At 69.9% G+C, this 95,121-nt stretch carries 80 protein-coding genes (1 of these 80 running past the window's edge); 34 read left to right on the top strand and 46 right to left on the bottom strand.

All coding sequences use genetic code 11. The annotated features are described in order from the left end of the window. Positions 1-48 precede the first annotated feature (48 nt). Positions 49-285, bottom strand: a complete 237-nt coding sequence (locus tag ABGB08_RS14355; RefSeq protein ID WP_347590284.1) for a hypothetical protein — start codon at positions 283-285, stop codon at positions 49-51. A gap of 24 nt (positions 286-309) precedes the next feature. Here ABGB08_RS14355 and ABGB08_RS14350 point away from each other — a divergent pair, with 24 nt between their 5' ends. From ABGB08_RS14350 to ABGB08_RS14340, 3 genes are all read left to right on the top strand, one after another. After that, positions 310-432, top strand: a complete 123-nt coding sequence (locus tag ABGB08_RS14350) for a hypothetical protein (protein WP_347590282.1) — start codon at positions 310-312, stop codon at positions 430-432. Between the two features lie 107 nt (positions 433-539). After that, the gene (locus ABGB08_RS14345) at positions 540-701 is read left to right on the top strand and encodes a hypothetical protein (RefSeq protein ID WP_347590280.1); all 162 of its coding nucleotides are present in this window, start codon (positions 540-542) and stop codon (positions 699-701) included. A gap of 188 nt (positions 702-889) precedes the next feature. Next, complete coding sequence (locus ABGB08_RS14340; protein ID WP_347590278.1) at positions 890-1,993, top strand: hypothetical protein; 1,104 nt, start codon at positions 890-892, stop codon at positions 1,991-1,993. 38 nt (positions 1,994-2,031) lie between these two features. Here ABGB08_RS14340 and ABGB08_RS14335 read toward each other — a convergent pair whose 3' ends face one another. The 4 genes from ABGB08_RS14335 to ABGB08_RS14320 all read right to left on the bottom strand — a co-directional run bounded on the left by ABGB08_RS14335 (position 2,032) and on the right by ABGB08_RS14320 (position 6,467). Next, a complete protein-coding gene (locus ABGB08_RS14335; RefSeq protein WP_347590276.1) occupies positions 2,032-3,453 on the bottom strand; it encodes an aspartate aminotransferase family protein in 1,422 nt (473 codons plus the stop codon). Between the two features lie 105 nt (positions 3,454-3,558). After that, on the bottom strand, positions 3,559-4,047 hold the full coding sequence (locus ABGB08_RS14330; RefSeq protein WP_347590274.1) for an ATP-binding protein: 489 nt from the start codon (positions 4,045-4,047) through the stop codon (positions 3,559-3,561). 364 nt (positions 4,048-4,411) lie between these two features. After that, positions 4,412-5,803 (bottom strand): ATP-binding protein, encoded by a 1,392-nt coding sequence (locus ABGB08_RS14325; protein ID WP_347590272.1) that lies wholly within the window; start codon positions 5,801-5,803, stop codon positions 4,412-4,414. Then, entirely contained in the window at positions 5,793-6,467 is a 675-nt protein-coding gene (locus ABGB08_RS14320; protein WP_155347786.1) for a response regulator transcription factor, read from the bottom strand. Before ABGB08_RS14320 ends, ABGB08_RS14325 begins: the two co-directional genes overlap by 11 nt. Before the next feature lie 162 nt (positions 6,468-6,629). Between ABGB08_RS14320 and ABGB08_RS14315 the strand changes: the two genes are divergently transcribed. From ABGB08_RS14315 to ABGB08_RS14300, 4 genes are read left to right on the top strand one after another with little or no spacing between them, the layout of a single operon-like run. Then, on the top strand, positions 6,630-7,547 hold the full coding sequence (locus tag ABGB08_RS14315; RefSeq protein ID WP_347590270.1) for a hypothetical protein: 918 nt from the start codon (positions 6,630-6,632) through the stop codon (positions 7,545-7,547). Next, positions 7,519-7,803, top strand: a complete 285-nt coding sequence (locus ABGB08_RS14310; RefSeq protein WP_347590268.1) for a hypothetical protein — start codon at positions 7,519-7,521, stop codon at positions 7,801-7,803. Before ABGB08_RS14315 ends, ABGB08_RS14310 begins: the two co-directional genes overlap by 29 nt. A 2-nt stretch (positions 7,804-7,805) precedes the next feature. After that, the gene (locus tag ABGB08_RS14305; RefSeq protein WP_347590266.1) at positions 7,806-8,774 is read left to right on the top strand and encodes an ATP-binding cassette domain-containing protein; all 969 of its coding nucleotides are present in this window, start codon (positions 7,806-7,808) and stop codon (positions 8,772-8,774) included. After that, positions 8,761-9,915 carry an ABC transporter permease gene (locus tag ABGB08_RS14300; protein WP_347590264.1) on the top strand — a complete coding sequence of 385 codons (1,155 nt, stop codon included), beginning with the start codon at positions 8,761-8,763 and terminating at the stop codon, positions 9,913-9,915. Before ABGB08_RS14305 ends, ABGB08_RS14300 begins: the two co-directional genes overlap by 14 nt. A gap of 52 nt (positions 9,916-9,967) precedes the next feature. Here the strand turns inward: ABGB08_RS14300 and ABGB08_RS14295 are convergent, their stop codons facing one another. Together ABGB08_RS14295 and ABGB08_RS14290 are read right to left on the bottom strand one after the other, a co-directional pair. Next, positions 9,968-10,711 carry a YcnI family protein gene (locus tag ABGB08_RS14295; protein ID WP_347590262.1) on the bottom strand — a complete coding sequence of 248 codons (744 nt, stop codon included), beginning with the start codon at positions 10,709-10,711 and terminating at the stop codon, positions 9,968-9,970. Positions 10,712-10,926: 215 nt separating this feature from the next. Further along, entirely contained in the window at positions 10,927-11,499 is a 573-nt protein-coding gene (locus ABGB08_RS14290; protein ID WP_347590260.1) for an MFS transporter, read from the bottom strand. A gap of 421 nt (positions 11,500-11,920) precedes the next feature. On the opposite strand from ABGB08_RS14290, the gene ABGB08_RS14285 reads away from it, so the two are divergent. Then, positions 11,921-12,397, top strand: a complete 477-nt coding sequence (locus tag ABGB08_RS14285; protein ID WP_347590258.1) for a hypothetical protein — start codon at positions 11,921-11,923, stop codon at positions 12,395-12,397. On the opposite strand, the gene ABGB08_RS14280 is transcribed toward ABGB08_RS14285, so the two are convergent. The 4 genes from ABGB08_RS14280 to ABGB08_RS14265 form a co-directional block, all read right to left on the bottom strand. Then, entirely contained in the window at positions 12,321-13,127 is an 807-nt protein-coding gene (locus ABGB08_RS14280) for an ATP-binding cassette domain-containing protein (protein ID WP_347590256.1), read from the bottom strand. The two genes, ABGB08_RS14285 and ABGB08_RS14280, sit on opposite strands and share 77 nt — an antisense overlap. Further along, positions 13,128-13,916: an ABC-2 family transporter protein gene (locus tag ABGB08_RS14275; RefSeq protein ID WP_347590254.1), complete on the bottom strand. Its 789-nt coding sequence runs from the start codon at positions 13,914-13,916 to the stop codon at positions 13,128-13,130. After that, positions 13,909-14,583 (bottom strand): ABC-2 family transporter protein, encoded by a 675-nt coding sequence (locus tag ABGB08_RS14270; protein WP_347590252.1) that lies wholly within the window; start codon positions 14,581-14,583, stop codon positions 13,909-13,911. Before ABGB08_RS14270 ends, ABGB08_RS14275 begins: the two co-directional genes overlap by 8 nt. Before the next feature lie 143 nt (positions 14,584-14,726). Next, a complete protein-coding gene (locus ABGB08_RS14265) occupies positions 14,727-15,122 on the bottom strand; it encodes a DUF3052 domain-containing protein (RefSeq protein WP_155359142.1) in 396 nt (131 codons plus the stop codon). 97 nt (positions 15,123-15,219) lie between these two features. On the opposite strand from ABGB08_RS14265, the gene ABGB08_RS14260 reads away from it, so the two are divergent. Both ABGB08_RS14260 and ABGB08_RS14255 read left to right on the top strand, forming a co-directional pair. Then, positions 15,220-16,206, top strand: coding sequence for an alpha/beta hydrolase (locus ABGB08_RS14260; protein ID WP_347590250.1), 987 nt, complete (start codon positions 15,220-15,222; stop codon positions 16,204-16,206). Between the two features lie 158 nt (positions 16,207-16,364). Further along, the gene (locus ABGB08_RS14255) at positions 16,365-17,867 is read left to right on the top strand and encodes a serine/threonine-protein kinase (protein WP_347590248.1); all 1,503 of its coding nucleotides are present in this window, start codon (positions 16,365-16,367) and stop codon (positions 17,865-17,867) included. 1 nt (position 17,868) lies between these two features. Here ABGB08_RS14255 and ABGB08_RS14250 read toward each other — a convergent pair whose 3' ends face one another. Then, positions 17,869-18,858, bottom strand: a complete 990-nt coding sequence (locus ABGB08_RS14250) for a hypothetical protein (protein WP_347590246.1) — start codon at positions 18,856-18,858, stop codon at positions 17,869-17,871. Positions 18,859-18,929: 71 nt separating this feature from the next. Then, positions 18,930-20,225 (bottom strand): isocitrate lyase, encoded by a 1,296-nt coding sequence (aceA, locus tag ABGB08_RS14245; RefSeq protein ID WP_347590244.1) that lies wholly within the window; start codon positions 20,223-20,225, stop codon positions 18,930-18,932. Positions 20,226-20,587: 362 nt separating this feature from the next. Between aceA and ABGB08_RS14240 the strand changes: the two genes are divergently transcribed. After that, positions 20,588-22,060, top strand: coding sequence for a helix-turn-helix domain-containing protein (locus ABGB08_RS14240; protein ID WP_347590242.1), 1,473 nt, complete (start codon positions 20,588-20,590; stop codon positions 22,058-22,060). 77 nt (positions 22,061-22,137) lie between these two features. After that, a complete protein-coding gene (gene folP, locus ABGB08_RS14235; protein ID WP_347590240.1) occupies positions 22,138-22,992 on the top strand; it encodes a dihydropteroate synthase in 855 nt (284 codons plus the stop codon). Here the strand turns inward: folP and ABGB08_RS14230 are convergent. Genes ABGB08_RS14230 through ABGB08_RS14215 form a run of 4 tightly spaced genes read right to left on the bottom strand, consistent with a single transcriptional unit; the run spans position 22,980 to position 28,457 of the window. Further along, the gene (locus ABGB08_RS14230; RefSeq protein WP_347590238.1) at positions 22,980-24,275 is read right to left on the bottom strand and encodes an AAA family ATPase; all 1,296 of its coding nucleotides are present in this window, start codon (positions 24,273-24,275) and stop codon (positions 22,980-22,982) included. The genes folP and ABGB08_RS14230 overlap by 13 nt on opposite strands. Next, positions 24,272-25,708 (bottom strand): hypothetical protein, encoded by a 1,437-nt coding sequence (locus tag ABGB08_RS14225; protein WP_347590236.1) that lies wholly within the window; start codon positions 25,706-25,708, stop codon positions 24,272-24,274. The genes ABGB08_RS14230 and ABGB08_RS14225 overlap by 4 nt, the downstream gene beginning before the upstream one ends. Next, complete coding sequence (locus ABGB08_RS14220; protein ID WP_347590234.1) at positions 25,705-26,793, bottom strand: hypothetical protein; 1,089 nt, start codon at positions 26,791-26,793, stop codon at positions 25,705-25,707. The genes ABGB08_RS14225 and ABGB08_RS14220 overlap by 4 nt, the downstream gene beginning before the upstream one ends. A gap of 56 nt (positions 26,794-26,849) precedes the next feature. Further along, positions 26,850-28,457: an FAD-dependent oxidoreductase gene (locus ABGB08_RS14215; RefSeq protein ID WP_347590232.1), complete on the bottom strand. Its 1,608-nt coding sequence runs from the start codon at positions 28,455-28,457 to the stop codon at positions 26,850-26,852. Positions 28,458-28,617: 160 nt separating this feature from the next. On the opposite strand from ABGB08_RS14215, the gene ABGB08_RS14210 reads away from it, so the two are divergent. The 4 genes from ABGB08_RS14210 to ABGB08_RS14195 all read left to right on the top strand — a co-directional run bounded on the left by ABGB08_RS14210 (position 28,618) and on the right by ABGB08_RS14195 (position 31,307). Beyond that, positions 28,618-28,797, top strand: coding sequence for a hypothetical protein (locus tag ABGB08_RS14210; RefSeq protein WP_347590230.1), 180 nt, complete (start codon positions 28,618-28,620; stop codon positions 28,795-28,797). 63 nt (positions 28,798-28,860) lie between these two features. Next, positions 28,861-29,604, top strand: coding sequence for a phytanoyl-CoA dioxygenase family protein (locus ABGB08_RS14205; RefSeq protein ID WP_347590228.1), 744 nt, complete (start codon positions 28,861-28,863; stop codon positions 29,602-29,604). Positions 29,605-29,673: 69 nt separating this feature from the next. Then, the gene (locus ABGB08_RS14200) at positions 29,674-30,081 is read left to right on the top strand and encodes a YciI family protein (RefSeq protein ID WP_347590226.1); all 408 of its coding nucleotides are present in this window, start codon (positions 29,674-29,676) and stop codon (positions 30,079-30,081) included. Next, complete coding sequence (locus tag ABGB08_RS14195) at positions 30,081-31,307, top strand: sigma-70 family RNA polymerase sigma factor (RefSeq protein WP_347590224.1); 1,227 nt, start codon at positions 30,081-30,083, stop codon at positions 31,305-31,307. Before ABGB08_RS14200 ends, ABGB08_RS14195 begins: the two co-directional genes overlap by 1 nt. 24 nt (positions 31,308-31,331) lie before the next feature. Here the strand turns inward: ABGB08_RS14195 and ABGB08_RS14190 are convergent, their stop codons facing one another. The 11 genes from ABGB08_RS14190 to ABGB08_RS14140 form a co-directional block, all read right to left on the bottom strand. Beyond that, positions 31,332-32,198, bottom strand: coding sequence for an AraC family transcriptional regulator (locus tag ABGB08_RS14190; RefSeq protein WP_347590222.1), 867 nt, complete (start codon positions 32,196-32,198; stop codon positions 31,332-31,334). A 108-nt stretch (positions 32,199-32,306) separates the two neighbouring features. Further along, positions 32,307-32,714, bottom strand: coding sequence for a cellulose binding domain-containing protein (locus ABGB08_RS14185; RefSeq protein ID WP_347590296.1), 408 nt, complete (start codon positions 32,712-32,714; stop codon positions 32,307-32,309). Between the two features lie 39 nt (positions 32,715-32,753). Continuing rightward, a complete protein-coding gene (gene mmsB, locus ABGB08_RS14180; RefSeq protein ID WP_347590220.1) occupies positions 32,754-33,938 on the bottom strand; it encodes a multiple monosaccharide ABC transporter permease in 1,185 nt (394 codons plus the stop codon). Next, positions 33,935-35,467 (bottom strand): multiple monosaccharide ABC transporter ATP-binding protein, encoded by a 1,533-nt coding sequence (mmsA, locus tag ABGB08_RS14175; RefSeq protein ID WP_347590218.1) that lies wholly within the window; start codon positions 35,465-35,467, stop codon positions 33,935-33,937. The genes mmsB and mmsA overlap by 4 nt, the downstream gene beginning before the upstream one ends. Further along, positions 35,464-36,603: a multiple monosaccharide ABC transporter substrate-binding protein gene (gene chvE / locus ABGB08_RS14170; RefSeq protein ID WP_155359158.1), complete on the bottom strand. Its 1,140-nt coding sequence runs from the start codon at positions 36,601-36,603 to the stop codon at positions 35,464-35,466. The genes mmsA and chvE overlap by 4 nt, the downstream gene beginning before the upstream one ends. Before the next feature lie 139 nt (positions 36,604-36,742). Beyond that, positions 36,743-38,875, bottom strand: a complete 2,133-nt coding sequence (locus ABGB08_RS14165) for an ATP-dependent RecD-like DNA helicase (RefSeq protein ID WP_347590216.1) — start codon at positions 38,873-38,875, stop codon at positions 36,743-36,745. An 84-nt stretch (positions 38,876-38,959) separates the two neighbouring features. Continuing rightward, on the bottom strand, positions 38,960-40,891 hold the full coding sequence (locus ABGB08_RS14160; RefSeq protein WP_347590214.1) for a fibronectin type III domain-containing protein: 1,932 nt from the start codon (positions 40,889-40,891) through the stop codon (positions 38,960-38,962). A gap of 311 nt (positions 40,892-41,202) precedes the next feature. Further along, positions 41,203-41,658 (bottom strand): MarR family transcriptional regulator, encoded by a 456-nt coding sequence (locus tag ABGB08_RS14155; protein ID WP_170322850.1) that lies wholly within the window; start codon positions 41,656-41,658, stop codon positions 41,203-41,205. A 261-nt stretch (positions 41,659-41,919) separates the two neighbouring features. After that, a complete protein-coding gene (locus ABGB08_RS14150) occupies positions 41,920-44,397 on the bottom strand; it encodes a choice-of-anchor L domain-containing protein (protein WP_347590211.1) in 2,478 nt (825 codons plus the stop codon). Between the two features lie 537 nt (positions 44,398-44,934). Next, on the bottom strand, positions 44,935-46,977 hold the full coding sequence (locus ABGB08_RS14145; RefSeq protein ID WP_347590209.1) for an RNA polymerase sigma factor: 2,043 nt from the start codon (positions 46,975-46,977) through the stop codon (positions 44,935-44,937). Positions 46,978-47,286: 309 nt separating this feature from the next. After that, complete coding sequence (locus tag ABGB08_RS14140) at positions 47,287-47,613, bottom strand: YciI family protein (RefSeq protein ID WP_347590207.1); 327 nt, start codon at positions 47,611-47,613, stop codon at positions 47,287-47,289. A gap of 317 nt (positions 47,614-47,930) precedes the next feature. Between ABGB08_RS14140 and ABGB08_RS14135 the strand changes: the two genes are divergently transcribed. The 3 genes from ABGB08_RS14135 to ABGB08_RS14125 all read left to right on the top strand — a co-directional run bounded on the left by ABGB08_RS14135 (position 47,931) and on the right by ABGB08_RS14125 (position 50,075). Next, the gene (locus ABGB08_RS14135; protein WP_347590205.1) at positions 47,931-48,599 is read left to right on the top strand and encodes a DUF998 domain-containing protein; all 669 of its coding nucleotides are present in this window, start codon (positions 47,931-47,933) and stop codon (positions 48,597-48,599) included. Between the two features lie 64 nt (positions 48,600-48,663). Next, a complete protein-coding gene (locus tag ABGB08_RS14130; protein ID WP_347590203.1) occupies positions 48,664-49,200 on the top strand; it encodes an NUDIX hydrolase family protein in 537 nt (178 codons plus the stop codon). 11 nt (positions 49,201-49,211) lie between these two features. Continuing rightward, positions 49,212-50,075 carry a hypothetical protein gene (locus tag ABGB08_RS14125; RefSeq protein WP_347590201.1) on the top strand — a complete coding sequence of 288 codons (864 nt, stop codon included), beginning with the start codon at positions 49,212-49,214 and terminating at the stop codon, positions 50,073-50,075. On the opposite strand, the gene ABGB08_RS14120 is transcribed toward ABGB08_RS14125, so the two are convergent. From ABGB08_RS14120 to ABGB08_RS14105, 4 genes are read right to left on the bottom strand one after another with little or no spacing between them, the layout of a single operon-like run. Further along, positions 50,060-50,821: a nucleotidyltransferase domain-containing protein gene (locus ABGB08_RS14120; RefSeq protein WP_347590199.1), complete on the bottom strand. Its 762-nt coding sequence runs from the start codon at positions 50,819-50,821 to the stop codon at positions 50,060-50,062. The genes ABGB08_RS14125 and ABGB08_RS14120 overlap by 16 nt on opposite strands. Continuing rightward, positions 50,818-51,465: a nucleotidyltransferase domain-containing protein gene (locus ABGB08_RS14115; RefSeq protein ID WP_347590197.1), complete on the bottom strand. Its 648-nt coding sequence runs from the start codon at positions 51,463-51,465 to the stop codon at positions 50,818-50,820. The genes ABGB08_RS14120 and ABGB08_RS14115 overlap by 4 nt, the downstream gene beginning before the upstream one ends. Positions 51,466-51,482: 17 nt before the next feature. Beyond that, a complete protein-coding gene (locus ABGB08_RS14110; protein WP_347590195.1) occupies positions 51,483-52,340 on the bottom strand; it encodes an alpha/beta hydrolase in 858 nt (285 codons plus the stop codon). Next, positions 52,337-52,777, bottom strand: a complete 441-nt coding sequence (locus ABGB08_RS14105) for a helix-turn-helix domain-containing protein (protein WP_347590193.1) — start codon at positions 52,775-52,777, stop codon at positions 52,337-52,339. The genes ABGB08_RS14110 and ABGB08_RS14105 overlap by 4 nt, the downstream gene beginning before the upstream one ends. Before the next feature lie 113 nt (positions 52,778-52,890). Here ABGB08_RS14105 and ABGB08_RS14100 point away from each other — a divergent pair, with 113 nt between their 5' ends. Next, positions 52,891-54,939 (top strand): spermidine synthase, encoded by a 2,049-nt coding sequence (locus ABGB08_RS14100; protein WP_347590294.1) that lies wholly within the window; start codon positions 52,891-52,893, stop codon positions 54,937-54,939. Position 54,940: 1 nt separating this feature from the next. On the opposite strand, the gene ABGB08_RS14095 is transcribed toward ABGB08_RS14100, so the two are convergent. Continuing rightward, the gene (locus ABGB08_RS14095) at positions 54,941-57,340 is read right to left on the bottom strand and encodes an FtsX-like permease family protein (RefSeq protein WP_347590191.1); all 2,400 of its coding nucleotides are present in this window, start codon (positions 57,338-57,340) and stop codon (positions 54,941-54,943) included. 184 nt (positions 57,341-57,524) lie between these two features. Between ABGB08_RS14095 and ABGB08_RS14090 the strand changes: the two genes are divergently transcribed. After that, on the top strand, positions 57,525-58,799 hold the full coding sequence (locus ABGB08_RS14090) for a condensation domain-containing protein (RefSeq protein WP_347590189.1): 1,275 nt from the start codon (positions 57,525-57,527) through the stop codon (positions 58,797-58,799). Here ABGB08_RS14090 and ABGB08_RS14085 read toward each other — a convergent pair whose 3' ends face one another. After that, a complete protein-coding gene (locus ABGB08_RS14085) occupies positions 58,800-61,856 on the bottom strand; it encodes an amino acid adenylation domain-containing protein (RefSeq protein WP_347590187.1) in 3,057 nt (1,018 codons plus the stop codon). 178 nt (positions 61,857-62,034) lie between these two features. Here ABGB08_RS14085 and ABGB08_RS14080 point away from each other — a divergent pair, with 178 nt between their 5' ends. After that, positions 62,035-65,049: a hypothetical protein gene (locus ABGB08_RS14080; protein WP_347590185.1), complete on the top strand. Its 3,015-nt coding sequence runs from the start codon at positions 62,035-62,037 to the stop codon at positions 65,047-65,049. A 116-nt stretch (positions 65,050-65,165) separates the two neighbouring features. Here ABGB08_RS14080 and ABGB08_RS14075 read toward each other — a convergent pair whose 3' ends face one another. Beyond that, positions 65,166-66,389, bottom strand: coding sequence for a hypothetical protein (locus ABGB08_RS14075; RefSeq protein ID WP_347590183.1), 1,224 nt, complete (start codon positions 66,387-66,389; stop codon positions 65,166-65,168). A gap of 230 nt (positions 66,390-66,619) precedes the next feature. On the opposite strand from ABGB08_RS14075, the gene ABGB08_RS14070 reads away from it, so the two are divergent. Both ABGB08_RS14070 and ABGB08_RS14065 read left to right on the top strand, forming a co-directional pair. Next, on the top strand, positions 66,620-67,798 hold the full coding sequence (locus ABGB08_RS14070) for a hypothetical protein (RefSeq protein ID WP_347590181.1): 1,179 nt from the start codon (positions 66,620-66,622) through the stop codon (positions 67,796-67,798). Positions 67,799-67,813: 15 nt separating this feature from the next. Next, positions 67,814-68,437, top strand: a complete 624-nt coding sequence (locus ABGB08_RS14065; RefSeq protein ID WP_347590179.1) for a 4'-phosphopantetheinyl transferase superfamily protein — start codon at positions 67,814-67,816, stop codon at positions 68,435-68,437. Here ABGB08_RS14065 and ABGB08_RS14060 read toward each other — a convergent pair. Beyond that, positions 68,424-69,254 (bottom strand): metallophosphoesterase, encoded by an 831-nt coding sequence (locus ABGB08_RS14060; protein WP_347590177.1) that lies wholly within the window; start codon positions 69,252-69,254, stop codon positions 68,424-68,426. The two genes, ABGB08_RS14065 and ABGB08_RS14060, sit on opposite strands and share 14 nt — an antisense overlap. A 567-nt stretch (positions 69,255-69,821) precedes the next feature. On the opposite strand from ABGB08_RS14060, the gene ABGB08_RS14055 reads away from it, so the two are divergent. The 5 genes from ABGB08_RS14055 (at position 69,822) to ABGB08_RS14035 (ending at position 79,864) form a co-directional block, all read left to right on the top strand. Further along, positions 69,822-70,439 carry an ATP-binding protein gene (locus ABGB08_RS14055; RefSeq protein ID WP_347590175.1) on the top strand — a complete coding sequence of 206 codons (618 nt, stop codon included), beginning with the start codon at positions 69,822-69,824 and terminating at the stop codon, positions 70,437-70,439. A gap of 170 nt (positions 70,440-70,609) precedes the next feature. After that, a complete protein-coding gene (locus tag ABGB08_RS14050; RefSeq protein ID WP_347590173.1) occupies positions 70,610-73,696 on the top strand; it encodes a glycosyl hydrolase 115 family protein in 3,087 nt (1,028 codons plus the stop codon). A 251-nt stretch (positions 73,697-73,947) separates the two neighbouring features. Then, complete coding sequence (locus tag ABGB08_RS14045) at positions 73,948-76,134, top strand: hypothetical protein (protein WP_347590171.1); 2,187 nt, start codon at positions 73,948-73,950, stop codon at positions 76,132-76,134. A gap of 79 nt (positions 76,135-76,213) precedes the next feature. Then, complete coding sequence (ligA, locus tag ABGB08_RS14040; RefSeq protein ID WP_347590169.1) at positions 76,214-78,328, top strand: NAD-dependent DNA ligase LigA; 2,115 nt, start codon at positions 76,214-76,216, stop codon at positions 78,326-78,328. Between the two features lie 408 nt (positions 78,329-78,736). After that, positions 78,737-79,864, top strand: coding sequence for a low temperature requirement protein A (locus ABGB08_RS14035; protein WP_347590167.1), 1,128 nt, complete (start codon positions 78,737-78,739; stop codon positions 79,862-79,864). A gap of 117 nt (positions 79,865-79,981) precedes the next feature. Here ABGB08_RS14035 and ABGB08_RS14030 read toward each other — a convergent pair whose 3' ends face one another. After that, complete coding sequence (locus tag ABGB08_RS14030; RefSeq protein WP_347590165.1) at positions 79,982-80,878, bottom strand: oxidoreductase; 897 nt, start codon at positions 80,876-80,878, stop codon at positions 79,982-79,984. A gap of 698 nt (positions 80,879-81,576) precedes the next feature. On the opposite strand from ABGB08_RS14030, the gene ABGB08_RS14025 reads away from it, so the two are divergent. Together ABGB08_RS14025 and ABGB08_RS14020 are read left to right on the top strand one after the other, a co-directional pair. Beyond that, positions 81,577-81,969, top strand: a complete 393-nt coding sequence (locus ABGB08_RS14025; protein WP_347590163.1) for a hypothetical protein — start codon at positions 81,577-81,579, stop codon at positions 81,967-81,969. Between the two features lie 51 nt (positions 81,970-82,020). After that, positions 82,021-82,602, top strand: coding sequence for an N-acetyltransferase (locus ABGB08_RS14020; RefSeq protein WP_347590161.1), 582 nt, complete (start codon positions 82,021-82,023; stop codon positions 82,600-82,602). Positions 82,603-82,613: 11 nt separating this feature from the next. On the opposite strand, the gene ABGB08_RS14015 is transcribed toward ABGB08_RS14020, so the two are convergent. Both ABGB08_RS14015 and ABGB08_RS14010 read right to left on the bottom strand, forming a co-directional pair. Next, positions 82,614-83,306 (bottom strand): FMN reductase, encoded by a 693-nt coding sequence (locus ABGB08_RS14015; protein WP_347590159.1) that lies wholly within the window; start codon positions 83,304-83,306, stop codon positions 82,614-82,616. A 260-nt stretch (positions 83,307-83,566) separates the two neighbouring features. Further along, complete coding sequence (locus ABGB08_RS14010) at positions 83,567-84,652, bottom strand: LLM class flavin-dependent oxidoreductase (RefSeq protein ID WP_347590157.1); 1,086 nt, start codon at positions 84,650-84,652, stop codon at positions 83,567-83,569. 121 nt (positions 84,653-84,773) lie between these two features. Here ABGB08_RS14010 and ABGB08_RS14005 point away from each other — a divergent pair, with 121 nt between their 5' ends. The 3 genes from ABGB08_RS14005 to ABGB08_RS13995 all read left to right on the top strand — a co-directional run bounded on the left by ABGB08_RS14005 (position 84,774) and on the right by ABGB08_RS13995 (position 87,166). Then, positions 84,774-85,316 carry an NUDIX hydrolase gene (locus ABGB08_RS14005; protein ID WP_246269202.1) on the top strand — a complete coding sequence of 181 codons (543 nt, stop codon included), beginning with the start codon at positions 84,774-84,776 and terminating at the stop codon, positions 85,314-85,316. 27 nt (positions 85,317-85,343) lie between these two features. Beyond that, positions 85,344-86,048, top strand: coding sequence for an HAD family hydrolase (locus ABGB08_RS14000; protein ID WP_347590155.1), 705 nt, complete (start codon positions 85,344-85,346; stop codon positions 86,046-86,048). Positions 86,049-86,146: 98 nt separating this feature from the next. After that, entirely contained in the window at positions 86,147-87,166 is a 1,020-nt protein-coding gene (locus ABGB08_RS13995; protein WP_347590153.1) for a hypothetical protein, read from the top strand. On the opposite strand, the gene ABGB08_RS13990 is transcribed toward ABGB08_RS13995, so the two are convergent. The 7 genes in view from ABGB08_RS13990 to ABGB08_RS13960 are tightly spaced (at most 1 nt apart) and all read right to left on the bottom strand, a layout consistent with a single transcriptional unit that may run on beyond the window. Continuing rightward, positions 87,155-87,802, bottom strand: a complete 648-nt coding sequence (locus ABGB08_RS13990; protein ID WP_347590151.1) for an RES family NAD+ phosphorylase — start codon at positions 87,800-87,802, stop codon at positions 87,155-87,157. The genes ABGB08_RS13995 and ABGB08_RS13990 overlap by 12 nt on opposite strands. A 1-nt stretch (position 87,803) precedes the next feature. After that, complete coding sequence (locus tag ABGB08_RS13985) at positions 87,804-88,478, bottom strand: hypothetical protein (protein WP_347590149.1); 675 nt, start codon at positions 88,476-88,478, stop codon at positions 87,804-87,806. Then, complete coding sequence (locus tag ABGB08_RS13980) at positions 88,478-91,705, bottom strand: CHAT domain-containing protein (RefSeq protein WP_347590147.1); 3,228 nt, start codon at positions 91,703-91,705, stop codon at positions 88,478-88,480. The genes ABGB08_RS13985 and ABGB08_RS13980 overlap by 1 nt, the downstream gene beginning before the upstream one ends. Further along, complete coding sequence (locus tag ABGB08_RS13975) at positions 91,702-92,454, bottom strand: protein phosphatase 2C domain-containing protein (protein ID WP_347590145.1); 753 nt, start codon at positions 92,452-92,454, stop codon at positions 91,702-91,704. The genes ABGB08_RS13980 and ABGB08_RS13975 overlap by 4 nt, the downstream gene beginning before the upstream one ends. Further along, positions 92,447-93,010, bottom strand: a complete 564-nt coding sequence (locus tag ABGB08_RS13970) for an FHA domain-containing protein (protein ID WP_347590143.1) — start codon at positions 93,008-93,010, stop codon at positions 92,447-92,449. Before ABGB08_RS13970 ends, ABGB08_RS13975 begins: the two co-directional genes overlap by 8 nt. Beyond that, entirely contained in the window at positions 92,998-93,639 is a 642-nt protein-coding gene (locus ABGB08_RS13965; protein WP_347590141.1) for a 4Fe-4S single cluster domain-containing protein, read from the bottom strand. Before ABGB08_RS13965 ends, ABGB08_RS13970 begins: the two co-directional genes overlap by 13 nt. Beyond that, a protein-coding gene (locus ABGB08_RS13960) for an AAA family ATPase (RefSeq protein ID WP_347590139.1) crosses the window boundary here: on the bottom strand, positions 93,636-95,121 show its 3' portion. 332 nt of this gene lie beyond the right edge of the window; 1,486 of the gene's 1,818 nt are visible here — the last part of the coding sequence; its start codon lies off the right edge, out of view; it ends in the stop codon at positions 93,636-93,638. Before ABGB08_RS13960 ends, ABGB08_RS13965 begins: the two co-directional genes overlap by 4 nt.

The following is a 95,121-nucleotide window of genomic DNA, read 5'->3' as shown; positions in this document are numbered from 1 at the left end:
ACCTTCCCTGTCTTCCCCGCCGGCGGGAATCAGCAGGGGTCTGTTCGATCAGCTCAACGCCCTGCCCTGGAGCGAGGTCCCCATCGAGCAGACGGCCACGGCCACGGCCACGGCCACGGCCACGGCCACGGCCACGGCCACGGCCACGGCCACGGCCACGGCCACGGCCACGGCCACGGCCACGGCCACGGCCACGGCCACAGCCACGGCCACGGCCACGGCCACAGCCACGGCCACAGCCACGGCCACAGCCACGGCCACAGCCACGGCCACGGCCACGGCCACACCGAGATCCGCATCATCCAGACCGTGCTCGCCCCACCCGGGACACGCCTCCCGCACGTCACACAGCTCTACCTGATCGAACCGAAGGTCGACGACCGGAACTGCAAGCCGCTGCCGACCGTCGCGGTCCTGGGGTCACCACCCTGACCGCTCACCGGGCCGGTCCCCGCCGACCGGCCGAGTTCATCCGCAGCGAGCGAGCGATCGATCGAGAACAAGGATCATCACCTCCGTTCTCCCGGGGGCCGCCAGGGGTGTTGCGTGACGTTGCGACAGTCCGAGACGCGACCTTCGGCGAAGACCGGTGCAAGATCCGGACCGCCACAGCTCCATCGATCCCCGCGATCATGCGCAGCTACGCGATCGGCCCGTCACGCCAGCTCACCTTCACCAACATCGCCGACGGAACCCGCTGAGCCCGCGACGACTTCCACAACCCGCTGATCGCTCTCGGCCTCATGATCTGAGAACTCCTTCAACCCTGATCACGGTGGGCCGAGTGTCATGAAGTTGTCCTTCCGGAAGATGGCCTTAGTGGACCTGGGCGGGTGTGGGGTGGGTGTTTAGAGTTGCTGGGCTTGACCGTCGAGTGCTGGAGGATGTCGTGACGCAGCCGTCCAAGCCGCCGCTTGCCGCCAAGTTGCGAGCCGCGTTCGCGGGTGAGCGGGACACGGGGACGCTGGAGGCGCTGCGGAGTGCGGGCCGGGCCGCCTATGACGAGTTGATGGCAGCCGAGCAGGTGCGCGAGGACCAGGTTGTCGACCAGGTCACCCCGTGGGCGGCGACGCAGGCGGTGAGCAGCCAGCTGCTCGCGGCCTGGAACGGATTCGTGTTGCAGACCCTCGGCGAAGCGCTCCTCGACGCCGACTACGCGGCCGACAAGGCGACCGTCGGCTTCGTCCCCGAGGTCACCCACGGCCAGGCGTACGTGTGGCTGTCGGAGGTGCCGGAGTGGATCGCCCGCGCGCGCCAAGCCCGCGCCGACCCCGGATACGACCTCACCGCCGATATCGACCTGCCTTTACGGCTCCCCGCCTGGGTCGTCGTCGAGTCCCTCCCCGCCGAACACGTCACCGCCATGATGTCGGCCGCCCCCGCCCTCCGCGCCCGGGTCGACGCCGCCCTGTACGCCCTGGAACGCACAAACGTCACCGAGGAGCAGACCCAGGCCGTCAACTGGCTGAAGAAGCTCGCCTCCCAGGCCGCCGCCGCTGCCGACTACGCCGGCGCCCTGCACAGCGCCGGTCGCGACGCCAACCTCTCCGGCACCACCGAGACCAACTTCAAACGCGCCCTCGAAACATGGTTCTACGTTGGCCAGCTGGCCGCCATGCCCCGCCTGCTCGCAAGCCGCCCTTGGGAGGCGTCAGCCCAAACCGGCACGGGCACCGACACCGCCGGGTCGATCACCGGCGCCCTCCAGACCGCGACAGCCATGGTCGAATCAGCCACCAAACTCGGCGCGAACCCCACCATGGACATCTCAATCAAGGTGGACAAGGAAACCATCGAACTCCACATCCACTCCTGCAAAGTCCCCGCCAACGACCGCCGCGCCCTCCTGGCCGTCTACGCCCGCGTCCTGAACACTCACCCCATCGAATCGCCCTTCGACGGAGGCCGCACCCAACTAGAAGCAACCGGCACCTTCGGCACCTACAGGGTAAAAATCTGGACCCTCCTAGAAGGCAAGGACCGCCCAAAGTAGTCCTCTCAGCACGCTGAGCATCATGGATGCGGGAGCTTCTAGGAGTAGATGACTGATAGGAAGCGGATCAGGATGGATTCGCGGGTGGGGGCGGGTAAGGCGTCGAGGACGGCGTTGACGGTGGCCATTTCGGGCTGGTCCGTGCTGCGGAGGTTGATGCCTACCGAGGCGGCTAGGTCGGTGAAGGTGGCGTCGTCTAGTGCGTCCAGGTCGAGGGCGGCGATGAGTTCGGGTAGGCCGGGCGGGACTTGGGCGGGGCCCTTGGCGCGGGCGGAGTCGGTGGATTCGGCGATGATGTCGAGCATGGCGTCCACGCCGGTGTGGGTGACGCCGGTGACGGTGATGTGGATGTTGGCGGGGATGCCGGCGTAGGAGAGCTGGGGCTGCAGGAACCAGCCGCGTTTGCGTGCCTCGTCGGCCAGGACGAAGACGTCCACCTCGGAGGATCCGGCGAAGGCCACCAGGGATGCCTCGGGTTCGCCGAGCACGCGCAGTCCGGGGATCTTCGCGATGCCGTCGGCCAGGCGCCGGGTGGCCTCCAGCGTGGTACGGCCCAGCTCGGCGTATCCGTCGCGGCCGAGGGCTTGCAGGGTTCCCCAGGCCCCGCCGAGAGGGCCGGCCGACCGTGAACTTTGCACGGTCGAGTTGATGATCGTGTAACCGGGCCAGGCGGCCGACGCGAAATACGCCTTCCGCCGCATCGCCGCGTCGGCGAACAACAGCACCGACGCGCCTTTCGGGGCGTAGCCGAACTTGTGGAGGTCGCAGGAGATCGAGGTCACGCCGGGCACGCTCAGGTCGAACGGCGGCACGTCGGCCCCCGCTTCGCGCAGCCAGGGCAGCAGCCAGCCGCCCACGCACGCGTCCACATGGCAGGGCACGCCACGCGCCGCCGCCCGCGCGGCGATCTCCCCGGTCGGATCGATGACACCCTGCGGGTAGGACGGCGCGGACGCCACCACCAGCACCGTCCGCTCGTCGATGGCCGCCTCGATCGCGTCCGGCGACACCTTGAACGTCTCCAGGTCCACTGGAACCGCGACGACCTCGACGCCCAGATAGTGCGCCGCCTTGTGGAACGCCGGATGCGCGGTCACCGGCACCACGATCCGCGGCCGCTCCACCGCCCGCGCGTCCCTGGCCGCCTTCACCGCCAGCATGATCGACTCGGTTCCGCCGCTGGTGAAGATCCCCGGCGCCGCCGGGTTCCCCAGCAGCTCCGCCACCGCCCCCACGACCTGCTTCTCCAGCGCCACCATGCTGGGAAAGGCCGTCGGATCGAGCATGTTCACCTCAAGCATCTCCGCATAGGCCGCGAACGCCGCGTCGTGCACCTCCGCCCGCCCGGTGTCGTATACATACGCCGTCACCTTGCCGCCACGCACGGGAAGGTCGGCGGCCTTGAGCCGGGTCAGTTCCGCGAGCAGATCGGCGACCGGGCGGCCGATTCTGGGAAACATGGCGTCCTCCTGACAGAGGTCGATCAGTGCTGCGCCCACCCTAAGGTCCGTTCACTGAGTTTCAGTGAGGCCACGGGCGCGGCAGCTCCGATCGGCGCAAACCAGCTATCCGTCACGCTGGACTTGAGGCTTATCGAAGAGCGCAAGCTCGTCCTGGTCAGGGGCCTGGAAGACCTTGGCCCATCGCTCGATCGCATCCTTCGAAATGAGAGCCACCTCCTGAGCCCCCGCACTGTTGCGAGACTCCAGCCGCCGCCACAGCGCGTCGAGGGGCACGTCCAGGTAGCGCAGCTCGACTGCCGCGCCAAGCGCACGAGCGGCGAGCCTCGGCTCATCACGTTCAGCCCGAGCCCAGAAGCCGAACTCCAAGATCACATCCTGCCCGAGTCTCAGCAGGTCATACGCGTGTTGCCGGAGGAGACCCTCCAGCCGGTCGCGCCCTTCCTCCGCATAGAGGTCGACGCCCAACCCGCTCAACCATTCATCGGGGCACAAACGAATGGCAGGCAGCTCCCGAGCCAGCCGCCGCGCCAGTGTGGTCTTTCCCGAACCCGGCAACCCACAACAAAGATCAAACGGGTGGCTCCCTTTCACCCCACAAGTTCTACCTCTTCTCCGTCCGAGCCCAAAGCCAAGCGCCGTGCGGGGGGGGGCTCACTGGTCGACACCTCGATGATGTAGGCCATAACCGTGTTCAGGACCTGATCGGCTGCTCCCGGAGTGAAGCCCCAATCGAGGCCGACCTGGTGGCGGTGTCTGGCACGGTGCTTGCGATGCCGGGCCTCGGCCCCGTCAGCGCGCCGTGGCTGTCGCTGGTGTTCGGGACGCCTTACGTCCATTTCGGCATGCGGGCGGCACCGAAGATCGCCAAGGAGGCGCAGCCCTTAACGGCCTCTGGCGGCCTTCACCAGACGGGACCACCGGATTTCTCGAAGCCTCGTGCGGTCGGGAGTTCGGCTCAGGTCAGGGGTAGGCGGACCACGGCGGTGAGGCCGGGGGAGGCGTCGGTGAGGTGGATGGTGCCGCCGTGGGCGTGCAGGGTGGTGCGGACGATGGCGAGGCCCAGGCCCGCGCCGCCGTCGTCGCGGCTGCGGGCGGTGTCCAGGCGGGTGAAGCGGTCGAAGACGCGTTCCCGGTCTTCGGCGGGGATGCCGGGGCCGTCGTCGGTGATGGTGATCTCGGCGGTGCGGGGGGTCGGCGAATCGGCTTGGGTGAGGGCGACGGCGACCTTCGCGGTGCGGTGCCGTACCGCGTTGTCGATCAGGTTGGTGAGGACGCGGCCGAGGTCCATGGCGTCGCCGGTGACGGTCAGCGTGGCGGCGGGGAGGTCGGCGGCGATGCCGTATCGGTCGGCGGTGCGGGAGACGAGTTCGTTGAGATCGACAGGTTCGCGGCGGGATGGGCGGCCCTCGTCCATGCGGGCCAGCGCGAGCAGGTCCTCGGCCAGCCGGGCCAGGCGCAGGGTGTCCTCGAGCGCCCCTTCGGCGGTTTCCCGCCAGTCCTGCCCCTCGGGGTGGTTGAGCGCCACTTCCAGCTGGAGCCGGATGCTGGCCAGGGGACTGCGGAGCTCGTGGGCGGCGTCCGAGACCAGGGCACGCTGCCGGGCCCCGGCGTCCTCCAGCCGGGCCAGCATGTCGTTCAGCGTCATCGCCAGCGAGTGGACCTCGTCGTGCGCCTCCGGCACCGGCAGCCGCCGCGAGCGCGCGGTGCCGGTGATCTCGGTGGCGCCCCGGCGCAGCTCGTCGATGGGCCGCAGCGTCCGCCCGATGACCACCCAGGACGCGGCCGCCAGCAGGACCATGAGCAGCGGAGTGCCGATCAGCAGGACGTGCCCGGCGGCCCGGATGCTGCCCTGCACCTCCGCGAACGAGCGGGCCGCGATCACCGTCGTGCCGTTGTCGGCGCTCAGCACGGTCACCCGGAGCACCCCGGGAATCCCGTACGGGCGGCCGTCCAGGAAACGTCCGCCGCCCTCGGCGAGGGCGGCGGCGCGGGACTCCGCCGACAGCAGCGGGACCAGCCGGTCGGTGTTGCCGGTGGCGCCGATGATCCGGCCGTCCCGCGAGATCACCTGCACGATCGTGTTGTCGGTGGTCACGATCGGCCCGTCCAGCCGGCGCGCGTCCGACAGCGCGACGGCTTCCCGGGCCCGCTGGTGTATCCCCTCGTCGATGGTCCCCACCAGCGCCCGGGTCAGCACGTCCACGAACACCCACGCCGAGAGTGCCAGCCCGAGCGCGAGCACGGCCGCCGCCACGACGGTCAGCCGGACCCGCAGGCTACGCCGCCGCCACCACCCGGCCGCCCCCCGCCACCGCTCCAGACCGCTGGCAGGGGGGTCAGCCGCCATCGCTGACCAGACGGTAACCGGCGCCTCGCACGGTCTGCACGGCGGTGCGGCCGAACGGCGCGTCGATCTTGCGGCGCAGGTAGCCGACGTAGACCTCGACCACGTTCGGGTCGGTGTCGTAGGTGTCCCAGACGTGTTCCAGGATCTCGACCTTGGACACGACCTCGTCGTGGTGGCGCATCAGGTATTCGAGCAGGGCGAACTCGCGGGGGGTCAGCTCGATCGAGGCCGACCCCCGGGACACCAGGCGGCGGGCCGGGTCCAGAGTGAGGTCCCCGGCGCGCAGGACCGACGGCCGGCGGCCGCCGCCGCGGCGCAGCAGGGCGCGGAGGCGGGCCACCAGCACGACGTAGGAGAAGGGCTTGGTGAGGTAGTCGTCGGCGCCCAGGTCGAGGCCGTCGGCCAGGTCGTACTCGCCGTCCTTGGCGGAGAGCATGAGGATCGGCACCCAGTTCTCCTCCGCTCGCAGCCGCTTGCAGACGTTGTAGCCGGACAGCCTCGGCAACATGATGTCGAGCACGACCACGTCGTAGTCGCCGACCTGGGCGAGGTGCAGCCCTTCCTCGCCGTCGTGGGCCAGATCCACGGCGAACCCCTCGGCCCGCAGGCCGCGCTGCAACGCCGCCGCCATCCGCCGCTCATCTTCCACCACCAGAACCCGCATGACCCCCATTTTGGCCCTTACCTGCTGAGACCCGGCTGAGAGGGACGTCAGAGCGGGACCTGGGGAGGGAGTTCCGGCTGAGAGGGATCTCAGCGCCTCTCAGCTTCGGCACAGGGGGAAGCGCGCAAGGTGGGGCCGTATCCATCAGATTGGAGAGGTGAAATGCCCAAGAGAGCACGCGCCGTGAGGTGGGGGGTGCCGGTCGCCGCCATCGCCGTGGTGGCCGGAGCCGTCGGAGCGGGCCCTGTGATCGCCTCGGTCCAGGGGGATCCGGCGCTGCCCGAGCTCACCGCCCAGCAGCTGCTGGCCGACGTCGGCACCCGCTGGCAGTCCGGAAAGCTGCCGCCCATGTCCGGGACGATCATCGAAACCGCGTCCCTCGGCGTGCCCGGCCTGTCCTCACTGGCCGGCGAGGCGAACACGCCGCTCGGCCTGCTGGCCGGATCCCACCAGGTCAAGATCTGGTACGGCTCGGAGTCGCAGGTCAGGATCGCGCTGCCCGGCCACATGAGCGAGCACGACCTGATCGTCAACGGGGCTCAGACCTGGTGGTGGGACAGCGCCGCCAATACGGCGACGAGGATCAAGACGCCCGTCGCTCCGGCCGCGCCGACCCTGCCGCCCAGCGTGATCACACCCCAGCAGGCGGCCGAGCAGGCGCTGGCGGCGGCCGACGGGGACACCGCGATCAGCGTCGGCAACGACGCCACCGTGGCCGGGCGGGCCGCGTACGAGCTGGTGATCACGCCCACCACGCCAGCCTCGCTGATCAAGGACATCCGCGTGGCCATCGACGGCGAGACCCTCATCCCGCTCCGGGTGCAGGTCTACGCGAAGGGCGCCGCCGAACCCGCCTTCGAGGTGGGTTTCGACTCGGTCACCTTCTCCCGCCCGGCCCCGGAGAACTTCGCGTTCGTTCACCCCGCCACCGGGAGCGAAGGTAGAGGAGGGGGAGCTGCCCGCCCTGAACGAGAAGACCGTCGCGCGTATCGACCACACCGCCGGCGAGCAGGCGAAGGTGATCGGGTCCGGCTGGTCCACCGTGGTCGTCATGCCGCTGCCCGAAGGCGCGCTCACTGAAGGCGGGCTCACTGAAGGCGGGCTCACCGAAGGCGGGCTCACCGGGGGCGAGGGCGAGTGGGGAATGGGCGCCGGGGCGCAGATGAGCGCGGTCGTCGACGGCGTGTTCAAGGCCGCGACGCCGGTCAGCGGCACCTGGGGGAGCGGCCGGTTGATCAAGACCAAGCTGGTGTCCGTGCTGCTCACCGATGACGGGCGCGTCGTCGCCGGGGCGGTCACGCCCGAGGTTCTGTACGAGGCGGCCGGCCGGAAATGACCATGACGATCGATGCGGCGGGGGACGCGCTCATGGCGTCCCCCGCCGAGGGGGCCGCGATCGTCACCCGCGGCCTGACCAAACGGTTCCGCGGCGGCCAGCTCGCCGTGGACCAGCTGGACCTCACGGTCCCCCGCGGCGCCGTGTTCGGCTTCCTCGGCCCCAACGGCTCCGGCAAGACGACCACGATCAGGATGCTGCTCGGCCTGGTCGCGCCGACCGCCGGGACCAGTTCCATCCTGGGATCCGGGTCGCCGCGCGAGGCGCTGACCAAGGTCGGGGCGCTGGTGGAGGGCCCGGCGTTCTACCCGTACCTGTCCGGGGCCGCCAACCTGCGGCGCTTCGACGCCGCCGACCCCAGCGCCGATCCGCGCACGGTGGATCGGCGGGTCGCGGAGGCGCTCGACCGGGTGGGGCTGGCGGCCGCCGCCAAGAAGCGTTACCGGGCCTACTCGCTGGGCATGCGCCAGCGCCTGGCCATCGCCGCCACCCTGCTCGGGCCCCGCGAGCTCCTCGTTCTGGACGAACCCACCAACGGCCTGGACCCGCAGGGCACCCGCGAGGTCCGCAATCTGATCAAGGACGTGGCCGCCGGCGGCACCACCGTCTTCGTCTCCTCCCATCTGCTCGCCGAGGTCGAGCAGATGTGCACGCATATCGGCGTCATGCGCACCGGCCGCCTGGTGGCCGAAGGACCGCTCACCGAACTCCGCTCGGCCAACGTCCCGCGCATCCGCGTCGAAACCCCCGACGTCTCCGAGGCCGCCGCCGCCCTGACCGCCTTCGGCCTCACCGACGTCCGCCCCGGCCCCGGCGAACTCTCCGCCGAACTCGCCGACATGCTTCCCGAACTCGTCACCGCCGCCCTCGTCCGCGAGTGCATCGCCGTCCGCGGCATCCAGGTGGTCCGCCCCACCCTGGAGGACCTTTTCGTCGATCTCACCGGGGAGGGATTCGATGTCGAAGCATGACCAGCTAACCCAGCCCGCGCAGGTCGCCGAGGCTTCGCGATCGGAGACGATGGCCGGTGAGGGCGCAGAACTCACTCGGTCGGAGGAATCCCGCATGGACGTCGTCGGCGAGGGGTCCAGGGTGGACTCCGCTGGTGGAGCGGGCTCTGCCAGCCATGAATCCAGGATGGACGCCGTCGGACGCACCCCGCTGGAGGATTCCAGGATGGACGGCGTCGGCGGGCGAACCAGGATGGACTCCGCTGGCGAGGAATCGACGGGGAACCGTGTCGCGGAGGAGCCGACGGGGGACCAAGTCGCCGCGAGGCACGGGGTGGAGTCGTTCTCGATGTCGGGGACTCGGGCGGTGGTCCGGTTGCTGGGGTCGGAGATCGGGCTGACCTTCCGGAGGCCCAGGAATCTGGCCCTGCTGGCGGTGCTCGCGGTCGTGCCGGTGCTGATCGGTGTGGCGATCCGGGTGGCCGGTGACGGGGTCGACTTTGTCGGGCAGGTCGCGGGTAACGGGCTGGTGCTGACCTTCGCCGCGTTCTTCGTGATGTTGCCGCTGGTGCTGCCGCTGGCGGTCGGGGTGGTCGCGGGGGATTCGATCGCGGGCGAGGCGAGCTTGGGGACGCTTCGGTATCTGCTGACCGCCCCGGCGGGACGCACTCGGCTGCTGGTGCTGAAATACCTCAACGTTGTCGTGTTCGCGGCGGCGGCGTGCGGGGTGGTGGCGGTTTCCGCGCTGATTACCGGGCTGGTGTTGTTTCCGGTTGGGCCGGTGACGTTGCTGTCGGGGAGCACCGTCCCGCTCGCCGAAGGGCTGCTGCGCATCGGCCTGGTCGCGCTGTACGCGGCTGCGGGAATGGCCGCGCTGGGGGCGCTCGCGCTGGCGATCTCGACGTTCACCGAGGCGCCCATCTGGGCGATCGCGGCCACGCTCGTGCTGGTCGTCGTGGCGCGGGTGCTGCAGGCGATCCCGCAGCTGGCGGTGATCGACCCATACCTGCTCACGTCCTGGTGGGACAAGTTCGACGGAGCGCTGCGCGCCCCGATCGCCGTCGATCAGATGGGACAGGGACTGCTGGCCTTCGGGGCGTACATCCTGGTCTTCGGGGCGATCGCCTGGGCACGGTTCACCAGCCGGGACATCACCGCCTGAGACTCACCGGCCGTGGCCGTGCGGTGCGCACGGCTACGGCCAGTGGGGGAGGTCAGGCCGTGGGGCGGCGGCGGAGGGCGACGATCGCGACGCCCACGCCGATGATGCCGATCGCGACGCCGATGCCGGCGATGAGGCGGGCGGTGCCGTCGGAGGTGGCGGCCGAGATGGGCTCGGTTTGGGCGTTGTTCTGCACCGCGACCACGGAGGGGGCGGCGGAGGCGGTGGGGGAGGCCATCGCGGCGGCGCCGTGGGTGTCGTCGCCGGTCGGGGCGATCAGCTTCAGGGTCGGGGCCGGGTGCTCGGCTTCGGCGCCGTCGGCCTTGGGCTCGTCGGCCCACTTGACGACCTCGCCGCTGGAGTACGTCTGGGTGGCCGGGAACACGAGCTGGTCGACGTTGTCGGGCATGGCGCCCATCGACACCTCGAACTCCTGGAACTGCCCGGGCTCGACCTTCCCGCCGGACCAGGTGATCTTCGTGACGGCCTCGGTGATCTCGCCGTACTTGGACTGCACGGGGGCGGGCAGCTTGCTCTCGGTGACCTTCACGTCCCAGCCTGGCACGGGTCGTACGGAGACGAACGGGAGCGGGTGGTCGACCGGCAGGGAGACCTCGATCTTGGTGGTCGAGGCGTCGTCGCGCTCGTTGGGCACCCGGAAGGCGACCTTGGCGAAGCCGCCCTTCTCGGCGGTTCCGGGGTTGATGGTGACGTGGGCGAGCGCGGGGAGGGCGAGGCCGAAGGCGAGAGCGGTGGCACCGGCGGTGACGGCGATGGCGCGACGGAGGATGGACATGTGTTCTCCACTGGGAAATATCGGAAGCATGAAACGCCGGGCGTACCACTGGAGCGCGCTCGACATGAACCGCGCTCACCGGAGATCGAAAGGGATCTCATCTAGCGATACGCAGCCCACAGGGGAAATGCCGGGAATGTGGATCGATGACGGAGTGACGTCCACGACGGTGTGACAAGGATTCCCGTGACATGGGCCAACTCCGCGACCAGGGCTCAGACGGGTAGTGGAGGGCCCCGTCTGACCACGATGTAGCGAAGTGGCTCGTTCGTTCTCGGCAGCCCCAGGTGGTGCCATCCATGCGCGACTCGGCGCAGCGCCACCAGTCCGGTCGCGTCAACGGGCGCGAACAGCCTGAGCAGCACCCGGACCGCGGCGATTCCCATCCGGCGGAGGACCGACCACAAGGCGGCCTCGCCTCGGCCCACCCACCACGCGGTGACCAGCGCCGCGGTGAGGTGCGCGATCAGCATCCCCAGCGAGATGCCCAGCCCGTGCGTCTGATGATCGGCCACCGGCGCGGCCGGAACGCTGGCCAGCCGCGACGTCAGGATCGCCTTGACCGTCGCGCCATGGTTGAACAGCTCATGCAGCCCGCCCTGCGCCACCAGCAGCACGCTCGTGATCAGCACCGGCGATCGCTCGCGCCCGGCCAGCATGGCGGACCCCGCGAAGACACCCGCCGCCGCGACGGCCAGCGCCGGCGCCGTGGGCCCGTCCCCACCGGCCAGCCGGTGCGCCACCGCCGCGAGCAACACACAAACCGCCGCGAACGCCGCAGACCTCATCAGCCGGAACGGAAGATCCGCCGTCCCACGGGAACGTTTCCCAGCTGAGTCACGGCTGGAAACCGAGGCACGGCCGGAAAGCAATGGAAGGCCCGCCGTGTCATGGGAACGCATACCCGCCGAGTCATGACCGGAAAACGATCGAGGAGTCGCCTGCCTCGCACGGCGAGGGAAGATGCTCGTCCGGGTGTCCGGCGTCCCCGAACGCCGCACCGGCACGGAGGCCGGGCGGTTGGGTCGGGGGAGGCGGGGGACCACGGTTGCACATCTTCTCATGCTCATGGGGTGGTCTAGAAGGTGTGGCGCCGTTGAAGATCTATCCCGTGCGGGCGCGTGCCTTTTTTAGAGGTTTGTCGCTAATGTGGCCGCGAACCGCACGAACGCCTCCTCCCTCTGGGCGTTCTCACACGAGGTGGTGATCATGCGGCACATATTCGGGCTGCTCGTCGGCGTCGTCGTCGCCGCTGCCCTGCTGTTCGGCGGAGGCTGGGCCTCCCGGGAATCGCTCCGGGGCATGGTTCAGAACATCGACCCACTCAGGGACACCCGGATGTTGATCGCCCTGGGCATCATGCTGGTGATCGGCCTGCTGGTGGGCCTCCTGCTGGCCGGCCGCATCTCGCCCGTCGCCACCTTCATCCCGTCCATGATCCTGCTGGCCTGGACGGTCGTCTACATCATCGACGTCACCCGCGCCGCCGCCCTGGCCCCGATCGGCGCCTCCGTGCAGAAGGAGATCTCCGAAGCGGGCGAGGGCATGCTCACCCTGCTCGGCAACGGCGTGTACGGCATGCTGGGCATCGCCCTCTTCGTCCCCGTCCTCATGCCATCCCGCTGGGCGGGCCGCCCGCAGGAGGAAGAGGACGAATACGAGGAAACCCAGCCGGAGTACTACTGACATAGAGCCGCGTCACCACATCCTCGATCGACGTCTCCTCGGGCGCCAGCGCGCGCAGGCCCGCCACGCTCCCGTCGAAGGCCAGCCGCCCGTGGTCGATCAGCAGCACCCGCCGGCAGAGCTTCTCGATGTCGCCCAGGTCATGCGTGGTCAGCAGCACGGTGGTCCCGCGTTCCGCGTTCATCCGCAGCAGGAACTCCCGGACCCCGGCCTTGCTGACCACGTCGAGCCCGATCGTCGGCTCGTCCAGCACCAGCAGGTCCGGATCGTGCAGCAACGCGGCGGCCATGTCGCCGCGCATGCGCTGCCCGAGGCTGAGCTGCCGCACCGGCGTCCTCAGGAAATCCCCCAGGTCGAGGATGGCGCACAGCTCGTCCAGCCGCTCCCGGAAACGAACCCGATCTACTTTGTAAAGGAGCCGGATCAGTTCAAAGCTATCCCGGAGCGGCAGATCCCACCACAACGTGGTCCGCTGGCCGAAGACGACGCCGATCCGCCGCGCCAGCGCCTTCCGCTTCCGGGCCGGATCGAGCCCGGCCACCACCACGCGCCCCGCGGACGGCGCCAGAATCCCGGTCAGCATCTTGATCGTCGTGGATTTGCCCGCGCCGTTGGGCCCCAGGCACCCCACGAACTCCCCGGGCCCGACCGTGAACGACAGGTCCCGCACCGCGTGCACGACCGCCCGCCGGACCTTGAACGTCCGCCCCAGCTCTTCGGCTTTGATCATTCAGGATCCCGTCGATCGATAACGTCGCAGTCCGGCGCGCCAGGCCAGCGCGGCGGCCCCGCCCAGGACGAGGGCCGCGACCGGCGAGGCGAAGCGCAGCCAGCCGGGCAGTCCGAGCGGATCGTCCCGGTCCAGCACGTAAAGCGAGGGCTGCCAGTTGACGAAGGCCAGCGGCAGCACGAAGGTCACCCCGCGGACGAGCTGCTCGCCGTACACGCTGAGCGGGTACTGGGTGAGTTGCGAGCCGCCGTAGGTGAAGGCGTTGGCCACCTCGGGGGCGTCGGTGAGCAGGAACTGCAGCGCGCCGCCGAGCGCGAAGACGGCGGCGAAGATGGCCGTGCCGCACAGGATCATCAGGGGGATCATCCAGGCCCGGGAGCCGGGCACGGCCAGCTGGGCGAGGGCGATCGCGAGCACCGCCACCGCCTGGGCGACGCGCCCGAGCCGGTGCAGGCCGAAGCGGTCGGCGGCCATCTGCACGAACGGGCTGACCGGCCGGATCAGCATGGTGTCGAAGGTGCCCGCCCTGATGTGCTGGCTGAGCCGTTCCACGTTGCCGAACAGCAGGTCGGCGAGGGCGAAGGAGACGCCCGCGGTGCCGTACAGGAACATGACCTCGGGGAGGGTGAAGCCGGCCAGGGTCCGGGTGTGGGCGAAGATGACCCAGATTGCGGCGATGTCCAGGCCGTTGATGACGAACGAGCCGAGGGTGAGCAGGACGAGTGAGGCCGGGTACTGCGCGGAGGCGCGCAGCCAGGTCCAGGCGAGCAGCACGTAGGCCCTAACCACCCTGGATCACCACCTTGCGGCGGGCCCGCCGGGTGAGCAGGGCGCCCGCGCCGAGCAGGACGGCCGCCCAGAACGCCTGGAACGCCAGGCCGCCGGCCGCGGACCGGGCGCCGAGGTAGATGTCCGCGGGGACCTGGACCATCGCGGCGAACGGGGAGGCGTTGGCCAGGGTGCCGAGCCAGCCGGGGAACAGGGTCAGCGGCAGGATCATGCCGCTGAAGAAGATGGTCAGCACCGACGACAGGGTCTGGGTGCCCTTGTCGTCGATGATCCAGCAGGCCGACAGCGCGACCAGGTAGCGCCAGGCGAAGCTGACGCTCACGCCGAGCGCGAAGGACAGCGCGAAGAAGCCCGGCTGGGCGGGGGCGACGACGCCGAACAGGAACGCTCCGACGAGCGTCGGGGGCACGCTGCGCAGCAGCGTCAGGTACGCGGCCCTGCCGAGATCGTCTGCCATCGCCCAGGCCAGCAGGGAAGCCGGTCTGACCAGGTCGAACGCGATGTCTCCTGTCCTGATCCGCTCGCTGAGCGCCAGGCCGCCGCCGAACATCTGCATCGGCCCGATGAAGGCCTGGCTGAGGAAGCAGAACGTGATCGCGTCGGCGACGGTGTAGCCGCCGAGCCCCGGTCGGGCGTCCCAGAGGGCGATCAGGACGTAGGCCCGCAAAATGCCGAAAACGGTGTTCGTGAACGCCCCGGCGATGGCGGCGGCCCGGTAGGCGCTGTGCCGGCGAAAGCCGTACCAGGCAATGCGGGCGTAAAGGGGGAAGGCGGCGCACCTCCGAAGCGTCGTCGGCCCTGATCGTACGCCTAGCGGTCGGCCAGGCGGTAGACGAAGCGTAACCCCGACCAGGTGGCGTCCACGGCGCAGACCTTGTTGTCGACGAGTTCGCGGGCGAGACCGTAGTCCCGGATGGGGTTTTCGGACAGGTCGGTGGGCACCCCGCTCGACTTCTTCGGCCAGCACACCCACAGCCCGCCGTTCTTCGCCAGCCGCGCCGCCGCCGGCGGGAATCCGGCGTGCAGCGCGGCCTGGTCCAGGCAGAACAGCAGGATCACGTCGTACGGCTCCGCCGCGCCGTCGTCGGCCGCATCCCCGAGGACCCCGTCGGCGGCCAGGGTATCCGGCGCGTCGAGCAGCAGAACCCGATGCGCGGGCTTGATCCCGAGCTTTTTCGGCAACGGTGTACCAGAGTATCCGGACATCCTTTATGCTCCTTTTGTAACGCCGCCGTAAGCGCACGGTTACCTACCCGGAGTAGGAATCGCTGTTTGGGGGAAATGTCCTTATAGGGAGGTCTGCATGCACGACGAGATCAACGTAGACGTTCACCCTACGTACCCCATCAGCTGGCAGGCCGCCGCGTGCAACGGACTGCTGCGCGGCACGATGAAACCCATCTCCACGGTTCTCCTGCGGAACACGGCGAGCCTGATGCTGACCCAGCGGCTGATCGCCCTGGGCGGGCGGGTGCCGGGGCTCCTCCCGGGCATGATGCCCCCCAAGGCCACCATCGTGGCAGAGGAGCTCGGCAGCTGCTCCGGCGAGTGGGTCCGCGGCGACGAGGGCCTGGACGAGGGTAAAGTCGTGCTCTACCTGCATGGGGGTGGCTATTTCGTCTGCTCCCCGGTAACCCATCGCCCGATCACCTGGCGGCTCTCGACGGTCACCGGCCGTCCGGTGCTGGCCCTGGACTACCGGCAGGGCCCGGTGAACACGCTGGCCGACTCGCTGGCGGACTCGGTGGCCGCCTACACGGGATTGCTCGATCGCGGTTTCAAACCGGAGAACATCGTCCTGGCCGGGGACTCCGCGGGCGGGCACCTGACCCTGGCCACCCTGCTCGCGATCCGCGACCGCGACCTCCCCGCCCCCTCGGCCGGGATCTGCCTGTCCCCGTGGACCGACCTCAGCGATGTGCAGCGCAGCGCCAACCGCTGGGCCGACCCGATGCTCTCCGCGGGCCGCATGGACTGGCTGGCCAGGCAGTGGACCGCCGGACTCGACTCCACCGACCCCCTCGTATCCCCCGTTTTCGGTGACTACACCGACATTCCTCCGCTGATGATCGTGACCGGTTCCACCGAGGTGCTCCGGGACGAGGCCCACCGGGTCGCGCTGCGCGCCCGCTCCGACGGGGTGGCCGTGCGGTACGAGGAATGGAACCGAATGCCACACGTCTTCGCCATATTGGCCGATATCGTGCCGGAAGCCCGGATGGTCTTCCGGCACATTCAGACCTTCGTCCATGCCGTCGAGGCCCGCGAGCCGGACGCGGCGGCGGCATAGCTCTGTGATTATTGGGGCCACTGCGACCTGCGGATTCTTACCTGCGGGTGCCAGTGGCCTTACCTGTTCATGCCGACTGTGACTAGTTAGCGGCATGGCGCGTTCCATCCGACCACAGTGGCCCTTGCGAGCACTTTGAGTCGGAGGGGTACTTCCGGATGGCACGAGACGGGACAGGGCTCCAGAGCGGCATGCCTCCGGGCGTCCGGCCGCTCACCGTGGGGGACCCGGTGATCATCGGGCGGTATCTGCTGCTCGGCCGTCTCGGCACCGGCGGGATGGGGGTGGTGTACCTCGCCGAGCGGCCCGAGGGCGGCCTGGTGGCCCTGAAGACGCCGCACGCGGTCCATCTCGCCGACCGCACGCTGCGGGCCAGGTTCGAGGAGGAGGTCGCCTTCTCCCGGCGGGTCGTCCCGTTCTGCACGGCCGCGGTGATCGAGGACGGGCTCGACCGGGACCGGCCCTTCCTGGTCACCGAGTACATTCCCGGCCCTGCCCTCTCCCAGGTGGTCGCCGCCCGCGGCGCCCTGACCCCCGATCTCGCGTACGGCGTCGCGCTCGGCACCGCCGCCGCCCTGCTGGCCACGCACGAGGCCGGGCTGGTGCACCGCGACCTCAAACCCGGAAATGTCCTGCTCTCTCCGCGCGGGCCCTTCGTGATCGACTTCGGCATCGCCAGGGACCTGGACACGGCCGCCGCCCACACCCAGGCCGGGCAGGTCATGGGCAGCCCCGGCTGGGTCGCCCCGGAACGCCTCACCGGCGGCCACGCCCTGCCCTCCTCGGACATCTTCTCCTGGGGCTGCCTGGTCGCGTTCGCGTCGACCGGGCACCATCCGTTCGGGTCCGGCGAGCCCGAGGTGATCATGCGGCGGATCCTGGTGGAGCAGCCGCGGGTCGCCGCCGTGCCGAAACTGCTGTGGGACACCGTGGCCGCCGCGCTGCGCAAGGAGCCCCTGGACCGCCCGGACGCCGCCGAACTGCTGTCGGCGCTGCTCGCCGCCGGGGGGATCGGGCTGCCGGGGGACAACCGGCAGGCGGTGGCGTCGGTCTTCGCGGAGATCTGGCAGCCGGTGCCGTACCCGCCGATCCCGCGCGAGCCGGACTCGATGGAGTTCCCGCCGGTCGAGGAGGGGCCGGCGCCCAAGCGCCGCCGCAAGGAGCGGCCCGGCGTACACGTCTCGCACGCGGGGTTCGCGGCGCTGGCCACGGCCGCCATCGCGGCCATCACCGTGGCGACCGCCGCGCAGACCCCGGCGCAGGTGGAGAAGGTGGCCGAGCCGCCGATCGCGTTCCCGATGCTGGTGCCGGGGGTGGACCGGACGGTCGGGCCCGGCCAGGTGCTCGGCACGGCCCGGCCGCCGACGGCTCCGGGGGCGACGGCGGTCGGGCCGGTGACGGTCACCACCACGCACACCGTCGACCCGACCGGGGAGACGCCGGAGGATCCGTGGACGTCGGCGCTGCCGTCCCCGCCGCCCGTGACGAGCCCGCCGCCGCCGACGGCCACGGGAGCGCCGTCGACCCCGCCGGGTGGCACGCCGACCCCGACCGGGGGGATCAGCACCGAGCCGCAATGGGGCGACGAGGAGTCCCCCCAGCCCAGCCCGTCGCCGTCGCCCTCACCGAGCCCGTCGCCGTCTCCCAGCCCCTCTCCGTGAGCTATTCGATGGCCTTCAGGTCGACGATGATCTGTTTGCCCTTGAGCGCATAGGCGTACAGGTCGGAGTCGGGACTCCTGAAGGCGTGGTAGGAGAAGCTGCTGTCGGCGTTCGGCCTGAGGCCCAGGTCCGCCACCTCGCCGCTGACCAGGTCGGTCAGCGCCATGCCCACCGTGCCCCCGCCCGGATTGTTGATCATGAGGAGCGTGAACCGGTCCATGGTGATCAAGCTATGTCCGCCCCCGCTGAGAGCCGGGAAGGTCCGCTGTGCTGAACCGTCCCTGAGGCGGGTGGTCGCCGCAGGGAGACTCGCCCCATCGGATTCGCGCGGCAGATCTCCCACGCACCGGGTCAGACCGCAGACCCAGCCCTCGTTCTCGTTCCCCACCGCGGTTCGGGTCTCCCCGGACTGGACGTTGAGCAAGTCGGCGTAGCTGCTTCTGCTGTATACAGCGGGTTTGCCCACCCACGGATAGTCGAACATGTGGTAACCCTCGGTGCCGGGCACCTGGGCCGGCACGCCGCCGGTGAGCGGCAACCGCCAGACGCCGCCGGTCCCGCCGGTGGACCAGTAGACCGCGTCGCCGTCCACGGTCAACCCGTGCACCGCGCCGCCCTCGGCCTCCTTCACGTCGTTGATCGAGCCGAGCACGCTCGCCTCGCCGCCCGTGACGGGCGCGGTCCAGATCTCGGCGATCAACTGGTCTCCGGCCCTGCGCGCGGTGGTCCAGGCGATCACCCCGGACCCGGCGGTGAACTCGCTGGCGAACAGCTCGGCGTTCGCGGGGGTGATGACGCGGACGAGATCCTTCGTCTCGCCGGTGGCCAGGTCGTAGGACGCGAGCATGTCGACCTTCTCGAAGCTCGACTCGGTGCTGACCAGGACCTTGCCCGCGCCCAGGAAGAACAAAGGCTGAAATTTCCTGCCATTGGGTAGCTCCGCGGGAATCTCGTGAATCGCCTCCGGCCAGACCTGCTGGAGCGGTTGCATGCGGCGGCCCCGCCATTGTGCCGTCAGGTCCTGGAGGGTGACCTGCGATGGCGGGGCCGCGGATCGGGGGATCAGAACTGGGCTTCCTCCGTGGAGCCCTTCAGGGCGGTGGTCGCCGAGTCCGGCGCGATGGCCGTGCTGACCAGGTCGAAGTAGCCGGTGCCGACCTCACGCTGGTGCTTGGTGGCGGTGTAGCCGCGGGACTCGGCCGCGAACTCGCGCTCCTGGAGCTCGACGTAGGCGCTCATGCCGTCCTCGGCGTAGCCGCTGGCCAGGTCGAACATCGAGTAGTTGAGCGAGTGGAAGCCGGCCAGGGTGATGAACTGGAACTTGTATCCCATGTGGCCGAGCTCGCGCTGGAACTTGGCGATCGCCGAGTCGTCCAGGTGCTGCTTCCAGTTGAACGACGGGGAGCAGTTGTAGGCGAGCATCTGCTCCGGGTATTCGGCCTTGATGGCCTCGGCGAACCGGCGGGCCACGTCCAGGTCCGGCGTGGCGGTCTCCATCCAGAGCAGATCGGCGTACGGCGCGTACGCCAGCCCCCGGGCGATGCACGGCTCCAGCCCCTCGCGCACCCGGTAGAAGCCCTCCGCGGTCCGCTCGCCCGTGGTGAACGGCTGGTCCCGGGGGTCGACGTCGCTGGTCAGCAGGGTCGCCGCCTGCGCGTCGGTGCGCGCGATGACCACCGTCGGCACGCCGCAGACGTCGGCCGCCAGCCGGGCCGCGTTCAGGGTCTTGATGTGCTGCCCGGTCGGGATGAGGACCTTGCCGCCGAGGTGGCCGCACTTCTTCTCCGAGGCCAGCTGGTCCTCCCAGTGCACGCCCGCGGCGCCGGACGCGATCATGGCGCGCATCAGCTCGTAGGCGTTGAGCACGCCGCCGAACCCGGCCTCGGCGTCGGCCACGATCGGGGCCATCCACTGCGGCGGGTCGTCGGCGCCGTTGTGGAACGACTCGGCCCAGGTGATCTGGTCGGCCCGCAGCAGCGCGTTGTTGATCCGGCGGACCACGGCCGGGACCGAGTTGGCCGGGTAGAGGCTCTGGTCCGGGTAGGTCTGCCCGCTCAGGTTGGCGTCGGCGGCGACCTGCCAGCCGGACAGGTAGATGGCCTTCAGGCCCGCCTGCACCTGCTGCACGGCCTGGTTGCCGGTGAGCGCGCCGAGCGAGCTCACGTAGTCCTCGGTGTGCAGGAGGTCCCACAGGCGCTTGGCGCCGAGGCGGGCGAGGGTGAACTGTTCCTGCACGGAGCCGCGCAGTTTCACCACGTCCTCAGGGGTGTACGTCCGCTTGGTGCCGGTCCAACGGGGATTGCTCTCCCAGTCGTGCCGCAGTTGGGCGGCGGCGGATCTGAGGCGTTCGACCATCATCGGTTTCACTCCCTTGTTGCGTGCTCGTCCGCGGGCCCGGGGGGCTCACCGACGGCGGTGTCGTCACCTGGGTGCTTGGTCTGAGTTTGTGTCGACGTCAAGAGATCCAGCAAGGTAGGGAAGCTCGAAAGAAGGCCAAATTTTCTTGTGCCAAAATACTGTCGGGTATTCGCGGGAGAAGAATCGCTGAGTTTTCTCTTTGGACTAGACCAATCTGTGTGAGGTGGGTCACACGAACCCGGGGTCGTTTTGTCTCGATATATGGTGTTTTACCCGGATTTCTTGGGTTGATGGGAGGTGGGGGTGTGGGGTGGCTCACACAGGGGTGGAAGAAGACGTGAAATTCTGCCTAGGATCGCTGCATGCCCTCCTTGCTCGGTGAAGAACCGCTGTCTTTGACGCAGGAGCTCGATCTTCTGGCCTTCGGCCAGCGGCTGAAGCATCTGCGGCGGCAGCGTGGGCTCACCCTGTCCGAGCTCGGCGAGCGGGTCGGGCGGGCGCCGAGCCAGCTGTCGCTGCTGGAGAACGGCAAGCGGGAACCCAAGCTGTCGCTGCTGAAATCGCTGGCCGGGGCGCTGAACGTGCCGGTCGAGGAGCTGCTGCGGCGGCAGGCGCCGAACCGGCGGGCGCAGCTGGAGATCGCCCTGGAGGAGGCCCAGCGCGATCCGCTCTACGCCGAACTCGGTCTTTCCCGGCTGAAGGTGTCCGCCCGGGTCCCCAACGACGTGCTCGAGCACATCCTTGCCCTGTTCGAGGAGCTCAAGGCGCGGCAGGCCAAGGGCACCGCCACCCCGGAGGAGGCCCGCGCGGCCAACGCCGAGCTCCGGCGCAAGCAGAGCGAGCTGGGCAATTACTTCGAGGACATCGAGCGGGCCGCCGCCGAGGCGCTGGCCGCCGTCGGGTACCGGTCCGGCGCCCTGTCGCAGAGCACGGTCCAGGCGCTGGTCGCGCATTTCGGGTTCACCGTGCACACCGCCCCGGACCTCCCGCGATCCGCGCGTTCCGTGACCGATCTCCGCAACCGGCGGATCTATCTCAAGCGCGAGCAGCTCGGGATGCACACGCCGCGGACCATCCTGCTCCAGACCATCGGGCACTTCGTCCTCGCGCACCACAAGCCGCGGGACTTCGCGGATTTCCTGCGGCAGCGGGTGGAGGCCAACTACTTCGCCGCGGCGGTGCTGGTGCCGGAGGCCGCGGCGGCGCCGTACCTGCTGGAGGCCAAGCGGGATCGGGCGCTGTCGGTGGAGGATCTGCGGGACGTGTTCGCGGTGTCGTACGAGATGGCGGCCCACCGATTCACGAACCTGGCGACCCACCATCTGGACCTGGTGTGCCACTTCGTCCGGAACGACGCGGGCGGGATCATCTACAAGGCGTACGAGAACGACGGGATCATCTTCCCCGCCGACGAGCAGGGGGCCATCGAGGGGCAGCGGCTGTGCCAGCAGTGGTCGGGGCGGCAGGTCTTCCAGGCCAGGGATCGATTCTCGCCGTACCACCAGTATTCGGACTCGCCGACGGGCACCCATTTCTGCGTGGCGCACGTGGATCCGTCCCAGGAGAAGGATTTCGCGATCACCCTGGGGGTGCCCTTCCGGGAGTCGCGCTGGTTCCGGGGGCGGGAGACGACGGTGCGGAAGAAGTCGAACTGCCCCGCGGGCGAGTGCTGCCGCCGCCCGCCGGCGGAGCTCTCCCAGCGCTGGGACGGGTACGCCTGGCCGTCGGCGCGCGCGCACTCCCATGTGCTGGCGGCGCTCCCGCCCGGTTCGTTCCCCGGCGTGGACGAGGCCGACGTCTACGCTTTCCTCGAACGCCACGCCGTCACGGGCTGACGCCGCGACATTTCACCCGCATGTACGGGCCGGGTTTCCGGTACAAACCGGATATGGGATCTGAGATCGGCAGGGTAATGAAGCTGGGAGCCCGGACGTTCGACTTCTCTCGGCAGGTCGCGGTGATGGCCATCATCAACCGCACGCCTGACTCCTTCCACGACCGGGGCCGCACCTTCGCCCTGGACCGAGCGGTGGAGGCCGCGCTCACCGCGGTCTCCGACGGCGCCGACTGGCTCGACATCGGCGGCGTGCCGTTCGGCCCCGACGGCCCCCAGGTCGAGGCCGCCGAGGAGATCGACCGCGTGGTCCCGCTGATCGAGGCCGTCCGCGCCGCCACCGACGCCGTCATCTCCGTCGACACCCACCGCGGCGTCGTGGCCGAGGCCGCCCTCAAGGCCGGCGCCGACGTCGTCAACGACACCAGCGGCGTCAGCGATCCCGCCCTCGCCACGGCGGTGGCCACCGCCAACGCCGGCCTGGTCGTCACCCACAGCCTCTCCGGGCCCCGCGTCCGCCACCCCCGCCCCACCTACGACGACGTGACCGCGGAGGTCGTGGCCTTCCTCCGCGACCGCGTCGCCTTCGCCCGCCACTCCGGCGTCGCCGCCGACAAGATCATCATCGATCCCGGCCACGACCTCAACAAGAACACCCTGCACACCCTGGCCCTGACCCGCCGCCTCCCCGAGATCGCCGCCCTCGGCCACCCGCTCCTGGTCGCCCTCTCCAACAAGGACTTCATCGGCGAAACCCTCAGCAGAGCCCAGCACGACCGCCTCCCCGGCTCCCTCGCCGCCGCCGTCTTCTGCATCCTCAACGGCGCCCGCATCATCCGCGTCCACGACGTCCGCGCCTCCGTGGACGCCGTCCGCATGACGGAGACCCTCCTCGGCTGGCACAACCCCGACAACCTCCGTCACAACATGTGAGACCGGATTCGGTGCTGTTCGAGGTGGGCCAGGATCGTGTGGTTCGCGGTCCAGCCGTCGGGGAACTTGATCGGGACGTTGAGCTGGATGCGCGGGCTGGAGGGGTGGTGGTCGAGGAGGGCGGGGATGCCGGCGCGGGCCACGACGACGCAGGCGTGGCGGTGGCGGGAGGTGAGGACGCAGAGGCGACCGGATTCGAGGTGGAAGGCGGTGGCGTCGCGGCGGCCGGAGAGGGGGTGCCAGATGAGGGTGATGTCGTATTCGCGGCCTTGGAGGCGGTTGGCGGTGTCGACGGTGACGCCCTGGGGGGCGCCCGCGGCGCGGACGGCGGCCACCTGGTCGTTGTGGGCGCAGCCGATGGCGATGCGGTCGGGGGTGACGGGGTGCGAGCCGTGCTCGTCGTGGGCGACGGTGCCGCGTTCGAGGATCCTGCGCGCCAGGGCGGCGCACGCGTGGGCCATCTCGGGGTCGGTGCGCACGGTGTGGCGGTCGGGGAGTTCGTGCAGGGCCCAGCCGGAGGCGGCGGCTTCCTCGATGACGGGGTCGCGGCCGGGGACGGTGAGTTCGAGGCGGCGGTCGCCGGGGGCGGTGCCGGGGGAGAAGCCCGCGGCGGGGTAGAAGGCGCGGGAGACGATCGGGGCCGCGCTGGCGGGCAGCCGCCAGGAGACGGGGAGCTGGTGGACCTTGAGGTTGTTGATGCGCTGGGTCACCGCGACGGCGCTCTGCAGGGGATCCCAGGCCATGCCGGTCCAGCGGTCGCTCTCGATCACCGAGAACGGGTCGAGCTGGCCGGGGTCGCCGACGAACAGGGTGTGGCCGGCGGCGAAGAGCGGGGCGACGGCGAGGAGCTTGTCCGACCGCATCTGGTAGGCCTCGTCCACGATCGCCCACTCCCAGGCGCGCCCGGAGATGTACGCCCATTTGTCGGCGGTGGCGACGACGACCTGACAGTTCTCGACATTTTCGATCTTGTTGTGGAGGGTGACTCCGGGGTGGCGGGTGACGCGGTCGGGAGGCTCGAAACCCTCGGCGTGCAGGCGGCCGACGGAGGTGCCGGGGGCGTTGCTCGCGAGCTTGTCGACCAGGTCGTCGACCTGCTCGTTGGTCTGGGCGACGATCATCAGCCGCTGGTCGGCTTTGACGAGTTCGATGGTGGCCGACACGACCAGGGTGGTCTTGCCCGCTCCGGGCGGGGAGTCGACGACCAGCCCGCGATGGGCGCCGCTGGTGTAGTCCGTGAGGATTTCGGCGGTGGTGGCCCTGGCTCGTTCCTGTGGGGTCATGACCACGCCTCCTGCGCGTCCTCGTCGGTCGGTACGTACGCGGGGGGCGGGCCGCCGTGGGTCCAGGGGGTTTCCGCCACGTCGGGGAGGGCGGGCCGGCGGGCTCCGGCGGGATCGAGTTCGGTGTAGCAGACGATCTCGCCGGGCGCGGGCAGGGTCGCGTCCTTGGTCATGCCGCTGTTGATCTGGAGGGTCACGATATCGGCGTCCACGGATATGAGGACGGTGCCCTGTTTCGGGCGTGCGGGGGAGAGGAGTTTCCGGCCGGGCGGGAGGCGTACCGGATCGCTGGTCTGGATGTTCACCAGCGGGCGTGCCACCATGCGTTTCTTGCCGGGTGGGATGATCTTCCGGTCGGCGTCGACGGCGATCACCTTCCCGGCGAAGGCGGCGCCCTCGGCCCGGTGGTCGGCCATCACCAGCGGGTCGTCGAACGCCTTGCTCGCCTCGTAGCTCTGCCGCGCGCCCTCCAGCGCGGACAGCCGCCGCGCCGCCGCGACCGCGCTATCCCACCGCCCCGGCGGCGGCCCGCCTTCGGCGATCGACGCGCTCTGCCTGGCCAGCGCCGCACGATCCCGTTCCCACCGCCCTGCCGCGCTCTCCGCGGCGGGTACGGCACGCAGCAGATCGACCGCACGCCACATCAGGTTCCAGGTGGGTTCGAGCTGCCCCCGCAACGCCTCGTGCAGCCGGGCCGGTGCCGCGGATCTGTCGATGAGCGGTTGCAGGACATGCCGGTCGAAACCCGGATCGGTGTCCGGCCCCGCCGGGGGTGAGCGCAGCGGATCCTCCGCGATCAGCGCGGCCTGCGGGCCGGTCATGCCCTCGGGCGGATCGATCCAGGCCAGTTGCGCGGCCAGGTTCCCGTTCTCGGCGGTGCTCAGGCCGGTGACCCAGTGTTCGGCGAGGACGTCGGTCATGGCGAGCAGCATGGCCGAACCGGCGAACTCCGCGCGTTCGTGGAGGAAGGTCAGCCACCGGCCCAGCAGGGGCACCGGCGGCGGGACCGCGTGCGGGCCCTCGGTCGCGCGGAATCGGGTGGATCGCCCGATCAGCCGGGTGAAGGCGATCCCGCCGGGGTTGGGGATCAGGATCTGCGGGGCGTCCATGCAGCGCTCGTACGCGCTCTTGGTATCCGAAATTTCCACCTGCACGGCATATTTCTGGATATATGGCACTACGAGTTCGGCGAGTTCGGCCATGAAGGCGAAACGCTGGTCGCGGTTGCGGGGGTTCGCGATGACCAGGAGCTTTGGGGCGGCGCGGTCGGTGCCGAGCATCGCGGCCAGCGGCGCGGCGGCCTCGCCGGCCATCCGCAGCGGGATGAACACCAGCGGCTCCGCCGACAGGTGGGCGTGGCGCACGGTCGCGGCCGGCTGGGCCCGCCCGTCCCGGACGGCTCGCACGGTCAGGAACGATCGCAGCAGGCTCACGCGACCGCCTCGTCGAGGATCCTCCGTACGAAACCCAGCCGTTCGGCGATGGCCGCGTGATCGGACGGGACGTGCCCGCCCGCCATGAGCTCGATCGCCAGGTCCAGCGACTCGACGCCGCCGAGATCATCGCGTACGGACCGTCCCAGGGCCTCCAGCGAGCCGCACGCGCGGGCTTCGTCCCGGCAGAAGTAGGCCATCTCACACGCGGCCAGGCACTCAGGGGCGTACCTTGCCGGAATGGCGGACAGGGCCGCGCCGAGCTCGGCCGCCGGGCGGGTCGGGGTCTCGCCGTCCAGCCGCAGGTCGAGGCTGAGATCGGGCGGCAGCCGGTCGAGGATCGTGTCGATCCGGGCCAGGCGCGCCAGCTGCCGCTTCAGCGCTTCGAGCTGGAGGCGCACGTCGACCAGGCAGGCGGTCGGGAAGTTCATGAAATCCTTGGGGCAGATCAGGACGACATCGTGGGACACCCGTTCGGGGTCCAGCCCGAGCCGGCCGAACAGATCCCGCATCGCGTGCACGTAGACGGCCGCTTCGCGGGCGGCTGCGGACACCTTGCCCGGGTCGGCCTGCCCGTCGATGATCGGGAACGACTTGATCGCCACCACGTGGAATCGGCGGTCGGCCTGGAAGGCGATGACGTCCGGTTCCAGGTAGACCTCGTGGCCCGCCACGCCGAGCTTGAGCAGCGGGTGGTCGACGAGGGCGGCCGCCTCCCGCGCCGCCGCGCCGAGCATGTCCATGGTGCGTTGGTGCCGCGCTTCTTGACCGCTGGCGTCCCCGACGTCGTGATATTTCGCCTCTTCCACGGGAAGGTCCAGCAGCTCGCGCAGCAGCCGCAGCACGTGCGCGCCGTCGTCGGCCTTGACGATCGCCTTGAACTCCCGGGTCCGCGTGATCGCGAACGGCGACTGGCCGAACCGCGCGGGGAAGCCGAGATGCGCCACGATCTTGCTCTTGTCGATCCCGGCGCCGTCCAGGACGGCCCGCCGATCGCACGCGGGGTTGGCGGCCAGCGCGGCGATGGCGCGCGCGTTGTGAGAGACAGGCAGGCTGCTCCCGCGTATCGCGTCCAGACGGCTCACGCGCTCGCCGCCGCCTTCAGACCGATGGTGCCCAGGGTGAGTGTGATCCTCATGGGTCAGGAGTTTGCCACCATGAAGCTCGCGCAGTGTTCACCGATCATCATGCTGGGGGCGTTCGTGTTGCCGCCGACGATGCTCGGCATGATCGACGCGTCGGCGACGCGGAGCCCTTCGACGCCCCGGACCCGGAGGGCGGGGTCGACGACGGCGCGCTCGTCGGAGCCCATCCGGCAGGTGCCGACCGGGTGGTAGACGGTGGTCGCGCGGTTGGGCACCTCGTCCTTGAGGGCGGCGCGGTCCGGGTAGTCCGGGCCGGGGGAGATCTCCCCGCCGACCCCGTCGGCGATGATCTTGTTGGCCATGACCTCGCGGATCAGGTCGATCCCGTCCAGGAGCAGCCTGCTGTCGTCGGGGTCGTGGAGGTAGGCCGGGTCGATGATCGGCGCGGCGGCCGGATCGGCGGAGGCCAGCCGGAGCGTGCCCCGGCTCTTGGGGTAGATCAGCGTGGCCAGCAGCGTGAGGGACGGGCGCGGGTCCACCTTGTGCCGGATGGGCGCGTCCTGGTTCGGGCCGGGGTACCCCCACGGAAGCGCGTGAATCTGGAGATCCGGCACATCCCCGGCCTGCGAGCTGCGGACGAATCCGACGCCTTCGAAGACGCTGCGGCTCACCCACGTCCCGCCGCGCAGCGTCTCTTTGATCATTCCCGCCGCGAAGTACGGCGCCGTGCCCCGGTTGCGCGCCGACTTCATGAGGAAACTCATCGGTACGAACATGTGATCGTGCAGGTTGTCCCCGACGGGAAGATCGGCGACCACCTCGATCCCGTGCTCCCGCAGATGCGCGGCCGGTCCGACCCCGGAGAGCATCAGCAACTGCGCGGAACCGAAGGCGCCCGCCGTGAGGATCACCTCCCGGGTGGCCCGGATCATCCCCGTTCCGGACTTCCCGGCGACCTCCACCCCCGTCGCCCGGCCGTTCACGATCACGACCCGCGTCACCAGGCAGCCCGTCGTGACGGTGAGGTTGGGCAGGCCGTGATCGTCCAGATATCCGACCGACGAGCTGTACCGCAGGCCGCCGTGCGCGCTCTGCTGGAACAGCGCCGCGCCCTCCTGCGACTCCCCGTTGTAGTCGTCGTTCCGCTTCACGCCCGCCGTGTCGGCCAGCGCCTCGATGAACGCCTGCGTCGCCGGCGTGATGTCCTTCGCCCGGGTCACCCGGATCGGCCCGCCGCCCCCGCGCAACTCGCTCGCGCCGTCCTCCCAGCTCTCCATCCGCTTGAAACTGGGCAGCACATCGGCATAACCCCACCCCGCGCAGCCGTCCGCCGCCCAGTCGTCGTAGTTCTGCCGGTTTCCCCGTACGAACACCATGCCGTTGATCGACCCGGACCCGCCGAGCACCCGCCCCCGCGTCTGCGGTATCTCCCGCCCGAGCGCGTCCATCTGCGGAGCGCTGTAATACCCCCAGTCGAGCCGCTTCTTCAACTGCGGCACACTGTGAAAGACCGCGATCAGCCCCGGCTTCCGCACCCACATCGTGCGATCCGACCCGCCCGCCTCCAGCAGGATCACACTCGCCCCTGCTTCGGCCAGCCGCCTGGCCAGCACACACCCGGCACTCCCGGCCCCCACCACGACGTAGTCAGCGCTCAGATCCATGCATTCCCTCGCAGCGGAAGCCCTCGACCGCAAATCCACGGCCAGCGTGAATGTACTCCACCATGCAAACGCTTGGTCAATACCACCGCACCTCTATTTGCCGATCAGTGACCAGTGGGCAGCTTCAGGAGGCAAAATCAGCAGTTCGGAGGAGTCGCAGATGATCAACCTCACGGGAGAGAGGTCGCCCTTGCTCTCAGCATTGCCAAGTCACCGCGAGATGAGGGGCGACGCTCCGGACTTCAAGGAGTTCCTCTTGGCGGATCCCGACTGGGATGACGATCTCGACTTCCCTCGGGCACAAGACGTGCCACGAGAAACGGACCTGGGCATCACCTGACCGTGGTGGGGGTGGTGTTTGTGGGCATTACCAGGGGGATGGGGTTCGATGTGGGAGAGCGGCATGGTTGATGTGGGGTTGGTTGAGTTCTATCGGGACAACGGTTATCTGCTCGTCAAGGGGCTGCTGGGGAAGGGGGAGGCGGCGGCGTATCGGGATGAGTGTCATGGGGTGTTGGGGCGGTTGCGGAAGACGGATCCGACGTGGGGGAGTGCGCGGGAGCTGGCGGGTGGGCCGACCGAGTTGCGGCACTGTCATGATGCTCAGTTCTATTCGGCGGCGTTCGCGAGGTTGATGGTGGATCCGCGGTTCACCGATGTGGCGGCGGCGGTGCTGGGGACCGAGAACGTGCAGTTGCATCACACGAAGATCTTCGTGAAGCCGGCGGAGAAGGGGTCGCCGTTTCCCATGCATCAGGACGCCGCTCACTTTCCGCACGCGACGGACGCGGTGGGGGCGGCCATCTTCCACTTCGACGACGCGCCCGAGGAGAAGGGCTGCGTCCGGGTGATGCCGGGGAGCCACAAGCGCGGAATCCTGCCGCATGTGGAGGAGGGCGGCTGGCATCTTCCGCTTGACCAATGGCCGCTCGAAGCCGCGGTTCCGATCGAGGCGGAGGCCGGGGATGTGCTGTTCTTCAGCTACCTCACCGTGCACGGCTCGGGGATCAACTCGGCGGACGAGGCGCGCACCACCTGGCTGGTCCAGTTCCGCGATCCGGAAGCGCTGCCCGTCGACGACGTCCATCGTTCCCGGGGACAGGGCATGATGCTGCGCGGCATCGACCCGGCGATGCGACTCACCTGAGACCGATGTCCGGTTCCTCCGGATGGCTCCGACGTCACTGGTGAGAAGGCCCCCGGCGAAGGAGAGACGATGAAATACATGATCATGCTGTACGGATCCCAGCAGGACTACGACGCGATGACCGGCCAGAGCGAGTCCACCTGGACCCCCGAGGACTTCGGCGCGATGCACGCCTTCATGGCGAAGTGGAACAACGACCTGGTCGAATCCGGCGAATTCGTCGACGGCCAGGGCTTGGCCGCTCCCGTGCACACGCGCCGGATCTCCCTCCAGAACGGCGTCCCGGTCGTGACGGACGGGCCGTACCCGGAGACGCAGGAGGTTCTCGCCGGTTACACGATCGTCGACTGCGCGAGCTTCGACCGGGCGACCGAGATCGCCGCCCAGCTGACGAAAACGCCGCACCCGGCCGACGATGACCGAGTGTTCTACGCCGATATCCGGCCCATCGTCGACGGAGCCGGCGAGCTTCTTTGATGGAGCACGAGGTCGAGGACCTGCTGCGGCAGTGCGCGCCGCGGGTCCTCGGCGCGCTCGTCCGGCGTTACGGACATTTCGACGCAGCCGAGGACGCGGTCCAGGAAGCTCTCCTGGCCGCCGCCGTCCAGTGGCCGAAAGAGGGACTCCCGGACAACCCGCAGTCCTGGCTGATCACGGTCGCCTCCCGCCGGTTGACCGACCTGCTCCGCGCCCAGCAGGCCCGCCAGCGCCGCGAGGAGACCGTAGCCCAATGGACGCTGCAGGACGCGGACCGGCCGGTGGAGGATTCCGACGACACGCTCATCCTGCTGTTCCTGTGCTGCCACCCGTCGCTGTCGGCGGCCTCCCAGATCGCGCTCACCCTGCGCGCCGTCGGCGGCCTGACCACCGCGGGGATCGCCCGCGCGTTCCTGGTGCCGGAATCGACGATGACCCGGCGCATCACCCGGGCCAAGCAGCGCATCAAGGACAGCGGGCTCCCCTTCCGCATGCCGTCAGATTCGGACCCTGCCGAACGGCTCGGCGTGGTCCTGCACGTGCTCTACCTGATCTTCAACGAGGGGTACACGACCACATCAGGGCCCACGCTGCACCGGCGGGAACTCTCCGCCGAGGCCATCCGGCTGGCCCGCCTGGTCCACCGGCTGCTCCCCGAGGACGGCGAGGTGGCCGGTCTGCTGGCCCTGATGCTGCTCACCGACGCGCGCCGGCCCGCCCGCAGCGGCCCCGACGGCTCGCTCATCCCCATGGCCGAGCAGGATCGAAGCCGCTGGGACGCCGGGCTCATCGCCGAGGGCGTACGCCTGATCAGCGACGCCCTCCCGCGCGGCGCGACCGGCCCCTACCAGCTGCAGGCGGCCATCGCCGCCGTCCACGACGAGGCCGAAAGCGCGGAAACCACCGACTGGCCCCAGATCATGGCCCTGTACGGCGTGCTCCTGCGCATATCCCCCAACCCCATGGTCGCCCTCAACCACGCCGTCGCGGTGGCCATGGTCCACGGCCCGCAAGCCGGTCTGACCCTGCTGGCCGACCTCGACGACCAACTCGCCGACGACCACCGGCTCCACGCGGTCCGCGCACACCTGCTGGAGATGGCCGGAGACCGTACCGCCGCACGGGCGTGTTACCTCGCGGCCGCCCGGCGCACGATGAGCCTGCCCCAGCAGCGGTATCTGCACGCGCGCGCCGCCCGGCTAGCCCAGGGAAGCGGCCCGGGATGACGTCCATCCCGGGCCGCCGCCCGCTCAGCCGGCCGTCCGCTCCACGGGAATCCAGAGCTCCGCGTCCGCCTGCGTTCCGTCCTCCGACAGCCGCGTGCTCAGGAGCGTGGGCCCCGGCATGCTCTGGTACGGATTGGACGGGAACCACTGGGTGTACACATCCCGCCACATGTACTGAAGTGAATGCGGGAACGGCCCCGAGTTCTCGAAGACCGCCCATGTCCCGGCGGGCACGGTGAGGGACTCCAGGTCGTCGGGTGTCGGCGCGGTGGTCGCCGCCGCGTGGTAGTAGTCGAGTTCGGTGCCCTCCGCGCGGCTTTCGTCCGCGTCGTCGGTGATGCCGAGGATGCCGTGCGGCTCCTGGTCGGACAGGTCCGCTATTCGGTTGATGGTCTCCTTGCCGAGGCCGCGGATGAACGCGACGATCGCGGGGTTCATGCCCTCGTGCACCAGGGGGACGCGGGCCTTCTTCCCGACCACCTTGAATGTCTCCTTCTCCACAAGCCGGTATCGCATGCTGCTGCTCCCTTCGACGATGAGGCGGAAGGACATGCGTGGCTGGGCGTTCAGTGCCGCGCCGGTGCGCCGGGCCGCGCCGGGGCCGACGCCGTGCATGGCGCGGAACGCTCGGGCGAACGCTTCGCCCGAGCCGTAGCCGTAGCGCACGGCGATGTCGAGCAGCGTGCGGTCGCCCGCCAGCACCTCGGCCCCGGCGACGGTGAGCCGCCTGCGGCGGATGTACTCCGACAGCGGGAACCCGGCCAGCGCCGAGAACATCCGCCGGAAGTGATACTCCGAGGTGACCGCGATCCGCGCGAGATCCGCCATCTCGATCGGCTGATCGAGATGCCGCTCGATGTGGTCCATGGCCTGGTTCAACCGGTCCAGCACTAGAGCGCCCTTCCTTCCTTCCGATCACCACGCTAGGGAGCACCCAGCCTGCCGCACCCGACATCCTGTGCCCGTACGGGTCGGGTCCCCGGGGGCGAAAGTTCAGCCTCAACGCAGCCCGCGCAGCACGCGCGAGAGGTCCGCCAGAGTACGGACCTCCGCCAGCCGCCAACCCGATACGCCGTCGATGGGTGAAGGAAACCACGCGGAAGGATCGTGCGCGACCGGAGCCGCGCACGATCCCCGTACGCCGTTGAGCGTGAAACCGCTCGGCGGCGTGAACGGACTAGCCGACCCGCCGAAGCCGACGAACGTCTGCACGCCCGGCCCGATCACCGCGTTGTACGCCGCCGGGGTGATCGTCCCGGTTCCGCCACTACGGGTCATCACCCCGTTGAACGTGCTGCCCACGGTCGCCGTCGCGGGCAGGGCGAAGCCGATCGTCCACCCGTTCGTGGCCGCGGGCGTCGTGTTGACGATCGTGACCACGGCCTGGAATCCCGGGCTGAACGTGATGACCTGAATCCGGCTGGACAGGCGTGAGGTGCGGGTGGCTCAGCGGGTCGCGCGGCGTTTGGTCCAGACGTCGAAGGCGACGGCGGCGAGGAGGACGATGCCCTTGACGAGCATGACCCGCTCGCTCGGGGAGCCGATCAAGGACATGCCGTTGTTGATGACACCCATGATGAGTCCGCCGGTGATGGCGCCGACGACCTTCCCGACCCCGCCCTGGACAGCGGCGCCGCCGATGAAGGCGGCGGCGATGGCGTCGAGTTCGAAGGCGTTGCCGGCCGTCGGGCCCGCCTGGTTGAGGCGGCCGGCGAAGATGACACCGGCCAGGGCGGCGAGCACGCCCATGTTGACGAAGATCCAGAAGACGACCTGTCTGACGTTGATGCCGGAGAGCTGGGCGGCCTGCAGGTTGCCGCCGATGGCGTAGATCTGGCGGCCGAAGACGGCGCGGGTGGTGAGGAGGGAGTAGGCGAGGACGAGGAGCGCGAGCAGGACCAGGACCCAGGGGAGGTTCTTGAAGCGCGCCAGCTGCACCACCACCACGACGACGACCGCGGCGGCGGTGAGGAGCTTGAGGAGGAAGACGGCGAAGGGCTCCACGGACTGGTGGTAGCCGAGCCGGGCGGTGCGGGCGCGCCATTGCGCGGTGACCATGCCGGTGATGACCAGGGCGCCGATGATCAGGCTGAACAGGTCGGCGCCGCCGAGCGGGCCCAGGCCGATGTTGCCCAGATAGCCGTCGGTGAAGCCGTTGGACAGCGTCCGTACCGGATCGGGGAAGGGCCCGATGCCCTGGTTGCCGAGGACGGTGAGGGTGAGGGCGCGGAACAGGAGCATTCCGGCGAGGGTGACGATGAAGGCGGGGATGCCGTAATAGGCGATCCAGTAGCCCTGCCAGGCGCCGATGACGCCGCCCGCGATCAGCGTGAGGACCAGGGCGAGCGGCCAGGGGAGGCCGTATTCGACCATCAGGACGGCGGCGATCGCACCGGTGACGGCGACCACCGAGCCGACCGACAGGTCGATGTGCCCGGCGATGATGATCAGAATCATGCCGATGGACAGGATGAGGATGTAGGAGTTCTGGACGATGATGTTGGAGATGTTCTGCGGCTGGAGCAGGGCGCCGTCGGTCAGTATCGAGAAGAGCACGACGATCAGGGCGAACGCGATGTATATGCCGCTCTGGCGGATGTTCAGCGACCTGCCGAGCAATGAAGCGGTCATCGGGACTGTTCCTTGGTCATCAGTTGCATGAGGCGTTCCTGGGTGGCGTCGGCGCGCGAGAGCTCACCGGTGATGCGGCCCGCCGACAGGGCGTAGACGCGGTCGCAGAGGCCGAGGAGTTCCGGCAGCTCCGAGGAGATGACCAGCAGGGCCTTTCCGGCGTCGGCCAGCCGGTTGATGATCGAATAGATCTCGTACTTGGCGCCGACGTCGATGCCGCGGGTCGGCTCGTCCAGGATCAGCACGTCCGCGTCCGTGAAGATCCACTTGGACAGCACGACCTTCTGCTGGTTGCCGCCGCTGAGCTTGCCGGTGACGCTGAGCACGCTGGGCGCCTTGATGTTGAGGTCCCGGCGGTACTGTTCGGCGATCCGGTACTCCTCGTTGTCGTCGACCCAGCCGCGCCGGGCCAGCTTGCCCAGGTCGGCGGCGGAGACGTTGCGCTTGATGTCCTCGATCAGGTTGAGGCCGTAGCGTTTGCGGTCCTCGGTGGCGTACGCGATGCCGTGCCGGATGGCGTCCCGCACCGTGCGGATGTCGACCTCGCGGCCGTCGCGGTAGATACGGCCGGAGATGTTCGTCCCGTACGCGCGGCCGAAGACGCTCATCGCCAGTTCGGTGCGGCCCGCGCCCATCAGCCCGGCCAAGCCGACGATCTCGCCGCGGCGGATCGACAGGGTGGCGCCGGCGACGACGGCGCGGCCGCGCTGGACGGGGCTGTGCACGGTCCAGTCCTCGATGCGCAGGGCTTCGGGGCCGATGTCGGGAACGCGCGCCGGGAAACGGTGTTCCAGGTCGCGGCCGACCATGCCGGCGATGATGCGGTCCTCGGTGACCTCGTCGGTGGCGAGGGCGAGTGTCTCGATCAACCGGCCGTCGCGGAGGATGGTGATCGAGTCGGCGATCGAGGCGACCTCGTTCAGCTTGTGGGAGATGATCACGCAGGTGACGCCCTCGGCGCGCAGGCCGCGGAGCAGGTCGAGCAGGTGCGCGGAGTCCTCGTCGTTGAGCGCCGCGGTCGGCTCGTCCAGGATGAGCAGCCGGACCTCCTTGGCCAGCGCCTTGGCGATCTCGACCAACTGCTGCTTGCCGACGCCGATGTCGGCCACCGTGGTCACCGGGTTCTCCCGCAGGCCGACCCGGTCCAGGAGCCGGGCGGCCTCGTGGTTGGTGCGGTTCCAGTCGACGAGACCGCGCCTGGCCCGCTCGTTGCCGAGGAAGATGTTCTCCGCGATCGACAGCTGCGGGCAGAGCGCGAGCTCCTGGTGGATGATGACGATCCCGCGCCGCTCGCTGTCGCGGATGTCGGAGAACCGGCACGGGGCGCCGTCGAAGGTGATCTCGCCCTCGTACGAGCCGTGCGGATACACCCCCGACAGGACCTTCATCAGCGTCGACTTGCCGGCGCCGTTCTCCCCGCAGATCGCGTGGATCTCCCCCCGGCGCACCGACAGGTTCACATCCTGCAGCGCCCGTACGCCGGGGAAGGTCTTGGTGATCGCGCGCATGCGCAGGATGTCATCGCTCATCCGAGCTGGGCGGCCGTGTAGTAGCCGGTGTCGATCAGCGCCTGCTGGTAGTTGCTCTTGTCCACGATGATCGGTTCGAGCAGGAAGGACGGCACGACCTTGTTGCCGTTCTCGTAGTCCTTGGTGTTGTTCACCTCGGGCGTGCCGCCCTTGAGCAGGGCGTCGGTCATCTTCACCGTGACGTCGGCGAGCTGACGGGTGTCCTTGTGGATCGTCGAATACTGCTCGTCCGCGATGATCGACTTGACCGAGGCCAGCTCGGCGTCCTGCCCGGTCACGATCGGGTACGGCTGCCCGGACGTGCCGTAGCCATTGCTCTTCAGCGCCGACAGGATCCCGATCGACAGCCCGTCGTACGGGGAGAGCACGCCCGCCACCTGGTCGCCGCCGCTGTAGGTCTTGGTGAGGATGTCCTCCATGCGCTTCTGCGCGGTGGCCGGGTCCCAGCGCAGGATGGCGACGGTCTTGAAGTCGGTCTGCCCGCTCTTGACGACCAGGGTGCCCTTGTCGATGTGCGGCTGGAGTATCGACATCGCGCCGTTGAAGAAGAAGGTGGCGTTGTTGTCGTCGGGGGAACCGGCGAACAGTTCGATGTTGAACGGGCCTTTCGCGTCGCCCGCGGAGCCGTCGGCGTTGACCACTTTGAGGCCCGTGAGCAGGGAGGTGGCTTGCTGCACGCCCACCTTGAAGTTGTCGAAGGTGGCGTAGTAGTCCACATTCGGGCTGTTGCGAATCAGCCGGTCGTACGCGATGACCGGGATCTTCTTGTCCGCCGCCTCCTGCAGCTGGGTGGTGATGGCCGTCCCGTCGATCGACGCGATGATCAGGAGCTTGGCGCCCTTGGTGATCTGGTTCTCGATCTGGTTGACCTGGGTGGGGATGTCGTTCTCCGCGTACTGCAGGTCGACCTGGTAGCCCAGTTTCTCCAGCCCGGCCTTGACGTTGTCGCCGTCGTGGATCCAGCGCTCGGAGGACTTGGTGGGCATGGTGACGCCGACCAGCGCGCCCGCGTTACCGGCCGAGGCGGCGGCGGAGGCTTCCTGGTCCACGGTCTTCTCGCTGGAGCCGCAGGCGGCGAGGCCGAGGGCCAGGGCGAGGATGGCGGCTATTCGTGCCAGGGGGGAGGTGGCAATCATGAAAATGACTGTTATCGTTAACATTGGGGTTGTCAACAGGTCACGACAAACGTGCTTGTAACAGCCCGGAAACACCGGTCTGGCCTGGTGATTCGGTCAGACCGGCGGTTGTGCTGCTTGCGGTTGCGCTCTCATCAAGCTACGACTCGCGTACGACGGCAGCCTCCAGCCTGCGGGTCAGGCCGGTGTGACGGCGGCCCCCAAGCTGGCGGACGGCCAGCCGCAGGGCGTCCCGCTGGCCGACCAGGACGACCCAGGAGCGCGCCCGGGTGACCAGGGTGTAAAGCAGGCGGCGCCGCAGCATGACGCCGCCCGCCTCGTTCACCAGCGGAGCCACCACGAAGGGGTATTCGCTGCCCTGCGCGCGGTGCACGCTGATCGCGTAGCAGTGGGTCAGGTCGTCGAGCTCGTCGAAGCCGTAGTCGACCGACCGGCCGTCGTCGGTGGTGAGACGGATCAGGCGATCCTGCGGGAGGACGGCGGCCACCGTGGCGGTCTCCCCGTTGAAGACGTTCTTGTCGTAGTTGTTGCGGATCGGCATGACACGATCGCCCGGGCGGAAGACCGAGGCGCCCGACCAGTGCTCCGGAATCTCGTCGCGGGCCGGATTGAGACGATCCTGGATCGTACGGCCGATCTCCAGCGTCCCGGTGGTTCCCTTGCGCATCGGGCAGAGCACCTGCACCTGGCCGGGGCTGACGTTCTGCTTGCGGGGGATCGCCACCGTGGCCAGGTGGATCACCCGTTCGGCCACCTCCCCGGGATCGCCGACCTCCTCGAACCAGAAACCGCCCCGCCCGGGCAGGGCGGGGAGCTCGCCCGCGCGGATGCGGTGCGCGGCCTGGATGATCCCGCTGCCGGCGGCCTGGCGGAAGACGTGGGTCAGGCGGACGCGCGCGATCTCGTCCACGTTCAGCAGGTCGGCCAGCACGTTGCCGGGGCCGATGCTCGGCAGCTGGTCGCTGTCGCCGACCAGCAGCAGGTGACTGCCGGTCGGGACGGCCGCGAGCAGCCTGGTCGCCAGGTGCAGGTCCAGCATCGACGCCTCGTCGACCACGATGAGGTCGGCCTGGGCGGGGCTCAACTCGGAGAACAGATCGGGCGAGTCATCGGGTTCGGCGCGGGCGAGCATGCGGTGCACGGTCATCGCGGGCAGGCCGGTGAGCTCCGACAGGCGTTTGGCGGCCTTGCCGGTGGGCGCGGTGAGCGTGACCGTGCCGCCCATCGCCCGGACGGCCGCCGCGATCGCCCGCACCGTGTGGCTCTTGCCGCAGCCGGGACCGCCGGTGAGGATACTCACCGTGCAGGTCAGGGCCAGGGTCATCGCGGCCCGCTGATCGTCGTGCAGCCGGTCGTCCTCCTCGTACGCCCGCCCCAGCAGCGTGGACTTGGCCCGCAGCAGCCGGGTCAGCTGGGCGGCCAGGGCCACCTCCCGGCTGTGCTGCTCCTTGAGATACACGACGCTCTGCCCCGACAGGGCTTCGACGACCACCCGGCGCTCGGCGGTGAGCGCGTCCAGCGACCCGCGGATGAGCGCGCGGTCCTGGTCGATCAGCTCGGCGGTCTCCGCGAGCAACGCCGTCAACGGCAGGAAGCAGTGCCCCGCGCGCACGCCCGCCGATTCGAGCCGGTCCAGGATGGCCGCCTTGATCCGTTGCGGGCTGCGCTCGGGCACGCCTGAGCGCAGCGCGATCCGGTCCGCGATGCCGAACGCGATCCCTCTGACCTGGCCGATCAGCTGGTACGGATCGGTGGCGAGAACGTCGGCGGAACGCTCGCCGTACACCTGGTAGATCTTGGCGGCGAGCAGGGGGCTGAGACCGAAACCCTGCAGGACCAGCATCAGCGCGGCGATGGACTTCTGCTCCAGCCAGGCCTGGACGATCTGCGCCTGCCTGCCGGGGCCGATGTTGATGACCTCGCGGAGCCGCTCCGGGTCGGTGTCGATCACGTGCAGCGTGCTCTCGCCGAAATGGCCGACGATGGCGTGCGCCAGCCGGGGGCCGATGCCGCGGATCAGCCCGGAGCCCAGGTAGGCGCGGATGGCCGGGACCGTCGCCGGGGCGACCCGCTCGCAGGCGGTGACGGTGAAACGGCGGCCGTGGCGGGGATGTTCGCCCCACTCGCCGGTCAGCCGCAGGGTCTCCCCAGGCTGGACCCCGGCGAGGGCGCGCCCGGCCGCGATGAAACCGGGCCCGCCCTCGGCGGTCATCCGGGCGATGGTGAACTCGTCCTCCCGGACGAATACCAGTCGCTCGACCGAAGCCTCCACAGCGGCGATCCAATCACCCGGTGGCGAGCCCTGCCGCCCGCCACTCGGGGACCCACGTTACGGATCGCCGCCGACAATCGTGAATCAGGGGGTGACCAGGTCGAACTGTTCCCAGCCGCCGATCGCGGCCCGGTTGGCGATCAGCGGCTGGGCGCCCGCCCCCTCGGCGCAGACATACTGGCTGTTGGCCTGGGCGCGCAGGGTGACCGTGCCGTTGGGGTTGGTGATGAGCGCGAACGTCTCCCACGGGCCGATCGCCGCCCGGTTGGCGATCAGCGGCTGGGCGCCCGCGGCCTCGGCGCAGACGTACTGGTTGTTGGCCTGGGCGCGCAGGGCGATGTTGCCGTTGCCCAGGTTGACGCGCTCGAACTGCTGCGCCGTCCCGGCCGAGGCGCCGTTGGCGATCAGCGCCGCGCCGTTCGCGGCCGTGACGAAGAGGTTGTTGGCCCGGGAGCGCAGCGCGACGAACGCGGTCGCCGCCGGGGTGGTCACGTTGACCGTGTTCGACGGGGCGGAGATGTTCCCCGCCGCGTCCCGCGCGGTCACGTTGAAGCTGTAGGCGGTGGACGGCGAGAGACCGGTGACCGTGAACGGCGAGCCCGCCGGGGAGGCCACCACCGTGGTTCCGCGCCTGACCTGGTAGCCCGCCACGCCGACATTGTCCGACGCGGCCGACCACGACAGCGTCACGCTGGTGGACGTCGTGCCGGTGACCTGCAGGTTTCCGGGCGTCGTGGGCGGCTGGTTGTCACCGCCGCCGCCCGCCACCGGGGGTGTGGGCCGGATCGCGGTGAGCGAGATCTGGCCTTTCAGCATGCGCCCGCCGTCGCCGGTGAGGCGCAGGTAGTAGTCGGAGGAGCAGAACGTGCCGTCCTCGTCCAGGGCGAGCAGGCCCGAGTTGGCGGGCACGGTCGCCAGCGTCTCCGTGGTCTTGGCGATCTGGTTGCCCTCGTTGAACTCGTCGAACATCGAGATGTAGATGCCCTGGCAGCCCGCGCGGATGACGTTGTAGAACTGCCGCCACATGAAGTCCCCGTGCCGGCGGCGGCGGAGGGTCACCTCGCCCGGCATCACGCACGGCTGGTAGTCGATGCCGCGGGCGTTGCATTCGGCCTGGTCGGGGACGGTGACGTTGGTGTAGAAGTTGTCGGCGTCCTGGATGGTGCCGATCCGGCCGACCATCCACGGCGAGATCATGTTGAACGCGCGGTAGACGTCGATGAAGCCGGGGCGGGAGTCGTTGATGCCCTGCCGCCAGTACGTGGGGACGCCGCCCATCACGTAGCAGCCCTGGGCCTTGAACCAGTTGATCACTTCGAGGCAGGGGGCGGGGGTGAACGGGCGGCTGGGCTCGCCGAAGCCGAAGCCCCAGATGCCGACGACCGGCTTGCCGTTCTGCTTGGCGTACATGGGAGAGGCGACGTGGGCCGACATCTTGTTCAGCCAGTCGGTCTTGATCTCCGCCTGCATGTTGATCCAGTCGGTGACGTCGTACATGACGTACCACTTGCGGCCGTTGGCCTCGGCCGCCGAGCGGACCTTCACCGTCATGGCGTCCCGGGTGGGACCTTCGCCCCCATTGGGGTTGAACCGCTGCAACGCGGCCGTGTCGATGGTGTTCTCGCGCATCCACCGGAAGTGGGTGTCCACCACCTGCTGGTCCCAGCTGGAGAACAGCGTGGCGGGCTGCCCGTTGTTCAGGTTCGAGTACGCGGTGACGTAGCTCTTGGTGAACTCCCGCATGTCCGGCCACGCCACGATCGTGTTGTTCGTCGGCGACGGCGCCACCTGGTTGTTGCTGCCGCTCCAGTGCCACCAGGCGTTGATCGGCGCACCGTCCCCCTTGCAGGCGAACCACCCCTGATAGCCCACCGTGATCTTCCCGACCACGTCCCCCGGCGGGCTCGCCGCGTTCGCCGCGCTGGACAGCGCCGACAACATCGTCGTGGACGACGCGGCGGCGAGAGCGGATCCGGTCACTGCGGAGGCCAAGAAGCCCCGGCGCGAGACGGTCACGTGCAACTCCTTCATGTTGGAGGGATCGTTCACGCACGTCGCGCCCGCTGGCGGAGATCGAGTCGGCGAAAGGGAATCAGGGCTTCATGCCAACAGACACACCACCAGGAGACACGAAGCGGAGCCTGTTATCGCCGCGTAACATCGGACCGCTGGCGTCATCTTGGCAGGATCCGATACCTAAACGCAACACTCAAAAAATACGGAGGAAACTTCTGTACAACCAGCACGCAAGAACCTGCGCTACCTGGATCGCTCCAGCCAGCCCCTGCCGACGGCCCGGCATTCATCGGACCTCTCGGGTGGTTCGGTCACGGGGTTTCCGGGTCGCAGAGGCGTTCCAGGACGGGGACCGCGTTCAGGAGGGCGGTCAGCTCGTCGGGGGAGAGGCGGTCGAGGTGGCCGGAGAGCCAGACCTCGCGGCTGCGCAGGATGCGGGCGCGTTCCAGCATGCCGGCGTTGGTCAGCCGGATCAGGGTGGCCCTGCGGTCGACGGAGTCCTGCTCGCGGGAGATGAGGCCGAGTTCGAACAGGCGGTTGAGGGAGCGGGTCACCGACGGGGGGCTGACGCCCTCGCTGACGGCCAGGTCGCCGGCGGTGGTGGGCTGGTTGCGGGCCACGTTGAAGAGCAGGGATATCAACGCGTACGACAGGCCCTCGTCGTTCTGCTGTCTGAGCACCCGGCCGAGGCGGCCGAGCGCCATGCGCAACCGGGTCAGTTCCTCATGGCTGACGTGGATGTCACCAGGGGATGCCGCCGTCGTCATTCCGCTCCCGGAGGTGGAGGGATTGCGTTGTGAATAATGGTAACCCATTTCGTGCCATACGCATGATTCCGAAATAGCATCGCGAATTGCTTTGCGGTGGTCGCTTAAATGGGCGGAGGGTGCTGATGGACCTCCGGTCATTGCGGATTGCCGCAGCTGACCGAGCCCGCATGAGGAAAGGGCCCGCGGGGTCAAGCCCCGCGGGCCCAAGCTGCCGACCGGGTCAGCTTCTCCCGTCGTGTGCTTCGTGCCCGCGGACGCTCAGTCGGACCAGATCCCTTGGTCGAGCAGGGCTACCGCACTGTCGTACTGCCGGTCGGACGTGTCGGCCACGGCGATCTTCACGGTGGTCGTCTCGCCGACCGTCACCGGCACCTTGCACTCCAAGGGAATCGTCAGCCCGTCCATGCTGGTCGAGTAACCGGCGGCGCCTGACGCGTTGTCCACGAAGTACTGCGAATTGAGGTTCGTGTTGATGGTGTTGACGGAGACGGGCGTGGAACCGCCCGGTACGGTGGCGCAGTTCACGCCGTTCACGTACACGGCCATCACGTCGTTGTAGACGGAACCCACGTACTCCGGGTATTCCTCGCTCGCGAACGCGTATTTGACGTGCAGCGTGGATCCGGTCGGGACCAGCTTCACGGTGTAGGCGACCGCGTCGAACGTGGCATGGCCGGCCAGCTGGCTGAGGTCGTCGTCGCCGGGTTCGCCGAGTTGGGTGCTGGCGAACGTGGCTGGAGAGCCCACGACGTCGGCGATGTTGCCCGTGCTCAACACCCAGGTTTTCTTCCCGGGAACGAGACCCGGGACGTATCCCCATTGGTTCTGGCCGCCGGTGACGGAGTCGCCGATCTTGGTAACGCCGTCCCCGAGTACGGTATCGCCGGGGCTGACAGCGTCCTTGCAGCCCGAAGGGAAATACCAGGGAGAGCCAGGGTAGTGCGTCTCCCCCTTCAATGCGTCGAGGGTGACCGATTGGCTGATGTCCCAGTTCCCGAGCCACGCCTTCGCCGTGAGGCTGAGGCTCCGGGTGAACGCCGCGGATGCGAGAAGGCAGCTGTTGAAACGCGGGTCGCCGAACGGGAAAACCGGGCCGAAGCTCGCGTCGAGCGGGTAGTAGTCGCCGCCAAGACCTGCGATTACCCCGGCCTTGGGCGTTCCGGCCCCCGGTCCGACGATGAGTTGGCCGCCAAGCCTGAGGCCGATCGATCCGCTCGCGACAACCTTGGGAGACAGGGGTACGGCATTGAAGATCGGGCTTCCGGTAAAGGAAGCACCGTCGGTGAGGCCGAAATGACCGGCGACCTTCACGCCGGCGGTGGCGGCCACGCCGAGATTGCTCACCTCCACCTTGCCTCCGATGGTGAACGTGGCCGCCGGGCTGAGATAGATGGAGATCGGCACCGGTTGTACGGCGATCGGCTGGACGATCGGGTCAACGTCGAGGCCACAGGACAGTTCGGCGCTCGTGGTTATCGTCGCGGCACCGGAGAGCGTTGCGCCGATGGACATGTCCAGAGTCGCGCCGGTGGGGATGTTCTTCCCGAGGATCTTGTACTTGCTGATGGTCGCGTTGAAGTGGCCGCCCATGGTCAGCTTTGGCGCGAAACTGATCTCCTGGCCGGCGCTCCCGCCGCAGTCGATCAAGGATGCGGCCGCGGCGAGGGCCGCCGCGCTGCTCGCCTTCGACGAGTTCTTCGCCGCGGAACTGGGTAGGGGCTTGCGGTCCTTCGGCGAGACCGGTTCGTCCGACGTTTTGGCGGTCTTCGCGGTGGTGGGTTTCGTCGCCGCCGCGGTTGCCGACGGAGCGGATGCCGCACCCTTGATCTCGGGGATGGAGATCTCGTAATAGTCGAAGGCGTCGCTGATTCCGCCGGCGACCAGGTCCACGCTCCGCCCATCGGCCGCCACGCCGGTAGCCACGCCGAGATAGCCGCCGGGCAACGCGGCCGAAACCGGCAACACCACCGCAGCGCCGATCACCGGCGTCGGCCGCCCCGCCGCGAGGGCGATCTTCACGCCCGAGCCGGTGGGAGTGGCGGTGGCGATATCGGTGTTCTTGAGAATCTGCGTCTGCGGGTTCGCGACGTAGGTCGCCTTGGACGGATCGGTGGAGGCCGTGCCGACCCGTAACAGGATCGGACCCACCCAGTCGCCCCGGTACAGAGCGAAGAGCGAGTAGATGTACTCGGTTCCGGCCTTCAGCCCCTTGTCCACCGCCGAGCCCTTGGCGATCGGCACGTTGACGCCCTGACTGAGCGTTTTCGCCGGTACGGAACCGGTCCGCCGGACGACTATGCGGGTGTGTTTCTGTGCGGTCCACGTGAGGGTGACGCTCGTCTGATCGACCAGGCTGGCGTGGAAGTCCCGCACGGAATCGTTCAGCTTGTACGCGACCTTCAGGTGGGAGATCCGGCCCGGCTTCACCAGGACGCCCGGTTGGCTGCTGGTCGCGACGTAGTGGCGGCCGTCGATCGTCATCGAGTCCGCGACGACCTTGTAGAGGCCGGCGTTCGCTTGGATTGTCACCGTTGTGACCTTGCCGGCCGCGGGCTTGGTCGCGACATAGGTCGCCGTCTTGCCCGACAGTGCCACGTTCGCTGGGATACCGGCCGGTGCGGCGATGGTCACGCGAACGGTGCCCGGCGGTGGTTTGGCGGTGGACGCGTTGGTCGGCGTGGCGAGGCAGAGCACCGATAAGAGCGCACAGATAACCGGAGTCATGAATCGTGCCATTGACGTTCCCTTCGAGGGCGGATTGATGGGATGAAGGGGAAATGCCCGAACCGCCCCGAATCCGATTCGAACCCCGTTTTGTACAAGCGAACGCCGGTCAGCATAGGGGGTGTATGGAACGATCCATGGCGGATTTATGAAATCGAAAAATTAGCAATTTTCCGCCGGTTTCCGGATGTGTTCTACTGGGGGTTGTGGAATGAACAAATCGTTGATTTCGCCTCTTACTGGATGTGCGGCTCCGTAGTTACCAACCTCTATGTCAGGGGGTCGCCACGACCCACGTCAGCCGTTTCGCGGTGATGGTCACCTCGGTGTCCGGCGCTACCGACACGTTGGGCCGGAGCGTACGCGGAATTCGTGCTCGCCCTGCGCCCGCTTACCTCTGATTGATTTGCCGGACCCTGACGTAGATCATTTAGAGATTCAATGGTCAGGGGTTCGGACATTGCTCGCTTTTCGGATGCTCGCCCAGGGGAAAGCAATTGCAATTGGCCGACGCAACGCACGGCCGTCGCGCAATACCCCTGGCGACCCCTACACCGAACCTTTCGCGTTCGCCGAGGTCGGCGGTGGCGACTGCCGGGTGGCGGAGGGTTCTGTCAGTCGCAGTTGATAGAAGGTGTTGCCATGCGACGCCTGTTTGAACAAGTACTCCGCCCGTTCGTAGGACAGGCGGCGGCGGCCCGTCTCCGGGCATATGTCGCGGGCGGGCGGCATGCGGGCCGGGGCGAGTTTGCGGTCGGCGAGGAACACGGGTCCGCGGCGGCGGTTGGCGATGAGCTGGGGGAGCAGCGCGGCCGTCCTGGGTCCCCAGTGCACGCCGCGGCCGCGTCCGCCGTCGAGATCCAGGTCCTCGATGTCGAGGGACAGGGCCAGGGCCGCTCCGGCCGCGCTCTCGTAGAGCATCGCCCAGAGGGTGCGTTCGCGCAGGGGGAGGCCGGGGCGGGTGAGCAGGGTTTCGACGTGGGCCGGGTCCATGCCCCGGGTCCTGCCGCGCGGTTCGGGGCGCCGGTCGAGTCCGGCGGCCAGGTCGGCGGCGGTCCAGCCCTGGTCGCGCCGGGCCCACGCGGTGAAGGAGCGGACGGCGGCGCGATGCCGGTTCCAGGTCGCGCCCGCGGCTCCGCCCCACACGGCCGCGAAGGCCGCCGCGATCCGCGCGGCCGTGAGATCGGGCAGCGCCACTTCCCCGCCGACCTGCCGGACCAGGCGGTTCATCGTCTGGCCGTAGGCGCGCAGGGTCGTGGGATCCAGGTCGTCGCGGGCCAGGAAGGCGGCGACCGCGTGCGAGAGGGTGACCGCGTCGGCTCGCTCTTCGCAGGCGGCGGCGCGTTTCAGCAGGATCGCGCGTTCGGGAGCGTTCTGGGTGAGCGAGGCCGCGCGTTCGAACTCGGCGCGCGCTTCCGCGTTGCGGCCGAGCTTGGCCAGTAGGTCACCGCGTACGCCCGGCAGCAGGTGGTAGCCGCGCATCGCCGGTTCGGCGAGCAGTGGATCGGCCAACGCCAGGCCGGCCTCTGGCCCGTGCGCCATCGCGACCGCGACCGCCCGGTTGAGCCGCACGACCGGAGTGGGCAGCACCCGGGACAACGCCTCGTAGAGCGACGCGATCCGGGCCCAGTCGGTTTCCTCCGCGGTGGGGGCCTGGGCGTGGCAGACCGCGATGGCGGCCTGGAGCATGTACGGGCCCAGCGGGCCACCGGCGGCCCCGGCCTGGAGCAGCGCCGTCATGCCCCGGCGGATAAGCAGCCGATCCCAGCGTCCCCGGTTCTGCTCGTGCAGCGGGATCGGTTCGCCCTCGGGTCCGGTGCGGGCCTCGGCGCGCGACGCCTGCAGCTCCATCAACGCGACAAGGCCATGCACCTCGGCCTCGCCGGGCGTGAGCTGGGCCAGCAACCGGCCGAGCCGCAGCGCCTCCAGGCACAGCCCGGGCCGCATCAGGTCCTCGCCTGCCGTGGCCGCGTATCCCTCGTTGAACACGAGGTAGATGACCTCGAGCACCGAGGAGAGCCGGGCCTCTCGCTCCCGCTCCGCGGGCACCTCGAACGGGATCCGCTGGGCGGCCAGTGTGCGCTTGGCCCGCACGATCCGTTGCGCGACCACGGCCTCCGACACCAGGAACGCGCGTGCGATCTCCTCGGTCCGCAGTCCGCCGACGAGCCGCAACGTCAGTGCCACCCGCGCCCCGGTGGACAGGGCGGGGTGGCAGGAAATGAACATCAGCCGCAGGACGTCGTCGCCGACCCCGCCATCGAGGTCGTCGAGCGCCGCGTCCAGGTCGTCCGCGCCGGGATCCGGCCGGACCGCGAGTTCGTGGGCCAGCTTCTCGTTCCCGCGGTCCAGCCGTCCGGCGCGGCGCAGATGGTCGACGGCCCTGCGCTTGGCGATGGCCATCAGCCATGCGCCCGGATTGTCCGGGACACCTGACTCCGGCCACCGCTCCAGCGCGGCCAGGAGCGCGTCCTGCGCGAACTCCTCGGCCAGACTGACATCCCCCGCAATCCGGACGAGACCGGCGATGATCCTCGCGGACTCCAGCTTCCACACTCCGTCGACCGCGGCGTGCGCGTCCCACGACGTCATGATCGGATCATCGCCTCAGCTCCCGGATTCCGTCGATCGTGGTGTGCGCACCCCGCGACGTTGTGATCGGATCATTGGAATCATCGTCTCAGCTCCCGGATTCCGTCGATCGTGGTGTGCGCACCCCGCGACGTTGTGATCGGATCATTGGAATCATCGTCTCAGCTCCCGGATTCCGTCGATCGTGGTGCGCGCACCCCGCCACGTCGTGATCGGATCATCAACTTCCAGATTCCGTCGATCGCGGTGTGCGCGTTCCGCGATGTCCTGATCGGATCACCGGAATCATTGCCGCCGGTCCCGTTTGGGTTATTCGGGGCCGTACACCTGCTGCATGTCGCCCACACCGTCGCCGATGATCTTCCAGAAGCGGCGGGTGAGTTCGATGGCCTCCTCCTTGGAGCGCACCTCGATCAGCGCGAAGCTGACGATCGCCTCTCGTGCCTCGGCGAAAGGGCCGTCGGTGATGGTGATGTCGCCGCCGGAGGCGGTGATGCGGGTGCCCGCCGGGTCTAGGCCGCCGGTCGCCAGCAGCACGCCGGCCTTGGTCATTTCCTCCACGAACTTGCCCATCTCCGCGTAGAGCGCCTCGTCCGGAGCCGGTCCGCCGCCCTTCATGGTCATCAGGAATCGCATTGTCTTCTCCTTGTTCGATCGCTTCGTGCTGTCACTCATGCGTCGCACGACCGGCACCGAAATCGACCGACTCTCGCCTGACCTGGGATTCGTCGGGATGTGACAGGTAATGCATCCCTCAACATATGACAGGTAATGCAGAAATATCCAGATAATCCCTGGTCGGCGGGGAGCTCAGGACGGGAGGTCGATTCCGGGGGTCGCAGGACGACGCGTCAGTGAGGCCGGTTCGACCGGCAATGTCACCGAGGCCGGTTCGACCGGCCATGTCACCGAAGCCGGTTCGACCGGCCACGCCATTGAAAAGGGACTCGGCCATGACTGCCACCAACACCAGCACCCCGACCGGCACCAGCACTCCGACCAGCACGCGCACGCTTCTCATTGCGGCCGCGATGGTCGCCCCCGTCTATGGGATCGTCTCCTATGGCCAGGCCTTCACCCGGGAGAGCTTCGACCTGACCCGCCACCCGCTCAGCGTGCTGAGCAACGGTGACCTCGGCTGGCTTCAGATCACCACATTCGTGGTCATGGGTGTGCTGGCCGTCGCCGGATCGATCGGCCTCCGTCGCGCGCTGCGCGGCCGGCTGGGTGGCGTCTGGGCTCCCAGGCTGGTCCTGGTGTTCGGCGTCACCACCGTCCTGGCCGGGATCTTCACGATGGACCCGATGGACGGCTTCCCGACCGGCACTCCCCTCGGCATGCCGGCCTCGATGAGCTGGCACAGCATCGCGCACAACGCCTCCGCCTCGATCGGCTTCACCGCGCTCATCGTGGCCTGCTTCATCTTCGGCCGCCACTACGGCCAGGCCGGCCGAACCGGATACGCGGCGGGCTCGGTGGCCAGCGCGGTGATCTTCCTGGCCGGGGAGGTCTGGGCGATCTCGGGCGGGCACGCGGGTGCGCTCACCCTTGGCCTCGGGGCGCTGGTGGCCGTCTCCTGGCTCACCGTCGTCGCCCTGGACAAGCGCGCCGAGCTCCGCTGAACCGGTGCGAGCCCATCTCGCCGTTGTGCGAGGTGGGCCCACCCATGCCGAGTACGATCGATCAATGACCGAAATGACCGAAACCGCACCTGGTTGGCTGGCTCCGGAGGAGTTGGAGGCCATCCGGGGGCGCATGCCGATCCTGTACGTCGACGCCGTCCCCGTCCGGGTGGACGAGTCGGGCGTGGTGACCCACGTCGGCCTGCTGCTGCGCATCGGCACGGACGGAAAGGTCAGCCGCGCCCTGGTCTCCGGCCGGGTGCTCTACCGGGAACGGGTCCGCGACGCGCTCATGCGCCACCTGGAGAAGGACCTCGGCCCGGTGGCCCTGCCCCGCATCCCGGCCTCACCGCAGCCGTTCACGGTGGCCGAGTACTTCCCGGCCCAGGACGTCACGCCCTACCACGACCCCCGCCAGCACGCGGTGTCGCTGGCCTACATCGTGCCGGTCGCGGGCGACTGCCGCCCCCGGCAGGACGCGCTCGACCTGGAGTGGTTCACCCCGGCCGAGGCGGCCTCCCCGCTGGTGCAGCAGGAGATGACGGGCGGCCAGGGCGTGCTGCTGAAGCAGGCCCTGGCCCACGTCGGCCGCCTACCCTGATCATGGCGGGCATGCGGGAGTTCGCGAAGCCGGAGGACCTGCGCGCGATGCAGGGCCTGACCCAGCGTCTCTGGTCGGCCCGGAGCGCCCATCATGTGGGGGATCTGGCCTGGGGAAGGCTGATGTATCCGCCGGAGCTCACGCGGTGGCCGATCGGCCTGTGGGAGGACGGCGGCCGCGTGGTCGCCTGGGGGTGGGCCAACTTACCGTGGGATTTCCGCTTACAGGTGGATCCGGGATATCCGGAGCTGATCGGCGAGGTTCTCCGCTGGTTCACGGATCTCGCCGACGGGCAGCCGGTGATGGTGACGGCCCTCGACGTGGAGAAGAACCTCCAGTCAGAGCTGGACAGATACGGATATTTCCGGGACCCCGAGGCGAAGGCGTTCTTCGCCTACCACCGGCGTTCGCTGAAACAGCTGCCGGATCCCGTAGTGCCCGACGGGTTCATCGTGCGGGCCGTCTCCGGCGAAGCCGATCTCGTACGCCGGGTGGCCGTGCACCGCCGATCCTGGAATTCGACAAAGGTGACCGAAGAGTCCTATCGAGCCCTGATGGCGGCATGGCCGTACCGGGCGGATCTGGACTGGGTGGCGGAAGGGCCCGGCGGAGACTTCGCCGCGAGCTGCCTCATCTGGCTGGACGACCTGCACGGCGTCGGCCTGATCGAGCCCGTCGGGACGGTCCCGGAATTCCGGCGCATGGGCCTGTCCCGGGCGGTCTGCCTGGCCGCCCTCCACGCCCTCCGCGACACGGGCGCGACCACCGCGATCGTCTGCCCCCGCGGCGACTCCGGTTACCCGATCCCGCAGGTGCTCTACCGCGGCATGGGCTTCCGGCGTTACGCCCGGACCATCCCCTATCGAAGTCCCTGATCAAGCCGGACCCGCACCACCAGATCGTGCAACGCGTCCGCCGCCGTGGCCGCGCCCGGCAGCGGCGACTCGTCCCTGGCCAGCTCCAGGGCGGCGGTCAGCCCCTCGACATCCCCGGCCAGCACGTCGAGGGCCGGCGCCCCGCCGGGCAGCCCGCCGTGCTCGCCCGCCTTCTTGGCGGCCACCAGCTCCTTGAGGTACGGCGGCCCGCCCCCGTAAAGCCGGGTGAGATCGGCGACGAGCTCCCCGGTCCGCACCAGATGGATGCCGGTCAGCAGCACCCGGAAGGTGTACAGCAGCGGCTTCAGCTCGCGCGCCTTCTCGAACAGCTTCCACTGCGTCCGGGCGAACCCCAGGTAGTGGTAGGCGTGAAACCGCGTCACGCACCCGGGCGCGATCGCCACCAGCTCCTGGTGCACCGGCGAGCTCGCCACCACCAGCGGCGACAGCAGCTGCTCCAGCACGTATCCGTTCCGGTTCAGCAGCAGCCCGCAGAACTTGGCCAGATCGTGCGTGACCAGATCGACCTCGACCCCGTCCCGCCGCCACGACCGCGTGATCGTCTCCTCGGGCGGGCGCAACCCGACGATGTCCGGCAACGGCAGCAGATGCACCCCGCGCAGGTCCACATCCGAATCCACCGATGGGAACCCGTACAGATGGGCGCCGCTGACCGTGGCGAAGGCGAGCGGGTACGGCTGCTCGGCCGGGATGTCGGCCAGCCAGCGCGGCAGGGTCGTGGTCACAGCGTCGACTTTCGTGCGGCCACCAGGAACTCCTCCACAGCGGCACGGTCAGGGTGCTCGGGCAGGACTCCGGCGCTCGCGCCGAGGTCGGCGGTCAGCTCGTCTCGCCAGGCGCGGAGCTCGGACCAGGCGACTTCCCCACGCCGGACCGCCAGCAGCCGATCCCGGTGCTCGCCCATGTGAACGAGGGGTTCGCCGTGCCGGACCAGATGGCGTCCCGAGATCAGCAGCCGGATCATGTGCATCGCCTGCTTCCATTTGGGCGATTCGGGGTTGAGCCGCTTGAACTGGGCGCCGGCGTACTCCAGGAAGGTCTGCCTGGCCCGCTGGGACAGGAACGCGTGCCGCAGTGCCAGCAGTTCGGTCCCGATCGGGGTGATCCTCTCCACGATCGGGGACCACAGGCATTCGAGCACGGTCGGGTTGCAGCCCAGGGCCAGGGTGAGGAAGCGTTCGATCTCCCAGGAGAACTGCTCGGGCAGTGGCCCGTCCAGATGGGTGGGCGGTTTGTCCAGCCGCCAGAACAGCGCCGCCGGCGCCGCGTAGACGCCCCGGCGGTCGGTGTCGGATTCGGCGGTGTCCAGGCCGTACGCCCGGGATCCGACCACGACCGCGAGCACGGTGTGATCGGCGATCAGGTCCATAGCGGACAACCCTGCCATTACTGGGCGTGTTTCTGCATCCCGCTTCGCAGGAAGTCCAGGATCGGCCCGTTCTGGCCGGGCAGCAGATGCCCGGCCTCGGGCAGCAGCCGCACGGTGGCGTACGGGGCGGCGGCTTCCAGCCGGGTCCGGGTGGCGGCGGAGTCGAGCATGCGGTCGCGCCCGCCGACGACGGCCAGCACCGGCATGGTCAGGCGGCGCAGGTCCGCGTCGGAGAAGAGCGGGATCTTCTCCCGGCGGGGGCGGAAATGCCGGTTGATCAGCAGGACGTACTCCGCGAAGTCCCGCGAACCGACGTCGCCGGAGACGCCGAGGACCAGACGCATCGCGGCCCGCCGGCCCCGGCGGCCGAACAGCAGGAGCAGCAGCGCCACCACGAGCACCCCGGCCTTCTGGCGGCCGATCCCGGCCGGGCAGAGCAGGGCGAGCCGGTCCACCCTGCCCGGACGCCGGACGGCGTAGTCGAGCCCGAGCCAGCCGCCGAGGGACACGCCCACGATCGACGCGTGCGTCAGGCCGAGCCCGGCCAGCACGTCGTCCAGCCAGAGCGCGTACGCCTCCGAGCCCAGCTCGGGCCGGGACCGCGCGCTCAGCCCCGGCTCGCCGATCATGTCGATCGCGTGCAGCCGGAAGTCGCGCGACCAGCTTTCCACGTCATACCGCCACATCGCGGTGTTCGCCGCGGAGCCGTGCAGCAGCAGCACCGGCGGCGCGTCCACCGGCCCGGACACCACGACGAACGTGTCACCTTCCCGGGTCGGCACGGTGACCTGGTCGCTGGGCACCGGCCAGTCCGCCAGATACGCCCGGTAACGCCGCTCGATCGCCTGGGCTCCCCGCTCCGACGAGTAGATCACCGCAACTCCTTCACCAGCATGCCGACGATCCTGAGCAGCTCGGCCGAGTCCTCAAGCCCGCCCAGGATGATGATCTTCATGGCGGCCCGCTCCTCGTCGTAGACGGACTCGACGCGCAGCGGCCCGCCGTCCCCCGGCCTGCTCCCGGCCATGGCGGTCAGCATGGTGGTCAGCCGGTTCGCCGCCTCCGTGCTGATCGCGTCGATCCGCACGATGCTGGACACGTCGGCGTGCCGGTGCCGCCGGGCGCTCTCCCGCGCGGGCGGCTCGACCGCATGGCCGGTGAACGCCTCCAGGTCCTCGCGGGCGATCCGGTACTGCTTGCCGATCCGCACCGCCTTGAGCTTCCCGTCCCGCACGTAGCCGCGCACGGTCTTGACGTGCAGCCCGAGCAGGCCCGCGACCTGCTCCACCGAGTACGGCGCCTGCTCCATCATCCCTCTATTTCCTCTATAACGCCCTATCATGGGGAACGATACAGGAAAATAGGGAAGCGCGAATCGGGCATCTGGCTCGGAGTGGCGTTCTTCGCTAGCCTCCACCCGTGACGATGCAAGCAGACGCGGCTCTGCACGAGGATGACGGCGCACCCCCACCTCACTGGATCCCAGTGCGACCCAGGCTGGTGGTGGCCAGCGCGTTCATGTTGTTCCTGGAGCTCGCGCTGATCCGGTGGACCGGATCCAACATCGTCCACCTGAGTTACTTCACCAACTTCGTGCTGCTCGGGTCGTTCCTGGGCATCGGGCTCGGCTTCCTGCGGGTCGGGCGGAGCAAGCGGCAGCCGTACTACTCGCCGATCCTGCTGGCCGTGCTGGTGCTGGTCGTCAGTTTCTTCCCGGTCGTGGTCAACCGCGAGACCGACGGCATCCTCTACTTCACCAGCCTGTCCACCAGCGGCCCCCCGGCCTGGCTGATCCTGCCGGTGATCTTCGTGACGGCGGCGCTGGTCCTGATGGTCCCCGCCGAGCTGGTCGGCCGCTGCTTCCCCGAGCTGCCCCGCCTGGAGGCCTACCGCTACGACCTGATCGGCAGCCTGATCGGCATCGGCCTGTTCACGCTGCTGTCCTTCCTCAGCGCGCCGCCCCTGGTGTGGGGCCTGGTCGCCGCCGTCGCGTACGGCGTGCTGCTGCGCCCCAAGACGGCCGTCGCCCACTTCGGCCTGGTGATCGCGCCCTCCGTGCTCGTGGTGACGGCGCTCGCGCTTGAAACGTTCACGGCGGGAGCGCTGTGGTCGCCGTACTACAAGGTGACCGAGACCAAGTTCGAGCGCGACGGCGTGCCCATCATGCGGATCGACGTGAACGGAATCCCGCACCAGGAGGCCATCCCGGCCGCGCGGCGGCTGGAGTGGGAGCCGCAGTACGGCACGCCGTACGACCGGGCCGCCACCAAGACCCTCGACGAGGTGCTGATCGTCGGCGCGGGCAGCGGCACCGACGTGGCCATCGCGCTGGCCAAGGGCGCCAAACACGTCGACGCCGTCGAGATCGACCCCAAGCTGCGTGAGCTCGGCGGTACGTTCCACCCCGACCGGCCCTACCAGGACCCGCGCGTCACCACCCACATCAACGACGGCCGCGCGTTCCTGGAGCGCACCGACAAGAAATACGACCTGATCCTGTTCGCGCTGCCCGACTCGCTCACCCTCGTCTCCGGGGCGAGCTCGCTGCGGCTGGAGAGCTACCTGTTCACCGAGCAGGCCATGCGCTCGGCCCAGGAGCACCTCAAGCCCGGCGGCGCGTTCGCGATGTACAACTACTACCGCGAGATCTGGCTGATGGACCGGCTCGCCGCCACCGCCCAGGCCGCCTTCGGCCACAAGCCGTGCGTGGACGTGGTCGGCTGGGGCCAGCAGGCCGTCATCACCGCCGGGCTCACCGCCGCCGACCAGACCTGCGCCGGCGAGTGGGGCGGCGCGTCGGCCGACACCCCGCCGCCGACCAGCGACGACCGCCCGTTCCTCTACCTGCACGACACCTCCATCCCGATGCTGTACCTGGTGGCGCTCGGCCTGATCCTGCTGGTCAGCCTGCTCGCGGTGCGCGCGGTGGCGGGGCCGTTCCGGACCATGCGGCCGTACGCGGACCTGTTCCTGCTGGGGGTCGGCTTCCTGCTGCTGGAGACCAAGAACGTCACCGGGTTCGCGCTGCTGTTCGGCACCACCTGGCTGGTCAACGCGATCGTGTTCGGCGGCGTCCTGGTCGCGGTGCTCGCCGCGGTGGAGGTGACCCGCCGCTTCCGCACGCCGTCCCTGCCGGTCATGTACGGCGTGATCCTGGCCGGTCTGGCCATCGGCTGGCTGGTGCCCAACTCCTGGCTGCTGTCGTTGCCGGTGCCGCTGCGCCTGGTCACGGCCGTGGTGATCGCGTTCCTGCCCATCTTCGCGGCCAACGTGGTGTTCGCCAAACGTTTCGCGGAGACCGAGAACGGCACCCTGGCCTTCGGCGCAAACCTGCTCGGCGCGATGGTCGGCGGCTGCCTGGAATACCTGGCCCTGGTGGTCGGCTACAACGCGCTGCTGATCGTGGCGGGGATCCTCTACCTGGGCGCGTTCGCGCTGCTGCCCCGGGCGGCCAGGGGAACCGTGACGGTCTAGCTCACTCGGCGCGGAGCACGCTCGCGACGCGGATGCGCGCGGCGGTTCTGGCGGGCCACACCGCCAGCGCCGCCGCGGCCAGCAGCGCCGCCGGGGCGATCAGCAGCAGCGTGCCCACCGGCGTCGGCGGCACGTAGAGCATGGGGGCGCCCTCGGCGACGGTGCGCCACAGCACCCGGCCGAGAGCCAGGCCCAGCGGCACCCCGGCGATCAGGCCGACCGAGGCCAGCACCCCCGCCTGGGTCAGCACGATCCACCGGGACTGGGCGGGGGTCATCCCCAGCGCTCTCAGCACCGCCACCTCCTGCCGCCGCCGCCGGACGGCCGCCCGCAGCGTGTGCCCGGTCGCGGCCAGCGCCAGCAGCGCCAGCAAGCCGCCGAGCGCGACGGGCAGCGCGGGGATGCCTTTGATCTCGATGAGCTGCCGGGGTTCGAAGAAGGGCACCATACCGAGCTGCGCGCCGCCGGCGGCCGTGCTCGCCGCACGGGCGAGCCTGGTGGTGGCCGCCGCCACGTCGGAGCCGGGGCGAAGGGTGAGGTAGAGCGTGTCGATCTCGTAGGAGGCGAACAGGGCACGGTAGCCGTCGCCGGTGGTGAGCGCGCCCTCCGCGTAATTGTTGGACGGTCCTTCCGGGACGAAGCCGATGCCGGTGACGGTGAAGTCGTGGGTTCCCAGCGGCCCGGTGAGCGGGACGACGTCGCCGACGCCCACGTTGAGGGTGTCCGCTGTGCGCGCCGCGAGCAGAACCTCGCGGTCGGTCGAGGGCAGCCGTCCGTTCCTGAGCTCCCCGGCCGGGATGGGATGGTCGCCGGGCGTGTAGCCGAACAAGGCGAGGGTGAGGTGGCCGGAGACGGCCGTGGACATGGCGCGGTGCTCGGCGCCGGCCACGTCCGGGTCGCCGGCCAGCGCCGAGATCACCTGGTCGGCCGGCGCGCCCCGGCCGTTGAAGCCGAGATAGCTGATGAGCTGGTGGGTCTGGCCGTACCTGGCCGGGTTGGTGGCCGCGTCGTGCACGCCGGTGGCGAAGGTGAGCGCGGCCAGCACGCCCAGCACGCCCGCCACGGTCCCGGTCAGGGCCGAGCCGACCGGAAGGGTGTCGAGACCCTTTCCGCGTTCCAGGGCGAAGCGGAGACCCGTCTGGATCGGCACCGGCCAGCCCTGGCGACCGGCGAGCGCGGCGATCACGGAAGGGGTGCGGCGGCGGGGTGATCGCGCCGCGCCGAGCAGGATCCAGCCGTATCCGGTCGCGCCCAGCGCGATCACGGTCGGCACGCCGAGCAGGCCGGGCAGCAGGACGGCCCAGTCCAGGTCGAATCCCGGGCGCGGCTCGTACGCGGCGGCGGCGCCGATCGGCATCCACGGGGACGCCGCGGCGGCCCCCGCCGCGCCGAGCGCCGCGCCGAGCACTCCGCCCAGCGCCGGGCCGAGAGCCGCGGCGGTCACCGCCTGCCTGGGGGTGAGACCGGAGGCGCGCAGGCGCTGTAACTCGGGGATCGCGGCACTGGTCAACCGGGCCGTGAACTGGGCGACGATGAGCGCCGCGGCGGCCAGCGCGGCCAGGCCGAGGGCGATCAGCACGGTGGCCTCGTAGTCGAGCAGCCGGTTGACCTCGCGGCGGATGCCGGCGAGGTTCTCAATCTTGATGTCCGGACGGTTCGTCAGCGCCGTGAAGGCCTCACGGAAGACCGGCAGCCCCGCCTCGCCGTCGGTCAGCCGGACGAGCGCGATCGTGAAGCCGCCACGCCGATCCACGCCCATGAAATTTTCTTCGTAGGTCAGGAAAAGCCCGGGCGACGGAAGGAGCGTTCCCTTGCCTCCGCTGGGGTCGACGAAGTACGGCGATCGGATCACTCCCACGATCCGTGCCACGATCTTCGGCCCATGCCCGCCGGGGGACCCGGCGGAATCCCAGAGCAGGTTGACCTCCTCCGGGGTGCTCAGCTGGATCACCACCGTGTCGCCGACGCCCTTGCCGTACGTCTCCACGAAGCGGGGGAGCACCACCACCTCATCGGCTCGGGCCGGGTCGGGCAGCCGTCCGGCCAGCACCACCGGGCGTTCGACGGATCGCCACATCTCGGCGTCGGCCGGCGGTGCGGAGTCCCACCACAGCTGGACGTCCTGGACGTTCAGCGCGGACACCGCCAGCGGTGCGACCGCGGCCACCCCGGGCATGGCCCGGACCCGGTCCCAGTCGAAGTCCGGTATCTGGTTCTGCACCAGGACGTCGGCGGGCAGCGCGCCGACCCGGAGCCGGTCCTGCGCGGACCCGCCGCGCCGTGCGCCCGCGACCGCGGCCAGGACCGTGGCCAGGGCGAACGCGACGAGCACCACCAGGGAGGCGTGCGCGCGCCACCGCGGGGCGACGACAACCGCCAGCCAGACACGGGAGAACCTCATCGCGACCTCTCGATCCACGACACGCGGACTTCCCGAATATGCGCCCCCTCGTGACGTGGCGCCACCGGGGTAGCCCCATGTTGACCGTCCAGGCGGCCATGGTTAGCATCCGGGTGCGCTCCCTCGAAATTTTCGCTGGTGAATGAAAACTTTCGGTCCCGAGAAGCTGAGGAGGGGGCGACGGGTGTACGCCGACTTCGGTGGTGGCCGGTCCGGGCAGGCTCCGCTGACCTGGGGGCAGCGGGGGATCTGGGACGCGATGGCGCGCAATCCGCCGGGTCATTTCAACATCGGGCGGGTGCTGATGGTGCCCAGGCGCGGCGGCGCGGCGGCCGCGGAGGTGGCCAGGGCGGTCGGCTCGCTGGCCGAGCGGCACGAGGCGCTGCGCACCCAGGTGATCGTCAGCGCGGGTGAGCCGCGGCAGGTGGTCCACGCGTCGGGGCGCATCCCGCTGCGGGTCGTGGAGGCCGAGCCGGGTGCCGCCGCGGGCATCGCCGCCTCGCTCATGGCGGAGTTCTCGGCGGCGGACTTCGATCACGCCAGGGACTGGCCGCTGCGGGTGGGCCTGGTCACCTCGGGCGGCCTGGTGCGCTGGGTGGTGCTCGTGCTGTCCCATCTGGCGGCCGACGGGCACGCCGTCGAGATCGTGCTCAGGGATCTGCGCGTGCTGCTGCGCCAGGGCTCGATCGGCGGGCCGCCGCCCGCGCAGCCCATGGACCTGGCCCGCGACCAGTGTGAGGGTGGCGACCGCCGCACCCGCGCCGCCGTCGCCTTCTGGACCGGCCAGTACGAGCGCGTCCCCCCGGTCATGTTCACGCCCGCGAACCCCGGCTCGAGGCCCCGGCACCGCCGGGTCAGGCTGACCTCCGAGGCGCTCGCGGCGGCCGCCAGGAAGGTCGCGGACCGGCACGAGGTGAGCTCCTCCACCGTGCTGCTGGCCGCCACCGCCGTCCTCGTCGGCGCGCGCACCGGGCACGAGTCGGTCGCGCTCTCCACGATCGTGGGCAACCGTTTCTCCGGCGACCTGCGCGGCATGGTCACCACGCTCGACCAGCTCGGCCTGTTCGTGCTCGACGTCGGCGCGGACTTCGACGAACTGGTGCCCCGGGCGTGGCGGGCCGCGCTGGCCGCCTACCGGCACGCCTACTACGACCAGCCCGCCCTGGACGCGGCGTTGGCCCGGCTGGGGGCGGAGCGCGGGGCCGAGCTGAACCCGTACTGCTGCTTCAACGACGTGCGGCAGGCCGCCGACCGGGCCCCGGCCAGTCCGGACGCCAAGTCGCGGCTGGACTGGCTGCCCGACCCGGACGGCATCCGCTGCCGGTTCTGCCTGCTGGTCCTGGACGCGCGGGACGGCGGCCTGGTTCTCCAGCTGACGGCCGACACGCGTTGCCTCACGAATGAACAGATCGCGCGTTTCCTGCCGGAACTGGAGAACCTCGTCCTGGACGCCGCCTGATCAGGCTTCGCCGGCCAGCAGGCGTTCGGCCTCCTCATCCGACATGTCCGACAGTTCGGCGGTCAGTCCCTCCTCCAGCGCGATGGCCAGGTCGGCCACCGTCCGCCGGGTGAACATGGTGAGGATCGGCAGCTCCATGCCGGTGATGGCGAGGATGCGCGCCGCCACCCGGACCGCCAGCAGGGACTGGCCGCCGAGGCGGAAGAAGTCGTCGTGCGCGCCCACGCGCGGCACCCCGAGCACCTCGGTCCAGATGTCGGCGACCAGCGACTCGGCGTCGGTCCTTGGCGGGGTGAACTCGGCGCGCTGCGCCGTCGGGCTGGGCAGCGCGGCCCGGTCGACCTTGCCGTTCGGGGTCATCGGCAGGGCGGCGATCCGGATGAAACGGGCGGGCACCAGGTACGCCGGGAGGGTGCCGGCCAGCGCCCGGGAGAGCGCGCCCAGGCTGACCTCGCCGACGATGTAGGCGATCAGGTTCTCCTCGTGCACGGCGGCGACCGCCTGGAGCACGCCGGGGAACGCCTCGCAGGCCGCCTCCACCTCGCCCAGCTCGATCCGGTGGCCGCGCACCTTGACCTGGTTGTCGGTCCGGCCCAGGAACTCCAGCTCACCTTCGCGCCGCCAGCGGACCATGTCGCCGGTGCGGTAGAGGCGGGCGCCGGGCTTCCCGTACGGGTCGGGGACGAAACGCTCGGCGGTCAGGGCCGGGCGGCCGAGGTAGCCGTGGGCGACCCCGGCGCCGCCGATGAGCAGCTCGCCGGGGACGCCGGTGCGGACCGGGCCGAGGTGCTCGCCGAGCACGTAGACCTGGGTGCCGCCGATGGGGGCGCCGATCCTGACCGCCGCGGGTTCGGCGGGGACCTCCCAGAAGGTGGACCAGATGGTCGTCTCGGTGGGGCCGTAGACGTTGACCAGCCGTCCTACCGAGGCCCGCAGGCGGCGGGCCAGCTCCGGGCTGAGCGCCTCGCCGCCGGCCAGAGCGGTCAGCGCCGAGTCGCGGAAGCCGGAGTCCAGCAGCATGCGCCAGCCCGACGGGGTCGCCTGCGCGTGCGTGACAGCCGCCTCCTTGATCAGCCGCGCCTGGGCGAAGCCGTCCGCCGCGGTGGCCGTGTCGGCGATCTCGACCCGGCCGCCGGTGATGAGCGGCAGGTAGAGCTCGAGCGCGGAGATGTCGAAGGAGAGCGAGGTGAGGCCGAGCCAGACGTGGTCCGGCGCGGCCTCCAGCAGGGCCGCCATCGAGGCCAGCAGGTTGGCGAGGGCGGCGTGCGGGACGGGCACGCCCTTGGGCTTGCCGGTCGAGCCGGAGGTGTAGAGGACGTAGGCGGTATCCACGCCCCGGGTCGTGGCGCGGGTGAAGCCGTCGCGCGCGGGCGGCGGGTTGTCGATGAGCACGGTCGGGACCGGGTGACCTGGCAGGGCCTTGAGGGTTTCCTGGCTCGCCAGGACCAGGGAGGCGGCGCAGTCGTCCAGGACGAAGGCCAGGCGGGCGGGCGGGAAGGCGGGGTCGATCGGCACGTACGCCGCGCCGGTCCGCTGGACGGCGAGCAGCGCCACCAGGGATTCGGGGGTTCTGGGCAGGCAGACGGCCACCAGCTCGCCGGGGCGTACGGGGAGGCGGGCGGCCAGGTCGTCGGCGCGGCGGTCGAGTTCGGCGTAGCTCAGGCGGGTGTCGCCGGCGCTGACGGCGATCGCGTCCGGGCGGAGGCGGACCTGGCGGTCGAACAGCTCGGGGAACAGATCGGTGGCGGGGGGCGCGGTCTGGTTCCATTCGCGGATGAGGCGGTCGTGTTCCGCGCCGGCGGGGGCGGTCAGCTCGGACAGGCGCAGGCCGGGGTCGGCGGCGACGCGGGCCATCAGGGTTTCGAAGTCATGGGCGTACCCGAGGATGGTTTCCTCGTCGAACAGGCCGGTGTTGTAGACGAGCAGCAGCTGCCAGACGCCGCTCAGGCCGAAGATGTCGGCCTTCAGGTCGTAGGGCATGTGGCCGAACCCGGCGTCGGCGCGCTCCGACGTCACGCCCTCCAGCTGGAGGCCGGGGCCGCCGGTCTGGTGGTGCATGCCGAACATGGTCTGGAAGAGCGGGGCGCGGCTCAGGTCGCGTTCGATGTTCAGCGCGGGCAGCAGCCGCTCGAACGGCACCTTCTGGTGGCGGTACCCGGCCAGCAGGCGGGTACGGGTGCGCCGCAGCACCTCACGAAACGACGGATCGCCGGATAAATCGGCACGAGCGACGACGGTGTTGGAGAAATACCCCACCAGGCGTTCCAGCTCCTCCCGGTCCCGGCCCGCCGTCGGGAAGCCCACGCAGAAGTCGCTCTGGCCGCTGCGCCCCGACAGCAGCACCTGGTACACCGCCATCAGCGCCATGAAGAGCGTGCACCGCTCCTTGGTCGCGAGCGCCGCAAACGGGCCGGTCACCTCCGGCGGCAGCGGGTGCAGCAGGTGCGCGCTCGCCGTCTCCGCCACCGCCGGACGCGGCCGATCGGTCACCGGCTCCAGCGCCGCCGCCCCCGCCAGCGCCTCGGTCCAGTACGCCAGCGACTCCGCGCTCTCCTCCGCCACCTCCACGACCTCGGAATACCGCACGGGGAGGGGGTCGAGCGGGGCCCCGGCGTAGCGCGCGGTCAGCTCGTCGGCGATGATGCCGATCGACCGCCCGTCGCAGACGATGTGGTGCGCCACCACGCACAGGATGTGCTCGTCAGGGCCGCACTCGATCAGCCAGGCCCGCAGCAGCCGCCCGGCGGCCAGGTCGAACGGCCGCCCGATCAGCGCGTTCACCATGGCCTCGGCCGGGCCCGCCAGCGGCAACCGCGTCAGCTCGAACTCCCACGGCGGGTCGATGACCTGCACAGGACCGCCGTCCCTGGCCGGGAACCTGGCCCGCAGCGCCTCGTGCCTGGCGACGATCTCCCCGAACGCGCGGACCAGCCGCGCCGGGTCGACCGGGCCGGTCAGCCGGGTGGTCTGGGAGAGATGGTGGGAGGCGTCCTGCGGATCCACCTGCTGGAGGAACCAGACACGTTCCTGGGCGGCCGTGAGCGGCAGCTCGATCATGGGGGGTGCTCCCTGGGAGTACGGCGAACTACGGTCGTACGGTACTCAGTGGGAGCGTTCCCACCGACACTATGATCACTCGGATCCCCCGTCAATTGAGTAGGAGGCTACTCACGCTCCGCGACACCCCTATGACCGACCGTGAGACGACATGACACACTCACGGAGGGGAAGGCACATGGCCTTACGAAGGTTGTGGATCGCGGCGTTCGCGGCGATCCTGCTCGTGGCGGGGCTGTTGCCGCCGATGGCGGCGCGGGCCGTCGCCACCAAGCCGCTCACCATCACGATCACGAAGGTGCGCTGCGTCGACGACTGCCGCAACGAAGGTCTGGAGGCCGCGGGTGAGTCCGCCGCCGACTTCTACGCCAAGGTCTTCATCAACGGCGTCGAACACCGCACCCCGCGCGGCGCGGAGGACCAGGTGCTGATCGAGCCGTACTGGCCGGTCACCCAGCAGGTCGACGAGAACGCCCAGAGCGTGCCCGTGGCCATCCAGCTGTGGGACCACGACAGCACGAGCGGTGACGACCTCGGCGACACCAGCCCGCGCAACGACGACAACACCCTCGACTTCACCGTCAACTACGCCGACGGCCGCTGGTCCGGTGACGTGAACTGGCCGCAGTCGTGCGCGACCGGCGACGGCGACGATGACGACGAGCCGCGCGTCGAGGTCTGCTTCGACGTCAGCCCCACTCCTGGCTCCGACGCCGACGGGGACGGCCTGCTGGACGGCTGGGAGCGCAACGGCTACAACGACAACGGCGACGCGACCATCGACGTCGACCTGCCCGCGATGGGGGCCGACCCCAACCACAAGGACCTGTTCCTCGAACTCGACTACGAGCAGGGCCGCAACCTCGGCAAGTCCGACGTGACCGCGATGAAAGCCGCGTTCGCGGCCGCCCCCAAGAACGCGGGCACCCTGGCGGGCACCCGGGGCGGAGTGAGCGCGCAGCCCAACCCGGACGGCACCCGCGGCATCAACCTGCACGTCGACATGGGCAACCTGGCCGACGCGAACCTGCGTGAGGGCACTCCGGCCGGCACCTGCCACGACGGCCTGGACAACAACGGAGACGGCCTGACCGACGGCAGGGACACCGACTGCCTGAACCTCGACGGCGACGTCGAGGATCCGCTCCCCGCCAACTGCGGGAACAACGCCGACGACGACGGCGACGGCAAGGCCGGCGCCGACGACCCCGACTGCCTGATCGGCGACGACCTGGGCGCCAACGGCCGCGGCAACATGATCACCGGGCTGACCGCCTGCGACCTGGACGACGCGTTCTACGACGCGAAGAACCTGATGTTCGACAAGACCCGCCGCCTGATCTTCCGCTACGCCATCAGCGCCAACCCCGACGGCTGCGCCGATCCCCCCGGCGGCAGCGGCGAGTACGGCGGCAACGACTTCATCGACTTCAACAACGACGGCGTCAGCGTCATGCACGAGCTGGGCCACACGCTCCTCCTCGACCACGGCGGTTTCGAGGAGCAGAACTGCAAGCCCAACTACGTCAGCATCATGAACTACTTCCTCAGCAGCGCCGGGATCGCCCGCCAGGGCGGCGGGCGCATTCTCGACTTCTCCCCGCCGAGAATCGCCTTCGACGGCGAGACCCGGGGGAACGCGCCCCTCGCCAACCTGATCGAGAACCAGCTCAACGAGAACGTGATCGTGGACGACGCCGACCCGGTCAACCGGTTCGTCTTCGTCAACGGCGCGGGCCGCCGCGCCCCCCGCGACCTGGACGTCCGGCCGGACTGGAACGGCGACCGCGCCGACCCGCCGTTCGAGAACCCGGTGATCGCCAACATCGACACGGTGGGCCTCAACGGCGAGCCGGTGGAGTGCATGAACGCCAGCACCGACAGCACGCTGCGCGGATCCGACGACTGGACCTTCATCTCGCTGCCGTTCCGCCAGTTCGGCGACTCCGCCAGCGCCCCGGTGCACCGGGCCGACCACCACGAGCCCACCACCGCCCGGCTGGAGGCCCTCTGGCGGGACCTGAACACCACCGACCTGGCCGTGACCGTGGCCGACGCGCCCGACCCGGTGGCGGCGGGCACCGAGCTCACGTACACGGTCACCGTCACGAACGAGGGCGACGCCCCCGCCACCTCGGTGCGCGTCGTCGACACCCTCCCCGCCGACGTCACCTACACCGGCGCTTCCCTCCCCTGTACGGCCTCCGGCGCGACCGTCACTTGCAACCTGGGCGAGCTGGGCGCGGGCGGCACCAGCCAGTTCACCCTCCGGGCGAGCGTGCCCGCCGGTCTGGTCCACGCCAACGGCGGCCCCAAGACGCTCACCAACCGGGCGGCCGTCAGCAACCTGGCGGGCCCCGACTCCGAATCGGCCGACAACGAGGCGAGCACCACCACCCGGGTGGTCGCCGTCGCCGACCTGTCGGTCACCGCGCTCCAGGCCGCCGCGCCCAGCCAGATCCTGATCGGGCAGACCCTGCCCGTCACGGTCACCGGCACGGTCGCCAACGGCGGCCCGTCCACCCCGATGAACGCCACCCTGACCACGGCCGCGACGGCCGCGGCGGGCGCGTCCATCACCCCGGCCGCGACCACCACCCCGGTGGCCGCGCTCGCCGCCGGAACCCCGCAGACCGTCCAGAAGACGCTCACCATCGGCTGCGCCCAGCCGGGACCGCACACCTACACGGTGACCGGCACGGTCACCCCCGCCAGCGCGGACGCCTCCGACCCCACTCCCGCCAACAACCAGCGCCAGACCACCTTCACGGTCGACTGCATCGTCCCGGTCGCCATCAACATCGTGCCCGGCCTCAACCCCAACCTGGTCAACCTCGCCCACGGCATCGTCCCGGTCGCGGCCCTGACCACCCGCGCGGGCGAATACAACCTCCCCCTCGCCTTCGACGCCACCAAGATCAAGCCCGAGACCGTGCGCTTCGGCACCAGAAACGGCGCCGCCGCCCACGGCGCTCCCCCCATCCACAACATCGGCGTCAAGACCCTCAGCATCGAACGCGGCCCCCTCGAGATCGTCATCGACCTCGACCTCGACATGCTGATGACCTTCACCGCCCACGACACCGACCTGCCCGCCAACGCCACCGAAGCCTGCCTCGCGGGCTCCTACGCACCACGCCAGGGAGAGACCTACCGCTTCTTCGGCTGCGACGCCGTCCGCATGTTCCCCTGACCCCACACGCGGCTAACTCCACAACGCGGCGCGCGGCCTGCTCCGGCGGGCCGCGCGTCTTCGGGCGGCCAATAATAAACATACCTATAATAGGCAGACTTATTATTGGCTTCCGGTCAGCCGGTCAGGGCTGTGGTGTCTAGGAGCCAGTACTTCTCGGGGACGGCGAAGAGGGCGTCGACGCCCTGGTGGGTCATCGCGAAGGTGGCCGCGGAGCGGACCAGGTTGCGTTTGGATTCGCTTTTGGGGGTGGCGGTGGCCTTGTCGGAAGTGGCCCAGTAGACGAGGGGGTCGGCGACGCCGGGGTTGACGCCGCCGGCGCCGAGGACGGGCTCGGTGCCGTACAAGGTCATCAGGGTGGCGGTGATGCCGGTGTCCAGGTCGTAGACGATCGAGCTGGGGGCCTTGTCGCCGGCGGGGGAGCCGCGCGGGGGGACGGTCTGCAGGAGCAGGTAGCGCTGGCCGAGCAGGCCGAACGGGAAGACCACCCAGGGCGGGAGCATGGCGCGGCGGGAGCCGTCGGGGCGCTGCACGAAGACGCGCACCGTGGTGGTGGAGACGATCTGGGTGCCGACGCACCAGCGGGGGCCGCAGGTGATGTCGGCGTCGGCGGGGGCGCGGACGGTGATGCGCTCGCCGGTGGCGAGGTTGAGCAGGCGGCGGTTGTCGCCGATCCACGGCCAGTCCTTCACCCGCATGCCCTCGGTGTTCTGGATCCGCTGGACCTCGCCGCCCTTGAGCGGGATGCGGTCGAGGCCGCCCGCCGGGAAGGTCCAGAACAGGTCCTCGCCGTTGATGGCCAGCTTGGGGTCGCGGCCGACCGTGACGCCGGGGATGGTGGCGAGCAGCAGCGCCTTGCCGCCGTCGGCGGGCATCGTCCAGAGCTCGCCGACCGTGGCCGACTTCTGCTCGACCGTGCGGTACCAGGCGACCGCGCCGTCCGCGGCGACGGCCGAGGTGATCTCGTGCTCCTCGCGGCCCCGCCGGTTCGGGATCGTGCCCATCGGCACGCCCAGGCCCATCTGGAGGTTGAAGGCGATGAGCGTGGAATCCTCGCCCGGGTCGCCGACCTCCTCCATGAGCACCCGGCTCGCGTCCATCCGGGCCAGCGGGCGCAGCGCCCAGTCCCGGTACGACCAGGCCGGGATCTTGGCCACGGCCTCCGGCCAGACCTCCCGTACGGACGGGAAGGCGGCCAGCTGAGCCGGGAACGACGGCGCGGCCAGCGGGCGCGGCGGTGATGTGACCGAGGGCGGACGGACCAGCAGCGCGGTCACGCCCGCCAGAACTAAGACGAGAAATCCGACGAAGGTGATATCGCCCCAGGATCTCCGCGCCACGGGACCTCCCCCTTGTCGTCCGGCGATTTCATCGTGAATTGCGGGACCCTATCTGTCGAGAGGCGCTCTCGACAGTGGAAGAGTAGGTGGCTAACGTCCGTAGATGAGGTGATCTGACCCCGTGTTAACGAGAAACCTGTCCCATGATCAGCCGCCGAGCCGCCGCGAGGCGACTCACCGCTGCGGCTGTCCAAGATCACAACTTTCTCATTAAATCCTGGGAGGCCGCGATGGCGGACCCGGACGGATCCTGGCACGGAAATGTCGAGCAGGTGGACGGAGAGGGCGCGGACGTGGGCGATGGGGTCGACTTACGCCTGCTGATCAGGGAAGAGGGCGGGACAGGATTCGCGGCCGCGCTGCTGGTGCTGAAAGGCACGCTGGTCGCGCAGGCGGCCGCCCATCGGGACGGGGCCGTATATCCGGACCTGGCGCCCGAGAACGTGATCGTCACCCCGGCTGGGGGGATCCGGCTCACCGCCGACCCGGCCGAGACGCCCGCGTACAAAGCCCCGGAACTGTGGCGGGGCGCTCCCGCCAGCCCCGCGAGCGACATCTACGCGGCGACCGCCGTGTTCTTCGAATGCCTCACCGGCGGGCCGCCGTTCGACGCGGCCGCGGCGGCGCGGCTGGGCTGGCTGCACCGGACCGTGCCGCCGCCGGTCGAGCAGGTGCCGGAAGGGCTGCGGCGGCTGGTCGAACGCGGCCTGTCCAAGGCCCCGCAGCACCGGCCGTCCTCGGCCGCGGTCTTCGCCGCCGAGGTGGAGGCGGTGGCGGTGGCCGCGCTCGGCCCCGACTGGGAGCGGCCGGGCCGGGTCGCCCTGGCCGCCCTCGCCTCCTCCCACGCCTCCGCCGTCCCCGAGGAGCCGGTGAGTCCTCCGGCGGCACCCCGGCCCAGCCGCGTCAAGGTCGCCACCCTGGTGGCCCTCGCCGCCGCCGCGGTCGTCGTGGTGGCCGTCTCCGCCGGGGACCGGCCGTCCCGGCAGTCGCACCAGGCCGCCGAGCCCCCGGCCCGTCCGGCGGTGACGCTGCTCCCGACGCCCAGCCTGGTGGTCGTCCAGCCGGTCGAGAACAGCGAGCCGCTCCCGGTGCGCCACAAACCGGTGGTGATCGCCGAGGAGACCGGCTCCCCGCGCATCGCCACGCCGCGGAAGAGCCCGACGCCCACGCCGAAGGCGAAGGAGCCCAGGATCTCGGAATCGCAGGCTCCGGCCGCGAGCGCCGAGCCCGAGGACGACCCCGCGACCGTTCCGGACGGCGAGTCGCAGCAGCCGCCGCCCCCCGCCTCCGAGCCGGCCGGCGCGCCTATCCTGGAGGTCGAGGCCTCCGTCGAGCTGCCGATTCTCGGGGGTAACGGCCTGGACGTGTCGGTGGGCGTGCGGACCGGGCTGCTGGGACTGTCCCTGTAGAGCCTGGAGGGTTCGTTGATCGAGAAGATCCTGCCGCCGTGGGTGGAGAGCGCCGAGGCGTTCGCCGATCCGGTGGAGGCCACGCTGTTCCCCGAGGAGGAGCGGTACATCGCGAAGGCGGTGGACAAGCGGCGGCGGGAGTTCACCACGGCACGGCACTGCGCGCGGCAGGCCATGGCCAGGCTGGGGATCCCGCCCGCGCCGATCGTGCCGGGCGAGCGCGGCGCGCCGGGCTGGCCGCCGGGCGTGGTGGGCACGATGACGCACTGCGACGGCTACCGCGCCGCCGCGCTCTCTCTCGAAGCGGTCACGATCGGCATCGACGCCGAGCCGGACGCGCCGCTGCCGGAGGGCGTGCTGGACACGATCGCGCTGCCCGGCGAGCGGCAGGCGCTCGGCGACCTGGACGACTCGGTCCACTGGGACCGGCTGCTGTTCAGCGCCAAGGAGTCGGTCTACAAGGCGTGGTTCCCGCTGGCCCGCCGCTGGCTGGGCTTCGAGGAGGCGGAGATCACCCTCGACCCGGCGGGCACCTTCGCCGCCCGCCTGCTGGTCCCCGGGCCGCGCGGGCTCACCGGCTTCGACGGGCGCTGGCTGCGCGAGTCGGGCTTGGTGGTGACCGCGATCACGCTGGGCTAGGCAGGATCTGCCGCAGGACCCCGGGCGGGGCGGCGCGCGGTCCCCACTCGCGCGGGTAGCCGAGCGAGACCTCCTCGAAGCGCACGCCGTCGTACCAGGTGGTGCGGGGGATGTGCAGGTGGCCGTAGACCACCGTGCGGGCGTTGAAGCGCAGGTGCCAGTCGGCGGTGCGCTCGGTGCCGCACCAGATCGCGAACTCCGGGTAGCGCAGCACGAACGTCGGATCCCTGACCAGCGGATAGTGGTTGACCAGAATGGTCGCGGTGCCGGGCGGGAGCTCGCCGAGGCGGCGCTCGGTCTCGTCCAGGCGGGCCTGGCACCAGGCGTCGATGCTCGGGTAGGGGTCGGGGTGGAGCAGCATCTCGTCGGTGCAGACGACCCCGGCCGCGTGGGCGCGCCGCAGCGCCTCCGCCTTCGTGGTGACGCCCGGCATCCGGTAGGTGTAGTCGTAGAGCAGCAGCAGCGGCGCCACCGTGACCGGGCCCTCCGGCCCGATCCAGATCGGGTACGGATCCTCCGGCGTCACCACCCCGAGCTCCCGGCACGACTTCACCAGCCGCTCGTACCGCTCCACGCCGCGGATCTGGTCCGGGTCGGAGGGATGGGTCCACAGGTCGTGGTTGCCCGGCGCCCACACCACCTTCTCGAACCGGGACGCCAGCAGGCCCAGCGCCCATTCGATGTCGGCGGCCTTCTCCGAGATGTCTCCCGGCACCAGCAGCCAGTCCGACGTCGTCCGGGGCCGGATCCGCTCGACGATCTCGCGGTTCTCCGGATACCCGATGTGCAGGTCGCTGAGGGCCAGCAGAAAACTCATGGTCGAAAGTCTCTCAAGCGCGCCGGGCGCGGCGGCAGGGGGGCTGCCGCGCCCGGCCGGCTCACGGTTCGACGCCTGCTACCCGCACGCCGTCCACATACACGGTGACCTTGGGATTGGCCACGTAACCTGAGGTCGGAGCCGCCCAGCTGTGGTCGCCGGTCTCGATGAACGTGCCATGGTTCCTGGTCAGGCACAGTTCGATACCCCCGGTGGATCTGCCGGGATTGAGCGATCCGGCGTTCGCGGTGAAGCCGACCCCCAGGTACGCGTCCGCGCCCGGGCGCGGCCGGGGCGAAGCGGCCGGTGACGTCGACGGCGCTGGTCAGCTCGGCGCCGGTGGGTGCTGTGCCAGATGTCCGGCTCGTTGTCCAGGTTGTAGAACTTCACCCCGCCCTAGGCGGCGGTGCCGTACTTGCCGGTCAGGTGGCCGAGCCAGTCGGCGATGTAGGCCGCGCCCACCTCCACGCTCGTGTCGTGCGGGTCGTTGCCGGTGATCAGGGTGCCGTCGGGGCGGACGCCGTTGTCGAGTGAGGATCCCTGTCATCGCCCGGATGCCGTTATCGTGTGCTGCATGCCTTCTCGAGTGCGGGCCTGATGCCCAGGACCACCGCGCTGGAGATCGTGTTCCCGGCGCGGGCTCTCGTTCTGCTCACCGGCCTGCCCGGCGCGGGCAAGAGCACCCTGCTCGACCAGCTGTACGGCTTGCGCGGCGACGAGACCCGCCCCGTCCTGCGCGACGGCACCCTGGTGATCGACTCCCGCCAGGCCCGGGCCCGCTGGGCCCGCCTGCTCGCGCGCCTGCCCCGCCGGGGCCGCAGCCTGGTCGTGCATCTCGCTCACACGTGGCGGATCATCCGCAGCCTCCCGAACGGGCGGCCCGTGGTCGCCCACTCCCGCGCCGCCTGGCCGCACCTGCTGTACGGCTTCGCCCTGCTGGCCCGCCTCACCGGCCGCCAGCTCCACGTGATCATGCTGGATGTGCCGGACGAGACGGCCATGGCCGGGCAGATCGCGCGTGGCCGGGTCGTGCCGGAGGTGACCTTCACCCGGCACCGCCGCCGCTGGCGGGTGCTGCTGGCCCGGGCCAGGTCCGGCGCGCTGCCGCCCGCGCACGGGGTTCGCGTCCTCGACCGCCCCTCGGCGGACCGGTTACGCCGAATCGTGTTCGAACGTTCCCGGTGAAACGTACATGGGATGGCCCTGCGTACTTGTCATCCGTGGTTGACCAGGTCAGTCGTCCGGTCTAACATCCCGGGTTGCGTCGATGGTGAAAGTTTCGTAGGGATAAGGAAACTTTCGGAGAACTCGCACCCGGAGGTCGCGTCATGGCAAGGCTCTCCGCAGGTTCGGTCGTGTCCAGAATCCTGTTAGCCGCTGGGGTGGTGATCGCGGCCGGCGTCACGGCCGTGCCCGCCGAGGCGGGCGCCCAGAACGGTTCCTACATCGTCAGCAGTCCGGGGAACGGGCGATTTCCCCTGGTCGCCGGGGGCCGGGCCGCTCCGCTGGTGGTCAGCGCCGACGACTATCCCGGCGTGGTCCGGGCGGTCGGCGACCTGCAGTCCGACATCCAGAAGGTGACAGGCGTCCGCCCCGCCGTGTCCGGCCAGGCCCAGGGTGAGGTGGTGATCGTCGGCACGCTCGGGCACAGCCCGCTCGTGGACGGCCTGGTCGCGGCCGGGAAACTGGACGTCTCCAGCATCGCGGGCAAGTGGGAGACCACCATCGAGCAGGTCGTGCGCGACCCGCTGCCGGGCGTGCGGAGCGCGTTCGTGATCGCGGGCAGCGACCAGCGCGGCACGATCTTCGGCGTGTACGACGTGTCCAAGGAGATCGGCGTCTCGCCCTGGTACTGGTGGGACGACGTGCCCATCCGGCACCGGAGCTCGCTGTACGTCGAGCCGGGGCGGCACACGCAGGGCACTCCCGCCGTGAAGTACCGGGGCTTCTTCATCAACGACGAGAACCCGGCGCTCGGCACCTGGGGGCCGGAGTTCTTCGGTCCGGGTCTCGCGCCCGGCTTCGAGGGCGGGTTCAACCGGCACCTGTTCGCGAAGGTCTTCGAGACCATGTTGCGGCTGAAGGCCAACTATCTGTGGCCCGCCGTGTGGGGGCGCGCGTTCGCCGAGGACGATCCGCAGAACCACGCGACCGCCAAGGCGTACGGGGTGGTGATGGGCACCTCGCACGAGGCGCCGATGATGCGCGGCATCGAGGAGTGGAACCGGCACGCGGTGGCCGCCGTACGCGACTCGGCCGGGAACATCGTGACGCCGGGCCGCGACCCCTACGGGGGGACCGGCGAGTGGAGCTTCCGGCGTAACCCCGACGCGATCAAGGCGTACTGGCGGGACGGCATCCGCCGGATGAAGGGGGAGGACTTCGAGGGCGTCGTCACGCTCGGCATGCGCGGCAACGGCGACGTGAGCCTGCCCGACGGCGACGGCATCGAGCTGATGCGGAGCATCATCGAGAGCGAGCGCGAGATCCTCGCGCAGGAGTCCGGCCAGGACGTCACGACGATCCCGCAGGTGTGGACCCTCTACAAGGAGGTCCAGCGGTACTGGGACCGCGGCTTGCGCGTGCCCGACGACGTGACCGTCGTCTTCACCGACGACAACTGGGGCAACATGCGCAAGCTGCCCGACCAGAGCATGCCGCCGCGCGCCGGCGGCTACGGCCTCTACTACCACTACGACTACGTCGGCGGCGGCCGCAACTACAAGTGGGTGGACACCAACCAGCTGCCCAACATCTGGGAGCAGCTCAATCTCTCCTACGAGTACGGCGTGGACCGGCTCTGGGTGGTCAACGTCGGCGACATGAAGAACGAGGAACTCCCGCTCCAGTTCTTCCTCGACTACGCCTGGAACCCGGACAAGTGGCCGCTGGAGAAACTGCCCGAATGGGAGAAGCAGTACGCGGCCCAGAACTTCGGCGCCAGCAAGGCCGAGGCCATCGCCGGCGTCCTGCACGCCTACGCCGCCCTGCAGTCCCGCCGCAAGCCGGAACTGCTCAACCGGCTGATCAGCCTGGACCCGGCCAAGGACCTGTCCACCGACTCCAGCGCGGTGCTCTACGACGACCAGGCCAGCCCCTACAGCCTGACCAACTACCGCGAGCTGGAACGCGTGGCCGCCGAGTGGGCCGCCCTGTCCGCCCAGGCCGAGAAGATCGGCCGCCAGCTCGGCGGCGCCGCCCAGGACGCCTACTTCCAGCTCGTGCTCTACCAGGTCAAGGCCACCGCCAACCTGTACGCGCTGCGCCTGGCCGAATTCAACAACCTCCGCTACGCGGCGCAGGGCCGGGCCGCCACCAACGACCTCGCCGCGCTCGCCGAGGCCAGGTTCGCCGACGACCAGGCGCTCAACCAGCACTACAACACCGGGCTGGCAGGCGGGAAGTGGAAGAACTGGCAGCTCCAGCCCAAGATCGGGTACGGCGACATCGCCCGCTACGGCCCGAACGCCCCCTGGCAGCAGCCCGAGCTCAACAACGTCGCGCTGCCCGACGAGATCTTCCCCGCGGTCAAGCGCATCCAGCTGCCCGCCGCCGCCGAGATGGGCGTGGCCGTGGACGGCTCGAACGCCTGGTGGCCGAACGCGACGACTCCGGCGGTGCTACCCGCGTTCAGTCCGTACCAGAGCCAGCCGGAGCAGTACCTCGAGGTGTTCAACCGGGGCACCACGGCGTTCGACTACCAGATCAAGCCGTCGGTCTCCTGGCTGAAGGCCGAGCCCAGCCGGGGCAGGCTGGACAAGCAGGTCCGCAGCACGCTGCGGGTGGACTGGTCGAAGGCGCCCAAGGGCACCACCAACGTCCCGATCACGGTGATCGGGCCCGGCGGGTCCAGGGTGGTCGTTCAGGCGGTCGTGCAGAAGCCGAACGTGTCGCAGGTCAAGGGGTTCGTCGAGGCGAACGGGTACGTGTCGATCGAGGCGGACCAGTACGCCAAGGCGGTCTCCTCCGGCGGGGTGTCGTGGCGGCGCATTCCGGGCATCGGCCGTACCGGATCCGGCCTGACGCCGGTTCCGGTAACGGCGGCGCGGCAGACGCCGGGCGGGAACAGCCCGCGGCTGGAATACAAGATGCACCTGTTCAGCAGCGGTCCGGTCAAGGTCACGGCCTACCTGTCGCCGCGTAACAACGTGCTGCCCACCGAGGGCCTCAAGTACGCCGTCTCGATCGACGACGGCGTCCCGCAGGTGGTGGACGTCATCGCCGCCACGGGCTCGAACGACACCCTGATGAACCGCCAGTGGGAGCGGAACACCTCCGACAACGTCAACCGGACGGTCACCACGCACACCATCGCGCAACCGGGCGCGCACACGCTCAAATTCTGGATGGTGGACCCGACGGTGGTCGTGCAGAAGCTCGTGGTGGACACCGGCGGGGTGCTCACCAGCTACCTCGGCCCGCCGCAGAGCACGCGGAGCTAACCCCCTCAGGGGCGCGCGGACCCGTTAGGTCGGGACGGGTCCGCGCGCCCATTCCCGTGTTTTCCTTGACAGATTGCGACACTGACGGACAAAACACTTTGTAATGCCGAGAAACCCCGAAATTATTTAGGTTTCTTGGCAGATAAAGCCACTTGTGCCTGGTCGGTATGACAGGTAGTCACGTCTATGTCAGCGCATCTGTCATGCGCGGCGAACCACCCACGAGCTATCCGAGCACCCAAGGGGGATCCATGGCCCGCAACCGATTAGTCGGGTTAGCAGCCACGGCGCTTGTCCTGCCCTTCCTGTCCCTCCTCCCGGCACAGGCCGGCGCCGCCCAGACCGCCGCGCCGCCACCGGCGCCGAGCGACATGCGCGAACTCGACGCCAAGATCACCAAGCTGGACGGCAAGGTGGTCGACACCCCGTCCCGCTACCAGGCCTCCTCGGCCAAGGCGCGCACCGCCGTGGCGGGCGTGACTCCGCCGGTCGGCACGGTCCGCAGCCTGATCGCCCTCAACGACGTCGCGGGCAGCGCCTACCGCAAGGACTACACGCTGCGCGGCGTCGGCGACAAGATCGAGGTCTGGGTCGCCAACGACCTGGCGTTCCCGGCCGGGGACTGCCGCGCGCAGATCCCGAACACCACGACGATCACCGACGCGCAGGTGGCGTCCTTCGTCCACGAGTTCGACACCAACATGTACTCGAAGGAGACGGCGGCCTTCAGCACGCCGCCCGACCGGGACGGCTCGAACGCGCTGATCTCCGGCGACTTCTCCGGTGAGGGCGACAACACGGTCGCGCTCATCGACAACGTCAAGGACGACAACTTCTTCGACTTCCCCGCCGCTCCGACGTACATCGCGGGCTTCTTCTCCTCGGTGTTCAACGAGTGGATGGACCGCAACGTGATGACCGTGGACGCCTTCGACTGGGCGCACCGCACCGGCGCGAACCCGCCGGACGAGCCGACCGCGGACCTGTGCACCAGCCGCCCGGCCCGCCCGCAGGCGTACGAGGGCACGTTCGCGCACGAGTGGCAGCACCTGCTGCAGTACTACACCGACCCGATCGAGGGCACCTGGATCAACGAGGGCCTGTCGGACTTCGCCCAGACCCTGACCGGCTACGTGGACGCGACCCGCACCGTGTTCGACCGCGGAGCCGACAGCCACATCTACTGCTACCAGGGCTTCGGCTCGGTGCAGACCGAGTTCAACCCCAACCCGCGCGACTGCGGCGGCCCGGAGAACTCGCTCAACCTGTGGGGCGAGGGCAATCCGAGCGAGGTCCTCGCCGACTACGGCCACGCCTACTCTTTGATGCTCTTCCTGTACGACAGGTACGGCACGGACTTCCTGACCAGGCTGCACAACGACGGCGAACTTCAGGGCCTGGCGAGCCTGGACGCGGCGCTTGAGGCCGAGGGCGTCGCCGACATGTACAAGGTGCTCCACGACCACCAGACCATGACCCTGGTGGACAAGATCGTCGGAGAGTCCCGCAACGGCGTCATGCTGGGCGTGCCGAAGAGCAGGGTGACCACCAAGAGCCTGCGCTCGACCGTCAACTTCGCCAACCCCAACGTCAACGACAACCCCGGCGCTGGCCCCAACGGCGCGGACTTCGTGGCGCTGCAGAAGGCCAACGGCACCGTGCTCAAGGGCAGCGAGCTGAGGTCGCTCAGCTTCAAGGGCGCCAAGACGCTGCCGACGGCCCCGCTGACCTGGACGATCGTGAACAACGATCCCGACAGGCCGGGCAACCCGGTGCTCTGGTCCGGCAACGAGAACAACCTCAACGCCACCGCGGTCGCCCGCGTCACCGTGCCGGCAGCCGACCCGACGCTGCGCTTCCTGGGCAAGTACGGCGCCGAGTTCGGCTTCGACTACGCCTACGTGGTGGTCTCCACCGACGGCGGGGCCACCTACACGGCGCTGTCCAGCGACCGCACCATCGACGGACCGCTCGGCCCGGCGCTGAACGGCACCACGACCGGCTTCGAGCCGCACACCTTCGACCTGTCGGCGTACGCGGGCCAGCAGATCCTGCTCGGCTTCCAGTACGTCAGCGACGGCGGCGTCAACGAGGGCGGGTTCCTGGTCGACGACATCGCCGTCGGCGCGACGGCGGTCAGCGACGGGTCCAGCCTGGACCCGTTCGACTCGCCGACCGAGATCAAGCCGGTGACGGTGAAGAACTGGAACGTGCGCCTAGTCGGGCTCGACGAGGCGAACAAGATCGCGTTGCAGGTCGAGTTCAACAACAAGACCAGCTTCTCGCTGAACCGGCTGGAGCTGCTGCTGGCGGTTCCGTTCAAGAAGGTCGTGGCCATCGTGGCCTATGACGAGCCGACCGAGCAGGTCCAGCAGTACGCGCCGTACCAGCTGACGGTGAACGGGGTGGTTCAGCCGGGAGGGGCCACGCTTCCCTGATCCATCTGATCCGAACAGGCGCCCGGCCGGGGCTTCCCGGCCGGGCGTTTCTGTCGGTGGCGCGGGGCACGATGGGGGTATGACTGAAGCCCAGCCCGGCGGGGTCGCCGAGCTTCTGCCGCACGCCACGCCGCTCGCTGACCAGGCCGCTTACACGGAGGCCGTGCGCACTGCCGTGGCCGCCGCCGCGGCCTACTACGCCGACGGTGACTCGGGTCTCGACGATGACACCTATGACCGGTTGGTCCGGGGGATCGAGGCGTACGAGGCCGCTCATCCCGAGCAGGTGCTGGCCGAATCGCCCACTGGCAAGGTGGCCGGGGGAGCGGTCGTCGGGGATGTGCCGCACACGGTGCCGATGCTGAGCCTGGACAACGTGTTCTCGGCCGGGGATCTGGCCACGTGGGCGGCGGGCCTGGAGCGGCGGCTGGGGCGGCCGGTCGAGCGGTGGAGCGTGGAGCCCAAGCTGGACGGGCTCGCCGTGTCGGCGCGGTATCGGGGCGGGCGGCTGGTCCAGCTGGTCACCCGGGGCGACGGAGTGGCCGGGGAGGACGTCTCGCATGCCATCGGCACCGTGCTCGGCCTGCCCGCGACGCTGACCGAGCCGGTGACCGTGGAGATCAGGGGCGAGGTCCTGATGACCACCGCCCAGTTCGAGACGGCGAACGAGGCCCGCGTCGCGCACGACGGCGTGCCGTTCGCCAACGCGCGCAGCGCCGCCGCCGGAACCCTGCGCGCCAGAGAACGCACCTACAAATGCGAAATGACATTCTTTGGGTACGGTGCGCTGTCCCTGGACGGCGAATCCACCGGCATGCGCGAGCTGGCCCACAGCGAGCTGATGGCGCGGGTGGCGGAGCTGGGTGTGCGGACCACGGAGGAGACTCCGGTGGCCGGGATCGTGGCCGCCACGCTGGAGGAGATCCAGGCCAGGATCGAGCGCATCGCGGCGCTGCGGGCGGAGCTGGAGTTCGGGATCGACGGGATCGTGATCAAGAGCGATCTGGCCGCCGACCAGGAGCAGGCCGGGTTCAGCTCGCGCGCGCCCCGATGGGCGATCGCCTACAAGCTGCCCGCCACCGAGAAGATCACCAAGCTGGTCGGGGTGGAGTGGAACGTAGGCCGGACCGGGATCATCGCGCCGCGCGCGGTGCTCGAACCGGTCCGCCTGGACGGCAGCCTGGTCACCTACGCCACGCTGCACAATCCCGCGGACATCACCCGCCGTGGCCTGATGCTGGGCGATTCGGTCACCGTCTACAAGGCCGGTGACGTGATTCCCCGGATCGAGGCGCCGGTCGTGCACCTGCGCACCGGGGCAGAGCAGCCGATCGAGTTCCCGGCCGGCTGCCCGCGCTGCGGCGGCGAGATCGACGCCTCCCAGGAACGCTGGCGCTGCGCGCGCGGCCGGGCCTGCCACGCGGTCGCCTCGATCAGCTACGCGGTGGGCCGGGATCAGCTCGACATCGAAGGTCTTGGCGAGACCAGGATCGTGCAGATGGTCGACGCCGGCCTCATCGCCGACTTCGCCGACCTGTTCACCCTCACCCGCGAGCAGATCCTCGGCCTGGACCGCATGGCCGAGACAAGCACCGACAACCTCCTCGCCGCCATCGAACGCGCCAAGACCAAACCCCTCAACAAGGTCTTCTGCGCCCTCGGCGTCCGCGGCACCGGCCGCTCCATGTCCCGCCGAATCGCCCGGCACTTCGCCACCATGGACGCGATCAGATCCGCCGACGTAGCCGGAGTCCAGGCAGTAGACGGCATCGGCCCCGAGAAGGCCACCCTCCTGGTAGAGGAACTAGCCGAACTCGCCCCCCTGATCGACAAACTGATCGCCGCCGGCGTCTCCATGACCGAACCCGGCGCAACACCCCCCACCGAAACCCCCGCTGAACCCACTCCCGGAACGCCCACCGAGACCACTCCCGGAACCCCCGAACTCCCACTCACCGGAATGTCCGTAGTGGTCACCGGCGCCATGGCCGGCCCTCTCGAAGCCCTCTCCCGCAACGAAATGAACGAACTGATCGAACGCGCCGGCGGCAAGTCCTCCAGCAGCGTCTCCGCCAAGACCTCCCTGCTGGTAGCCGGCGAAAAGGCAGGCTCCAAGAAAGCCAAAGCCGAACAACTCGGCATCCAAATCATGACCCCAGAACAGTTCGCCACCCTTGTCACCACCTTCATCTGACCTGCCAACATCTGACCTGCCAACTACGAGCGCGCGGACCGCCGCAGTGCCGTGCCTGCCCAGACGGCGACGCCGATGACCTTGTCGCCATCGGCAAGCCGTCTGGATGGCACGGCCAACTTGCCTTCCTCGGCGCTTCATTCGAGTGACCACGGGGATGACGGGGTCGGGCGGAGCCCGAGGGAAACGAAGGGATGGGTGGGTGGGAGTGTCACCGCTACCGATCGACACCAGCCCGAAGGGTTGCCGAAGATGACGCCGTGACCGACCGGTTCGGCTGACTGACGGTGCCAGACAGTCGCACGGGCTTCTCCGGGGTGAGGGGCGCCTTTCGGGCAATACCATGTGGCGCGTCTCTTCTTTTGGACCTTTGGGGTGGTTATGGGTGGACCGGGGTTTCGGCAGGTCATGGTGGGGCGGAGCCGGGAGGGGCATCGGGCGGCTACGCCGCTGGAGTTGTTGTTCGATCTTTGTTTCGTGGTGGGGGTGGCGCAGGCGGCGGCCAGTTTGCATCATGCGCTGGCGGAGGGGCATGCGGGGGCGGGGCTCATCGGGTATCTGATGGTGTTCTTCGCCATCTGGTGGGCCTGGATGAACTTCACCTGGTTCGCGTCTGCGTACGACACCGATGACGTGCCCTATCGGGTGCTGGTGATGGTGCAGATCGTGGGGGTGCTGATTCTCGCGGCGGGGGTGCCGCGGGCGTTCGAGGACAAGGACTTCGGGCTGATCACCCTGGGGTACGCGGTGATGCGGCTGTCCATGGTGGCGCTGTGGTCGCGGGCCGCGAAAGAGGACGCGGCGAGGCGGGCGTGCGCGCTCCGGTATGCGATCGGGATCGGGGTCGTGCAGGTGGGGTGGCTGGCGCGGCTGGGGGTCGCCCAGGTGGTCGACCTGGACGGGGTGCTGGGGCTGGTCGTGTTCGTGGCGCTGGCGGGGGCGGAGATGGTGGTGCCGTTGTGGGCGGAGCGGCACCAGCAGACGACCTGGCATCCGCGGCACATCGCCGAGCGATACGGGCTGTTCACGCTGATCGTGCTGGGCGAGTCGGTGCTGGCGGCCACGCTGGCCATTCAGACAGGGCTCGATCGGGGATTGGCCACGGCGGCGCTGCTGTCGGTGGCGCTGAGTGGGGTAGTAATCGTGTTTGGAATGTGGTGGTTGTATTTCGCCTGGGAGGCGCATCCACTGCTCACCTCCAACCGGACCTCGTTCCCGTGGGGCTACGGCCACTACCTGATCTTCTCGTCGGCCGCCGGCGTAGGGGCCGGACTGGCCGTCTCGATCGACTACGAAACACACATCGCACACATCAACGCCTTCGCCGCCGGCGCCTCCACCGCCGTGCCAGTCGCGATCTTCCTGCTCAGCGTATGGTTCGTCCACATCCGCCCCCACCAGGTCTCCCGCCGAACCAACCTCACCTTCCCCATCACAGCCGCCCTCGTCCTTGCCACCCCGCTGACACCCGTACCAATTCCCTTGATCGCACTCCTGCTGATCGCGCTCACCGCAACCGTCGAAATAGCGAAATAGCACGCCAAGGACCGTGATGTAGGACGAGGTGCGGTTCTTCCACGACGCGGCCAAGACCGGTGCGATCTTCGATGATGAGCACGTGATCGCGTACAGCGGTGGGTGTGATTTCCGGGGTCAGCCGAGGGACTGGAGTCGGGTCATCTCGTCCTCGGACAGCCGCAGCGTTCCGGCAGCCACGTTCTCGGCGAGGTGGTGCGGATTCCCGGTGCCCGGAATGGCCAGCACGTGCGGTCCTCGCCGCAGCGTCCAGGCCAGCCGGATCTGCGCGGGCGTCGCGCCGTGCGCGCGGGCGATGGCGAGCACGTCCTTGTGCTCCGTGTCCGTCGCCCCTGCCTCGCGCCCGGCGCCTGCGATCGCGAAGAACGGCACGAAGGCGATACCCTGCTCGCCGCAGCTGCGGAGGAGCTCCTGCTCGCCGGCCGACGCGCCGATGCCGAAGGAGTTCTGCACGCACACCACCGGCGCGATGGTCTGGGCCTCGGCCAGCTGCTCTGGCGTGACGTTGGACACTCCCAGGTGGCGAATGTGCCCCGCGTCGCGAAGCTCGGCCAGGGCGCCGAAATGATCGGCGATCGAGCCGGTCTTCCGGCTTGGGGGGATGCGCAGGTTCACCACGTCGAGGTGGTCACGCCCGAGCTGGCGCAAATTCTCCTCGACCTGGCCGCGCAACTGCGCTGGCGTGGCCCACCACCATGCACCCGACGGGTCACGTGCCGGCCACACCTTCGTGGCGATGACGAGGTCGTCCGGATAGGGGGCCAACGCCCGGTTGATCAGCTCATTGGCCGACAGATGCGGCGAGAAGTAGAACGCGGCGGTGTCGATGTGGTTGACCCCGAGCTCGATCGCGTGCCGCAGCACGCCGATCGAACGATCGCGGTCGCCCGGGATGCCGGGGCCGAAGGCGACGCTGCCCGTCAGGCGCATCGCTCCGAACCCGATCCGGTTGACGGTCAGGTTACCGAGGTCCCAGGTGCCCGCCGCCGCGGCGGGGTTCGTCTGTGTGGTCATGATCAGGTTCATGTCCTTGCTTGGAGTCTGCCGGAGAGGTGTGCGAGCGCCGCGATCATCGGGTCTCGCCGGATCCGGGCATGAAAAAAGCCTCCCCATGCGGAGTGACTCCGGCCGAGAAGGCTCAAACAGTGACGATCAGCCTATCAGGGCCATGGGCCCGGTGAGGTTAGGTTCCTCGGCGAGTTGTCGGTTCGCGGGAATGTGGCTCCGTCATCGGGCACACCATCACCTCGATCACCAACTGCTCGGCGTCCGCATCGGCATGATCTACAACCACATCTCCGATCTTCAGGAACTGCCGCCAGCGGCAACGATCTTTCCCAGATCGGAAACAGGCTCCCGCGAGCGCGGCACGCGCATCTCCATGGACATCTCGACGCAGCCAGTCAGCCGAACCGGTCGGTTGCGGGCGTCATCCTTGGGAACCCTTCGGGCTGGTGTCGATTGGTGGCGGTGACACTCCCACCCACCCTCCCTTTGATTTCTCTCGGGCTCCGCCCGACCCCGTCAGCGCTGCGGTTGCCGGATGAAACGGCAGCCACGGCACGGTGGTTCTCCCGCCCATATGAGATAAGCCATCGGGGGGGAGGGTGAGGTGTGAGCTTCCCCCGCTGGGCGCGGGAGTCGAGAGGCGGTAGCTCAAATAGAACGGGGTGGAACGCCTTTCAGGTATACCAACCTGGAAGGAGCTCCAGATGACACCAACAGATCAACGCGCCAACCCCGATAGTCGCGTGCCTGAATGGGGCCAGCCGCTGATCCTCGGCATCGTAAGCCTGCTCTGCACCGCGGCGATATCGTCGATCATTACCCAGCAGCACGGGTCTGTCCCCGGCATCTTGGCGGGGATCACGTACGGAGCGATATTCCTCCCCAGCATCCTGTGGAGCGCATGGGCCGCCGCCTGGTACCAACGGCATCCCTGGCTCAACGTCATACAGTTCGCAGTCATCTACTTCATCCTGTTCGTCGCGATCTTCCCCGACTATTCGTTGATCCGCTCCGGCCTAAGTGCGTTGGTAGTGGCCGTGATCTTCGGTGGTTTGATGGCGCTCGTACGGCGTCACCAGCGGCGTTCGACGCCCTGACGAGCGGCGGAGCGGGCCGCAAGGTCGGCGTGCCGCAAACGAAGGTCCTGGTTGGGGGCGGTCTACGGCGGGGTTATTTCGTTGCGGGCGGGGATGGTGGCGGCTCAGACTGTGCCGGTGTTGATTCGACGTGAAGGGCCGCAGGATGTGGCGGTGATCCGGGCTGTGGTGGGTGCCGCGTTTGCCAAACCGGGAGAGCCTGAGCCGGTCGAGGCTCCGCTGGTGGATGAGTTGAGGGCCGATGCGGGGTGGTTGCCCGCGCTGTCGATGGTGGCGGTGACGGGGGCGGGTGAGGTTGTCGGGCATGTGGTGTGCACGCGGGGATATGTCGGGGATACGGCTGCGCTTGGGCTTGGGCCGCTTAGTGTGCTGCCCGGGCATCAGCGGCAGGGTGTTGGGCTCGCGTTGATGCACGCGATGCTGGGTGCTGCGGACGCGCTTGGGGAACCGCTGGTGGCGTTGCTCGGGAACCCCGCCTACTACGGTCGTTACGGGTTTCGGGCGGCCACGGGATTCGGGATTGAGTCGCCCGACCCGGCGTGGGGCGATTACTTCCAGATCCGGCCGTTGACGGAGTACCGGCCGTCGATCAAGGGTGTTTTCCGTTACTCCGCGCCGTTCGACAATCTCTGAGTGTCGTCCGGCTAGGCCGGGCGGATGGCTGCGAGCTGCTGGGCGAAGGGAACGACCTCGAAGCTCTTCGCGGCCTCGAAACTCTTCGCGGCCTCGATGTCCTTTGTGTCTTCGGCGCTGTTCGCGGGCTCGTCGGGTCCGGTGGGGACGGCGGTGAGGGCCGGGTGGTGGAGGAGTAGGGCGGCGAGTTCGTGGGCGGCGCGGGTGATGCGGGTGGAAAGGGCGGACGCACCGGTTGAGGCCCAGTCCTCGGAGGCCGCGTAGACGGCGGTGGGGATGACTGTCGCGTGGAGGTAGCTGAAGAGTGGCCGGAGGGCGTGTTCCAGGGCCAGGGAGTGGCGGGCGCTGCCGCCGGTGGCGGCGATCAGGACGGGTTTGCCGGTTAGGGCGGTGTTGTCGAGCACGTCGAAGAAGGACTTGAAGAGGCCGCTGTAGGAGGCGGTGAAGATCGGGGTGACCGCGATCAGGGCGTCCGCCTTGGTGACCGCGTCCAAGGCGTCGGCGAGGGCAGGGGAGGGGAAGCCGCTGACCAGGTTCTTAGCGATGTCGACGGCCAGCTCGCGAAGTTCGATCACGCGGACCTCGGCCGGGCGCTCGGCGGCCAGGGTGAGCCGGGTCGCATCCGCCAGGCGGTCACCCAGCATCCGGGTCGAGGAGGGCTGGCTCAGTCCGGCGGTCACGACGGCGAGCTGGTAGGCGTGCATTGATGTCCTTCCTGGTCGACTGACGACGTCGGATGGCGGCGCCGGAACGTGAGGTCGAGTCGCGGTCGGTGGTGAGGATGGGGTCAGGTGGTGACGTCGAATCGCAGTCGGGTGGTGACGTCGCATCGCGATCGATCGGGGTCGGGTGGTGAGGCCGCATCGCGGTCGGGTGGGCCGCCGAGGTGTTCGTCCGCCGCTTCGAGGCCGCTGTTCGGGGCGGCTCAGACGGGGACGAAGACGAGGTCCTCCTCGCGATTGGCTCAGACGGGGACGGAATTGGCTTGGGTGATGAGGGACTCGTGGGTTGGGCCGTCGGGGACGTCAGCGGGGCGGTTGATGGCGAATTCGCGGCGGAGGACGGGGATGACCTCCTCGCCGAGGATGTCCAGTTGTTCGAGGACCGTCTTGAGGGGCAGGCCCGCGTGGTCCATCAGGAACAGTTGCCGCTGGTAGTCGCCGAAGTGCTCGCGGAAGGTCAGGGTCTTGTCGATGACCTCCTGGGGGCTGCCCACGGTGAGCGGTGTCTGCTCGGTGAACTCCTCCAGCGAGGGGCCGTTGCCGTACACGGGGGCCTTGTCGAAGTACGGGCGGAACTCGCGGACCGCGTCCTGGGAGTTCTTCCGCATGAAGACCTGGCCGCCCAGTCCCACATATGCCTGCTCGGGCGTGCCGTGGCCGTAGTGGGCGTACCTCTCGCGATAAAGGCTGATAAGGCGGACGAAGTGTTCCTTCGGCCAGAAGATGTTGTTGGCGAAGAAACCGTCGCCGTAGTACGCGGCCTGCTCGGCGATCTCGGGGCTGCGGATCGAGCCGTGCCAGACGAACGGGGGCACGCCGTCGAGCGGGCGCGGGGTCGAGGTGAAACCTTGCAGGGGCGTACGGAAGCGGCCTTCCCAGTCGACGACGTCGTTGCGCCACAGCTCGCGCAGGAGGGCGTAGTTCTCGACCGCGAGGGGGATGCCGTTGCGGATGTCCTGGCCGAACCACGGGTAGACGGGGCCGGTGTTGCCCCGGCCGAGCATCAGGTCGACCCGGCCGTCGGCCAGATGCTGCAACATCGCGTAATCCTCGGCGATCTTGACCGGGTCGTTGGTCGTGATCAGGGTGGTCGCCGTGGACAGGATCAGCCGCTCGGTCCTGGCCGCCACGAAACCGAGCAGGGTCGTCGGCGAGGACGGCACGAACGGCGGGTTGTGGTGCTCGCCGGTCGCGAACACGTCCAGCCCGACCTCTTCGGCCTTCAGCGCGAGCGTCACCATCGCCTTGATTCGCTCGTGCTCACTCGGGGCGCGCCCCGTAGTCGGGTCCGGCGTGACATCGCCCACGGTAAAAATTCCGAACTGCACTAAAACCCACCATCCTCATTGACCTGCACATCCGATAACGGGCGGCACCAGCCCGGACAGCGCCGGGACACACCAACTTATTCCGCGCCGCAACAATCACCACTCGGTAGGATCGGGCCTCATGACCGACGCGATGATCCGGACCATCTCCTCCCGAGTGGTGTACGCGAACCCGTGGATGACCGTGCGGGAAGACGAGATCGAACGGCCGGACGGCTCGCCCGGCCTGTACGGCTACGTGGACAAGCCGGATTTCGTGCTCGTCATCCCAATGGAACGTGACGGGTTCCACCTCGTCCAGGAATTCCGGTACCCGATCGGCCGCCGCTCGTGGAGTTTCCCGCAGGGGGCCGCCGTCGCGCGGGACCGGGAGGAGGAGGCGCGGATCGAGCTGGCCGAGGAGACCGGGCTGACGGCGGTGAGCCTGGAGCCGATCGGCCGGTTGGACAACGCGCACGGAACCACCAACCAGGGCTTCCACGTTTACCTTGCCACCGGGCTGACCCCCGGCCCGGCCCGGCGGGAGGCGTCCGAGCAGGACATGATCCAGACGTGGGTGCCCCGGGCGGAGCTGGAACGCATGATCGACGACGGCCGGGTCGGGGATTCCTGCACGGTCGCGGCATACGCGTTGCTGCTTCTCCGTGAGCGAACCGGCAAGTAGTGCTTAATTAGAGGTATCCAGAGATATATGGGGGCGGATGTGCGGCGGGACGGACAGGTGCTCATCTTCGATGCGGATGACACCCTGTGGGAGAACAACATCCTGTTCGAGCGGGTCATCGATGACTTCTTCGACTGGCTGGCTCATCCCACCCTGGCCAAGCCCGAGATCAGGGCGATCCTCGACGACATCGAGCGGGCCAACGCGGTCGTGCACGGCTACGGCAGCAAGGTCTTCCTGCGCAGCCTGGCCGAGTGCCTGGAGCAGCTGAACGAGCGCCCGGCCACGATCGAGGAGCAGCGGCGGATCGAGCAGCTCGCCGTGCGCCTCATCCGGGGCGAGATCGAGCTGATCCCCGGCGTCGCGGACACGCTCGCCGAGCTCGGCCGGCGCCACCGCCTGTTCCTGCTCACCAAGGGCGACCCCGCGGAACAGCAACGCAAACTAGACGCCTCACAACTTGCCCGACATTTCGGAAATATCCATATTGTTCCGGAAAAGGGGGTTGAGGTGTATCAGTGGCTCGCCCGGGAACACTCCCTGGCGCTCCCGTCCACCTGGATGATCGGCAACTCCCCGAAATCCGACATCGGCCCGGCCAGGCAGGCCGGGATGAACGCGGTCTTCATTCCCCACGAGCACACTTGGGTCCTGGAACACGCCGAACTCGACCCGCACGACCAAGGCGTCCTCCGGCTGACCCGATTCCCCGAGCTACTCGACCACTTCTAACAAATCCGTCCCATGGACGGCTGCCGACCAGTTCACCGCTGCGGCTGTCCAGATCACGATTTCTCATTAATAGTTCGGCCTCGGCGAGGGGGTCCCGAATGTCAGGAAATCCCAGGTACGTGGATGTGGCGCTGGCCGGGGAACGTGCCAGGGAGTTCGAAGGCGAGCGCCGCCGCAGGATCGAGGAGCGCCGCCAGCAGGAGGAGGACCGCCGCCGGGCCAGGGCCGCCGCGCACGCGTCCCGGCTGGCGGTGGAGCGGGAACGGTTATCCGGGCGGCTGGTCGCGCTGGCCCGCCGTACCGAGGCGCTGGCGGGCATCCGGGTGAGCGGCACGGCCGAGGACGAGCGGCAGGGGGTGCTGCGCACGCTGGCCGTGCTCGGCACCCGGCTGGCCCGGGTCTCCAACCAGGCCGACGCCGACGCCGTGCATCTGGACCTGGTGGCCGCCGCCCGCCGCCTGGAGGCCGTCCGGGCCGGGCTGGCGGCCGCGCTGGCCGAGGACGAGCGCCTTGCTGCCCTCGCCCTTGTGGAGACCCGCCTGGACGAATGGGACGATCGGGAGGCGCTGGACGCCGACGGCGCGCAGGCGGTGGCCGACCAGCTCGCCGCCGTACGCGCCGGGGTGGCCGACACCCGCACGTTCCGCTTCGGCTACGCCCGCCTGAACGAGCTGGTCGGCGAGCACCTCACGCTGGTGGCCCGCAGGACCGCCCTGCTCGCCGAGGCCAGGGACAGCGCCCAGGAGGCGGCCGAGTCGCTGGAGGCCATCCTCACCGAGGCCGACGCCCTGGACGTGGAGCTGCCCGGCCGGGCCGACGCCCAGGAGATCCGCGACTTGCTCGCCGTCCATCTGGCGGCGGGCCGCTTCCAGGAGGCCGCCCACGGCGCGGTACGGCTGGCCGGCGCGGCCCCCTCGCTGGAGAAGGCCCTGGAGGAGCACCTGGACCGCCGCGAGCTCGCCCGCCACGTCACCGAGGCCGCCGTCCTGGCCGGGCTGGTGATCGTCGAGGTGAGCCCGGCGGTCCGCGCCGCCCGCCTGGCCTACGACGGCGACCTCACGGCGGAGGTGGTGGCCCGCCTCCGCGACGAGGGCGTGGACCCCGTCTCAGCGCAGTAACACGGCGGCGCGGTACGGCCGCATGATCACGTCCAGCCAGGCGAGCCCCTCGCGGGTGTCCAGCTCGACGTGGAGCGGCGTGGCCGCGATCGGGGGCTCCGGGCAGCGGTCCTCGAACAGGATGACGCTGCGTTTGGGCAGGTCCCGGCGGGAGATCCAGTCGAGCCCGGCCGCGGTGGTGTCGTGCTCGCGTATCCAGTGCGCCCACCGCCGGGTCCGCGGGTATTCCGGCGGCTCGGCCTGGATCAGCCACTCGTCCTGGGCCACCGCGGCCAGCGCGGGCGTGCTGGACAGCGAGATCAGCGGCAGCTCGCGGGTGGTCTCGACCAGGGACAACCGCCGCCCTTCCAGCTGGGACAACGACAGCTCGCGGGGCCCGTCGTCGTTGAACTTCATCGACCGGAGCAGGCATTCGGCCAGCGCGGTGCTCTGCTCGTAGGCGAGGTAGCAGTGGTCGTACGGGTCGGTGGACTCGCCGTCGAAACGGCCGCCGTTCTTTCCCGGGTGCGGCCGGTGCGGGACGAAGGACTCAACCGGGAACTCGCGGTAGTGCACCCGCCAGAGCTGGGTGCCGCGGGGCAGCAGCAGGCGGTGGGCGGCGATGGTGTGATTGTCCGGGGGGTCCTGCGCGGGCACCTCAGTACTCCTCTCGAAGGGCCTGCGCGGCCTCGATGACGTCGCCGGGGCGGCCGGCGACGAGGGACGCGGGGATGTCGCCGAGCAGGGCGTTGCCCCGGAGCCACCAGTGCGCGGCGCCCCAGGGGTCGCGCCCGGCGGCGAGGATCTCGTTGACGGCGCGCACGGCCGGGAGTTCCGTACCGTCGGGGCCGAACTGGAAGGCGGGGATCGTGACGCCGCCGGGGCCCGGCAGCCGGAGCAGGTCGGGCGCGGCGGGGTCGCCGCCCCGGGCGCGCAACTCGTCCGGGGTGAGGGAAGGAGTGGCGCGGAGCCGATCGCGGGCCTGGCGGATCTCATCGTCGGGCTCGATCCCCTCTGGCGGGCTGATGCGCGCGAGGTCGGGGAGCATCGCGCGGAGCACGTCGAGGGTGGCGGCGATCTCGGTGTCGGCGGCCGGGCCGCGGTATCCGCCGGACAGCTCCTCGGTGATGGTCCGCCGGATCTCGTGGCCGCGCGGCAGCCCCAGCTGGATGAGTTCGAGCAGGTCGTACCAGGCGGCCTCGGCGTTCTCCTCGGACTCGACGGCGATCTGGTCGAACAGCGGGAGCAGCTGTGCCCAGATCGCGGGGTCGAGGGCGTCGCGGATCTCGTCGAGGCGTTCCATCACGTAGCGGGCGAGGTCGGGAGGGCGCATCAGATCCCCTGGTGGGTGAAGGCGGCCCAGACGGCCGGGTCGGCGAGGTCGAGGCCCAGGTCCTCGATCTCGTGGGCGATGGTGTCCGGCAGCAGGGGAGCACGGCCGGGGTCGGCCATCCAGCGCTGGGCGGCCCGCAGCGCGCGCGCCGGTCCGGTGCTCCCGAGCTGGTGGTGGAGCACGAACATCAGCGCGGCGGTGCGCGGGTCCTCGGCCACCAGCCAGCGCGAGCCGATCACCCCCGAGGCCCCGGCCTGCAGGAACGCGGCGGCCAGGGTGAGGGTCTCGTCGTGGTCGCGGACGCTCAGGTCGCTGACGCAGGCGGACAGGACGACCAGACCGCCCGGCCCGCCGGTGCGTTCCAGGGCGAGGATCTCGGTGACGCTCAGGTCCCGGTCCGCCAGCTTCAGGTGGGAGGCGGGCGGCGGGTCGGCGGAGACGGCGTGGCAGGCCAGGTGCGCCATCGACGCGGACATCCGGCCGAGCACCCTTTCGGCGGTGGCCGTTCCGTCGGAGCCGGGGAAACGCCCGTACGCGGGCGCGCCGGGGTAGTGCGCCCGCCGCAGTTCGGCCACCTCCCGCCGGGACCAGAACAGCTCGTCGCGGGTGGGATTGCCGACCAGGACCGGGCTCTCCCGCAGCGGCGCCCGGCCGCGCCCGGCCGCCTGGATCAGCTGCCGGGCCGACGCCGCGTACGAGACGACCGCCTCGGTGGCCGCGTGCCAGGGCACCAGGCCGAGCACCCCGGTGGGCACCAGCACGAGCTGCCCGTCCGGTAACCGCTCCATGATCTCCCGGGCGGGCACCTGTTCGAGCGCCTCCCGCCAGGCCTTCCTGTCGAGCGTCTGGCGGAAGGCCTCGTGCGCCGCGACGTACCCGCTGAAGTCGGCCTCCGGCAGCGGGATGGGGTGCGCGTCGCCCGAGGCGGGCACCACCAGCGCGACCGACGGCAGCAGGTAGACCAGCGCCGACGCCTCGCCGAGCGCGCCCGCGATCTCCGGAACCGACGGCGCCGAGCGCAGCGCGCGATGCGCGGGCGTGCCGCGGAGCACGGCGAGCACCCGCTGCCGCAGCTCGTCGGGCGGCTTGCGGTCCAGCACCTCGTTCATCAGCGCCGCGGTGCTCCCGGCGGCGCCCTCGACCGACCAGACGTCGGGCGGCCTGGCGCTCTCCCAGGCGGCGGCGAGATCCGCGTGCCCGTGCGCGGTCAGCAGCGCGGACAGCTCCCCGGCGGCGGTGGCCGCGTGCAGGACCAGGCCGCGCCCGAGCTCCAGCGCCTCGACCGCCGCCTCAGGCCGGCCCAGGGCCAGCGCCCACCCGGCCACCTGGACCGCACGCTCGGCGGCCCCCCGCGCCATCATGAGCCCATGCCCGGGCCCCGCCTGCGTCAGCACGTCGTCGGCGTGCCCGCGCAGCGCGTCGAGCCCGGCCGCGACCGCGTCCGCGCCCCGCCCGGCCTCCCGGTAGGCCACCGCCAGCTCGCCGGTCCCCGGCGACGCCTCCAAATGCCGGATCGCGCTCTCCAGATCGCCGGGAGCGTTCCCCGCCTTGAACCGCGCCAGGTACGCGTTCCCCAGCGCCTGCTCAAGCCGCGGCCCCAGCCAGTACGGCGGCTCCGGCAGCTCCTTGGCCCGCTCCAGCAGCTCGATGCCCCGGCTCAGCAGTCCCTGATCGCCCTTCGAGATCCCACGCAACAGCAGAGCCAATCCGGCTCTGGTCACCATGGCGGCCCGATCGGACTGGTCGGTGCGCGCCGCCGTGGCCGACGAGATCATGAGATCGATGCCCTCCTCGGTCTCCTCGCCGTCGTCGCGCGCGTGCCCCCGGAAGATCCGGGCCATCGCCAGCACCCCTTCGACCCGGCCACGCCCCGGGTCCAGCGGCGTCATGGCCGCATGCGCCCCGGCGAGCTGCTCGATGCCCGCGTCGAGGCCGTCCAGGTCGCGCAGGCGCATGGCCAGGATCACCCGGGTCAGCCCGGTCGTGATCCGCAGCGCGCGCACGTCCCGGTCGGCGGCCTCCTGCAGATCCATGATCTGGCGGGAACGTTCGAGGAAGAACCCGGCGGCCTCGGCGTCCTCGATCCGGCCGAGGAACTGGTGCCGGTCGCTGAGGGCCGCGCCCAGCACGCCGACGATCATCGGCGCGAACTCGTCGCCGGGCGGGATCAGCTCGGCCGCCCGCCGCAGGTTGCTCATCGTCTCCTGCCCCGCCGCCCGGTCGCCGAGATGGGTGGCCTGGACCAGCTGGGCCATGCCCAGCAGGAACAGGTCCTTGGCCCGGGTCGTGTCGTCCACCGTGTCGCCGTGCTCGGCGATTCCCCGCGCGGCCAGCGCCAGCAGCCGCGCGATGCCGCCGGGCGTGGGGTCGAACGCGGTCCGGGTGAGCAGCGCGCCGCCGACCATCCGCATCGTGTCCTCGTACAGCGGGTGACCCGGCCGTAACGCGTCCAGGGCCTGCTCCAGCAGTTCCGGCGCGGCGGCCAGGTCGGCGTCGGTCGCCGGGGTGCCCGCCTGGCCGCGCAGGGCCCGCGCCAGGCCGAGCTCGCGCAGCAGGATCACCCGCAGCAGCTCGTCGGACCCGGCCAGGCCGACCGCCTCGGCCAGCTCCTCGATGGTGTCGTCGATGATCTCCGCGTCCGGGTCGAGGCGCAGGTGGGCGGCCTTGAGCAGGGCCTGGAGCGCGGTGCCGTGGGGGCCGGAGGGCGGCAGCGCGGTGGTCAGCGTGACGGCTTTGGTGAGCAGCGGCAGCATTTCCTCGTACGACAGCTCGCCGCGGTGCAGCCGGGCCATGTGGCGCAGCAGCGTGGCCATGGTGAGCAGGCCGGTGGCGTGCGCCACGACCTCCGGCGGGGCCTGCCCGTCTCGCGTCACCGGGGTGATGAGCTCGATCACGGCCGCCACGTCGGCCTGCGCGCCCGCGCTCAGCTGCCGCCCGGTCAGCAGCGGCATGACGACGGCGGAGAAGTCGGCCGGGCGGCCGCCGCTCATGCCGATCGGGACCACCCGGGCCAGCCGCAGCACGCCCGCCCCGAACCTGGCCATGTGCTCGCGTTCGGTGTCCAGGCGGCCCAGCAGGCCTTCGAAGAGGCCGATCGCGGTGTCCCGGTCGGAGTCCTGGCCGTCGAAGCCGAGGTGGCGGGAGCAGAGCAGCCCGGCCAGCTGGAAGTCGGTGAGGGTGTCGCGCGGCGCCGCGAGCAGCGCGGCGATCCGCTCGTCCAGGTTCACGGGCGCTCCTTGCCGCGCCGGGCCAGCACGATGGTGATGTTGTCCCGTCCTGAGGCGTTCATGGCCAGCGCCCAGAGGCGTTTCACCGCCTGGCTGTCGTCGCCGTCCGAGTTCAGCGCCTCCTCCATGTCGGCCACGGGCACCAGGTCGGTGAGGCCGTCGGTGCAGATCAGCCAGCAGCCTGTCCGGGTGTCCACGCCGGTGTGCACGTCGATGTCGGCGCCGAAGCCGCCGATCACCTGGGTGACCAGGTGGGTGGGGGGCGGGGGAGCGCCGGGTTCGCCGAGTCCGGGGGAGTCGTCCACCGAGAGCTGGCCGAGGAACCGGTCGTCCAGGCGGTAGACGCGGGAGTCGCCCACGTTGAACCAGGTCGTGGTGGCGGGGGTGAACAGCAGCCCGGCCAGGGTGGTGGCCATCCCGGTGAGGACCGGGTGCTCAGCGGACATGGTGGTGATCTGGGCGTCGATGTCCTTGATCAGGCCGGCCAGGTCGCCGGGGGTCTCGGCGGTGGAGCCGTGGCGGGCCAGCACGCCGACCGTGTGCGCGGCGGCCACCTCGCCGCCCGCGTGCCCGCCCAGGCCGTCCGCGACCGCCACCAGGACGGTGCGGGACAGCGTCAGCGAGCAGGTGATCGGTTCGGCCATCGAGATCTCCGAGATGACCAGCCCGGCGGCGGTCACCGCGTCCTCGTTGTGGTCGCGCACCGCGCCGACGTGCGTCATGGCGGTCACCACCAGCCGGTCATCCATGGGTGTCCTCTCCTAGCCGTACCCGGGCCTCGACGTCGGCGGCCAGGCGGAGCAGGTCGCCGTCGTGGAGGGAGATCGCCTCGCCCGTCACGGCGGGGACGCCGTTCACGAACGTGCCGTTGGTGGAGCCCTCGTCCCTGACCCAGGCGGAGCCGCCGTGGTCGACGCGGAGGGTGGCGTGCAGCCGGGAGACGTTCTCGAAGCGCTGGAACACCCGGGCGTAGTCGCTGATCGCGGGGTCCCGGCCGAGCACGGCCGACCCGCCGGGCGGCACGGTCACGCGCCCGCCGGGGAATTCCAGCAGGAGCGTGCGGGGCGCGTCCCGCCGGGTGCCCGCTGCCCGGTCCTGCGGGCGGGTGAGCGGTTTCAGGCATTCGACGCAGACCAGGTTGCCCGGATCAGGGATCTCGGCCCCGCATTCGGGGCAGCTATCCCGGGCCGCGGGGAGCGGTCCCACCTGGGTCCCCGCGGCCAGCAGCGGGCCGCCGCAGGCCGGGCAGAGCGGCGCGCCCTCCGGTCCCAGGTTTCCGCAGAACGGGCAGATCAGGTCCGCCATGACGCCTCCTCGATCTCCACTCCGGCGCGGCGCAGGGCCTCCGCCGCCCGGTCGAGGTCGTCCCGGCGCGGCACGCCGATCAGGTAGACACGATCTCCTTCCACACCTACCTGAAGGCGCGGGCCCGCGGGCTCCTCCCCGCCGTACCTGGCCTGGCCGAGCGGGGTGATGGGGGTGATCACCTGGTTGGCCGAGCCGCGCAGCCAGCCGCCGCCGGGCCGGTTTCGCGCGTACGGCCCGGTCACCACCGCGTCGCAGGCGTCCACCAGCCGGGCGAGCCCGGCCCGGGAACGCAGCCGGGACAGCGTGTACCCCGAGTACGCCAGCACGTCCACCGGCCGGTCGGCCGCCCAGGCCCGGATTCCGGCGACCAGCTCGGCCACCGCCTCCGGCTGCTGGAACGGCTCGCCGCCGGAGATCGTGACCCCGTCCACCGGGCCGCTCAGCGAGGCCAGCCAGCCGAGCACGGTGCCCACGCTCACCTCGGTGGCCGGATCGGCCGGCCAGGTGTCGGTGGCGACGCAGCCGGAGCACCCGATCGTGCAGCCCTGCACCCAGATCCCGGCCCGCACCCCGGGCCCGAGCGCGGTCACCGGGTAATGGCACCGGTTCAGCCGCAGCCCCGTCACGCCAGCTCCAGCGTCACGGTCGGCCCGTCGCGGCGCACGGACACCACCTCCACCCGCCCCCGATGCCCGGGCGGCAGCTCGAACAGCGCCCGGGCCAGCGGGTTCACCAGCAGCGATTCCAGCGCCGCGCCGATGCCCCGCCCGCCCTTCTCCAGATCGGCCGTGCACCACTCCCGCAGCGTCTCCCGGACCGGACCGGCCGGCAGCACGTCGATGCCGTGCTGCTCGCTGACCGCCCGCAGGATGTTGTCCAGCTGCGAGTCGAAGATCCGCCCGGCCGCCTCGGCGCCGATGAAGTCGAACACCACGATGTTGTCGCCGAGCCGGTTCAGCAGCTCCGGCCGCCCGAGCACCCGGGTGAAGTGATCGGCGATCGCCGTCCGGATGGTCCGCTCGATCCGCTCGTACGGCATGCCAGGCCGCACCTCGCTCCCCGCCATGCCCAGATTGGAGGTGAAGATCAGCACGCACTCGGAGAAGTGGGTGGTCGTGCCCCGCCCGTCGGTCAGCCGCCCGTCCTCCAGCACCTGCAGGAACTTGTCCAGGATGCGCGGATGCGCCTTCTCGATCTCGTCGAACAGGATCACCCGGAACGGCTGCTGCCGGACCGCGTTGGTCAGCTCGCCCCCCGCCTCATGCCCGACATATCCGGGCGGAGCCCCGATCAGCCGGTCACCCGCGTGCTCGGCGGAGAACTCGCTCATGTCGAACCGCAGGTACGCCGACTCGTCCCCGAACACCAGCGCCGCCACCGTCTTGGCCAGCTCGGTCTTGCCCACGCCCGTCGGCCCCGCGAAGAACAGCACCCCGCGCGGCCGCGACGACGACCGCGCCGCCTGCGCCCCGGAGAGCCCGAGCGCGGCCCGCTTGAGGATGTCCAGCGTCTTGACCACCGCCGCGTCCTGGCCGACGATCCTGGCCGGGACGCTGGTCTCGCCCTCCTTGATCCGCCGCCGCAGGAAACCGCGCCGCCACGGGTTGTCCAGCACCCCCAGCTTGTAGGTGCGGACCGCGTCCGGCAGCTGCTCGAACCCCAGCCCGCGATCGCGGGCCAGCCGGGTCACGTCCACCATCTGCTGCAGCGCCAGCCCCTCGGCCTGCTCGGCGAACGCGTCGCACACCGCGGGGTCCGGATCGGCCACCCGGAACGACCTGGCCAGCAGCCGGGCCGTCTCCTGCCGGTCGCCGAAGTCCGGGCTCGGCACCCCGATCGCGCGGATGCGCTCGTTGCCCGCCGTCAGCCACGCCGGCAGGTCCAGCTCCCGCTCCACCAGCCAGATGACCGGGTTGTAGAGCGGGCCGGGGCGGGCGTTTCCCGGCAGGAACAGCGGCAGCGCCGTACGCGAGGATTTCAGGCAGAACAGGAAGAAGTCCCGCTCCGCCGGGTCGAGATGGTCCGGGCTGACCACCAGCCGGGAGGCGTAGTCGACCAGGAACGCCCCCCGCACCGGCGGCTCCCCGGGCTCCTGCGGCCGGCAGAAC

The sequence above is a fragment of the Acrocarpospora sp. B8E8 genome, from assembly GCF_039871605.1.
GTDB lineage: Bacteria > Actinomycetota > Actinomycetes > Streptosporangiales > Streptosporangiaceae > Acrocarpospora > Acrocarpospora macrocephala.
This window is presented reverse-complemented; position numbering and strand designations above follow the sequence as displayed.

Excerpts from the sequence above, each read along its gene's own strand:
- ABGB08_RS14335 (WP_347590276.1), bottom strand. The coding sequence starts at position 3,453 with ATGTTTCCCAGAATCGGCCGCCCGGTCGCCGATCTGCTCGCGGAACTG.
- ABGB08_RS14325 (WP_347590272.1), bottom strand. The coding sequence starts at position 5,803 with ATGGCGGCTGACCCCCCTGCCAGCGGTCTGGAGCGGTGGCGGGGGGCG.
- ABGB08_RS14320 (WP_155347786.1), bottom strand. The coding sequence starts at position 6,467 with ATGCGGGTTCTGGTGGTGGAAGATGAGCGGCGGATGGCGGCGGCGTTG.
- ABGB08_RS14315 (WP_347590270.1), top strand. The coding sequence starts at position 6,630 with ATGCCCAAGAGAGCACGCGCCGTGAGGTGGGGGGTGCCGGTCGCCGCC.
- ABGB08_RS14310 (WP_347590268.1), top strand. The coding sequence starts at position 7,519 with ATGCCGCTGCCCGAAGGCGCGCTCACTGAAGGCGGGCTCACTGAAGGC.
- ABGB08_RS14305 (WP_347590266.1), top strand. The coding sequence starts at position 7,806 with ATGACGATCGATGCGGCGGGGGACGCGCTCATGGCGTCCCCCGCCGAG.
- ABGB08_RS14300 (WP_347590264.1), top strand. The coding sequence starts at position 8,761 with ATGTCGAAGCATGACCAGCTAACCCAGCCCGCGCAGGTCGCCGAGGCT.
- ABGB08_RS14295 (WP_347590262.1), bottom strand. The coding sequence starts at position 10,711 with ATGTCCATCCTCCGTCGCGCCATCGCCGTCACCGCCGGTGCCACCGCT.
- ABGB08_RS14290 (WP_347590260.1), bottom strand. The coding sequence starts at position 11,499 with ATGAGGTCTGCGGCGTTCGCGGCGGTTTGTGTGTTGCTCGCGGCGGTG.
- ABGB08_RS14285 (WP_347590258.1), top strand. The coding sequence starts at position 11,921 with ATGCGGCACATATTCGGGCTGCTCGTCGGCGTCGTCGTCGCCGCTGCC.
- ABGB08_RS14280 (WP_347590256.1), bottom strand. The coding sequence starts at position 13,127 with ATGATCAAAGCCGAAGAGCTGGGGCGGACGTTCAAGGTCCGGCGGGCG.
- ABGB08_RS14265 (WP_155359142.1), bottom strand. The coding sequence starts at position 15,122 with ATGTCCGGATACTCTGGTACACCGTTGCCGAAAAAGCTCGGGATCAAG.
- ABGB08_RS14260 (WP_347590250.1), top strand. The coding sequence starts at position 15,220 with ATGCACGACGAGATCAACGTAGACGTTCACCCTACGTACCCCATCAGC.
- ABGB08_RS14255 (WP_347590248.1), top strand. The coding sequence starts at position 16,365 with ATGGCACGAGACGGGACAGGGCTCCAGAGCGGCATGCCTCCGGGCGTC.
- ABGB08_RS14250 (WP_347590246.1), bottom strand. The coding sequence starts at position 18,858 with ATGCAACCGCTCCAGCAGGTCTGGCCGGAGGCGATTCACGAGATTCCC.
- aceA (WP_347590244.1), bottom strand. The coding sequence starts at position 20,225 with ATGATGGTCGAACGCCTCAGATCCGCCGCCGCCCAACTGCGGCACGAC.
- ABGB08_RS14240 (WP_347590242.1), top strand. The coding sequence starts at position 20,588 with ATGCCCTCCTTGCTCGGTGAAGAACCGCTGTCTTTGACGCAGGAGCTC.
- folP (WP_347590240.1), top strand. The coding sequence starts at position 22,138 with ATGAAGCTGGGAGCCCGGACGTTCGACTTCTCTCGGCAGGTCGCGGTG.
- ABGB08_RS14230 (WP_347590238.1), bottom strand. The coding sequence starts at position 24,275 with ATGACCCCACAGGAACGAGCCAGGGCCACCACCGCCGAAATCCTCACG.
- ABGB08_RS14215 (WP_347590232.1), bottom strand. The coding sequence starts at position 28,457 with ATGGATCTGAGCGCTGACTACGTCGTGGTGGGGGCCGGGAGTGCCGGG.
- ABGB08_RS14210 (WP_347590230.1), top strand. The coding sequence starts at position 28,618 with ATGATCAACCTCACGGGAGAGAGGTCGCCCTTGCTCTCAGCATTGCCA.
- ABGB08_RS14205 (WP_347590228.1), top strand. The coding sequence starts at position 28,861 with ATGGTTGATGTGGGGTTGGTTGAGTTCTATCGGGACAACGGTTATCTG.
- ABGB08_RS14200 (WP_347590226.1), top strand. The coding sequence starts at position 29,674 with ATGAAATACATGATCATGCTGTACGGATCCCAGCAGGACTACGACGCG.
- ABGB08_RS14195 (WP_347590224.1), top strand. The coding sequence starts at position 30,081 with ATGGAGCACGAGGTCGAGGACCTGCTGCGGCAGTGCGCGCCGCGGGTC.
- mmsB (WP_347590220.1), bottom strand. The coding sequence starts at position 33,938 with ATGACCGCTTCATTGCTCGGCAGGTCGCTGAACATCCGCCAGAGCGGC.
- mmsA (WP_347590218.1), bottom strand. The coding sequence starts at position 35,467 with ATGAGCGATGACATCCTGCGCATGCGCGCGATCACCAAGACCTTCCCC.
- chvE (WP_155359158.1), bottom strand. The coding sequence starts at position 36,603 with ATGATTGCCACCTCCCCCCTGGCACGAATAGCCGCCATCCTCGCCCTG.
- ABGB08_RS14155 (WP_170322850.1), bottom strand. The coding sequence starts at position 41,658 with ATGACGACGGCGGCATCCCCTGGTGACATCCACGTCAGCCATGAGGAA.
- ABGB08_RS14150 (WP_347590211.1), bottom strand. The coding sequence starts at position 44,397 with ATGGCACGATTCATGACTCCGGTTATCTGTGCGCTCTTATCGGTGCTC.
- ABGB08_RS14145 (WP_347590209.1), bottom strand. The coding sequence starts at position 46,977 with ATGACGTCGTGGGACGCGCACGCCGCGGTCGACGGAGTGTGGAAGCTG.
- ABGB08_RS14140 (WP_347590207.1), bottom strand. The coding sequence starts at position 47,613 with ATGCGATTCCTGATGACCATGAAGGGCGGCGGACCGGCTCCGGACGAG.
- ABGB08_RS14135 (WP_347590205.1), top strand. The coding sequence starts at position 47,931 with ATGACTGCCACCAACACCAGCACCCCGACCGGCACCAGCACTCCGACC.
- ABGB08_RS14130 (WP_347590203.1), top strand. The coding sequence starts at position 48,664 with ATGACCGAAATGACCGAAACCGCACCTGGTTGGCTGGCTCCGGAGGAG.
- ABGB08_RS14125 (WP_347590201.1), top strand. The coding sequence starts at position 49,212 with ATGCGGGAGTTCGCGAAGCCGGAGGACCTGCGCGCGATGCAGGGCCTG.
- ABGB08_RS14115 (WP_347590197.1), bottom strand. The coding sequence starts at position 51,465 with ATGGACCTGATCGCCGATCACACCGTGCTCGCGGTCGTGGTCGGATCC.
- ABGB08_RS14105 (WP_347590193.1), bottom strand. The coding sequence starts at position 52,777 with ATGATGGAGCAGGCGCCGTACTCGGTGGAGCAGGTCGCGGGCCTGCTC.
- ABGB08_RS14100 (WP_347590294.1), top strand. The coding sequence starts at position 52,891 with ATGCAAGCAGACGCGGCTCTGCACGAGGATGACGGCGCACCCCCACCT.
- ABGB08_RS14095 (WP_347590191.1), bottom strand. The coding sequence starts at position 57,340 with ATGAGGTTCTCCCGTGTCTGGCTGGCGGTTGTCGTCGCCCCGCGGTGG.
- ABGB08_RS14085 (WP_347590187.1), bottom strand. The coding sequence starts at position 61,856 with ATGATCGAGCTGCCGCTCACGGCCGCCCAGGAACGTGTCTGGTTCCTC.
- ABGB08_RS14080 (WP_347590185.1), top strand. The coding sequence starts at position 62,035 with ATGGCCTTACGAAGGTTGTGGATCGCGGCGTTCGCGGCGATCCTGCTC.
- ABGB08_RS14070 (WP_347590181.1), top strand. The coding sequence starts at position 66,620 with ATGGCGGACCCGGACGGATCCTGGCACGGAAATGTCGAGCAGGTGGAC.
- ABGB08_RS14060 (WP_347590177.1), bottom strand. The coding sequence starts at position 69,254 with ATGAGTTTTCTGCTGGCCCTCAGCGACCTGCACATCGGGTATCCGGAG.
- ABGB08_RS14045 (WP_347590171.1), top strand. The coding sequence starts at position 73,948 with ATGGCCCGCAACCGATTAGTCGGGTTAGCAGCCACGGCGCTTGTCCTG.
- ligA (WP_347590169.1), top strand. The coding sequence starts at position 76,214 with ATGACTGAAGCCCAGCCCGGCGGGGTCGCCGAGCTTCTGCCGCACGCC.
- ABGB08_RS14035 (WP_347590167.1), top strand. The coding sequence starts at position 78,737 with ATGGTGGGGCGGAGCCGGGAGGGGCATCGGGCGGCTACGCCGCTGGAG.
- ABGB08_RS14030 (WP_347590165.1), bottom strand. The coding sequence starts at position 80,878 with ATGACCACACAGACGAACCCCGCCGCGGCGGCGGGCACCTGGGACCTC.
- ABGB08_RS14025 (WP_347590163.1), top strand. The coding sequence starts at position 81,577 with ATGACACCAACAGATCAACGCGCCAACCCCGATAGTCGCGTGCCTGAA.
- ABGB08_RS14015 (WP_347590159.1), bottom strand. The coding sequence starts at position 83,306 with ATGCACGCCTACCAGCTCGCCGTCGTGACCGCCGGACTGAGCCAGCCC.
- ABGB08_RS14005 (WP_246269202.1), top strand. The coding sequence starts at position 84,774 with ATGACCGACGCGATGATCCGGACCATCTCCTCCCGAGTGGTGTACGCG.
- ABGB08_RS14000 (WP_347590155.1), top strand. The coding sequence starts at position 85,344 with ATGGGGGCGGATGTGCGGCGGGACGGACAGGTGCTCATCTTCGATGCG.
- ABGB08_RS13995 (WP_347590153.1), top strand. The coding sequence starts at position 86,147 with ATGTCAGGAAATCCCAGGTACGTGGATGTGGCGCTGGCCGGGGAACGT.
- ABGB08_RS13985 (WP_347590149.1), bottom strand. The coding sequence starts at position 88,478 with ATGCGCCCTCCCGACCTCGCCCGCTACGTGATGGAACGCCTCGACGAG.
- ABGB08_RS13975 (WP_347590145.1), bottom strand. The coding sequence starts at position 92,454 with ATGGATGACCGGCTGGTGGTGACCGCCATGACGCACGTCGGCGCGGTG.
- ABGB08_RS13970 (WP_347590143.1), bottom strand. The coding sequence starts at position 93,010 with ATGGCGGACCTGATCTGCCCGTTCTGCGGAAACCTGGGACCGGAGGGC.